This is a genomic window from Psychrobacter sp. W2-37-MNA-CIBAN-0211 (genome assembly GCF_040309405.1).
GTDB lineage: Bacteria > Pseudomonadota > Gammaproteobacteria > Pseudomonadales > Moraxellaceae > Psychrobacter > Psychrobacter glaciei.
This window is the reverse complement of record NZ_JBEOOU010000011.1, coordinates 1-103,788: the sequence shown is the minus strand read 5'-3', so window position 1 is coordinate 103,788 and position 103,788 is coordinate 1. Positions and strand designations below refer to the sequence as shown.

Genomic DNA, 103,788 nt, shown 5'->3' with positions numbered 1-103,788 from the left:
CCAACGCCAACGCCAACGCCAACGCCAACGCCAACGCCAACGCCAACGCCAACGCCAACGCCAACGCCAACGCCAACGCCAACGCCAACACCAACACCAACGTCACCTACTAATCCAGATGTAGCCGCCAACGCTGATGCAACCGGCATCATGAGCAACACCTTGAGTAGTGCAGAAGGTTTAGGTACTCAGAACGCTATCGGTTTCCGTCAATTTGTTAATGACAATGAAACCTATACAACTACGACAGGTAGTGGAGAGGATGAGACACCTACTGTTATCGAAGACAGTAATGTTGACAACCTGACGTACAACACTATCGAAGCCCGTCTTGATATCGTTAAGCCTAATAAGTTTAATACTACTGTACAGGACTTAACGCTTCAGACGGTTAGGGCTGATGACGTTAATGTCGCTAACACAGATGGCTTTAAGAAATCAGCTATAGCAAACGAAGTGCTTTTCAAAGATGTAAAAACAGGCATCTCTTTCTCTCCGACTGCTGATCTAACCCTCCCTTATCAATCTGTGTACAAGAACTTTGACTCACAGATGCAAATTGGACACGTATATGGTGACCTAGATAAGCGTTCGGGTATCGCACCGGGAGTTAAATCACGTTATGCCAACGTCTATGTAGTGGGTAACAGTACTGCTCAAGCCGATATGGATTACCTAAAAGCGCTAGGTCAGTATAACATTGCGAATAATATCAATGAAGGTACAGTACAGTATGCTGGTGTTGCGACTTATGCAGATAACTTGCATTTATCCAGTGGCGGTGCTATCAATCCAGTTCTGAATGGTACTTCCAACTTTGATGTCAATTTCGTTAATGATTCTTTAACAGGTACATTAAACTTTGCTGATATTGATAAAAATATTGGTATCAATGCAGATATTACAGGCAATACCTTTGCTGGTACAAATGCTGCTAACAACGTTCAAACCTCAGGTGGTTTTTATGGCAAGGATGCTAATTTCTTGGGCGGCATCTACCAAGAAGCGCAACCTGGCGATGTAGCAGGTACAGGTACTGCACAAGGAACCGGAACAACTTTCCAAGGTACCTTCGGTGCTGAAAAGCAATAAATCAGTCTGACAGTTTGTAGTAAAAAAGCGCCTTAGGGCGCTTTTTTTTGTAGATGATAAACTAAGAAAACAATCATTATTTCAGTTTACAAATGTTCTTTTAGTTGATTAATGTTTATTTAATTAAAAGATAATTTTACAACGAAAAAAATTTTTGTTTCTAAATAAGAACTATTGTTTATATTTATCTATTAATATGTTGGTATATATCGAATATATAGTCAGTATTTTAGTCCATCAATCATAACTTATTATTATCTCTCAATCATTTGAAAGTGATGACTCTCACACACTAACTATGTCACCTGAGTATTACAAAGATATTAGTAAAGCATTTCTGTCACAGTTGATTAGATTTACTCGGAATTTTTTGATAAAAATACGTCAATAATCAGAGATTATTATATTTTCATAGCCTTTATAGGCATAAACCAAGAGTATTCTACTTATTTTAGCTTTATAAAAGAACTATAGTTCAACTATTACCTCTATCTAATCACTTTTATAGATTTCTCATAAATGGTGGTTATCAATTTAAATTTTTGGCATGCAATATTAGTAAAGCAATAGTCATGTACATACATTCAACCTTCTTCATGATTCCTATATATTCTATTTAATAGATATTAATTAGTAACTAAAAGTTATAGTAGACATTATTCTATTTTTATTTATTGACTTTTTGTATGTAATTTGTTTATCTATACGCGATAGTAGATAAAAGTTATGTTTAACGGAATATTCATAAAACTTTCATGGAGGAATTCGAATGCCACTTGACCGTCATTCAATCTTGGCTGTATCAACAGCAAAAAAATTAAATACCCCGCTCAAAGCTAGTGTTGTTCTTTTGACTGCTATGATCCTAGCCTCATGTTCAACGAGTGGAGGAGATAACTCTATTGCTCCAAAACCAACCCCTGTTTTACCAGGGGTGGAAGATGGAGAAACTGGTGGTGGTGAAACTGGTGGCGGTGAAACTGGTGGCGGTGAAACTGGTGGTGATATAGCAGCTATCAAAGCAGCAGAGGCTAGAGCCAAAGATGCAGAAGCTAAAGCGGTAATTGCAGAGAGTCAGACAAAAATTGCACAAACTAAATTGGCAGAAGCTACCAAAGCACTAGACACGGCGAAAAAAGATGCACAAGAAAAAATTGATGCTTTAGAAAATGCATCAAAATCAGAAATAAATGCTGCTAAAAAAGCGGCACAAACTGCTCAAGATGCACTTAAAACCGCTGAAGAGACATTTAAAGTAGAATCATCTAAAGCTGTTGCCGCTGCTAAAGCAGAAGCGGCAGAAGCTAAAATCGCAGCAGAAGCAGCAAGAGCAGAAGCTGTAGCTAAAATTGAAGCAGCCGCAAAAGCCTCTAAATCACAAGTTGACTTGGCTAAAAAAGCTGCCGCAGAAGCAGTAGAAAAAGTAAAAGTCGCAGAAGACAAAGCTAAAGAAGCAGAGGTTAGAGCGAAGACGGCGATAGAGGCTGCAGAAGCAAGAGTAAAAGAGGCTGAAGCTGTAGCTAAAATTGAAGCAGAGAAAGCCAAACAAGAAGCCAATGCCAAAGTGACCGCGGAAGCAAAGGCAAAAGCAGCAGAAGAAGCTAAAACAGAAGCAGAAAAAGCAACTGTAGCTGCAGAAACCGCTCGTGCTAAAGCCGAAGCTGCTAAATTAGAAGCAGAACAAGCTTTAGAAGAAGTTCTAGCAAATGGTGGTGGTTCGGAAGCTTTACAGAAAGAAGCCGAGCGCAAAGCAAAATTAGCAGAGCAAGCCCAAGCTCAAGCCCAAGAGGCCCAAGCTGTTGCTCAAGCTGCTCAACAAGCTGCCGCCGCTCAAGTCGCTGCTGCTCAGCAAGCCCAACAAGCCGCCGAAGCAGCCTTGGCAGCAGCAGCCATCAAGAATGCGCCCGAAGCCACTAAATCAGGTGTTCAGTCATTGAACATCGACCCATCAGCTGCTGGCTTACCTAATGCCTTTACCGCTACTAGTCGTGACTTTAATACTACCGCAAACAGTGTTGAAGCTCGAGCAGACACTGCCTCAGGTGGTCTATTACCAATCGTCAATATCACCACCTCTGGTACGAATGACACCAACTTACAAAACGGATTTAAATCTCACGACGACAGCACTGATATTACAACCGCCCTTGGTGTACTGCCATTAACTTATACCTCAACCTATAAAGACTTTGGCGATGACATGCGCATCGGTCAAATTGATGGTGCAGCAGCTCTTGGTGCAAATAAGCTACCAGTGAATGGCGTTGCAGTAGTCGGTAATGCTACCCAAGCTGCCAACATGCCGACCGAAGGTAAAGTTGGCTACACAGGAGATGCCACGTATCGCAAGCTGGGCATCGGTAATGATATCGAGTTTGGTAAATCAGTATTTACTGCTGACTTTGTCGCTCAAAACGTTAAAGGCGATCTCACCTTCGATAAAGCCGGTAAGATTGGTTTAACAGCGGGCATCAATGGTAATCAGTTCTCAGGTACTGCAGATACCAACGCAGGCTACAGTACCGAAGGTGGATTCTTTGGCGGTGATGCTCAGTATCTAGGCGGTGTATACGAAGGTAAAGGCGCTCAAGGTACTTATGGTGCAAAGAGTGACAAACAAACCGCAGCAGAAAAAGCAGCTGACAAGGCGCAAGCTGATGCTGAAAAGGCGCAAGCTGCTATCGCTAATGCCAATGCCCAAGCTGCTGCTGCCCAAGCTGCTGCAGACAAAGCCAAAGCTGATGCTACCAAGGCGCAAGAAGCCTTGACTGCCGCTGAAGAAGCCTTAGCAAATGCTGGTACAGGAGATGGTGGTCTTGCTGCTGCATTGGCTCGTGCTGAAGCCGCCGAAGCTGCAGAAGGCGCTGCATTAGAAGCTGCTTCTACAGCCGACGCTGCCCGAATTGCTGCGCAAACGGCTCAAATGGCTGCGGAACAGGCTCAAATTTCGGCTGAAAAAGTGGCTGAAAAAGCAGTAGGGGATGCCCAAGCACAAAAAGAGGCTAAAGAAAAGGCACTGCAGGCTCAAGCAGTAGCAGAGAGCGCCAAAGCTGTGGCAGAAGCGGCTAAGATTGAAGCAGAGAATGCTAAAACTGAAGCTTTAAATGCTAAAGTGAGCGCTGAAGCAGCAAGAGATGAAGCCATAGCGAGAGCAGAGGCTGCGGAAGCTGAAGCGTTAGAAGCCGCTAATAAATTTACGGCTCCAGATTCAAGAGTATCGGGTTTCCAAAGTAATTCTGTAGGCTCTGATGACGGAATTTTTGACAACAACTCCAATAGCTATAACCAATTGAAAGTTTATGCTAACGAAGTTGATGGCAGAGCTTCCCTAAAACCAATTGATGTGAAGTTAAGAGGCGCAAATGATGGCGCTGCTGACAACACTTATGGTACAGGTAATAACGGTTTTAAAGAGCACAAAGGTAGCACGTCATTTGAAGGTCGTTTGGGGGGTACTATTCACAAGCGAGATATGAATTACTCTTCAGTGTATAAAAACTTCGATAACCAAATGCAGATTGGACATTTAGAAGGTGACATCAAAAATGGCATATTATATAAGAGCCATTTGTCTAATACTTATGTCCAAGGTAATGCCACTAACCTTGGTGATATGGACAAATTAGCCAACGTAAATGAAGGTAAGGCCAATTATGAAGGGGTGGCCACCTATGCAGAAGGTGGAAAAATCGCAGTCGATGGTACTTCTAAGTTCGATGTTGACTTTGTCGCCAAATCAGTGAAAGGCGAGCTGGAATTTGCTGACAAGCAGGTTGATATCAATGCGACTATCTCTAATAATATCTTTGCTAGTGAGCAAGGTGCTGCTGTCAATACTGTCGGTGGTTTCTACGGTAAAGGTGCTAGCTTACTAGGCGGTGTCTACGAAAGAGAGACTAAAGATAACTATATCAAAGGTACTTATGGTGCTTCTAAAGTAGATCCAACAGTTGAAGTAGTGCCTGACCCAACAGAATCTAAAATGACTGGATTCCAATCTACGGCGCTGAGCAGTAAAGAGAAAACGCTACCACTGGGTCAAGGTCAGCTTGATAATGCTATCGGCTATGTTGAAATTCGCGACGATAAATCGGCTTGGACTGAACTAAAAATAGAAAATGGTTCTGAGGTGCCAGTAGATAATCGTAAAGGTGATAACTTTACTAGCTTCAGTAAAGGCAAAGTGCTTGCCGACATGGTCAAGCCAGATACGGTATTAGAGCCTATCACTGTCAATTTAACGGCTGCAAGTGGTGAGCAGAAAGTTGAAGCAGGTAGAGGTAGTTTGAATCCGACTTACCAATATAACGCTGTCTACAAGAACTTTGATTCACAGATGCAAGTCGGTCATGTTTATGGCAATTTAAACTCAATTGCAGGAGATGTCTCACGCGCTGCTAATGTCTATGTAGAAGGTTATTTAACTTCTCAAGCAGGTATGGAAAGTCTTAAGAATGTTAACGCAGGTAAGGCGCAATACCAAGGTATGGCAACTTATATTGAAAACATTCATTTGGCTGACAATGCATCTACCGCTCCAGTCAATGGGACTTCTGCTTTCAATGTCGACTTCGTTAATGGCTCAGTTGATGGTACGCTCTCATTTACTGGTAAGGGCTATAAGTACATGCCAGCTGGCAACGAAATAAAAATCGATGCCGATATTACAGGAAACACCTTTGCTGGCAATAAAAATGGCATTGACACTGCTGGCGGTTTTTACGGTAAAGAGGCTCAGTTCTTAGGGGGTATTTATCAAGATGCTTCAGTACCAGGTGGTAGCGGTGATGTTGCTGGAACAGGTACCAAATTCCAAGGAACCTTTGGTGCTGAAAAGCAATAAATCGCTGTGACTATATAGAGTAAAGAAAAAGCGTCTTGGGGCGCTTTTTCTCTCGCTTAAACCATCAAAATCCCTTAGGATAATTAAGTTTGGAAATTTACAGATCGTAATTTGGTAAGGATACCTATGAACAATCGATATATACGTAAACCTTTAACAGCTTCAATTCTGCTATCTATAATGGCTTTTCCTCTATCGGTTATGGCAGCAGAGCCCGTCTTAGAAGAGATAGAACCAGAGCTTGACCAAGCTGCCGAACTCCTCAAGCGTGAGAACCAAACTGCTGTATCAGACCCTACAGCACCTTCTACCGTTGTCTCGGATACAGAGGCACAACGTGCTATCAGAAGTCGTCAGCAACTTGCTGCCGCCACCGCTTACAATTTAGAAGCCTTAAAAGCCAATCCAGCAGCGTTTAGCAAGTATTTAAACGATGCGTTGGCTGCACAGGATATGGTAACCGTCAAAGAATTATTGCCGCATTATAAAGCACTAGAAACCAATGACCCGATGCTTATTAATTTTGCTGATGCACTCGTATATCGTAGTGAAGCTAAAAACAAGCAAGCCATCGCCATCTATCGTAATATGCTAGCGGCAGACCCAGACTTCCACCCAGTACGCCTGAATATGGCGTTGGCTCTGCAAGCAGACAAACAGTATGCCGCCGCGAAAGACCAATTCTTAAAGCTACAATCAGTCGACTTACCGGCACCTGTTATGGCTAGGGTTCAAGGCTCATTGGCTCAGATAAACAGTCTCGAAAACTGGCGTTTTGATGCCTCTGCCAGCTACGTCAAAGATGATAACATCAATGATGCGCCATCAAAGACTATCCAATCTCAATTAGGCAACTCAGTTGAGCAGAAGTCAGCCAATGGTATTCAAGTATCAGCCAGTGCAAACAAACGCTTTAATTTACCCGATAATTTTTATGCCACGGTGGGTGGTAATGCCTCACTAAAAGGCTATTGGGATGAGGCTGACTATAACGACTATTTATTCACGGCTTCTGCTGGTGTCGGTTATGATGATGCCAAAAATGATATTTCCCTCACGCCATTTGTGACTAAACGATACTATGATGAAGAGCCATATAGTCTACGTAAAGGCGTCACTGTTAGTGGTTCTCGCTGGGTAAAACCTAAGCTAAAGCTATCAGCGACTGGCATTTTATCTAAAGAAACGTTTGAAGATGACGACAATAAAAATCGCGAGACTGATGGACAGTTTTTGGGTCTAAATGCATTCTATATTAAAGATGCCAAAGAATACTTTTATGGTGGTCTTGGTAATTATCAAAATGACGTACCCAAATCTAGCATTATCAGCTATGACCGCAACTCTGTAAACGTTGGTTGGGGTCGTGAGTGGAAGCGAGGTATTTCTACCCTAACGACAGTAGGCTACGCTGTAAAAGAGTATGATGATCCAGCGGATGCTTACCCAGCAGGTAGTGGTGCTTTAAATGGTTACTACAATGCTGTCGGTGGTAAAGTTGGCTCGACAAGAGAAGACAAGACCACCTCATTAGGCTTGCAAGTCTGGAAGCGTGACTTAACTTTTTATGGTCTGACACCGCGACTGGTATTTGATTATGATCAGACTTCCAGTAACTTTGATTACTATGATGATCGCGATGAGAAGTCGGCAACCATATTGTTAACCAAGACCTTTTAATACCTTATGGCTAGGGCGTGTATTTAGCTAGGGCATGTATTCATTTTCATTGCTATTCTTAAAATGAGAACACACCCTAATATAATTGCTCATAATAAAAAACCTCGCCAATCATGGCGAGGTTTTTTTTGATAGTGATAAGATTATTTACTTATTTATTAAGGTTCAGTTCCATTTCTTCAAACTTGGCAGTTACTGAAGGTTTTGGACCGCCAGTCATAATACTAACCGCGAAGATAGCAATGGTACTTAAGATGAAGCCTGGAACGATAGCATATAACCAGCTATTTAATGCCATACCATTCATCTCGAAAGGACCATAGATCCACAGGATAACAGTTAAGGCACCAATTACCATACCAGCGACCGCACCGTTACGGTTCATACCGCGCCAGATTAGGCTGAAGATAACCAAGGGTCCGAATGCTGCACCAAATCCTGCCCAAGCGTTAGAAACTAAGCTCAATACTGAGCTATCGGGATCAGAGGCGAGCAAGATAGATACGATGGCTACCGCTACAACCGAGATACGACCCACTAGTACTTGGCGTGCTTCAGGAGCATCTTTATCGAAGAATAGCTTGTAGACATCTTTAGTCAGCGAGCTTGATACCACCAATAGCTGCGATGAAATGGTACTCATAATCGCAGCTAAAATAGCGGCTAATAAGAACCCTGAAACCAGCGGTGTGAATAAAAACTGTGTAAAGACTAAGAATATGGTCTCAGGATCATCCAAGGTCATTGCGGTTTTTTGTACATAAGCACGACCAGCAAAACCTGTCATTAAAGAACCAATTAAGCTGACAACCATCCAGCTCATACCGATATTACGGGCCATTGGTACGTCTTTGACTGAACGTATCGCCATAAAACGAACGATGATATGTGGTTGACCAAAGTAGCCAAGTCCCCATGCCATTAATGAGATAATACCAATGATAGTCATGCCACTGGTGACATCTAATAAACTTGGATCAATGTTTCGAACGGCTTCAGTCGTTGCTGATATACCGCCAAGATCTGTAAAGGCAACAACTGGTACGATCACCATTGCAAATAACATGATGACGCCCTGTACAAAGTCAGTCATCGATACCGCTAAGAAACCACCGAATAGGGTATACGCAACGACGACACCAGCAGTTACCCAAAGACCCGTGCTATATGATAAGTTGAGTGAGCTTTCGAAGAGTTTACCACCACCTACTAGACTTGCAGCGGTATAAACGGTGAAAAATAAGATGATAACGATTGCTGATATGACACGCAGCATGTGCGATTTATCTTCAAAGCGGTTGGCGAAATAGTCAGGCAAGGTAATCGCGTTGTCAGCGACTTCGGTATAAACGCGAAGGCGCGGTGCAACAATGATATAGTTCAGTAAGGCACCTAGTGTCAAACCAAGTGCGATCCACATACTTACGACACCATCGGCATACATATAGCCTGGTAGGCCGAGGAGCAACCAACCTGACATGTCCGACGCCCCTGCTGATAATGCAGTGACTGCGGGACCTAAATTACGTCCTCCTAACATGTAGCCTTCAGTATCATTGGCTTGCTTAAAATAAGCGTAAATGCCAATCCCAATCATCACTAAGAAATAGGCGCCCAACGATATCAGCACGCCACTAGAAATCCCATTCATATAAACTGTCCTTAACCAACGTTGTTGGCTGTAATTATTTTTAACTATATAAAATTAAGTCATCACAAGATGATGTTTATAAACAATATTTAAAGACAAAAAAAGCCATTAAGTAGGACATAATGGCTTTTGACTTTTAGTCAGTATTTTCTGTTAGTTTTATATGATTGATACTGTTTTAAAAGTAATATTCATAAAATAGTGATTAGAGGACAACAAGCGTGGCTCAATCGCAATCTTGTCTATCGCCCTTATCTGCTAGTTTTTTACAAATGCTACTCACTTATATAATCAATCATTTAAAACCATTAAACCTACTGTTTACCATCATATATTACTCGAAGTCTTCAAAATATGACTATCAGTGTTATTCTGGTAAATTTATGTTATAAAAAACAAAGCCAAACGCATTATAACGTATGGCTGTTAAAAATGCGAACAACCGAGCTTGGCTTTGTAAAGTAAAGCTTTATACAAAGCCAAGCTCGGTTTTAAACCATCATTTGCTACTTACTAAAAGCCGTTCAATCAATTGGGGCAAGCAAGTCTAATAAGGCAGTCACGCTACTAGAGCGAGTCAGCTTTGGATTGATAACCACACCGAGGTAACGCTGTAGCTCAATATTATCTGCCATATTGATGCGCTCTAAATCTTGACTGACCAAGGTTTGAGGTAATACTGACCATCCTAGGCCAACAGAAACCAACATCCGAATGGACTCAAGTGGGTTGGTACTCATGGTGGCATAAGGTTTTAGATTATGCTTGGCAAACTCAGCTAAGGTAATTTGGCTGGTAAAAGTATTGGCAGAGGGCAAAATAGCGGGATAGCGGGCCAATTGCTCTAAAGTGACATTGGCTTTGGTCGCTAAAGGCGATAATGTACCGGTCATAAAGTAGAGTGGGTCTGACCAAAGCGTGTGATACGTCAAACGCTTATCGTAGACAGGTGGCAACGTTAGGAATGCTAATGATAAGTCACCATCTAACACCGCCTTGTGCGCCGTTTCAGAGTCGACAAAATGAACTTCTAATTGCACCGCAGGATAGGCTTGAATAAAGTGCTTGAGCACAGGAGCCAAATGATGCAAGCCAATATGGTGGCTGGTGCCAATGACCAATTTACCTGACACAATGTGCTGAGAGTGTTGTAAATTGATTTTGAAGTTCTCATAATCGTCGAGCCAGCGCTTGGCGTGCGGCAGCATTTCACTAGCGGCTTGAGTCGGCACAATACCGCGACCGACCGTATCAAACAACGTAATGTTAAATTCATCTTCTAAATTCTTGATACGCTTACTGACGGCAGGCTGAGTAATAAAAAGCTTTTCTGCTGCGCCTGAGATGCTGCCTGTGTGCATAACAGTGACGAATGTCGTCAAATTCGTGGTATTCAAACCGATGTCCTTAGCTGCGTAGCGAGCTATAAATAAAAGTTGGCTGACCTAGTCACAATGTATTAGAAATAAAAGTTTGCGACTACGTAAAAATCATCAATTATTATTATAGGATTAGCCTGCTATAATCACAAGGTATCAAGACGTATTTATTCTATTAACTTGGTAATTAGCCGTTTAACGCCTGTATTGATGGCCAATTTTATCAATTTACCTGAAAACCCATCAATTGGTGTTGATATAGATGTGTGATAGACCAATTTAATAAGTATGATCTGTGAAAAATATTTTTGATAAATAGTAGGGTCTGTTGAACATTCAAATATTAGGACTGCTGATCACTAAAATCGTCCCAAACTAGGCGTAAACCGACGATAATGTCGAGACCTTAGCTAGGTTTACAACAACGTTTGGGGTGATTTTAGCATCAGCCTTTCAGGGCAAGGCTATTTTTTGCCAATACATGGCGAAATTGTCTACCCTAGAATGACTAGGCATCAAAAATTTCACTGCGTATTGTCTAAAAAGTAGTCACTGCCAGTACCACATTTGAATGTTCAACAGACCCTAAGTTTATTATGAAAGGCGTCAGTAACATAACGTCACTTTATAAATAAAATGCGTGTCTTTAGATAAAAGTGTCAATTAGATAAAAATTTCAATAAAAACCTCGCTTGCTGTTGTGTGAGCGGGTAAATAGATTCAGTGATTAGCAACTAATAAAGGATAGCAACATGGCCGGTCAAACGTTATATGACAAACTTTGGAATGCTCACGAAGTCACCAAGCGTGATGATGGTTCGAGCCTGATTTATATCGACCGCCATCTACTGCATGAAGTAACGAGTCCACAAGCCTTTGAAGGTCTGGATCTGGCCAATAGAGCGCCATGGCGTCTGTCGGCTAACATCGCTAGCCCCGATCACAATGTGCCAACGGTGACCAAGGAGCGTTTAGAAGGCGTCGCGGGTATCAAGGATAAAGTGTCGCGTTTACAAGTACTCACCTTAGATGACAATTGCACTAAGTTTGATATTGCTGAATTTACCATCAATGATGCCCGTCAAGGTATCTTGCATGTGGTTGGTCCTGAGCAAGGTTTGGTTTTACCTGGTATGACCGTGGTTTGTGGTGATTCGCATACTGCAACCCACGGTGCACTTGGCTGTTTGGCGCATGGTATCGGCACATCAGAAGTCGAGCATGTGTTGGCAACGCAGTGTTTGATTCAAAAGAAATCGAAAAATATGCAAATCCGTGTCACGGGTAAGCTTGGCGCTGGTGTGACCTCAAAAGATGTGGTACTTGCTATTATTGCCAAAATTGGTACCGCTGGCGGGACAGGGCATGCCATTGAATTTGCAGGGCAAGTCTTTGAAGACATGAGTATGGAAGGTCGCATGACCGTCTGTAACATGGCAATCGAAGCGGGTGCTCGCGTTGGTATGGTCGCGGTCGATGGCACGACCATTGATTACGTCAAAGGCCGTCCTTATGCACCAACCACTGAGCAGTGGGAGCAAGCGGAAGCTTACTGGCGTACCTTGTATTCAGATGATGACGCAGTATTTGATACAGTGGTTGAGCTGGATGGTAGTCAAATAGCACCACAAGTCTCTTGGGGAACCTCTCCTGAAATGGTTGTTGATATCACACAGTCAGTACCGACGCCTGATCAAGCCGCCGATGAAGCGCAAGAAGAAGGTTGGTTACGTGCTTATACCTATATGGGTTTAAATGCTGGCCAAAAAATCACTGACATCCAGCTTGATCGTATCTTTATTGGTTCGTGTACCAATTCGCGTATCGAAGATTTGCGCGATGCCGCCGCCGTGATTAAAGGTCGTAAAGTCGCGGATAATATTAAAGAAGCTATCGTTGTGGCGGGTTCTGGTCAAGTTAAACTACAAGCCGAAGCAGAAGGCTTGGACGCCTTGTTTACTGAGGCCGGTTTTGAATGGCGCGAGCCGGGTTGCTCGATGTGCCTTGCCATGAATGCCGATAAGCTTGAGCCACAAGAGCATTGTGCCTCGACCTCTAACCGTAATTTTGAAGGTCGTCAAGGTAATGGTGGTCGTACGCATCTGGTCAGTCCAGCAATGGCCGCCGCCGCCGCATTGGCAGGACACTTTGTCGATGTGCGCACGTTTTAAGACTGATACGCATCAATAAAAATATAATTGACAGGAATTATTATGCAAGCTTATAACACCCAAACAGGTATCGTTTGCCCACTCGATCGCGCAAACGTCGATACCGATCAAATTATTGCAAAGCAGTTTTTGAAGTCTATTAAACGTACCGGCTTTGGTGTCAATCTATTTGATGATTGGCGCTATCTAGACGAAGGCTATCCGGGTCAAGACAATAGCACGCGAGTGATTAACCCAGACTTTGTATTGAATAAGCCACGTTACCAAGGCGCGACTATCTTACTGGCACGCCGCAACTTTGGTTGTGGTTCTAGTCGTGAGCATGCGCCGTGGGCATTGTCAGAATACGGCTTTCGTACGGTGATCGCGCCAAGCTTTGCCGATATTTTTTATAACAACTGTTTTAAAAATGGCATGCTACCAATTGTCTTGGACGAGGCAATTGTAGATACCCTAATGAAAGATACACTTGCTAACGAAGGCTATGAGCTAACCGCAGATCTTGAGCGCCAAGTGGTCATTACTTCAACTGGGGAAGAGTATCCTTTCGAAGTTGATGAATTTCGCAAACATTGCTTGCTAAATGGGTTGGATGATATCGGCTTAACGCTACAGCAAAGTGATGCTATCAAAGACTACGAGCATCAAATGATGCAAAAAACGCCTTGGATATTTAATCAAGTACGCGCGTAGAGAGTAACTCATAGACCAGTGGCTATAAAAAACCGATGAACAATAGTGACGCAGCGTTGAGTTATCGTGATGAACTGGCTAGAATGAAGGGTAACTTATCTTCCATATTAAATAGTAGCCGTCATTATGAATAAACAACGTTATGCTGTCTGGACAAGTATGGCTGTCGCTGTAAGCTTATTGTTAACAGGCTGTCAGTCATTGACGGGCTATAAACAAATAGACAAGGCAGATAGTGCCAAGGTACGAGTGGGGAACATCCAACCTATCAAGGGTGAAGTGAATATTTCTTGCATAGGCACCTACCACTGCGAAATTGTGCAGATAGATAAAACCTTAGTGATTGCACCGGATACCCACGAGCCGGTGAGTCCTGACATGCTGGTTATTATGCCTATGAATAAAACCGATCAGCGGGCACGAGCACAGATGAACATCGACATAACGCCACTTGCTAATGAAAGTGCTGTTAAAATCGTTCCGTTGTCTGCTTCTGGTATGCCAGGACTGACCAACTACTACGCGCGGGTCAAACCTGCAAAACGCGAAGTACAGGTAAATTTCTATCCAGAAAACAACGTCGGCTATGTTGAACGTTTTGCGATTATTCATGATTTCGTCGAGCCAGGCACTTATCAGTTACATGCTTATCAAAAAAAATCTAGCGACAACTCAGGGAGCTTATTAGACACGGCATCGCCTGAGCCTTTATGCATTGAGCTGTCGCAAGACAGTAATTTGCAGCGGCGCTTTTGTAAACAGCTGGGCGCTGAGCATCAAGGGGAATTTGTAGAGACCAGTATTATTGAGAAAAAGTCCACTCCATTAAAAGCCGTGGCTTGATACCTAGACTCTCAATTGGATGGTTCTACAAAACCTAGCTTAATTAAAGACAACAACCTCTACTGTGATGGCTATCATTATTGATGGTGGTCTATTATCGATAGTGGTGGTCTTATAGAAGACGGCAATACAGCGCTAGCAGTACCTATTATAAAAACTTACTTACCCAAAAGGATCAGTATGGCAACGATTTTAACATTAGCGGGCGATGGTATTGGCCCTGAGATCATGACTCAAGCTGTTGATGTGCTCGAAGCGATTAATAAGAAATTTTCGTTAGGTTTGACCCTTGAATCTGGGTTAATCGGTGGGGTGGCAGTCGACGCAACGGGTGAGCCTTTACCAGATGAGACACTAGCACGTGCGCGTGCTGCTGATGCCGTATTACTAGGTGCAGTTGGTGGACCTAAATGGGATGGTATCGAGCGTAGCAAACGCCCTGAGCGTGGTCTGCTTAAAATCCGCAGTGAGCTGGGTTTGTTTGCCAACCTACGTGTGGCAAAGCTTTATCCGCAGCTTGTCAATGCCTCTAGTATCAAGCCTGAGATTATCTCAGGTCTCGATTTACTGATTGTCCGTGAATTGACGGGCGGTATTTATTTTGGTGAGCCACGCGGTATCCGCACGTTGGAAAACGGCGAGCAACAAGGCTACAACACCATGGTGTATAGCACCAGTGAGATTCAGCGTATCGGTAAGGTCGCCTTTGAATTGGCGCAAACACGCGCACAGGCAGCAGGTACGCCAGCCAAAGTTTGCTCGGTAGATAAAGCCAATGTCCTAGAAGTCACTGAACTGTGGAAGCAGACAATGATTGATATGCAGCAAGCGGACTATAGCGATGTGGCGTTATCGCACATGTATGCTGACAATGCTTGTATGCAGCTGATCAAAAATCCTAAACAGTTTGATGTCATGGTGACGGGTAACATGTTCGGCGATATCTTGTCTGATGAAGCCGCTATGTTGACAGGCTCTATCGGGATGCTACCGTCTGCCAGTCTTGATGCCGCTGGCAAAGGTATGTATGAGCCATGTCATGGTTCAGCCCCTGATATTGCTGGTCAAGACAAAGCCAATCCATTAGCCACGATTCTTTCTGTCGCGATGATGCTACGCTATACCTTTAAGCAAGAACAAGCTGCCCAAGCGATTGAGCAGGCAGTCAGTGATGTTCTTGATGATGGTTTGCGCACCCTTGATATTCTAGATGCCAGTGAAGCCGCCTTAAAACAAGTAGGCTGCAAAGAAATGGGGCAAGCGGTGTTGGCTAAATTGGTATAAAAAACCACGCTAATAGCTGCTAAGACTTCCACTATATTTTAGGGCGTGTCATCATTTAGATTGTGAGGCTTAAAATGAGGAAAATTGCAGCCAAACAAGGAAGACATTGCCGTAAATATGAACATATTGACAAGATTTCTGACGATGTTTGGCTAAATTTAGCCATTTTAAGACCACTAAATGTATCAGTGTGCTAATTGATGACATGCCCTAGCTGTCTTATTTCGATATCAACTCCCATAAATTGCTCAGCAGTTTATGGGTTTTTTATGCGCCAAGGATTTAGCTGGACTTAAAAAAAGTACCGAAAAATACATTAGGCCGTGTCCTCATTTTTAAAATGAGGACACGGCCTAATGTATTTTAGTCAAATGGACGTCGTATTAACACAGACACCGCAGGATAAGGCGCTTAGTAACACAAAGCTGTTATATGCTCACAAGGGAATATGGCAATATAAACAACTTATCAGTAAGCAGTAATAACTTTTATTCATGCAAAGACTGCTCATAAAGAATTAAAACGATAGAGATGAATAGTAGATTAGAGCAATAAAACTTGATAAAGAAATTTTGATAAGACAAATAATAATTTTAGGAGCACCACATGTATCAACTGACAAAAATAAGCACTGCGTTATTGGCGATCGGTTTATCAACCACTATTTTCATAGGTCAAAGCGTGGCAGCAACCACTGAAAATATGACAGCGACCGATGAAAGCACGCCATCAAGTACCAGTAATAATGTTGTTAACACTAGCGATAGCACTAACAGCACTATTGCTAATGAATCTGCTACTAATAAGTCTGCTACCAATACACCTGCCATGGAAGCGACTAGTAGTACAGTGAAAGATAAGTCCACTGACATGAGTCCAGTGACCAATGGCGTTAGTCAAAAGCTGACAGGCAAGAGTAAAACTACCGTATCACTGAATAAATTTTTACCCACGATTAAATATAGCACAGAAAATTTACCAGAGATTGCTCAAAAAGTGAATAGCGCCAATTGGCAGGCGGGGATGAATATTAATCGCAATACTGGCACCAAGCTACAAGCATTATTAAATTGGCAGCATAGTGGCGTGGGTCCTGTTGACGGCTATTGGGGCAAAAATACCCGCAAAGCCATGCAAGCATTTCAAAAAGCCAATGGCTTGACGGTCACAGAAACGTTGAATACAGAAACGTGGCAAGCATTGACTAAAAACGACAAGCTGATGGCGCAACCAGTATTGGTGAGCTATCAGCTGACTGAGGCGGACGTTAATATTAAAACCACCACTATCCCAGCAGGGGCAAAAGAAAAAGCCAAGCTCGAGGGGATGTATTACGAAAGTGTGACCGAAGGGCTGGCAGAAAAATTTCATATTAGTGAAAAGTATCTAAAATCGCTCAATCCCACTGCCAGTTTTAGCGCAGGCGAAACCATCACCGTCTACAATCCTGGCAACCCTAATACCAAGCCTGTCAGCCGCGTGGTCGCTGATAGAGTGACCGAAACGCTCTATGCTTATGATGCCCAGGACAATTTGGTTGCCAGCTATCCAACCACTGTAGGTAGCACGGCGACACCATCGCCAACAGGCACGCACACCGTAGAAGTAAAAGTGCATGAGCCCAATTATACCTATACTGCCGATGACGGCAGTAAGGCGATTATTCCTCCCGGTCCTAATAATCCTGTGGGAATGGTATGGATTGGGCTAAGCAAACCTTCGTATGGTATTCATGGTTCGCCAGATCCTGCTCGTATCAGTCGCCAAGCCTCAGCAGGCTGTGTGCGCTTGACTAACTGGGATGCGTTAGCGCTGTTAGGCGTCATTCAAAATGGCGCGACAGTAGAGTTTAAGTAACGGTTCAGTATTAGGGCGTGTCATTAACAGGGTCTAATACCATTCATAAAAATTAGAGTAGCAAGGAAAACGAGTGTAAGTGCTACGCATTGTAGACTGAACAAGTTTGACACCGCTAATCGTACTTTTTGGGTTTGGTATAAATAAAGACCCGCGCTAGATAATCCTAAAAGCCAGACAAAAAAATACCGCTGTTAAATAGCGGTATTTTTTATGGCAAAACTAGCAACTAGAATATGATAGGCAATAATGAGTAGGTTAGCAGTGTCATTATTATTATCAGTTAAACCACTCAAGAATTTATATTAGCCAAAACCGTTTATTAATGAAACGTCTTGATACAAATGCTGTTATAACCATTCTAGTTGATAATCGTATTAGTTTTTGCCGCGATAAGTAATGCGACCTTTGGACAAATCATAAGGTGTCATTTCGACCTTAACTTTATCACCAGTCAAGATACGAATGTAATGCTTACGCATCTTACCTGAGATGTGCGCAATGATCTCGTGTCCGTTTTCTAAACGAACTTTAAACAATGTATTTGGAAGGGTATCAATAACTTCGCCTTCAAATTCAATAATATCGTCTTTTGCCATAATTTGTATCAATCAATTAAAAATAAGCCGACATTATACGTAAGTTTGCTGATTAAAGCAATACAGCCATAGGTTTTTACTTGACAGCTTGTAACCGTTATGTATACCAGCTTAGACCAATCTAGTCAGGTAAATTCAACCAAATGGGCGTCAGAGGGGCATCCGGTAATAACCGCTGGAAGCGTTCAGGATAGTAGGCGTTAATGAAATATAAACCATCTCCAGAGGCGGTAGGCGGTGCAATCGTACGGTCTTTTTTGGCTAAAATACGTAAAAAATCTGCCGGTTCTAAGTGGTGCTTGCCGATGGCATACAAGGTGCCCATCAAGTTACGAACCATGTGGTGCAAAAAGCCATCTGCTTGGATGTCAAAAACGATAAACTGGCCATGAGCAAATAACCTAGCATGACTGACGGTTCGTACTGGCTGATTAGATTGACACGCGGCCGCGCGGTAGCTGCTAAAATCGTGAATACCAACGATATCGGCAGCAGCTAACTGCATCGCTGCCAAATCAAGTGGCTCATAGATGTGCGTTACTTGATGATTCAAAATAGCGGGGCGCTGTGCTTGATTAAGAGTAATATAACGATAGCGGCGAGCAATGGCGCCAAAGCGCGCATGGAAGTCCGCTGGCATCGGTTGAATCCAGCGCAGGGCGATGTCATCGGGCAGCAGGCTATTGACGCCGCGCAACCAGTTTTGCGTAGGTCGATAAGCGCGGGTAGTAAAATGGGCAATCATATTGCTGGCATGCACGCTGGCATCGGTACGACCAGCCGCGACGACCTCTACTGTCTCATTAGCGACTTTACCGATAGCTGTCTCTAACGCTTCTTGTACGCCCAATACTTCTCGTTGCCGCTGCCAGCCATGATAATGAGTACCCAAAAACTCAACCGCAATCGCTAAGGTATAAATGGGTGAATCGTCAGGCGCTATATGCTTAATCTCAGTCATGGTGTGTTCAGAATGTATACAGTTGAGTAGGGGGTAGTTATCAGTTAGCGTTTTTTGATGGTCGTACCAGCTTGAGTGACATTATTTAACCAGCGCTGTCGACGTCTGGCAGGACTGTCATAACGCAGTAATAGCCATAATAGGCGAGCGTAAATAGCGGGAATCGTTAAGCGCCCACCGGCTATCACATGATAGTCATACTGCCAACTACCAGCAGCATAACTGTCACTCACTCCGCCAAAAGGCGATTGGCTGGCACATATCACCATATGTCCATGCTCATAAGCAAGCTGTAGAGCTGCTGCTAATGCGTCTGAATAAGGAACATTGCCTGCACCAAACCCCAATAGCATAATGCCAGAGGGTGGCTGCGACAATAATGTTTTTAGCTGATTGCTCATCACCTCAGTGTCATTAGGCAAACAGTATAAAGCATGGATGCGTACTTGCTCAGCGCGACTTTGAATAGCATCAATTATATCGTACTGGTCATCCAGCCAATGCTGCCGCCGTGTATCTGGTAACGTTCTGATATAGCTATTGGCCGGATAAGCGGCTCGAGAATGTCCAGTAAATGCCATCAGATCGTGACTGTGTATCTTTTGCACCGTTTGTGCTGGCCATGACTCGCCACTAAAGCAGATCTTAACACCAGATTCACCAGCTGCTGCCAGTTTTAAGGCGTCAGTCAGATTGTCCCACGCGTCACTGTTCGCATCGATGCTATAGTTATGCAAAACCTCACTGTCTAACAATGGGCGCATACTTCCAGTCACAACGACACAAATATCGCTGCCCGCAAAAGCTTCCGCTAAAAACGCCCCTAAATAACTTAAAGTGTCAGTACCGGTGATTAATACAAAGCGTCTGTCACCTTGTGCATAGGCGTTCATCAGGAGCGTGTAAAAATGTATAAAGTCACTGGGTGTGAGCTGGCTGCTGTCTTTAATTAGGGTATTGTCGAGCCATGAAATCTGAGGTAGATTGCCCGAACTATCTTGCTCAACTAGCAGTTGTTGCAATGTGGGTAAAAATATTTCTGCTGATAAAGGTGCTAAGGGTCGTCCGTAGCTACCAAAAGTGCCACCAGCATAAATGAGTTGAATGGGGTCGGATAAGTTTTTTGTCATAGCAGGTGATGGCATAATATTGGCACAGTCAAGGAAGGCAAAAAAAGAGACGAGAGAGCTTGGTAATGATAGGTAATATGATGATAGATAGTATAAAGGCTAAATGCAAAAAAAATCAGCAAGTATTTATTCTAAATGATTAGAGGATACTTGCTGATACGAGATGAGGAGATTAGGGCGTGTCCTCATTCTTAGCCTATTTAGGCGCTTTCTATCTAGGCGCTTTCGATCAGATTGAGGGCGCGTCCTAATTATGCAGTACGATCAAGTAGCGTTTGAGCTTGTTGCTGCTGCTCGCTATTACCTTGAGTCATGACTTCGTTTAGCAAACGTTTGGCACTGTCATATTCACCCAATTGCAAATATTGACCAGCCAAGTCTAAAGTGACTTGATTGCTATCCAAGGTTTTAACAAAATCAAAGTCTGCGGCAAAACGTAAAGAGAAATCTTCTTTTGTTTCGACTTCATTGTAAGTAACAATCTCACTGTCCACTGTACTTACATCATACTCAGCATCGACTGGAGTCGTCGCCGTTGGTGCATCTGCTAGCGAGTCAAAATCAACATCATCGTTTGCTAATGTGTCTTCATCAAACGTCAATGGCGCAGTTGGTGCCATGCTTGATGCTTCAATATGAGTATTTTCTAAAGCATTATTATCAAGTGGCTGATCTTTAAGGCTACTGTCTTCAAAGCTACTGTCTTCAAAGTCATTGCTTTCGAAATTATTGTTTTCAAAGCTGTCGTTTTCAAGATCATTACTTTCGAAAATATTGTCTTTAAAGTTGTTCTCTTCAAGGATAAAATCACCTAGATCATTATCTTCTGCAAGAGCAGGCTGTTCACTTTCTAAGACATTGTCTATAGCAACTGATTCATCAATATCGTCTAAAGACAATACAAAGTCGTCGTCACTATTCTGAGTCACATCTGTTGTAGTTTCGCCAGTCGCCTTGGCAGCATTTATATCCACACCAGCCTCTAAGTCTGAAAAATCTAAGACAAAGTCTTCATCTTCTAACATGATGTCTTGAGGCGCACTGTCAGTAGTGGAGCTGACAGAAGGTTCAGTAATATTATCCGTCTGCTCAGGCAAATCAAGGCCAAAATCAAAGTCGCTGATATCGTTGTCTTGAATGATAGGCGTAGTATCGCTAGCATCTAGAGTCAGATTTTCCTCTTCGACGATGTCGACCTGACTGACAGGCATAACGCTAGTAGCGGTTGGCTCGTCGCCATCATTTTCTAGGTCATTAAGTGTCAGGTCAAACGTGTCATCGACATTTTCAACAGTAGGATTGACATCATTAAAGTCATCAGACAGTCCTGATTTTTCAGTAGGTTCATCGATTAGAGGTGTGACCCTATCTTCAGCAATAACCGTATCTTGAACAGTCGGTGTATTGACGACTTGGCTGGCAGGTAAGTCAAAATCCAAACTTTCAAAGTCAGTATTTTGAGTATCTTTTGCCGCTACCGCATACTGTGCTGCTTGGTTTTGCTCTTCAGTGAGTAATGATTTTAGTTCATCGGCTTGTGCGATGCTTTTTGGGTCACTGTGATTTTTAATGTCATCATAGACGCGATAAAAGTCATCCGTTTGATTGGTAGTTGCGTATATACCTAAGAGCTTCAGCAATAACTGACTGTCATTGGGTTTTTCTATGAGACCACGACTGAGTGTTTCAATGGCTTTGTCATAGCGCTGTTGATTTATAAAGCGCTGCGCAACCGATAGGTTATCAAATTTGCCTTCGTTATCAGCACTTTGCTGCGTAGGACTGCGCTGCTTGGCTCCAGATGTAGTCGCTGGGTTGCTGGCTGCCAAATTCTTGTCGGCCTGCACAGCCGTAGGTGCTGATGGCTTCTGCGCCTTGTTCTTGCGCATTACCAAGACGGCTATGATTAAAATAAGTACCAGTCCGGCGATGATATATAGCATATTGTCCATAGTTACTCCCACGCCTACGATCACTGTTGCAGCACACTGCGCTGATCAGTCAGGCAATTATTGATTGCGTAATTTTTTGAGACGAGCTTGAAGCTCCGCCAGTTTTTGGTTTTGTAATTGCAATTTACTAGTATAACCGTCAAGCATGTTGTTGGTTTTTGACAGGCGCTGTGCTTGTGACGCAGCTCCTTGTCTAGAGGCTTTGAGCGTTGCTAAGGTCTCTGTACTGAGACCATTGCCCGTGGCCGTTGCTGCTTTAGCATTATTGCCGTCGGCGTTGCCATTTTTATCAGTATTAGAACTAGGTGCGAGCACAGAAAAACGCGCTTTTGGTAATGTCTGGGTTTTAGTGGCGGCTGGCTTTTCAGGGCTTTCAGAGTTTTGAGCTGCTTGAGTCGTCTCAGATGCTGCCTCAGTTGTGGTTTTAGCCGCTGGTTTTGGGGGCGCTGCTTTCTTGACGGTAGGGGTGTTTGCGCTCAGTCTATACTGTCTTTGAGCATTAATAGCCGCTTCCAAGTTTTGCTGTGATGGTACGACTTCATAATTGGGTAAGCTCAGCTTAGCATCCGCTTTTAGTTGATCTGCATCTTTATTGATAAAAGCATTCGGGTTTTGTGCCTGAATTTGTTTCATGACCGTTTGAACGTCTAGGTTATTTTTTTGGGCAATTTGCTGGGCAATAACCCATAAGCTATCGTTGCGCTGTACTTGATAGTCAACGGACGTGCTAGTAGCGCGATTGGTTGCTGTGTTAATTGTAGCGGCAGTATTGCTATTCACTGTAGTCGACCCTGCGGCAACAGCGCTAGAGGGGATGCTGCTTGGTGCAGTAGTAGTAATAGCGCTATTAGAATCTGATTTTGCCATTGATGCAGTGCTGTCAGCATTGTTATTCGGCATTGGCGATGCAGGAGCGTTGGCCTTGATGCCAGTACTGGTCTTATTGCTAGGCTGTATCTGTCTTATGATTTGTATATTTAAAATATCGAACTGTTTGTCAGTGATTCCAGCAATTGTCTTATTATTATTTGCCGTTGTACTGTCAGCCATGCTTTTATTGATCATTACGTTGTTTTCGACAGGGTTGCTAGTTGCCTTGTCAACAGGACTGATATCTACAGCGCTAGCAGCCGTTGTCATGACGTTGTTGCTAGCATTCAAACGCCCATTATCCAAGCGACTTGGGGCATAAATAGGACGATTGCTCTGCGGTGCAGAGGTGGCTATTACTGGCAAGTTTGAGGTAACTGTCGCTGTCGCCGCTCTAGGCGTTGATATCAGTGGCGGCGGCGCACCTTTTCTAACCGTCAACGGTTTGGCGTTGGTAGCTGAAATGATAGGCAGATTGGGTTTCTTTGCACCGGTCACGATATTTTTAGAAGGTTTGTTAAATGGCTTAATAGGTATGCTGTCATCAAGAGGCATGAGCAATGTCTTGGGAATGACATTGCGTTGACCACCGTCATTAATGGCTAAGACCACATCGGCAAAAGGCTTAGAAACGGGCTGCGTGGTGTTGATCAAAACTTGCCCGCTGCTCGCTGACGTGGGTCTAAAACTCACTGTCATTGAATCCGTTGGCGTAAGCCCCATTTGTTGATAAATAATAGGGTTCGCTAAGCTGGCTGAAAAGTCAGCGGCTTTAATGTCAGTCACTATTATACTGGCGGCTAAGGGCTCGTGCTGCGCAGAGGTTACGACAGTCTTACCGATCGTTGCTGCCTGCGCGCTAGACGATATAGCAATAGAGCCTATTGAATAAAGTAACGCCATCGACACCGCACAATTTACAGTAGTCAAGCGATGAGATAAATGACGAGACATGTGCAGCCCTTAGAGTGTGAGTTACTTGTGCTGTTATAACAAAATACGCTTTAGTTTACCAGTTTATTTCATAGACGTTACTTTTTAGTAGCTACTAAAAAGTAACGTTGACTAATAATGCCCAATAATGTTGCAACTTTAAAGGTATTACCTGATTTTTTTATCAAGGAGCATCGCATCGCCATAGCTAAAAAAGCGATATTCAGCTTGGATAGCATGTTGATACGCCTGTTCGATAGCGGCCTTGCCTGCAAATGCTGATACGAGCATCAATAGGGTAGACTTTGGTAAGTGAAAGTTAGTCAATAAACGATCTATGACTCCAAATTTAAATCCAGGATAAATAAAGATATCGGTGTCGCCTGACCAGCTAGCAAGTGCTTTGCCGTCAGCCGCTGTTTTTTGATACGCTGTTTCGAGTACGCGCGTCACCGTCGTACCAATAGCGATGACTTGCTTACCATTCGCATGGGTTTGATTGATAAGGTCGGCGGTCGGTTGCGGTAGATGCGCGTATTCGCTGTGCATGGTGTGGTTGAGTAAATTATCGGTTTTTACAGGGGCAAAAGTACCAGCGCCAACGTGTAGCGTGACAAACGCTGTATTAATGCCTTTTGCCGCAAGTTTGCTTAACACACTCTCATCAAAATGCAGACTGGCTGTGGGTGCGGCAACGCTGGCAAGTTTGGCTGGATCATGAAAGACCGTTTGGTAACGGGTATTGTCCGTGGCATCGGCATGACGCTCAAAGTAGGGCGGAATGGGCAATTCACCATAAAGCTCTAAATGAGGCAAAATAGGCGCGTCAAACGCTAGGATAAATAAATTGTCTTGGCGACCAATCATCACGCAGCCCATATGACCATCCGCAAGCGCCAGTCTCTGACCAAGCTTGGGGGCTTTACTGGCTTTCACATGGCAAAGCGCGACATATTCTCTCGTAACTGGCTGCTCATCTGTCGCCATTAAATGCAGAGTCGCTATGTCCAAATCCGAGATATTAACCAAACGTTCAATCAATACTTCAACCTTGCCACCGGTATCCTTTTGACCAAACAAGCGCGCTTTCATGACCTTGGTATCGTTAAATACGATCAAATCGCCTGCATTTAATAGATCAGGTAGTTCAGCAAATAAACGATCTTCGGCTTGACTGATCCTATCATCATGATGGTCGGCAGGCAGATATAATAATTTTGAGGCGGAGCGTTCTGACAACGGGTAACGAGCAATCAGAGTATCTGGTAGCTCATAATCGTAATCGTCTACGCTTAAATAGTCTAATATATCAGCGTTTGTATCAGTATGAATGGCGGTATTACTATCGGCAGCTACAGGGCGAGAGTCGGTCATAATCAGTCTTTGAATAGATAGGAATTTTGGCGTAATTGTAGCAGAAATGAGCATATGAAGGGATAGTTTGCGAAAGGATAAGCTGGTATAAAAGCTATTTTAATCATCTAAATAGCCTAAGCATTTACTATAAACAGTAGACAGCAGCTTACTGCTTTAACACTAGAAATTCATTAGGTTATTCAAAAAGATTTAACTGTGGCAGTAATTGCGTGGCAGGAGTTAATGAAGAATAAGTAACCCCAACCAACCTAATAGGAAGGTCACGTGGAATGTCCAAAAATAGCTTATCAAGCCAATAATGAGCAGAGTTAGCATTGGAGAATGCCGTCGATAAGGTATGTGAGCGCGTAATTTGAGTAAAATCTGCGTATTTTATTTTTAGGGTAATGGTATAAGCAATCAGCTGTTTTTTTTGCATTTGTCCAAACGCATCGTCATTTTGCTCGTAGATTTGGGCTCTTAGTGCGTCATTATCACTTAAATTGTCTCGGAATGTGGTCTCAGAACCCACAGATTTATGCGTGCGCTCAGATTTGACAGGGCGCTCATCACGACCATGAGCAATATCGTGATAAAATTGGCCGCGTTTGCCAAACTCCTGCACCAATACGGCGGCTGGCATGCGTCGAAGATCAGCGCCATTGCTCACGCCCATCGCATGGAGGCGCGTAGCAGTTGCCTTACCAATACCGTGAAAACGCTCAATAGGTAGCGTACTGATAAACGCATCAGAATCGGCTGGGGTGATAATCGCTGTGCCATTCGGTTTGTTGATATCAGAAGCAATTTTTGCCAGCATCTTATTAAACGACACCCCAGCAGAGGCAGTTAATCCGGTCTGTGCTAAGATTTGCGCCCGTAGCCAATTGGCCATCAAAGTCGCAGAACCTTGCTGGAATTGCAAGCCAGTGACATCCAGATAAGCTTCATCTAGAGACAAGGGTTCAACATGCGGCGTCAAGCGGTGCATGATACTGCGGATATCACTGCTGACAGCACGGTAGACATCAAAGCGTGGTCGTACAAACACCACTTCTGGACAGCGTTTGCGTGCCTCGTAACAGGACATTGCAGACCGCACACCAAATTTGCGCACTTCATAGCTCGCCGCTGCCACCACACCGCGACCATTTGGGTCGCCGCCCACTACCAAGGGCTTGCCGCGTAACTCAGGGAAGTCGCGCTGTTCAACACTGGCATAAAATGCATCCATGTCGATGTGAATAATCTTACGCGGGCTAGGGTTGATAGAAGCGGTCATGACCACTATTTTACCTGATTTTATGGTTATTTTGGTATTGATTGTTAGGTATATGAATGAGTTACAGCGATGTTTTTGAACCTATTCATGCAAAAGGAATAACGGCAATCAGCAACTTTTATTTGAAGGTTTTGAGCGTTAATGTGCTTTTATTAATGCAGCTGTCTGTATCGACCATATATAAGTAAAGAGCTGCTGCATGAGTTATTGTTAGGCATAAAAAAACCTCCGACTAGGGAGGCTTTTTTATTTTAAAAATGGTACCAGTGGTCGGACTCGAACCGACACGCTTTATAGGCAACGGATTTTGAATCCGTCATGTCTACCAATTCCATCACACTGGCATGTTAGATAATAAAGTTTATAATGCGAACTTTATTGAATTGGGCTACAGGGTTAACTCTGTATAGGCTGCGTATTATAGCAGCCTATTTTTGAGCGTCAAGAATTATTTATAATAATTGTGATTTTAATCAAATTAATCTTAACCGACAAACGCTCTTTCGACCGCATAGTCGGCTTGAACGCCCATGCGTGGTGACACAGTGAGACCGAAACCATCTAGAATCTCAGAGACTTCCGCATTAAACGGCATGCTGCCACATATCATGACACGGTCATCGTCTTTGTTAATTGGCGGTAAACCAATATCTTCAAAGAGTTTGCCTGATCTCATCAAATCGGTAACGCGGCCTTGGTTTCTAAATTCTTCGCGAGTAACCGTTGGGTAATAAATGAACTTCTCGCGGAACCATTCACCAAAGATTTCATCGTTGGGCAGCTCATTTTCGAACATATCACGATAAGCCAAGTCATCGACATGGCGTACACCATGCACCATGATGACTTTATCAAAGCGTTCATAGACTTCAGGATCACGTGCCAAGGCCAAAAATGGCGCAAGCCCAGTACCAGTCGACAGCATATAAAGGTGTTTGGCTGGTAGTAAATCATCTAAGACGAGCGTACCCGTGGGTTTTTTGCTGACCAACAGCTCATCGCCGACCTTGATGTGCTGTAGGCGTGACGTCAAAGGACCATCTGGAACCTTGATAGAGAAGAACTCTAAATGATCTTCGTAGTTGGGGCTAGCAATCGAATAAGCGCGTAAGAGTGGTCTGCCATCGACAACGATACCAATCATCGCAAACTCGCCATTGCGAAAGCGCAAACCATCGTCACGTGTGGTTTTGATGCTAAATAAGGCATCATTCCAATGATGAACCTCTGTGACCGTTTCGGTGCGAAGTTTTGACATAAAGTCCTCGTTAATAAATCACTATTTTTATCGTTAAGTGTAAATGAGTATTAAATTGAAATTTTCAATGATATGTTTTGGGGGCTAACAATATATAAATGGGTAATCATCAAAATTGCTAATAACGGCTCATACTTTGAAATATCTGTTATCTATAAACCAATAAGGTCATAAATTTATGAATCAATTTATAAGGCGTTTTTCCACTTTCATACTAGGGCGTGTCCTCAATTGAACCGATAGCGATCTAAATGGGCTAAAAGTGGTTAAATCTTGCCAAACATCGTCAATTAGCTAGGTAATATCTCGATATTATCTGCGCTATTTTCCTTGTTTGACTGCAATTTACCTCACTTTTATCCTCATTTTTAAAATGAGGACACGCCCTAGGAATTGTACAGTAATAGCGAGAGTTTTTATCCTCATGGGCAATACCGCTGTCGTATGAATGCAAGCCATTCTCAATAAATTTCTCGATCATAATACCAAACTTTAAAATAAAAATCTGTCTAGCGGCCGCTATGTAGCATGATAAAATGGAATATCGTTAGTGAGTAATTTTGTATGATTGAGCCAACTGTCTTAATAAGGGCCGTTTGCCATCATTGGAGTGGATATATGTCTGACCATAATGCATCTTTGGATGACCATCATCGAGCACCTATTATTGGCTATCATCGTGCGCCGCTTTCACAGAAGTTTGGCGCGCCAAGGCAACCGAATTTGGTGGCCTTGACCAGTGTGATTGAGATGCTAGCGCCTTATGACACCCCAGCGGCATTCATTGGTTTGGAAGCATTTAGTCATATTTGGATCAGTTGGCAGTTTCATCATAATTATGTGGATAAAACCAATCAAGCGAGTAAAGATAAACAGGTAAATAAAGCAGACAGCAGCTTTCGCCCGCAAGTTCGACCACCAAGGCTTGGGGGCAATCAGAAAATAGGGGTATTTGCCAGTCGCAGTATGTACCGACCATCCGCTTTGGGATTGTCTGTGGTCAAGTTTGAGCGTATTGAAATAGTACAAGGTCGAGTGTTACTTATTATCAGCGGTGCTGATATGATAGATGGCACGCCCATTATCGATATCAAACCTTATGTGGCTTATAGTGATGCATTAGTGCATGCAAAAAGTGGCTTTGCGCCTTCTGCACCCATGTCATTAGATGTGACTATAACGGAGTTGGCTTACCATCAATTTACACAAATGGTGGTCAATCAACAGCTTTATAAAGAACCTAGTGAACTATGTATGGTAGCGGCAGTCATTGACAAGGTAAGAACGCAACTCATACGATCTGACCTCGATGCTATCAAAGCATTAATTGCACAAGATCCACGTCCTGCCTATCGCCGTGCCGAAGTAAATAAACAGTTTGTTATGCGCTATAAGTGTGTCGATATCAGTTTTCAGTTAATAGAATCGGGACAGTTGCAGATCACGGACGTTGTAGCAGTGGTTTTGTAGCGTGAGAGAGTAGCGCGTTCTTTATGTCGTTTTTATTTATACCAATTTATTGACATCATAAAACAGTTGGTTTGCAAAAAATTCTAATAAAAGAAGAAAAATATGTCTGCTCAAAAGTATTCGATCGTGATTGATTTGCGTTGGTGCCTAGATGAATTATTGGCGGATAAGGTGATTGATCAGCGTGGCTACAATTTGGTGATTACCAGTCGCCGTGATAAGGCGCAGCATCCGCTCCTAACGATTAGTGAATTTGGCTTACCCAATGGACATGCTTTGGATCATGAGCAACAACAGAAATTGACACTGCCATGGCTCAATGAATGGTTGGCTGTCAAAGCAGATATGCCGCTCGTGCGTATCGATCCTTTAAAAGTTGATGTGCCAGCCGTTACGCAGTTGATGTCTTTTGAATATGCGCGCTCGCAGCATATTTTGCCGATCGAGGTGACGATTGATGAAGTCGTCATCGGCACCGACCAGCCTTTTTATAGTGATTGGCATGGCAATATTGAAAAACTCATTAAGTCCAAAATCTTTCGTACGGTATTTATCAATCCTGAACAGATCAACCGCTATCGGCAAGAGTTCTATCAAGTCACGCAAGCGATTGCAGGAGCAAATAGCATCCACAAGCGGGCGGCGGCGGATGTCACCAATGTCGAGGCATTATTGCAATTGGGTGACAATACCAATCCTGATGCCAATGACCAACATATTGTCAAAGTCGTCGATTGGTTGTTGCAATATGCCTTTGAGCAGCGCGCCAGCGATATTCATTTAGAGCCTCGCCGTGAGACCGGAAAAGTGCGCTTTCGTATTGATGGCGTGCTACATACCGTCTACGAGATGCCATTGGCTATTATCGTCGCGGTGACGGCGCGGATTAAAATCTTAGGACGACTAAATGTCGCAGAAAAGCGCAAACCTCAAGATGGACGGCTAAAAACCCGTACGCCAAAGGGTCTAGAAACTGAGCTGCGCCTATCGACGATGCCGACTGCTTTTGGCGAAAAACTGGTCATGCGGGTATTTGACCCAGAAGTGCTGGTGCGCTCGTTTGCTCAGCTTGGTTTGTCAGGTAAGCAGCTTGATACTTGGCATGAGCTGACTGCGCATCCAAACGGCATTATCTTGGTCACGGGTCCGACTGGCTCAGGTAAGACCACGACGTTATACAGTACGCTTAAGCAGCTCGCCACTGAGCAGGTCAACGTCTGTACGATTGAAGACCCGATCGAGATGATTGAGCCAGCCTTTAACCAAATGCAGGTGAATCCAGGGGTTGATTTGCACTTCGCTGATGGTATTCGCTCGTTGATGCGGCAAGATCCAGACATCATTATGGTTGGTGAGATTCGCGATGCTGAGACTGCCAATATGGCGGTACAAGCATCACTGACTGGACATTTAGTGCTCTCAACGTTGCATACCAATGATGCGCCAAGTTCACTCACTCGCTTGCATGATTTGGGTATTCAGCCGTTTTTAACCTCAGCGACCATACTAGGCGTCATGGCACAGCGTCTACTACGGACATTATGTCCGCACTGTAAAAAAGCGCTGGACGTGACTGCAGATAGTGAAATTGCTATTCAATGGCAGGAATTGGTTCAGCCTTGGCGCGCGCCCGTGCCAGCACAAATTTATATGGCGCAGGGCTGCGAGCATTGCCGTCATACGGGTTATCAAGGTCGAATCGGTCTGTATGAAATTATGCCGCTATCGAATGAGCTCAAAAAACTGGTCGCCGCTGATGCCAATTTGGACGTGCTAAAGCAGCAAGCGTATCGCGAAGGCGTACAGCCGTTGCGCTTATCGGGCGCAAAGCGCATCAGTGAAGGCGTGACGACCTTAGAAGAGGTGATGCGAGTGGTGCCATTGCATTGACCTTAAATAGCCAATGCTCGCTGTGGTAAAACGTCGCTTTATGACTTGATTATTTAACGCTCCCAGCGTACATTTTGGCGAATAATTTTGGCTGGTGTACCAGCAATCATGCAATTGGGCGTCTCGACTGGTTTATTGACAAATGCCCCAGCTGCAATGATACAACCGCTGGCGATAGAGACGTTTTTAGAGATGGTCACATTGGCGGCAATCCAAATATGATCTCCTAAAATGACGTCTGTATGTGCCTTATTCACTCGCGCGTTAGTGTCTATATCATAGACCTTGTGAACGTCAGTCGCTCGAATTTCGATACCACGTGATATCATGCATGATTGACCAATGGTCACACTTTTATCGCGAGCCAAAATATAGCAATCGATGGCGGTGGTATGATGACCGATATAAATATGCAGATGATTACCGACAACCAATAATTGCCCCGAAAACTTAACGTGCTCTCCAATCGTGACTTGATTATGGTTGCCATTGATGTCAATTTTTAACTGATTAAATTTACCACCCTGACCGATAGTGATTTGATTGTCATCACCTTTGCGAATGGTAATGGTCGAATTACCAATGATGCGTGCGTCTTTAGCAATACTAATATGATTATCATGCCCTTTATCTTGTAATAAAAACCGCTTTTTGTATAACCGTTTGGGTAACAATGCTTTTATGATCGGAGAAAGGTTGATGGTTTTTTTGTGATTCATAATAAAAGGCTTATGAGAAGTGAGTAGAAGGCGTAATGTTTTCGCTAGCGCATGGCTTTTATGGTTGGTTAGCTGTCTTTATATCAAGACTCATGTCAAGGCTCATGTTAAAACTATAGTCAGTTTTGATACCGTTTCAGACACGGTTAACCATACCTCTGATAGTGTACCGCTAAACTTTACTTGAAAACAGCTGCCTTTGGGGCAATCAATACGACTGTTACTAATATGATTGTTACCAATACGACTGTCACTTTGAAGACTTATTCCTAATATTTTTTATTTATTCATTTTTATTAACGAGAGTGTTTATGTTTACTGATAGCCATTGCCATCTTAATCGTCTAGATTTAACCAAGTATGATGGTCAATTGTCTGGTGCGATTGACGCAATGAAAGCCGCCAATGTCACTCGGGCAATGGCGATTATGTGTGATTTTGCTGAATATGATGAGATTGCCCATATCGTCAGTACCTATGGCGATGAGACGCTAAATCTTGGTATGAGCGTCGGTATCCATCCTTGTGAAGATATCAGTATCTTGCAATCAGCGACGGTCGAGCGTTTGATCGAAACGGCTGATGCCGACCATGTATGGGCGATTGGGGAAACGGGGCTGGATTATTATTGGTCAACTGAAAATAAAAAAGAGCAGCAAGCCAGCCTTGCACGTCATATTCATGCCAGTCAAAGTTTAAAAAAACCACTCGTCATACATATGCGCGATGCCAAAGAAGATACGATCGATATCTTAAAGGCGGAAGGCGCTGAGCACGGTATTATTCATTGCTTTACCGAAGATTGGGATACGGCCAAGCGGGCGCTAGATTTAGGGTTTTATATCTCGTTTTCAGGTATTGTCAGTTTCAAAAGCGCACAAACCATCAAAGATGCCGCAAAAAACATGCCTAGAGACCGACTACTTATCGAAACCGACAGTCCTTATCTAGCACCTGTACCTAAGCGTGGTAAACCCAATGAGCCAGCCTATGTACCCTACGTGGCAAGTTGTTTGGCAGATATGTATGGTTGTAGTAGTGATGAGGTTGGGACATTGACCGCAAAAAACTTTGAAAATTTACTGGCACAGTACCATTAAAATCGTTATGCTATGACCACTCAGTCATTTATTAGATAGTCTTATTACTTTACGCTATTTGTACTTATTATTCCGAGCGTAAGCATATGATTATTAATGACTATTTAGCAAACATAAGCATATCTCCTTTGGTGATTTTCGAGTAGACTTTGTATGACCTCATACACTTGTCGCCGACGCACTAATCCGTTCGAGGGTCATATGTTTAATCTTGTCAGGTTTTAGGAGAGATTATGAGTCGTCAGCATCAGTTCAAGGCACGAGAAGAAAATATCTTAGCGATGGCAGAGCAATTGCTACTTGAGTCAGGCGATGGTGATATCACTTTAGACAGTTTGGCGGATCAGCTGGACTTAGCTAAAGGGACGCTATATAAGCATTTCTCCAGTAAAGATGAGCTCTATTTGCGTATTATTATTCGCTATGAAGAGCAACTGTTTGAGATTAATCGCATTGATGATTGTCCGTCGGCAGGCGTTGCTCGTATGATTTTTCAGCAACTGTTTAATCCACAAAAAGCCATGCTACTCAATCAAATCGAAGAGCGTTTAGCAGCATCGGTGACGGGTCTCAATCGCTTATTTGGCGAGCTGTATGATATTCGCCGTCAGCGTATGAAGCGTCTGATTGATATCATCAGTGCTTATTTGAGAGATGAGCACAGTAACTTGAGTACGCGTGACTATTTGTCCTCTATTTGGGCGATGGGTCAAGGCGGTGCGGGACTATTAAACTCAAGCTTTTATCAGCGTTATTTGGGTCGCCGTGATACCCTGCGTTATGCTTTTGTCCAGCAAATGCTTGAGTTGCCTAGTCATTATCCTGCCGATGACGAAGAAGTCATGGATGAAGATATGCAAGAGCTGGTAGAGCAAATTGATACTGAGTCAGAAGAACATCGCAATACCAATTACTAGGGCCTGTAGGCATTTACATAAATTTAAAAGCATCCGTGTTGTAATATTCTTATTGCAACACGCCAAAGTTGCCAAGGTTTGAGTGATGAGAACTCTCAAGAAATTACACTCTGTGTAAGCCTGCTATATCTATCACTCTGCTATGTTTACCACTTTATATACCAAACTTTAATTATAGGCCAATAGGTGCAATATGCCGGTCACTGCTAAGACTCAGTCCAGTTCAGTGGTCGCTTGCCATTTAGGCTTAGCAAGTCAACACTTACTATATACTGAAAAGGCTAATAGTTCGGTCGCTTGTACCGGCTGCAATGTCGCTATAGTAAAAACTCCTCCGGTTTTATCCTCTAAAATATCAAAAAGCACCCATGCGCAAGCTGGTTTTACCCTCGTTGAAATCGTGGTAGTGGTGGTGATTCTATCTATCTTTGCTGGCATGATGAGCTTGTCAGTTGGTAGTAGTGAGTCCCGAAAAAACCGTGCCTTTTATGAACACCTTACCGATTCATTGAGTTACGTGCGGCTGTTATCAGCTGAGCGTATGCAGCCAATGGGCTTAAGCTTACAAGCGAATAAACAAAGTCAAGTAAATCCGGTCATCGTCACCTTATCAAATCCTTATATTGCCTATCAAACCGCTGATATCACCTCAGACGGTACGGATAGCCGTCCCAAAAATGCTATGGAATTGTCTACAGATTTGTCGGGTACGAAAGGCGAAATACCAACGCCAAGTTGGGAGATTGAACCAGAAGTCACGTTGCCTGAAATGCCTGATGGGGTTAGTTTGAGTGTGCAAAGCTTAGATGCTGGCAACGCTGTAAATGCTGGACAGAATCAGACGCTACAGCCTTGGTTTACCGATCAGACGGTACCTCAAATACTCTGGTTTGGCACCGGGCAAGCAACGCCTGTAACGATCGAAGTACGTCATAATTCGCGTTTGGTGGGTGAGGTAATTACCATCATGCCGGACGGTAGTATGTCGTTAGGACAAGGACTGTAGCTGATGGTTAAGTTATCAAAATTGCCTATTAATTCGGCTACTAGGCCTAGCGAAGATACCTTTTTAAAGTCGACACGCGAAAGCGGTTTTACCTTGATTGAAGTGATGGTCGCATTAGCGATTTTAGCCGTCGTCGCTGTCGCTGCTAGCCGTGCCAGCAGTGCGTATCTCAGCTCGGTTGATGTGTTGCGTACCCGTACGCTGGCTCATTTCGTTGCCCAAAATGCGGCGGCTGATCTACAGATTCAAGAGACATGGCTGACTGCCAATCGCAGCCAAACGCTTAACGCGCAAGGTCGGGATTGGCAAGTAGTGATGACAGTCGGTGACACCATTACCCCAGCGTTGAAACAAGTTACTATCGCTGTCGCGCCGATTATCGATGGACAGACAGGTAACACAGTGACGGATATTAAGGTGGTTTTGAGTAATCCAGAACAGGATGTGGGTAGTTTGGATTTAGCGAACCCAAATTCAAGTGGAGGTAACCCGTGAGACAGCAACGCGGCTTTACCTTACTTGAGCTGATGGTCGCTATGGCAATATTTGCGATGTTGGCAGTGGCTGGTTGGCAAGTGTTTGATAGTGTGAACCGCGCCCGTGAACGCGCACAATTTCATGCTGATAATCTGGCTGTCTTGCAATATGCCTATTTGCAGCTACAACAAGATATGGGGCAAATCATTCCTTATCAGTTACCCACGACGCAAGATGCCCGTACTCAAGATACCCGTACTCAAGATATTAGTGTCGCAAATAGTGGCAACGAAAGCAGCCAAGACAATGCGATAGAGCCTGAGCCTTTTATGAGCCTAGATGGCGAGCGTGTCAGCTTCGTACGCTTTGCAGATCCTGACCCACGCTACCAAAGCAGTACCAGTATGCAGCACGTCGAATATATTTTTGCCGATGAGCGCTTGATTCGCCGTCAATATACCAGCCTCGCAACGGGGCCTGATAGCGTTAGTTTGGATAGTGTATTGTTGGAAGGGGTGACCGCAGCACGCTGGCAGGCCTATTTACCAGAGATAGCGACAAAGTTCCCTGACGAAAACAGTGGCAATAACAACAATACGAATAGCGCCTCTGGGCAAACGACTAATACAGCGAGTAGCCAAGCTGAGGCTAAGTTATTACCAAAAGGTATTGCTGTCAGCTTCACTTATCAAGATATGCCTATCACTTGGCAATGGGCACTTGCGCCGCAGCCATTCCCTCGTAGTAGTATGCAAAATACACCTAATAGTAAAAGTGATAACAGCAACGATAATGGCAGTAATGACGGTAACAGCAGCAATAACGATAATACTAATGGTAGCAATACTGCTAACGCTGGTGTGGGCAATGCTAATTTATAAGGTATTGAAAATGTGCCCTTGTACCAATCAGAGAGGTCGCTTATGTCAATGACAGCGCATTCTCAGCGCGGGGTAGCGCTGCTGACTATATTGCTACTGGTGGTTAGTATTACGGTGGTCGCAGGGGCGATGCTTGCCAGTCAAAAAATTGCTATCAGGCGTAGTGGCTTATTGTTTGATCAGAATCAGTTATTACAAGACATTAACGCCGGTCAGCAGTTGGCAGTGACCTTGATTCGTGCGGATGATAAGCTGAACGATACGGATAGCGAGCAAGATATTTGGGCGCAGCCAATACCGCCTTATGCCTTAGATAATCATAGCATTAGCATCGAAATTCGCGACGAGGCCAGTCGTTTTAATATTAATAACTTATATCAGAATGGTGCGGTTAATACGGCAGACTTGGCTGTCTTTCAAAGACTCTTAACACAATTAAATCTAGAGCCCAATATCGCCATTGCGGTACTGGATTATCAAGATGCAGATGGTGAGGTCTATCAAGATGGCGGTGATGAGAGCGTGGTATATTCGCAGCAGCGCAGCGGGGCATTAGATGGGACATTACCGAACCAGCCATTTCTTAGCATCGATCAGCTACAAGACGTTCGAGGAGTAGGCGCTGAAGTGCTGGCGGCGCTACGCCCTTACGTTACTGCCGTCCCTTATTATGTGCCTATCAATGTCAATACCGCCAGCCCTGAATTGCTGGCGTCTTTGGTGGACGGTGTGACTAGCGAGCAGATGCGTGGGTTGACCGAGATGAGGAGTAAGCAGGTCTTACCATCTATTGATGAATTATGGCAATTGCCACAATTGGGAGGTATTAATGCAGAGCAGCGGGCAGCATTAACACCATTGTTAGCCGTTGACAGTCAGGCTTTTACGGCGCTTATCACGGCAACAGATAGTGCGAATACTGGTCAAACAAGGCAACGTTTTGCTACTGTTTTGATTAGCAAAGCTGCCACTGGTGATGGTGAGACCGACAATAGTAGTGCTGCTAATAACAACGATGCTAATAGCAATGATAAAAATGGCAATGATGCCAACAGTACGGGTAATAACGATAAGAGCAAAACAGCGAAGTCAATTAAGGTTGTTACACAGCGTCTATGGGCATTTCGGCCGAGTTTTTAACTAGCACTAAAAGGTTTGCGGAGATTACTTAGTCATCGCTCAGGCGAGTCTCTTCAGTAGACTTCCAGTTGTATGCGCCATAAAACAACATTTGTGCTTGACGAGTACAGTTATGCAACATCAGCTGTTTCTTTTTTTCAATTTCAGACAAATCAGCTTCGTCATCATGATCTTCAGTATACGTCAGCTCTAACCAATCGATAATCCAAGAAAAAAACATATTAACCCCTGCTTCAGCCAGTAAGCGTAAATCATAAGCATCAATATGAGTAAAGGCGGGCTGTAAAGCCAAATCTTCTGCTAAGCTTTGCCCATGCTTTTTGATCAATTCATTAATGGCCTTGCGCACGGCCTCTGAACCACCATAGCGTTCGCTGACCAAAAACTGCCAATAACAAGGCTGCTCGCTGACCATATATAAAAACAGCTGAATACTCTTGGCGATTTGGCGATCAAAGCTGCGCCTACGGCCAATTTGTAAACTGTCGCTTAATATGGCGAGTGTCCCGCCCAATTCTTCAACCACCAGCGCCCGCCCAAGCGATTCCATATCATCGAAATGGCGATAGAATGCCGTTGGCACGACACCAACCTCACGTGTCACCTGCCTGAGACTGATGGAGCTAAAAGACTGCCCTGTCATACAGAGATCGAGCACGGCATTAAAAAAGGCGTGCCTGGTTTGAAGTTTCTTTTGTTCGCGACTGCTCATAATATTTCAAAATTATCCGATAGAGGTTTATCATACTCACTTCAGCGCAGAAATACGACTGAAATACGCAACTTGTGTTAATTTATAGTCAAAGCCATTTATAGTGAGTAACGGGCAATTAAGCGCAAATATTACACTGAGTACATTGGGTGAGATGAACGCTGTGACCGTTTCTAAAATGAGGACGCACCCTAGACCATCGTACTCCAATGACCTTGTAGCTCCTGAGCCAATCTATATGCCTCATGATCATTCATCCCAGTAATAAAGTCCAATATATTTAAAATATTGTGATAGATATTATCGGATAGTACCCGTCGATGCTCATCGAGGTGCGGTTGGAGGAGTTTTTGCAGTCGCTGCTGCTCAAAGGACATCGGGGCAGTTTTTGCATTTGTCCAAGCCAATGGTATGAAGGCATCTAAGAGGCGATGCAAGCATTGGTTCGCCATCAATTCCATCCGCACTTTGCTTGGGTGATTGAATATTTGCTCACGCGCCAATTGTTTGGCTTGATTAATACCATTTTGCACATTTGCATCACAATGTGCAAATAGACTGCCTTGCAGTGTACCAGCCAGCAAGGCATCGCTATTAGCGACAAAAGCGTCGGTGACAGTGTTGACCAAGCGCATCATAGCACGTGCTCGCAATGATGCTAGGCTTTGCCTGACAGACATATGCGCTGGCAAGCTCACACCACTAGGACGCTCACCAATCAACTCATAAAATATCGTGGCGACCTCGCTATAGGTTAGCATATTCAGATTGATACCATCTTCTAAATCTATCAGCGCGTAGCAGATGTCATCTGCAGCCTCCAATAGATAGGCGAGGGGATGGCGCGCAAAACCATCATGTTGCTGCGAGCGTGGTAGGCTCAGACACGCTGCCAATTCTTCTAACTGAGAGGCTTCACTATAAAAGCAGCCAAATTTTTGTACGTTGGTGAGCGAGCTACTTGGAGAAGTGCTTTCAGAAACATGATTGCTATGCGTCGCTAGCCAAGGGTATTTCATAAAGGCACCCAACGTCGCGCAAGTGAGGCGCATACCGCCTTTATCAGGATGATGCTCATTACGGGCGAGTAGCCGAAACCCTTGCGCATTGCCTTCGTATGCCAGTAAGTCCAATTGCTCATTATTACTCAGATTTTGTAAAATAGCCTGACGATCAGGATGCATAAACCAATCGCGAATGGCGTATTCTCCTGCATGACCAAAAGGCGGATTACCAATATCATGAGCGAGGCAGGCTGCTTGAACAATGACCCCGACATCGGCTGGCGAGACGCCTGCTGGTAGACCGCTGGCTAATTTATCATGCAGTTTTTCTGCCGCCATTATCCCTAATGAGCGTCCAATACAAGAGACCTCAAGCGAATGCGTCAAGCGCGTATGAATGCCCAATTGGTTGGTCAATGGATGGACTTGGGTTTTTTGATTGAGCTGCCGAAAGGAGTGCGAAAACACCAGTCGGTCGTAATCTTTATGAAAGGATGAGCGCGCGCTGTCTTGCGCTGGAGCTTTTTTGTGGCTGCCCAAGCGCTGCGCACTAAATAGTTGTGCCCAATGTGCACTGCTGTTAAGCGATTGATAAATATGAGCCGTCATAGTTTATAATCCGTTATTTTTATCATTATTTTAATAATTGTTTTCAGCGGATTTGCTGTTTTTGAAGATAACAGACGTTATTATAATAAAAAAAGCCAGCACAAAGGCTGACTTTTGGTTGTTCTCTACTAAGACTGTGTAAACACGCAATTCGCTTTATCAAACTTTGAACGTTAAACGTTAAAGCGGAAATGCATTACGTCGCCATCTTGCACGATGTATGTTTTGCCTTCCAGACGCGATTTACCAGCCGCTGCTGCGCCTTTCTCGCCGTTGTGCTCGATGAAATCATCATAAGCAATGACTTCGGCACGAATGAAACCGCGCTCAAAATCGGTATGAATCACACCAGCAGCTTGCGGTGCGGTTGCGCCAATAGCGACAGTCCAAGCACGCACTTCTTTTACACCAGCGGTAAAGTAAGTTTGCATATCAAGTAAGTCATAACCACCGCGAATGACTTGATCAAGACCGGCTTCTTCCATATCCATTTCAGCTAGGAAGTCTTTTTTATCGTCTTCATCAAGCTGAGCGATTTCAGATTCGATTTGGTTGCATAGCGCGATGACGATAGAGTCTTCACCAGTGGCGTAGTTGCGAACAGCATCTAAGTATGGGTTGTTCTCAAAACCATCCTCAGACACGTTAGCGATATACATGGTTGGCTTTAGGGTAATCAAACCATAGCTTCTGATGAGTTTTTTCTCATCGCTATCAAGGTTTGCCGCGCGAGCCGCTTGACCGTCTGCTAACAATGGTTCGATTTTTTTGAACACATCAAGCATGGCGCTAGCGTCTTTATCGCCGCCTTTGGCTTTTTTGGTTAAGTTAAACACAGCGCGCTCAACCGCTTCTAAATCGGCCAATGCCAATTCAGTATTGATGGTTTCGATGTCATCAATAGGGCTAACGCGACCATCGACGTGGACGACGTTGTCATCATCGAAGCAGCGTACCACGTGGGCAATCGCATCAGTCTCACGGATGTTGGCTAGGAACTGGTTGCCCATACCTTCGCCTTTTGACGCGCCTGCGACTAGACCTGCGATATCCACAAACTCCATCGTCGTCGGTAGTACACGTTCAGGATTGACGATATCAGCCAGTTTCTTTAGGCGTAGGTCTGGTACTGGTACGATGCCCGTGTTGGGATCTTTGGTACAAAACGGAAAGTTTTCAGCGGCGATACCCGCTTTGGTCAAGGCGTTAAACAAGGTAGATTTACCCACGTTTGGTAGGCCGACGATGCCGCAATTAAAACCCATAACATGCTCTCAATATATGAATAAAATCAGTTGGTACTTAGTCAATATAAGACTTGCTACTTAGTCCCCATAGAACTCAGTAATTAGTCATTATAAAACTTAGTTAAATGGTAAATCAAAATTGGGCATATTGTAGCAAATTTACCGGAATAGGGGTGAGGTTGTTGTGCGGTATACTAAGATTTTGTCCGAGTCTGTCCTAGTCATCGCTGGCAATTTTGCTGTTTTATCAATTATGGTAAGCTGTACTATAAAATAATAATTTGGCTAACAAGCGCATTAAAGATGAGTGCCTATAACTCGCTAAACTTTACTAACAATCTTAATCATTAACAGCAAAAATCATTAACATCAAAATCTCTTAGCTACATCTTTGAACTGCTACGTATTAGGTGCTTTATACAGATAAAGGCGGCTAAAATAAAATGAAAGGCAAATTCCTATAATGACACCCACTATTTTTGACACGCACCGCTACCACTATCCGCAGAACTTTATGGAGATTAAGCCTAAGCTTGCGCGTCTTGAAAAAGCGATTAAAAAGCTAGAGACAAATCTAATCGACGCCGACGATGCTGCAAATGTTGAGCTGCTGAAGCAAAGGTTGAATAGTGATTTAGGCTTAAAAGTAGATTACGCCAGTGAGCTAAATCCTGACCAATTGTTAGCAGCCACTACTATCGATGGCAAGGTATTGGTCATCGCTGGTGCTGGCTCTGGTAAGACCAAAACCTTAACATATCGCACCAGTTATCTATTAGAGAACGGTGTGCCTCCTAAGCAAATATTGCTACTGACCTTTACTCGAAAAGCCGCCAATGAGATTAAGAGTCGCGCGAAAACCTTGCTCACTAACACCTTATCTGACGAGCAGTTATCCGAGGATGTTTTGCCGACCAGTAAAGCGCTAAACGATATCACCAGTGGCACCTTTCACTCGTTTTGCAATAGGCTGCTGCGTCAATATTCAGGGCTACTGGGTATCAATCCGCGCTTCACGATTCTAGATACGGGGGATGCTGAGGACGCGATTGACTTGATTTATAAAGAAAAGAAGTACCCAGCGCAAACTAAGAAACAAGCATTTCCACGCAAGAAAACCTTACAGAATATTTTCTCAACCTCTAGAAATCGGCGCATTCCTATTCGTAACTTGATCGAAGATAATTATCCTGATATTGCTATTCATATTCCTATCATTGAGCAATTGGCTGTCGACTTTCATGAGTATAAACGCGCCAATCATTTGTATGATTTTGACGATATTATCAGCCAAGTGGTGCGTCATCTAAAGTCTAACGACAAATTCCGTCAGCTGCTACAAGAAAACTACCGCTATATTATGGTTGATGAATATCAAGATACGAATATTCCGCAAAAGCAGCTGATTGATCTTATCTGTGCACCAGTCTCGGTCTCGCTGATGGTGGTCGGTGATGACAATCAAAGTATTTATGCGTTTCGCGGTGCTAATTACGAGAATATCTTGCTCTTCGGTGAGACCTATCCTGAGGCGAGTCTCATTAAGCTTGAGCAAAACTATCGTAGTACGCCTGCTGTTTTAAATTATATCAATGCTTTGTCCGCGCAAATCACGCTAGGGTATCAAAAGCAGCTCTATTCAAACGCGAGCATAACGGGCAACAAACCAACCTTTAGCCGTTTAAGCGATGAAACAAAAGAGGCCAAATATATAGCCGATAAGATTATCGAGCACAAGACAGACTACGATTACAACGATTTTGCAGTACTGTGCCGCACGTCTTTTCAGTCTAATTATGTACAGTTAGAATTTATGGAGCGCCATATTCCATTTATCGTGGTAGGGGGTATTAAGTTCGTTGAGCGCCGCCATATCAAGGATGTCTTAGCCTTTATAAAAATTCTTTATAATCCTAATGACACCATCGCTTGGCATCGAATTTTGACCTTGTTCCAAGGCGTTGGGACAGTTACCGCGACGCGTTTGACTCAAGCGATTAATGCTGATAACAATTCCTTTGAGCCATTATTACTACCGAAATTTAGCAAAAAAAGTCCGCAGTTAGAATCGCTTCATACGACTTTGACCAAAGCGCAACAAGCGGAGTCGGTTGAGGCTATCATTGAGCTGGTACTTGATTTTTACATTCCTATCCTAAAGATGATTGAAGAGAATTGGCGTGAGCGTAGTGAGGATTTTCGGGTGCTCAAAAATTTGGCAACAGAGCACAGTAGCCTTGATGATTTCTTAGAAAATTTGGCACTCGATCCGCCCAATGATTCGGTAGCGACAACCAGTCAGCCGGATGAAAATGGCAGTGACAAAGTCACTATCTCGACTATTCATAGTGCCAAAGGGTTGGAGTGGCCAGTGGTGTTTGTCAATTCATTGGTCGATGGCATCACGCCACATCATCGCTCGTTGGATGACTTTGAAGAGTTGGAAGAGGAGCGAAAATTATTTTATGTCGCCTGTAGTCGAGCCAAGACCAGATTGTATCTAACCGCACCTGATTACTTCGCCAGTTATTCAGGGTATTTCGATAAGCCCTCACGCTTTATCGCGGAGCTCTCTGCCGATGAAGTTGAGGTTAAAAGCTCTAAAAAACTGTTAGAGACGCTGGCGAGTGATGATCCAGTGTGGTGGTGATGTTTGAAGTGTATTAACGCTACAGGGCGTGCCATCAATTAGCACATTGATACATTGCCTGTTCCCTTACTGATACGCATAATGGCAGAGCGATATTTCTCTAAATATGCTCTAACGTTTGGCGTTACATTTTCGGCGACTTTTAGTCATGCTCTTTTGATACTTATCGTATAGATGAGCTTTTGTCTCAGCCTAAAAGGTGGTTTTAATAAATGACAGCATGAGCTGCTTTTGGGAGCAGTTGATGTCCTCAAAGCGATTCATATTACTGGAAATTTTCTCAGCAGTTCATTGATATAATATTGGTTATCCATTGCTTGTTATTGAAGTATAAGCAAATACATAGAATTTAAGTAAGCTCCAGATCTACTTCAAATTTCCCATAAACTGTACCTTGCTAATCAGCATCTCTGTTTTCAGCCAGTTTTTGAATATCACCTTTCTTTCATCTTCGTAAAAAGGGTAATAGGATAATAAATTATATGAAGAACTGTCCGCTACGGGAGGATGTACCAATGCTAAAAATTCATGTGAGATTTCTTTTTCCACCATAAATATTGAAACAATAGCTGTTCCTAAACCAGCTAAACATCCCTCAATACACAAATAGAAATGTTCTAACACCATGTGTTCGTACGATAAAATGTCACTACTCACTAACTTAGACTTGTTTATGTGTTGCCATAAATTTGGCCGAGAAGAAGTAAGTAAAAGCGTATTTGTCTGTTCGGTTCTAGTGTTGCGAACAGCAACTATGTATTCTTCAATAATTTTCTCATGAAATATATTCTTGTCCCATTCAAAATCGTTTCTGCGCAAAGCAATATCGATAGATTTCCCTTGAAAGTCTACGATTCCACCGCCCGTCAGTAACACAATTTCAAAGCCATAGTTTAGTGAGTTAAATTCAGCTAAACGCGGTATCAACCATTTCATAGAAATTGTAGGTTCGCAGGATAGTACCAATTGTTTCTTTTCATATTGCTGATTTTTTAAATCGACAAGGCAATCGTCTAATTTTGCAAAAACTTGCTGGCAGCAGGCGAAAAGTAAGCTGCCATTTGGGGTAAGTACAAGCTTCTTGTTCACTCTATCAAATAAAATAAGACCTAAAGCATCTTCTAGATTTTTAATCTGTTTGCTCACTGCGCTCTGTGTCACAAACAATTTTTGAGATGCTAACGTCACGCTACCATGCTGTGCAACGTAATAAAAAAACTTTAGCGAATTTAATGATATCTTTTCTATCATGCCAAAAACTCATAAATACTCATGTAAATAAATCAATTTTAGTTTACTAATAAATATAGGAAGATACAACTGAATTGAATAACTACACGAGGTAAGTGTGAAAAATACAGGAAATATGGCTAATAGAAGCATAGAGGTAGACAAATGACAGAATTCTTAGCCGTTATTATGATTACCATTCTTGCTGTCATCAGTCCAGGCGCTGATTTCGCTATTGTGACCAAAAATAGCTACTTATATGGGCGCTCTATTGGTGTATTAACTTCTATTGGTATAGCGTTAGGAGTATTAGTCCATGTCGCTTATACCTTGTTAGCCGTTGCCATTGTAATGGAGTTTGCGCCCAATTTTTTGACTATCATAAAATATCTTGGTGCGTTTTATCTCATTTATATTGGGTATAAGACATTTACACAAAAGCCTGTAAAGGATGTGGGCTCTTCTACCTGCATCAGTTCTGCACAAGCGTTACGATATGGTTTCTTTACGAACGCCCTGAATCCTAAGACTACATTGTTTGTTATTAGCACTTATACACAAATTGTTAGCGCTATCACCCCAAAATCCACTTTAATCGGTTACGGAATGTTCATGTCGGTAGCTCATTTCATATGGTTTGCTCTAGTGGCTTTATTGTTCTCTCAGCGTACTTTAAGAGAAAAAATGTTGAATAGACAAGTAGCAATCAATCGAGTGATTGGTTTCATATTAGCCTTATTAGGTATGTTCTTGCTCTTTACAAACTTAAATTAAGGATAGTCAAAATGAATAAAATAGCCTTTATCGATATGGAAGGTGTCTTAGTCCCAGAAATATGGAAATTTTTAGCTAAGCGCCTAGATATATCTGAGCTTAGCATCACAACAAGGGAAGTAGAGGATTATGAAAAACTGATGCTATATCGCATAGCTGTTCTAGAAAAACATCAGATCACGCTACCAAAAATACAAAGTATTATCGGGCAACTTAATCCAATTGAAGGAGCAAAAGAGTTTCTACAAGCATTAAAGATGAAAGGTTTTGAGATTAAGATTGTGTCAGACTGCTTTCATGAATTAATTGAAGGATTCTTGCAGCAGCTCGAAGTTCCAATGGATACCGTATATTGTCATCGTTTGCAGATTGATAGTGCAGGCTATGTTAATAAAGCACTATACAGTCGCCAACATGGTAAACATGAGATTATAGAAAAATATCCTTTATCATTGGGAAATAGTATAGCGATTGGCGACGCGTTTAATGATTTTACGATGCTAAGCGCAGCCACTCATGGATACTTATTCTCACCTTCAAAAGAAGTTGTAGAGAAGGCGCTACCTATGTTTAATATCGTAAATAGCTATCAGGAAATTATTGATTCTATTAAGGCGTGTCCTCAATCTGAACGAAAGAGCCTAAAAATGGCTAGATCTTGCCAAACTGCGTCAGATAACTAGTCAATATCTCGATATCATCTGAGCTACTTTCCTTGTTTGGCTGCAATTTATCTAATTTTAAGCCTTACAGTTTAAATGGTGACACGCCATAGTATAAAAACTGTTTATATAGCTTTATAGGTAAAAGATCTTTTAAATTCGTTTACCTTAATTATTTTACTAAAAACATTATAATGTGCTTCCGATAAATTCGGGGCAGATTATAGTGTTTTTGGTACATGGTTTCCTCAGATTTAAATTATTTGCGTTTGCTTATGAAGTTAAGAGAAAGAATGGCCTGACAATTAGTTGACTAATTTCATAGTTTGACAGCCTGATTCCGCACTGAATATTCATTTAATAACCCTGTTATTCCTACTAATTTAATTTCTGTTAGAATCCTATAACCAAAAGTATTAGATAACAAAAAAGTCCGTCAGATAAGGGTTTAAAATTTGTCCTAATGCGTTACTATTACCACCTAATTCTGTTAGACCCTTATATTTGATACTCTGTATTAACACCCTAAAAAAAGGATAGGTTATGCGCTATGAAGTGATCGTTATCGGTGCAGGCATGGTTGGCACCTCAGTTGCGTGGCATCTACAAAAAAATAGTTCACAAGTACTGATGTTAGATAAGAAGTTACCAGGGTCAGAGACCTCATATGGTAATGCTGGGTTGATTCAGCGTGAAGCCATTCATACCCATCCTTTTCCTCGTCAATTGACTGAAATGATCAGAGTATTACCGAACCAAGGCACTGACATTCGCTATCGTATCCCAGCGATTCTGCGTTACCATCAAGCGTTATTGCAGTATTGGAAATACTCTGTGCCTGCGACTGTCAAACAAATCGAATCAGAGTGGCAGACGCTGATCGCGCATTGTACCAGTGAGCATCAGACAATGATTTCAGCATCTGGTGCTGACGAGCTAATCACGCGTGATGGCTGGTTACAGTTGCATCGTTCTGAAGAGACGTTTAAAGAAGCACAAGCGTCAGCCATTGATGCTCGCAATCAAGGCGTTGAACATAACGTCCTAAACCTTGAAGAGCTAAAAGCAATGGAACCTAGCGCCAATTTTGAAGGTTTCGTTGGGGCGATTCATTGGAAAAACTCTTGGCAAGTATCGAACCCAAGCTCGCTAGTCAAAGCGTATGCGAAAAACTTCCAAGAGATGGGCGGTACGATCAAAGAAAGCGATGTCAAAGAAATCGTACAAGACGGCGAAGGTTGGAAAGTTATCACTGATAACGATACGTATTATAGTGATAAATTGGTCATCGCCGCTGGTCCTTGGTCAAACGACTTGATTAAACCACTTGGTTATAATCTGCCATTGTTCCCAATGCGTGGCTATCATCAGCATTTCAAAGTGACGGAAAAAAACACCATCAATCACAGTATGTTTGATATGGACAAAGGCTTTGTGATGGGGCCGATGCAGCAAGGTATCCGTATCACGACGGGCGCTGAGATGACGACGATGGATGCGCCAAAAAACTTTGGACAATTAAAAACCGTATTGAAGCTGGCTCGTAAAATCTTACCATTAGAAGACGCAGTAGAATCTGAAGCTTGGGCAGGATCACGTCCTTGTATGCCTGATATGAAGCCAGTAATTGGTCCTGCGGATAAGCATGACAAATTATGGTTTGCGTTTGGTCACAGTCATCAAGGTTTTACTCTAGGGCCTATGACAGGGCGTCTCGTTGAAGAGATGATTCATGAAAAGCCGTTATTGGTAGATGTTGCACCATTTAGCGCCCAGCGTTTTTCGAAAAAATAGTGCATTTGATAGATTTAGCACAGACTTAAATCAATAATTTGAAGGTATATAAAATGATCAAAAAACTACACAGCACTCAGCGCATGAGCAGAATTGTCGTCCACAACCAGACCGTATATTTATGTGGTCAAGTGGGCAACGCAGAAGACGATATCAAAGCACAAACTTTGACGTGTTTAGAAAAAATCCAAACGCTGCTAGAAGAAGTCGGTAGTGATAAATCAAAACTACTATCAGTGACGGTTTGGATCAAAGACATGGCGGATTTTGCAGCAATGAATGAAGTCTACGACAAATGGTTTGAAGGCATTCAGCCTCCAGCCCGTGCTTGTGGCGAGTCAGCACTAGCACGTCCTGAGCTATTGGTTGAGATGATCGCTATCGCTGCTGAGTAGTAGACTGAACGTAGCACCTGTATTAAACGAAAAGGACATGATAGCGATATCATGTCCTTTTTTATGCTGTGTTCAATATGTAGTCAGTGAAAAGTAATATCGATACATCACGCACTGCTGATATCAATTTTTTGCTTGCTGTGCCTGTGTAGACAGAGGCTACAAAAAATTAATATCAGCAGTATCGTAGCGTTTTTGGGGTATTTTGACTATATAAAAGAGTGACAGCATTAACCTCGCTTGAAGTATTACATCTACACTCGGTCGCCTTGTATTTCTTTTAAATTGAATGGAATGTATGCTTAACTATTCAGGGTTAATAAAAAACCCAAGCCTACAATTAGGCTTGGGTTTAATGTCTAATGATCTTTAAGCCTGCCATAAAGCATAATTGCTATGCTTTAAGCGTTTAAAAAGATTTATTTAGCGACTTTATCATCTTGATTTAGCTGAACGTATTTATCAAAGTTTTGTGCATAATCGGTTAAGTTGTCGCTTAGCATTTGGCGATATTGTTTGACATAGAACTCGACAATATCATCTTTTTCTTTGGCAAAATCATCACCTTTTACAAAGCCAATAGAGGCAACTGACGCGCTATAACGTGCGGCAGCATACAACAAAGACGCGCCTACTTGACCTGAATGAGCATCAGAACCCAACTGACTGTTGGCGATACCGATGATGGCATCGGCACGTTGATAAAACGCCTGCATTTCAGGGGTGATTTCAACGCTAGCATCAACATTGCTGTCTTTAATGTTGTTGTCTTGAGGGTTGCTGTCTTGAATATTGTCTTGAGACATAAGCGATTCCTAATAAGTATCGGTAATTTTAGATTTATAGAGACGGTCTGTTTGTAAGAGACTAAGGGACATCAGGTAATATTTTTACAACCCTGCGTCTGCTTTTAAGATTTCAGCTTTGTCTGTTTTTTCCCACGTAAAGGCAGTTTCAGAGCCGGGACGACCAAAATGCCCAAACGTCGCAGTCTGCTGATACATAGGTTGCAATAAGTTCAGCATACGGGTAATGCCATAAGGGCGCAGATCAAAATGGGTACGAATCAGGCGAATGATCTCGTCATGGCTGATGTTGCTGGTACCAAAGGTATTGACCGAGATAGATGTCGGTTCAGCGACCCCAATGGCATAGCTCACTTGCACTTCACAGCGGTCAGCCAGCCCAGCAGCGACGATGTTTTTGGCAACATAACGCACAGCATAAGCGGCGCTGCGATCTACTTTTGAAGGGTCTTTGCCACTAAAGGCACCGCCGCCATGACGTGCCATGCCACCATAAGTATCAACGATGATTTTACGACCTGTCAATCCAGCATCACCAACCGGCCCACCAATGACAAATTTGCCCGTGGGATTGATGTGGTAGCGTGTGCCAGCATGAAGTAGGTCTGCTGGCAATACTTGCTTAATGATAGATTCCATAATCGCTTCTTGCAAATCGGCTTGCGAGATACTGGGATCATGCTGGGTCGATAGGACGACAGCATCGATAGCAACGGGACGAGTGCCATCATATTTTAGAGTAACTTGCGCCTTGGCATCGGGACGCAACCATGGTAGATCACCTGCGCGGCGTAGCTCAGACTGACGCTCCATCAAGCGATGAGCATATTCAATAGCGGCTGGCATCAATACTTCAGTCTCGTTGCTGGCGTAGCCAAACATTAAGCCTTGATCGCCTGCACCTTGCTCCTCAGGATCGCTACGATCGACACCTTGGGCAATTTCTGGAGATTGCTTACCCAGCATGTTAATAACTGCACACGTCTCACCATCAAAACCCAAGTCAGAATGGTGATAACCGATACCGTTGACAGTATCACGCACGATACGTTCGACGTCGATATTTGCCGTTGTGGTCACTTCACCAGCCAATATCACGGCACCTGTTTTAACCAAGGTTTCGCAGGCAACACGGGCATGGAGATCTTCACGTAAGATGGCATCAAGAATAGCATCTGAGATTTGGTCAGCCATTTTATCAGGATGACCTTCGCTCACAGATTCTGAGGTAAATAAGTTGTATTCGCGCATAGTTGGATCGCTTAATGGCAAGGACTGTAATCTATAAACTCAGTCAGGATTAAATGTTAACGGAAAAATAAGGCAAAATTGAATCAAAAAATTATGACATTTTACCGTGAATCGAGTTAAAACTCTAGCGATGGATAGTATTATGAAGTAACTGGGCATGGATTGGATTAACCATGGTAAAAGTCATCAATATCGCTATTTTCTTGCCAGCGATATTCAGTATAGTTAGCAATCTGACGAGCCGTCTCTATGTCATGTCTGTCAGCGATAAAGCCAAGCGCCATATCCATGCCAGCACTAACCCCTGAAGAAGTATAAAACTTGCCATCGATGACCCAGCGTGCTTGCTCTACCCAATGGACTTTATCAGACTGCGTTATTACCCATTGCCATGAGAGCTTATTAGACGTTGCGCGCTTGCCATCCAAAACACCAGCTTTAGCCAATAATGCGCTACCCGTACAAACGCTAAGCGCCCAATCAGCGTGTTCAACCAGTGTGGTAAGCGCTTGCAAAAACGGTCTATGATTGATCTGCTGGCGAGTACCCATTCCGCCAACCATCAATACAATATCAGTCTGATACGCCAATTCTGTGACAGCGACCGTCTGCATCGCAACGCCATGTTTACTGTGAATGATACCACCACTCAGCGAGGCAAATTGCAGACGATAATGCTCAGGCAAGCAGCCAAACATCTCGATAGGTCCAAACAGATCCAAGGTCTCAAAATCGTCAAATAGTAGGGCGGTCAGCGTATGCATTGGGCTTCCTCAATTCTAAATAAAGAGTGGTTGTAATCCTGAAAACTATAATTCTAAAAGCTACAGTCCTTAAAACTACAGTTCCAAAAACTTGGCTTTGTCCTTAAACATACATTCGTCATAGACAGGGCAAGCACCGCATTTGGGTGTGCGAGCCTGACAAGTATAGCGGCCATGTAAAATCAGATAATGGTGCGCATCTACGATAAAGTCGTCTGGGATGCGTTCGACCAGCTTGTTTTCAACGATTAATACGTTTTTGCCCGTGGCAAGACCAGTCCGATTGCCCACACGAAAAATATGCGTATCGACGGCCATAGTTGGTTGCCCAAAAGCGGTATTTAAGACCACATTGGCGGTTTTGCGTCCAACGCCAGCGAGCGATTCTAAGTCCTTACGATTATCAGGGACGGTACTATCAAACTTCTCAATCAAATCTTGGCAGGTTTTAATGACGTTTTTAGCTTTGGCATTATACAAGCCAATATTTTTTATATAGGACTTTAAACCCTCTTCACCCAGTGCCAAGATTGCTTCAGGGGTATTCGCCACTGGATATAATTTCTGGGTGGCAATATTGACACTCACATCCGTCGCTTGTGCAGATAAGATGACTGCAATCAGTAGCTCAAAATTACTTTTATAATGTAATTCCGTCACTGGCTCATCAATCATCGCTGCCAACTTTTCAAAGAATGGACGGACGTCACGATTGGGCATGCGCCGCGATGGTGGGGTATCGGCAGTTTTGTGTTTGACGGTTTTACTCATGGTATTTTTACCATTAATTAGTCTAGGGTCTGTTGAACATTTTTAACGTGAATCCACTATATAATGCACGTATTTATGAAATAGTCATAGCTGCGCAAGTTCGGCTTGCAATGCGTCAAGATCCGTTTGTTTGCTCTCATTTGGACGAGCACTTAATTGTTTTTCTAGCTTTTTGATTTTACTGCGTAGCTTGGCTGCTGCAATGGTGTTTTTTGCTTGTGCTTCACTTATATTTAACGATTGACTGGCGGCATTATTCAGCTTTGCCTCGACCATGCTGACCACAGGTCTACTATTGCTACTATCAGCAAGCTGCTCGGTGACGCGTCTAAGATGAGTATGATAGCGCTGCCTTAAGTCTTCTTGTTCTGCCTCGCGCTCAGAGATAGACAGCTCACGCTCAATCGTGACCAAATCAATGCAATCAACTGGGCAAGGTGCGATACAAAGCTCACAGCCCGTGCACAAGTCCGTAAAGATAGTGTGCATGTGCTTGCCAGTACCAACGATAGCATCGACGGGGCAGGCGGGTATACATTTAGTACAACCGATACAGTCATCTTCACGGATGACGGCGCGTACCTCGGTCGGCCGCGTCGATGTGGCGTCTATCGGCCACTGAGATGGCGCGGCTTTGAGGGTTGTTTCATCGCTGTCAAGAGTCACGATTTGCGCAATAGCATCAGTAACCGGTTGACCACCCGGCACACATTTATTGTACGGCTCGTTATCTACTACGATAGCGGTAGCATAAGGCAGGCAACCGTCTGGATGTTCACACAGACCGCACTGCGTCTGCGGCAGACAGGCGTCAATAAGGGCAATTTTTGCTTGCATATCAGCAGGCAATGTTTCGATATTCAAGGTATCGAACAGTATGGGCAGATTGATTAGACGAATATTACTACTGCTTTGCATTTAATTAAAAACCTTAACATCGGTCATCAAGACTGGCGTTATTAACATGGATGGAGACATTAAAGTGAGGCGCTTGTATTATAGTAGATAATTAATCTACTATAGTGCGATGCCTTGTTCATGAGCAATCTGGGCGATCAGCTCGTAGGCAATGCTGCCCTTAAACGGTATTTTGGGCAAATTAGAGAGATCAAAAAAATCGGCGTGTGACAGCTCCTCTTCTTGTATTACAATATCGCCAGCCGCATAAGAAGCGCGAAAACCAAGCATTAAATTAGAAGGAAATGGCCATGGCTGACTGCTGACATAGCGAATATCTGATAGGCTGATGTTGACCTCTTCTGCTACTTCTCGCACGACCGCATGCTCTAAACTTTCACCCACTTCTACAAAACCTGCAATCAAGCCGTACATTAGGGGGCGCTTTTGTTCTCCATAACGGTGATGATGAGCGAGCAAAATTTGCATCTCTCCCGTCTGCGGATTGGGTCGAGTGATAGCCGTAATAACACAAGGCTGGACACGAGGGTATTGGCGTAATCGGCATACTGGACAGACCATGGCACGCTCATCTGCTGTGGCATGAACAACTGGGGATGCGCAGCGACTACAAAACTGTGTATCTGTCTGCCAGCGTAACAGCTGTATGGCTTGGCTAATCTGAGCTGATAAGGCGGCAGGTAACTGCGTGATAAGCTGTCGATACGGCACAAAAGCGTTCCCGCTGCCCTCTGCAATCATAGGCAATGCGATATCATGCGCTACTGCATAATCATAGGTAATGGCATTGGCTGCTTGCGCAGTGAAAGTGGCAGCGTCCTCGGTAGTTCCAGAATCAGACTCAGTCGCAACCAAAATTTCTGTACCATCATTGATACTATTATTAGCCTCAGACTGCCAGTGACTTGGAGCTAGGCTTTCGAGTAGTGCTACGTTGCCTATTTGATAGGTAGGCTGTGGCTCTTTGCCACTGTCGCTAATACTGATATTGTCACTGATATTGAACGGTGGTAATGGGATGTACAATGGCCACCAGCCGTTGATCGTTTGATGGCAGAGTACAGTATCATCACTAAATACAAAAGCGCGAGTCATAAGCAGGTTTCCAAACGGTCTAAATCAAGTACGTAGCAAATAAGGTACGAACTTGTTTAAAGTAAAAGTTTTAAATCACTCGTCAGCACAGATACCGCTAAAATCATTAAGCGGCTAGTAATTGGCTTAAGCTTCGTTGACCAACATTAAGCGCTTGTTTACTCACTGGACGGTTGTGCTCAAAACCATCTAAATGATGATCAACAGCCATAATCACGTCAGCGATATAAGCTAAGGTGCTGTCGTCGATGCGATTGCCACTTTCGATACGTTGTTGTATATAGTTGGCCAATTGACTCAGCATACTGGCCGGTGTTAGCAGTTGTAAAAAGCGTACCGCGCCGGCTACTTGACGTAGCATCTCAGGTATGTTTTGAATGTTGAGCATATCGCGCTCAGGCTCAGATAAGTAATCGTTAATCGCTTGCTCGGCACTAGCAATGGCAGTACGGCTTTCTTGTATTAAAGTATCATAAGCTGTATTGAGCTGATGTAACGAGATATGGGGGTTATTGAGTGGCAAGTAGATCGCCCCTGGGGTATGCATCTCGGCCATGGCAATAGTAGCGTTTTCAGCATGCATCAATGCCAATAGTAGATAATCAAAATCTTCAGGTGAGGGTATGCGCCACTTGCTTACTGCGTCTGCTGCTGCACTCAGGCTGGTCGCCGCATTTGACAGTCCCAACAAGCGTAATGCTGAGCCCAGTACCGTCAACTGCTCGATAATTTGTGCTGTCTGCATATCAGCAGGATTGAGTGAATCACCGCGCGCGTAGCTATCGACATCTTCTTTAATCGTATTGATTTGCGTCTGAATAATAGCGTTCAATGTATCCGTTAGCGCACGATTAGGACCGAATAAAAAGCGCTTCATTTGCTCGCGCTGTGGGCCTTCTAATTGATTGACCGCATATTGTTCACGCAGCAGTTTTGCTGCTTCGTTATCGCGCTGACAGGCAAAACTGACCAAATCAGCAAAACGCGTGTCCATAATGGGTAGATAGCTTTGGAACTGCTGCTCTAGATAAATGAGCGTATGCTTTTGGCTGAGGTTAAGTGGCAAAATGGTCGCGAGATCAGTGACCGCAGCAGTAGCGGCTTGCCAAAATAGACTGTTGCTATGAGCGGCTATCAACGCACACGCAGCACTCATGGCATCTAGATTTTGTTGAGCATCTTGGCTCACTACGCCATCTTGATTGAGCAGTGCAATCCCAAGACCACTACGATAGGCATAGGTCAGCAGCTCACTGTCGAGATTAAGCTCGTGTAAGGGCTGAAAGTTCTTTTCAGGGTTGGCAATAATGACACTACTACTACCAAATGTCGCAAAATAGTCTGCTTCGATAGGCGCGAGCTGTCCATGAGCATTAAGCTTATTGATGATAGGTAATAGCAAAGTTGGCTCTACTGACTCAGTCAATAGCACAAATTCCACATAACGATCCAGAGTCATGATGGCTTCTGACAGATCCATAATCAACGCAGTATCGTTATTATCACCACTGTTATAAAGGCGCTGTAGACCATTGACGATGGCGGTATTTAACACTTCTGCACCAACCAAAGAAATCAACTCAAAAATACAAGACAGCTGCTTTAGCACAGTAATAGAGTCTAATAATAAAGGAGATTGACTATTGTCATCGTTAAATTCGCTCAGATGAATCTCAGTGTCTTTAAGGGTGACTATAATTTCATCATGCAACAGATGTAGCGATGGCAGATTAAAGTCAGTAACACTAAGCGTTGGGGCAGTTAATTTCATTTGTGCAGACTGGTTCATAGTTATTTTTCCATAACGTACTGATGAAAATAGCGATCATTTAGACGATGATTTAACAGGCGTTTATGAGTAACCGATAACGCTCATGATGATAATCAAAACTATACAGTATCCAAATGTCAGTATAAAAGGTTATTTTAATCACATGCTATATGTTGGCTTTTAATTCAGAATATTCTTCGGCTAACTCGCTATACCAACTCTGATTGGCTGTCTCATCAGTGGGTGATGCTAGTAATAAAGAGGCCAAGTTGGCAAAGTGAGCATGGGCTGTCTGTCCACCGTCTGCTTGAGAGTCTTCTTCGATAGCAAGGGTGACCTGTCCACCAGTCATCGCCAGATAGACTTCGGCTAAAATCTCGGAGTCCAATAATGCCCCATGGAATGTACGGTCTTGTTTACCGACATCTAAGCGGCGCACGAGGGCATCTAGGGTGTTTTTTTGCCCCGGATATTGTTGTTTGGCCATGACTAGCGAGTCAGTCACTTTTACCCGTTGTGCAAAGTCATTCATCCCAACTTTACCAAACTCCATGTTTAAGAAGTTCATATCAAAGGTGGCATTATGAGCGATGATTTCGGCACCATCCATAAAGTCGTAAAGCGACTGAGCGACTTGATCAAAGGTGGGTTTGTCGGTTAAAAATGCCTCAGAGATACCATGAATGCGAATCACTTCTTCATCCATGCCGCGCTGGGGATTGATATAAACGTGTAGCTTTTCGCCAGTGAATTTGCGCCCGATCATCTCGACAATACCGACTTCAATGACACGATCGCCTTTTTGCGGATCCAGCCCCGTGGTCTCGGTATCCATAATCAGCTGACGATCAGATTGGTGACGGTTTATTGGCTTGGGTAGCAATGGCTTAAAATATGGATTGGCACGGCTGGTGTCACCGTCAAATTTTGGCTCATCAGTCGGCGTGTCTGGATTGTCATTATTCATTATGGTGTCAGTCGTCATCGTCTGGGATTCTGGCATGTCTGTGGTACTCATTGGTTTACTAGCATTGTCATGGCTTTGTTCGTCTAATAGAGGGTTGTTGAATGGTTCATCATTGAGAACTTCTTCATCGAGGGCTTCTTCGTCAAGCTCGTCATCTATATCAAGACCTAACGGATCATATTTTAGCCAGTCATCATTACTAGAGGCGCTTTGATTAGAGATGCTTTGATTAGAGATGCTTTGCGATTTATTAGGCATTATTTGCTCTTTTTTTTTAGCCATTTCTTGCGCATCTCTTGCCGATAAATCTTCACTGCTGGACGTCACGCCTAGGTTCGCAAGCTCATCTGCTTTTTCATTGCCTGCATGTCCAGCGTGACCCTTCACCCAATGCCAGTCAACGTCGCGCTGTTGGCATAACGCGTCTAATTGTTGCCAAAGGTTTTGATTGGCAACAGGTTTTTTACTGGCTGTTTTCCACCCTCGTTTTTTCCAGCCTTCAATCCATTCAGTAATGCCTTTTTTGACATAGCTAGAGTCTGTCCAAATCTCGAGATTGTGCTCATGTGGACTATGGGTCAATGCTTGTATCGCACCCATTAACTCCATGCGATTATTGGTGGTTTCTTTCGTGCCGCCATATAAATCCTGCGTGTGCCCATCACTAAATATCAAGTGTGCGCCCCAACCACCAGCACCCGGGTTGCCCTTGCAGGCGCCGTCAGTGTAGGCCACCGTGGTATTTGTTTTGGCGGCCAACGGATCAATCGCGTGGTCTTTATGGCTATGTGGCGTAGAAGAGCGATTGTCTGACATAAAAAATGTATGACCTAATAAGTGATTAACGTAGGATAGAATTAAGCGGTTTTTCGAGCGCCATCAAAACAGTGGTGGCGCATCATTCAAATGCGTTTGAGTATAACAAATCTATCGTTGATATGGGCAATCGTAATGCACAAAATCGCAAAACCACATATCATAATAGTAAGCCTTTCGTTTTCTGTTAAAATAGGCAGAATTGCTGTAAGGAAACGAGCCTCTGACGGCATGAGTATCAGCCTACTAACATCCTAAAGTAGCGTGGATAGTTACTTGAAGGGCAGTTTCAATGGCTGCTTTTTCCTCATAATTTACGAACGGTACTGATTAACGACAGCTTTCTTCCTATCTTCCTAAAAGTTTTAATGCACGAATGCAGGATAACCCTATTATGTCCTTACGCTCAAACGTTTTTTATAAAAGATTAACGCTGTTGATGGTCAGTATCACTGCGAGTAGCGCGTTACTGTTGAGCGCTTGCAATGATACTAGCACCCAAGCCGATACCGACGTGGCTGAAGCAGCAGCAGACCTGTCTGTCTTTGAAGGGTGCTATACGGTCAGTCATGATGAGCCTGCGCAAATAAAAGTCAGTCAGCAGGGTGGCACATGGATGATGCAAATGAAAGAGCCGGCAAGTAGCGGGCGCGTCTGGGATGACGCCGAGCCGTTAGAAGTGCTTGAAAATAGCGAGATACCCACGTTTTTCTCTATAGATCCTGATAATGTTGACGCTGTCATTGGCCGTCCCGATAGAGTGCTGGTACTGGCTCATGTGAAGCCTGTCTATGCCAATATCGATCCGCTATTGGACAGTGAGTATTTGTCGTATATTTATCGCGGTGCCAATACTATCTATCGCGTAGAGTGTGATGACGTCAATACTGATATTTTAGCCAATCCGCATGCCAATATTATTATTGATAATGTCGGCACAGGCAGCTAAGCATACGTCATCGATTATAGACAATCTTTTGTTATAAGCAGTCTTTTCTCATAAGTAGTCAAGTCATTAGAGTCAGGTAATATGAATTTTTTTAGTTATGTGGTGTTGGGTGGGTTTTCTTATGCGGCTGGTTGGGCGATAAGAACCTATGTATTAAACAAAAAACCTGAACCTGAGCAGCCCTACAATCTTAAGCATCCAGCTATCTTGGCGTATTTGGGCGGGTTCTTTATTGTTATGCTGATTGTCTCATGGCTCATCGGTCGCTACGTGCTTGGACATAACGCTATCGATTTCCCGTTCATCATTATAAACAGCCTCGTTGCGACTTTTGTATATTCATTCGGTCTTAATCCCGAAAAAGCCCGTTATGATGTGCCGGATTGATAAAATTTTGAAAAAGTAAAATAGATAAAAATGTCGTTAACCTAGGGCGTGTCCTCATTTTAAAAATGGTCATAAAAATGAGATAAATTGCAGTCAAACGAGGAAGATAGCGCAAATAATATCGGGATATTGATCAGCTATTTGACGATGTTTGGCAAAAATTAGCCATTTTTAGCTCATTTAGATACAATCGCTTGAATTGAGGGCACGCCCCTAATACGAAGAAACGGTCAATGAATAGCTCATTGACCGTTTCTTTATTATTAATGTTAATTTAAAGCTATCATTACTTTTTGGACTCTTTATTTGTGGCTTTTTTTTCGGTGTCCTTAGTCTTATCTTCTAGCTTTTTATTGGTCGGCTTTGAGGCAGCGTCTTTATTAGACTTTTCATCTTTAGAGGCTGTTTGTTGATCTTTCCAAGTTTTGTACTTGTGTAAGTCCTTTTCCATGAGCTTAAGACAAAATTTCAGTACCAACGCATCATCGATTTGACCGATAAAGGGAATAAAATCCGGAATAATATCAATAGGATTTAGCACATAGAGCAGACCGACCACTCCCGCAGAAATGGTTTTGTAGGGAATGTTGCGATAGTTGCCTTGATAATAATCTTTAACTAAACTCATCAGCAGTAGCAAATCCTTGGTATAACGCTCAAGGCCGCGACCGTTTTCGAGCTGGTCATTTATTTTATCTTCTTTACCCAAGATGAGCTTAATGCTGTCTATCAGACTTTTATCATCTTTCTCTTTGTCAGCCATACTTATATTCCTTATTTTTTGTTAAAGACTATTGAACGCCCTTTACTATAACAAGAGTCGTCACTTCATCCAAATAAGGCTGTGAGTGATTCTGTAGCGTTTTGTTGACTATAGAAACGATAGATTGAGCTTAGCTTAACCTTCCTAAAACGCGATATTGTTCAAACCTGCGTTATAATCCAGTTTTATGAGATGTGATAAAAACAAATATTTAACGTGTGCTAAATAAGTATCCTTGTTAAACAAGCATTAACTGAATAGTACAAAAGGTAAAATAATGACCAAGATATCTTCTGGACTTAATCGTCGCCAATTTTTATGTCAAGTCGGAATCAGCGCAGGGGCAGGGCTGTTAGCGACCCAAAGCATCACTCAAGCGCTGGCGGCTAATACTACTGAGCAAGATAACAGCACGCACCTGACCAAAGATGACCTGCCAACGGCGTTGACACCGCAACAAGCAGCGCCCGAAACATTGCAGGCGCAAACGAGTTGTATCACGCCAAATATTGAGACACGGCTTTTTGCCAGCTCCAATGTCGGTGGTAGTGACGAGCGTAATGAATTGGCATTAGACCGCTTGGCTTGTGCAGGTTTTAAAGTCGATAATCCTACGATTACCACTCGGCAGTATTTGCGCTTTGCAGGTACCGATTCGCAGCGCGCGAGTGATTTGCAAAATATCGCTACGGGTGCGATCAAAGCGCCAAAGCTGCTACTTGGTGTACGCGGTGGCTATGGTGCTGTGCGTCTATTGCCAATGGTGGATTGGTCAACGCTAGGACGCATTATGAAGGAGCGCGGCACGATACTCGCAGGCTTTAGTGATGTGACCGCTATTCAGTGCGCATTGCTGGCAAAGGGTGATATGAGTTCGCTTGCGGCACCGATGCTTTATAGTGAGTTTGGCAAAACCAAACCCGACCAAGTCAGCTGTCGACAATTTGCGGAAGCATTAACCAATCCAAATCTGGCTATCAACATACCAGACGCCTCTTTAACCAGTCCGAATTTACCGAGTATCTTGGCAAGCTCTGAGCCAAAAACGATAACAGGCACTATTTGGGGTGGCAATTTGAGTGTCGTATCAGCGCTGGCAGGCAGTGAGTATGTGCCACGAATTGCTGACGGGATTGTATTTTTAGAAGATGTCGGCGAGCAAGCCTATCGTATTGAGCGCATGCTATATGATTTGTATTTAGCAGGCGTATTTAAAGATCAGCAAGCCATCGTGTTTGGCGCGCTATCGGGTAGCGGTGAGGATAGCTATGACAAGCGTTATGATGTCGCCACCGTAATTCGTCAATTGCATAAGCTGACAGGATTGCCGATTTATAGCGGCATGCGCTTTGGTCATATTGGTCAGAAACACAGCTTTCCACTTGGGGCGACGTGCCAGCTTAGCGCCAATACAGTCAGTGGCTATCAGTTGGTATTTAGCGATTATCCCACTATTAAGTCGGACGCCATTCATGTCGAAGGCTTGTGGCAATAAAATTTAGGTCTATAGTCGAATCTAAATAAATCAGATACGTAACTATCAAGTCGCTCAATGAAAAGTTGTTTTTCTTACGTGCTGTGCCTACGCCGACAGATGCTGCGAAAAACAACTTTTCGTCTCGCTGTATCGTTTTTATATCGAATTAATTATATAAAATTGTTGCTGTAATAAATTTGTTGCAGCAACGTATTACTTCTAAAAAATCTACTATAAAGTTAAATCGCCAAGCGTGAAAATTTATCCTGATATTCTTTCGGGGTCAGTTCAGTAGCGCGTTTAAAAAGCCTAGTGAATGAGGAAATATCATCGTAACCAACTTGCTCCGCTAACGATTTTATCGTCACATCGCCCAATTCCAGTAAGCGCTTTGCCTGCTCAATTCTCACCGCTTGAATATACTCAATCGGGCGCATCGCAACGCAAGATTGAAAGCGTCTATTTAACGTGCGTGGGGTAATATTTACCATGGCTGCCAAATTGCTCACCTGCATAGATTGCTTGAAGTTTTCCTCGATAAACTCTTGTACTTGCTTAACGAGCTGATCTGAATGTGGTTTATGCAATGTCACATTGGTATAGCTGTTTTGATTGCCTCTTTTACTATCAATAATCTGGGTTTTTGCCACTTGGGTAGAAATCTCACGCCCGCAGTACCGCTCAATTAATAGCAATCCCAAGTCATAAAAGGCGCTACCACCTGCCGCACAAAATATATTGCCTGATTGGTGTGCTGAATCACTTTTTGATTGGCTTTTTGGCTGGCTGTTTGATGGATTCTTTGATTGAGTGACAAATTGATTCTCTTGCAAATCAACCAGTGGAAAATCTGCCTTAAACTTACTGGCATAGCCCCAATGGGTGGTTGCTACTTTGCCATCGAGCAAGCCTGCTTTTGCTAAGAAGAAAGCCCCGCTACAATTACTAGCGATATCCGCCTTGGTATTCGCCAGTCGCTTGATGTGTGGAATTAAATCGCTATTTTGGCTCAGTACTTTATCGATTGAATCGCCAATGGTTGGAATTAATAGTAAGTCGCACTCTGTGATTTCCTGAATATCGCAATGCGCTCGCATAATCAAACGGTTGCTGCATCTGATATCCGCGCCACCTAAGCTTGCAATCTGCACGTCAAACCTTGGTTCTACTGCCTCATCCAAAAACCGTTGCCAGCTGACGCCAGTAAATGAAAATAAATCTAGCGCCCCAGCAAGCACACTGCTGAGCACGCCATCGAAGCCAACGATAATCACTTTAAACGGTTTGAAGTAGGGCAAAATTTGGCTTCCTTTAAGTATATGCAAATTTATGGCTGATATTCACCAGCTGCACGATACGTAATTTGAAATTCACTCACTATAGGTTAAAGAGTATGTCTTGTTTGACCATAATTATGTCATAAATGACAATACGGCAAGGCGTTAAATTAGATTAATATCAATGAATCACCAAATTTAATGAGTTAACGAGAATACTATGGCAGCAGATACGCTTATCAACGACTTTGAATTACCGTTTCAACTATATGATGTATTGGGCGCTGAGCATTTAACCGAGCATCCGAAGTTTGCAGAACACAGCCGCGAAACCTTCGATGCAGTATTGGACACCGCCAATAAAATCGCGACCAATTTATTCTTGCCCCATAACCATGTGGCAGATAAAAACGAGCCACAGTTCGATGGCAAAAAAGTCAGCATGATAAGTGACGTAAAAGTCGCCTTTGATGCGTTTCGTGAGTCGGGCTTCATCGCTGGTCGTTATAGCTTTGACGATGGCGGCATGCAATTACCCGAAACGGTTATGACCGCAGTGGCAGGCTATTTTATGGCGGCCAACCCATCAACGACGGCTTATCCATTTTTGACCACGGCGGCGATTAATGTCATCTCACATTTCGCCAGTGATGAGATTAAAAATGCCTTTATGCCGCGTATGCTAACGGGTGAATTTACCGGCACGATGGCATTAACTGAGCCACATGCTGGCTCATCGCTTGCCGATATCAAAACTACCGCCGTTAAACAAGACGACGGCAGCTATCGCGTAAAAGGGAGCAAGATTTATATCTCAGCAGGCGATCACGAATTGTCTGACAATATCGTGCATTTGGTCTTAGCCAAAGTGCCGGGCGGTCCTGGTGGTGTCAAAGGTATTTCTTTATTTGCCGTGCCTAAGTATCGTCTGAATGAGGATGCATCGGTTGGCGAGCATAATGACGTCCATTTAACGGGTCTTATTCATAAGTTGGGCTATCGAGGCGCGACTTCTACCGCATTAAGCTTTGGCGATGCAGGCGAGTGCTATGGCTATCTTATCGGCGAAGAGCATTTTGGTCTGCGTTATATGTTTAAGATGATGAATGAAGCGCGCATCGCGGTCGGCTTTGGCGCCGCGATGATTGGCTATCGTGGTTATCAATATTCGCTCGATTATGCCAAAGACAGAACACAGGGCAGAATTGCACCAAACAATAAACCCGAAGATGCAGCAACAGCGATTATCCAGCATGGCGATGTGAAGCGTATGCTGTTGGCGCAAAAAGCCTATAGCGAGGGCGGCATATCACTGTGTTTATATGGCTCAAACCTGATTGACCGTATCAATACTTGTGAAGATGCAACACTAAAAGCTGAGCTATCAGAACTGCTGGATTTATTAACCCCAGTATTAAAAGCATGGCCCTCTGAGTATGGTCCTAAAGCCAATGATTTAGGCATTCAAGTATTGGGCGGTGCAGGCTATACGCGTGAGTATCAAGCCGAGCAGTTTTGGCGTGACAATCGTCTTAATCCCATTCATGAAGGCACAAATGGTGTGCAAGCGTTAGATTTGTCATTCCGTAAGTTATGGCAAAACAAGGGTCTTGGTATTCAAATTCTAAAACGTGAAATCACTCAAGACTTAGAAAGCATCACCACACCAGAAACCGCCAAACTTGCCGGTAAGTTGATGCCTTATATGGGTCATCTGCATGAAGTATTGGTGCATTTAAGTAAAATCCTGCAAACGGAAAAAGCACTAACGCTGACTGGCAACGCACAAGCACTAATGAATATTTTTGCCTCTATCGTGGTCAGCTGGATTTGGATTCGCCAAGCCAGTAAAGCTGAGCAATTGCTAAGCGAGACAACAGATATTGAAAAGCAGAATTTCTATCATGGCAAATTACAAGCAGCCAAATACTTTATCGATTGGGAGTTGCCGTTAATCAATCGCGATATCGAGCTGTTAAATAACGACAATGCGGTATGTACCAATATGCAAGTAGAATGGTTTTAAGTGACTGTTTGGAATGTTTTCAACATAAGAACATGCCTGAATAATACGACCAATGTGATGCTGGGATGAATTTTTCGAAGCCTCTGGAGTGCAAAGCGCACAGCAAGCGAGAAAAATTTATCCCAGAAGAACGCTTTTTAATATATTTGTCTTATTTTGAATAAACTCTTTTTAAGCAAACGATACCAATGGCTTTTTATAAAAATTTAAAGGAATAAATAATGACAACAATGAATAAGCAGTGGCGTTTAAAAGAAAGACCTGTTGGCGCACCGAGTGCGGAGACTTGGGATTATACCGAGACAGAAATACCGACTATTACCGATGGTCAGTTGCTGATAAAAATTGAATATATCTCGATGGATCCAGCGATGCGTGGCTGGCTAAATGATGCCAAATCTTATATCGAGCCGGTACAAATTGGTGATGTCATGCGTGCGGGTACCGTGGGCGAAGTGATTGAAAGTAAGCATGAGAAGTTTGCCGTCGGCGATTATGTCTGTGGTCATAATGGCGTGCAGTCGTATGCGGTCAGTGATGGTACTGGGTTATACAAAGTCGACCCAAACCTTGCACCCTTATCTTATTACTTAGGCGTGCTCGGTATGCCGGGTATGACTGGTTACTTTGGCTTATTAAAAACAGGTGAGCCAAAAGCTGGCGAGACAGTCGTTGTTTCTGGTGCTGCGGGTGCGGTTGGTGGTTTGGTAGGACAAATTGCCAAACTAAAAGGCTGCCGTGTCGTTGGTATCGCAGGCGGTGCTGAGAAATGTAAATTCTTAGTCGATGAGTTGGGTTTTGATGCTGCAGTAGATTATAAAAATGAGGATGTCAAAAAAGGCTTAAAGCAAGCCTGTCCAAACGGCGTCGATGTCTTCTTTGACAACGTAGGCGGCGATATCTTAAATGACGTCCTTACCCAAATTAATCTGCGCGCGCGTATCGTGATTTGCGGTGCGATTAGCCAATATAACAACACCACAGCGGTAAAAGGGCCGTCAAACTATCTGTCATTATTGGTCAATCGTGCCCGTATGGAAGGCATCGTGGTCTTTGATAATATCAAAGAATATCCAATCGCGATGAAAGAGATTGCTGGCTGGATTCAGTCAGGTGATATGAAAGTAAAAGACCATATCGTTGAAGGTATCGAGACGTTCCCTGATACTTTGATGATGCTCTTTAACGGTGAAAACTTCGGCAAACTGGTACTTAAGGTAGAGGGATAAATCATGACACTGAATACAAATGGAATTGCATCAGACGTAGCCAGTAACGTTTCTGGTAAACGTATTTTAATCACGGGCGGTGCGTCTGGCATTGGTGCGGCAAGTGCGTTATTGTTAGCCAGTCGCGGTGCGAAAGTCGTGATCGGTGATATGGCCGAAGAGATGGGCGCAGCCGTTGCCAAGCAAGGTCAAGATGCGGGCAATAGTATCGTCTTTAAAAAAGTTGATGTGACGAGTGGCGACGAAGTGCGCGCATTATTTACCTTTGCCATGGAAACGCTGGGTGGTCTTGATGTGGTGGTAAATAATGCGGGCATCGACCATCAGCCTGCACCGATGCATGAGCTAAGCGATGAGGACTTTGACCGTAATATTGCCGTTAATCTAAAAGGCGTCTGGCATTGCATGCGTGCTGCTGTTACTTGTATGGCAGCCAATGGCGGCGGTCACGTGATTAATGTCGCCTCTATCGCAGGGCTGCGTTCTGCACCATTACTGTCAGCGTATAGCGCCGCGAAGCATGGCGTGATGGGACTGACCAAGTCTGCTGCTCATGAATATGCGCGCGTCAATATTCGTTTTAACGCCGTTTGTCCAAGCTTTATTGATACCCCTATGGTGCAAAATACCATGGCGAAGATGGGCGAGCGCGCGCAAAAAGCAACAATTAATGCCAGCCCGCTACGCCGTTTAGGGACAGTTGATGAAGTATCCGGCGCGATTGCATGGCTTGCGAGCGATGAAAGCAGCTTTATGAATGGTCATGCGTTTACCCTTGATGGTGGCATGTTGGCTTAATAGTCAAATAACTGCTAAATCATTACGGTGTTAGCCTCGCTCGATGTACTATGCGTACTATCTACGCTCGGCTGCCTTGTCATGGATTTGCAGTTTTTCGACTATAATTTATTAAGTATTTACGATAAAAAATTGAAAGCTGAATAGCTAATTCAAAATATAAGGAATAATAATGAAAGATTTATTTGATTTAACAGGCAAGATTGCTTTGGTCACAGGTGCTAGTCGCGGTATTGGCGAATCTATCGCCCGTCTATTGGCATCAAGAGGCGCACACGTCATTGTCTCTAGCCGTAAGATTGATGCTTGCCAAGCAGTCGCCGATAGCATTGTCGCTGATGGTCACAAAGCCAGTGCCTTTGCGTGCCATGTCGGAAATATGGATCAGATTGATGCGATTTTTGAGCACATCAAAAGTGAGTTCGGTCAAATCGATATATTGGTCAATAATGCCGCTGCCAACCCTTACTACGGGCATATCTTAGATACGGACTTAGCCGCTTTTGATAAGACCGTTGAAGTCAACATTCGTGGTTATTTCTTTATGTCGACGGCGGCGGGCAAGATGATGCGCGAGCATGGCGGTGGGGTGATTTTAAATACCGCCTCGGTCAATGGCTTGGTCGCGGGTGACAAGCAAGGCATCTATTCAATTACTAAAGCTGCTGTCATTAGCATGACCAAATCTTTTGCCAAAGAATGTGGCCCATTAAACATTCGTGTTAATGCGCTGCTGCCTGGTTTAACCGATACTAAGTTTGCCTCAGCATTGACCACCAATGATAAAGTCTTAAAAATGGCGCTCCATGCGATTCCATTAGGACGCGTGGCTAATCCTGACGAGATGGCTGGCACGGTATTGTACTTAGTCTCTGACGCGTCAAGTTATACCACGGGCGCAACGATAGTCGTTGATGGCGGCATGTTGGCTTAATCCGTTTATCACTATCGCTATATTTTTATAATAAAAAACACGTTACTCAATAACGTGTTTTTTTATGTCTCAACGTTCATTACTTTTAGTTCACTACTTTTAGCTCATTGCTCTAAATTTATCTACTCGCACATTTTGATGTGAGGCGATTTAATCGCTGTAAGCCTTTTTCAATGATATTCGTCGTCCGCTGCATTAATGGACTTAATGGTTTGGGGTGCATATTAATTTTACTCATATCGTTATCATAATGTGCTCTGACACGCTTATTCATAATAGCAAACCACAATGGCGGGATATAGGCAGGCATAATCATCGTGGCATAGCCTATCGGCAGTTGCGGTGCTTCCTCAAAATGTCTGAGCAATTGATAAGCGCGGCTTGGATGCGCGTGGTGATCAGAGTGGCGTTGCAATTGATACAAAAACAAATTGGTCACGGTGTGATTGCTGTTCCAGCTGTGCTCCGGTTGCGTACGCTCAAATTGCCCGTTGTCGTCTTGTTCTCTGAGCAGACCGTAGTGCTCTAGATAATTAACTACTTCTAACAGACTAAAGCCATATACTGCCTGCAACCCAATAAAGGGTAGAATCTTTTTGCCAAAAGCCTGATAAAGAGTGGCATAAAGTAACGCCGACATCGCCCAACCTTGCAACAACTCGTTGTCTTTGTTCCAAAAGCCTTTATGTCGACGGGCGAGCCGCTCAGTTTCAATGTTTACAGCGGAACGTAGACCACCAAACACTGTGCGCGGCAAAAACTGCCAAAAGCTCTCGTTGTACTTGCTACTGGCTGGATCATTTGGGGTCGCCACCCAGCGGTGATGACCGAAATTATGCTCGATGGCGAAATGTCCATAAGCCGCTGGCGCAAGGCTGATGCGCGCCAAAGTACGGTTTAGGTGGTCAGACTTATGGCCAAGTTCATGCGCGGTATTAATCGCAATACCACTGCCGACTCCTGCCGTCAATGCCACTCCTAAACGATTATACCAAGGCAAATCTCGCTGACTATACTGATAGGCCAGCAGACCAAAAGCCATATATTGTAGCGGTATAAAAGCATGAGCAATCCACTTATAATAGGGGTCTTGGGCAAGCGCTTGCATAGCGCTATCAGGTGGGTTGCTATCATCTCGACCGACCAACACATCCGCCAGTGGAATGATACCGTGGATCAAGATAGTGCCTCCCCAAGCCAGCGCTGTATTTTTGAGCTCGAAGCCCTTTTGATCTCGTAATCCTAACGCGAACAAGCAGCCTAATAGAGGCAGTGATGGACTACACAGCCAAAACCGCCTTTTTGGGTCGCGCCATGGTGAGTTATCCATTGCATCTTGAATGATGGCATGTTCTTTAGCGCTTAATGTCTTAGTCATTATACGGTCCTTGTATAGTCAGTCCTCTGTAAATCAGATATGGTGTCAGACTTACCTAGCCTATTATTTATCGTGATTTTACGCGGTGCTTGATAGCTACTTTCCTTGATAGCCACCTTTAACGATTTCGTTTATGTATTATCAATCAAGATTCTGATCATTTATTATGATCTTTGATAGCATTTAAAACGGCGTTGATTGACAAAAAAATCTCACTTTGCGTCCAAAAATGCAAATATATTCAGATTTAATTGTCGGACTTCGTTATGTTGGGGGCTTATACATAGCGTATAAATAGATATAGTCAGGGCAATATAAAAGAGATCCAGCGTGACTGGTAAAATTTTGCTTGCTTGCTGTGCCTACGCATACAGAGGCTACAAAAAATTTATATCAGTCACGCATTATAATGTCGTGTACCCATTTTATGTAGTATCTACTATAGTAATTAACGTTGATAACGCTCTTCAAAGCGAGTAGTTTGGGCGTGTCATCAATTAGCACCTTGATACATTTAGTGGTCTTAAAATGGCTAAATTTTGCCAAACATCGTCAGAAATCTTGTCAATATGTTCATATTTACGGCAATTCCTTCCTTGTTTGGCTGCAATTTTCCTCATTTTAAGCCTCACAATCTAAATGATGACACACCCTAGTATGGGTCTAAAATATGGATATTTTAAGTCGATTGTTTGATGAGATGCATTTGCAAAAGGTGCAATATATCACTGTCAAGGCGCGCGGCTCTTGGCAACTGGTACAGAGTAGACAAGATTATTTGACCTTTATCGTGGTTATCAGTGGCAAGGTGCATCTATGCTATGGCAATGATAATAATGACAGGCAAGTGATCACAGCCAACAATATGATGATGTTGACCACACAAGGCAGCTATGCGTGTCAATCAGCGCCAATGGTGTCTAAGCTTACAGCCAAAACAATCATGCCTGCACACACTGAAGGTCAGATTGGCTTAGAGATTGACAATACAAATAGCGGTCAAACTAATCATGCTCAAAGTAACCATGTGCAAGATAACGAGGCACAATTTATTGTGGTACGCAGTCAGTTTGATGCTGATATGGCCAGACCTTTGTTATCCGCTTTGCCTGCCAGTCTGCCGCCCGTGACTCAAAAGCACTCGGCCTATAATGATGTGGTGCATATTGGCTTGCAGTTTTTCTTATTAGAAGTGGGATTAGAACGCCCCGGCAGAACCACGATGCTTGAGCGCTTGGCTGGCATGTTGATGATTGAATGTATACGCGAGTATGTCGAACAGCTAGAAATGGCATCAGGGTCTAAAGACAGCATAAACCGCACTACGGATAATACCCTAAACAGGACGCCATCGTGGATTGACCATCCATGGCAAATAGACGATGATGCCGACCACAGTAGTGAAAATAATGCCACTAGTAATAGAAATGAAAACGGTAATTGGCTGGCCGCCCTAAAAGATCCTTGCCTATCAAACACCCTCTATCTGATGCATCGCTACCCAGAAGATGCTTGGACGCTACAGGGTTTAGCGAAGGCATCAGGGCTGTCGCGCTCAGGACTTAATGAGCGCTTTAAACAGTCAGTTGGCATCACACCGCTGGCATATCTGAGTCATTATCGCTTGCGACTGGCGGCAAGGTTTTTGCGGCAAGAGCAATATTCAATTAGCAAGATTAGCGAGTTGGTAGGCTATGCGTCGGATCATTCGTTTAGTGGTGCATTCAAGCGGCGTTATGGGCAGTCACCGAGTCATTACCGCAAAGCCCATAGCAAAAAATCAAAGCCATAGCATAAATTCTCACCCCAAATAGACTGATAACTACGGGCGATCAATCGTGAGGATAACTATAGGGTCTGTTGAACATTCAAATATTAGGACTGCTGATCGCTAAAATCGCATCAAACGTTTTATCAAATCAAGCGTAAACCGACGATAATGTCGAGACCTTAGCTAGGTTTACAACAACATTTGGGGTGATTTTAGCATCAGCCTTTCAGGGCAGGGCTATTTTTTGCCAATACATGGCGAAATTGTCTAACCTAGAACGACTAGGCGTCAAAAATTTCACTGCGTATTGTCTAAAAAATAGCCACTGCCAGTTCCACATTTGAATGTTCAACAGACCCTAAACGCGACAATAAAAACAACAATAAAAGCAACTATGAGAAATTCTATTAAAGATAAAAGACAGCCTCATCATGATGAAATGGTAAACAATGATATAAATACGAAGACGTGGCTATTTGTCCCAGCGACTCGAATCGATAAAGTAGCAAAAGCCTTTGCGAGCGGTGCAGATGCAGTGTTTAAAATAGTAGGTCAAATGGTCGATGCGCCCGTGATTGAGCGCTGCCGTTAGTTGCTGAGTTGATAAAAGGTTTTTGATAAAATGTGCACTAACAGACTAAAACAGCAAAAAAGGCGCGGTACGACTGGCTTTTGATTTTGCGACTTCTGCTGGTGTGCCTTCTGCCACAATAAGACCGCCTTTATCACCCGCACCTGGCCCAATATCGATAATCCAATCACTGTTACTAGCGACTTGCATGTCGTGTTCGACCATAATCACAGTGTTACCAGCGTCAACGAGTCCGTTCAATTGCGCCATCAATAGCGACACGTCCGAAGGGTGCAGGCCAGTTGTTGGTTCATCAAGGATATAAAGCGTGTCTCCTCGTTGTGTCCGCTGCAGTTCGGTGGCAAGCTTAATGCGCTGTGCTTCGCCGCCCGACAGTTCGGTTGCTGGCTGACCAAGTCGTAAGTAGCCAAGTCCGACTTTTAGCAACGCGTCTAATGCTCGTAGGATAGGTGCTTCTTCTACAAAGAATTCATAAGCAGATTCGACGGTGAGATCGAGGATTTCAGCGATATTTTTGCCTCGATAAGTAATCTCAAGGGTTTCATCATTGTAGCGTTGCCCATGACACACTTGGCATGGCGAGTAAACGCTCGGCAGGAATAGCAGTTCAACACTCACAAATCCGACACCTTCGCAATTTGGGCAGCGGCCTTTCTTAACGTTAAAGGAGAAGCGACCGGCATCGTAACGTCGTGCCTTGGCTTCTGGCGTGGCGGCAAATAATTTGCGCACATGATCGAACAGTCCGGTATAAGTGGCAAGGTTTGAGCGCGGCGTACGACCGATGGCTTTTTGATCGACGGTCACCAATCGACTTACGTGTTCCATACCACTAGCAATCTTACCGCTGGTCTGAGTTTCTAGCTCTTGCTCTAGTAAATCAGCTTCGCCAGTCGGCGCTTCGATGATTGTCTTCTGCCCTAATTCGCTATAAATGAGATCGACCAGCGCTTGACTGACTAGGCTTGATTTGCCTGAACCTGATACGCCCGTCACCGTTGTCATCACCCCTAGAGGAAACGCTACATCTAGCCTTTGCAAGTTGTTGCGTTCGATATTGACCAGCTGTAGCGAGGATTTCGCTTTTCTTGGGGTATGCTCAACCGCCCCGTCAGTCTCAAAAAGATACTGTCCCGTGCGTGATTGTGCAACGTCCCGCAAGCCTGCTACAGGGCCACTATAAATAACTTCGCCGCCATGGGTTCCAGCCTTTGGCCCCACATCGACAATCCAATCGGCGTGCCGAATCACGCTGACGTCATGCTCAACAATAAATAACGAGTTACCAGCCGCTGTCAGCTCATCCAATGCGCCCAATAGCGCTTGAGTATCGGCAGGATGTAATCCAGCAGACGGCTCGTCAAGCACATAGACCACACCAAACAGTTTAGAGCGAATTTGGGTAGCGAGTCTTAGGCGTTGTAGCTCACCCGGAGACAAGGTAGGTGTAGTACGTTCAAGTGAAAGATACCCTAAGCCTAGTGTGGTCAAAGCCTCAACTCGAGACAGAATATCACTGGCAATACGTTGAGCAACAATGGCCTTTTCTCGGTTTGGCATATTATCAGTCGGTTTGGTCTTGGCAGCATCCTGAAGTTTAAGCGCCATTTCAGTCAAGGTTAATTGAGACAGTTCACCAATATCAAGACCAGCGAACTTAACCGATAGCGATTCTTTTTCGAGTTTTTTGCCATGGCATTCTGGACATTCAGAAATTTGCATAAACTGGGAAACGCGCTTTTTGGTACGCGGGCTTTGCGTACTGGCAAAAGAATGCAAAACGAAATTCTTTGCACTGGTAAATGTCCCTTTATAATTGGGCTTTTCGCCTTTTTTAATAGCGTCGCGTACTTGTTCAATGTTGTACTCTGGATAGACAGGGACTTCTGGCGTGTCATCGGTAAAGAGAATCCAATCGCGGGTTTTTTGGGGCAGGGTATTCCACGGCTTATCGATATCGTAGCCAAGTGTGGTCAGGATGCGGCTTAGGTTTTGACCTTGCCACGCAGGCGGCCAAGCAGCAATCGCGCGTTCGCGAATGGTTTTAGTATTGTCAGGAACTAGTAATTCTTCTGTTACCTCAAACACGCGGCCAATACCGGAGCAAGTAGGGCAAGCGCCATCTGGCGTATTTGGAGAGAACGCGTCAGCGTAGAGTATGCCTTGACCAGCAGGGTATTCGCCCGCTCGTGAGTAGAGCATGCGTAAACCATTTGAAATCGTCGTTACGCTACCGACCGATGAGCGTACAGACGGCGTGCCTCGTTGTTGTTGGAGAGCAACGGCGGGCGGCAAGCCTTCTATCGAATCGACGTCAGGCTGATCCACTTGATCGATCAAGCGTCTGGCATAAGGCGATACTGAGTCAAGATAGCGATGTTGTGACTCAGCAAAAAGAGTACCAAATGCCAGTGAAGATTTGCCTGAGCCTGATATACCCGTGAATACCACAAGGGCATTACGCGGCAAGTCAACATCGACGTTTTTTAGATTATGAACCCTTGCGCCTCTGACTTGGATGCTGTGAGCTGGGTCGCAAGCGATATTTTTAGTGGCATTGTCATCAACTTTTGCAGTGGATTTTACTTTTTTATTTTTAGTGGTCATAAAACAGTTATTCCTATCAAATCGTATTTTTAGCTTTAGTGTGCAGAAGGCGGGTAAAGTTTTGGCTAAGAAACTGCTTGCTAAATAATTAGCTAATTAAGCAATGTCTTGGCTTAAGCAGTATCTTGGCAATTTAAAACTATCCTAGCATGTCAATATCGAATCCTTAGATAGGCTTACGCTTTATAGACAGATGACAGACATAGCAATGCCAAACAATAACATTTATAAGGTTTCATCTCTGAATTTCAGCTTGTAAGTTTTGAAAAACTGCTTTTAAGACATGCGGATTTTTGAAGTGGTGAGCTGGCAAGTGGCGAGGTAGCTGATAATGGTTTATCATTAATCATAACTATCAATTATTTATAAAAGCATCCTATGATTTTTATCAGCAATACCATTAGTCTAAATGACAGTGACGTAGAGATTAGCGCCATACGTGCGCAAGGCGCAGGCGGGCAAAACGTCAATAAAGTCTCTTCTGCGATTCATCTGCGTTTTGATATCCATGCCTCAAGCTTGAGTGATGTCATTAAGCAGCGTTTGCTTGATAGTAAAGACAGCCGAATTACCAAAGAAGGCGTGCTTATTATTAAGGCGCAGCAATTTCGTACCCAAGAACGTAATAAAATTGATGCGTTTGAGCGCTTACAAAGCTTTATCACCAAAGCCACTTACGTCAATAAAACACGCAGGCCGACCAAACCGAGCAGAAATGCTAAGCGTAAACGTGTCGATCAAAAAACCCAGCGCGGTAAAACAAAAGTATTACGCGGTAAGGTGGATTTTTAGATAGACTGATTTTAAGGTGGATTTTAACAATTAAGCAAAAAGCAAAATGCCAGCCCATCTAAGTGGCTGGCATTTTTTTGTGCTTAGTTAGCATTTAAGCATAGCCCAATTAGCCCAGTCTTCTGCTTAACTCAGGAAAGCGCTTTATCATAAATAGCATCAGTAGCAATGCCATAACCGCGATAGCCGCCCCTACATAGCCCACGCTCGATAGTGAAATATGCGTCACTGCATAGCCTCCGAACAGTGCGCCCGTCCCAATGCCTAAATTGATAATCCCTGAGAACATCGACATCAGCATATCCTGCGCGTTGATATCGACCATGATGACCTTGGCTTGCATGGAGATAATCAGCAGCATGAGCGCCGCGCCCCAGAGTAGGGCAATCAAGCTGAGCGCCCATATTGAGGTCACCGCAAACAACAGCGTGAGCATAGATAGTAATATCAATATCGTCGATATCAGCATTAATCTGGTATTGAATTTATCACCCCAACGACTGAAAATTACACTGCCCGCAATCCCTGCGACACCGAACAATAACAGCACAACCGTTGCGGCGTTTTCACTGATTGAGCCGACTTGACGCATAAAAGGCTCGATATACGAGTAAGCCGTATAGTGCGCGGTAAAGACCAGTAAAATCAGCAGATATAGGCAGACCAATAAGGGGTTTTTGAGTAATTCTGGAATCTTTCTAAAAGACCCTTCAAACATACTAGGCAGCGTGGGCAACAGTCTCATTTGCAGAATAAATACGATAAGGGCAAGCCCACCAATACCACCAAAAGTCGCGCGCCAGCCAAACCATTGACCGACCACGCGTCCTAAAGGCACACCCAAGACCATCGCTAATGACGTACCAGTCGCAAGCACGCTAAGCGCCAGTGCTTTTTTGCCTTCCGGTGCCACACGTATCGCAATCGCTGCGGTGATGGACCAAAATATCGCATGCGTGAGTGCAATGCCAACTCGGCTGATGAGCAGCACTTCAAAGCTCCACGCAAATACTGACAATACATGACTGGCAATAAATACCGCAAATAACGCCAACAGCAAACGCTTGCGCTCAAAGCGACTGGTCAGCAGCATCAATGGCAATGACATGGCCGCGACAATCCACGCATACAGCGTCAACATCCAGCCCGTCTCTGCCGTGGTGATAGAGAAATCTTGGGCGATGTCGCTTAATAGGGCAACAGGGACGAATTCGGTGGTATTCATGATAAAGGCGCTGACGCCCATTAGGAATACTTGAAAATACTGAGTCCGGCGAGCATTTGCGCTCACCTCAAGGTTAGGTTTCATAAGATCCAATACAAATAAAGAAGGCGCTAATAGTGAAAGTTAGCTTAAAGTGATTTATTCGCTTAAAAATAAGGGTAAAAATACATCGCAATGATGAAAAGAAGGCAGGCAAGATAGCAAGTCAGTCGCCGTAGTTAAAGTAATTATTTGATAATGAGCGTCGGTATTCACAAAATGAATAGGATATGACATTAGTTTTTGACATTAGCCTCTAGGAAGCCGACACTGACTGCCGACAACATACCGGCAGTGAAATAATGCTTTTATCAATAGAAGCATGCTCAAGTAGACTGATACAATAATCAAGGCGAATCAGCGCTTAAATAATGATGGCTACCTATTCTCTCATGCTATTTAAGCGTGCACGAATAGGTAGTCATCTCTGTATGAATTATCCCTGTTTTTACATTTTAATAGGGCGTGTCCTCATACCAAAAATAAAAGAAAAATAAACTATGAAAACCGAAACCAATAAGCCGCTTGCTTTTAGAAAGTATCCATCGACGACTGCTCTACAGTGTTTCGAAACGGCTGCACGGCATCTGAGCTTTACCAATGCCGCGCAAGAGATGCATATGACACAAAGCGCCATCAGTAAGCAGGTCGCTCAGCTAGAGGAGATGTTAAAAATCTCACTCTTCTATCGTACACCGCACCGCATTTCATTGACACCAGCTGGCAAAACTTATTACCTTGAGGTGTTGGAAATCCTCAAACATATCGAGGTGGCAACCACCAGTTTGATGTCGCATAGTGACAATGTAGAAGTGCTTAAGATTGCCTCACACCCAACCTTTTGTTCTCGCTGGCTGTTACCTGCGCTTAGTGGCTTTAGCCAAGCCCATCCATTGATTAATTTAGATATAAAAGAGCAAGTTGGGCCATTTTTTACTGAAGACCAAAACGTCGATATTGCCTTTTTATATGGCGATGGCATTTGGGGCGGGATGGAGGCGATTAAGCTGTTTGATGAGTATTGTGTGGCGGTATGCCAACCTGAGTATTTACGGGATAAAAATCCCTGTACGAGCAATGTAGATAACTGTACGTTGCTACAGTTGAGCTCGCGCCCAAGTGCTTGGTATGAGTACTTCAAGCAGCAAGGCATTAGTATCGATGGGACGTTTATCGGCCCACGTTTTGATACTTTTCATGCGTGTATTGCCGCCGCATTGCTCGGCTATGGTATCGCACTTGTACCACTGCGTTTGGTCGCTCCTGAACTACAATCAGGGACGCTAGTGACGGCATGGCGCTATGCGGCAAAAGGACGGGGGTCTTATTATATAACTTACCCCTTGTCTTTGGGCAGATCGCATAAGGTGAAAGTTATTTTAGAATGGGTGTCAGTGTATCTTGAAACCTCAAATCAACACGAGCTGATGCTAGGGCATGTCCTCAATTCAATCGATATAGTGGATTCACTTTAAAACAGATACAGGGCGACTGGGATAAATTTTTCGTAGCCTTTGTGATAGCAGCAAGCAAAGGGAATTTATACCAGTCGCACATAACTATTAATGTATCGATTTATTTTAAACTGATTATAGGGATTTAAATGGGCTAACAGTGGTCAAATAATTGTAATTTTTAACGCGCCTTAAGATTGTCTTTTGGTTGGCAATGACAAAAAGGAATGCCAGCACAACTATTATTCGTTTGCTGAATCGGTACGGTTTTGCTGAAATGAGCATCACACTCAAGGAAGATGAGAGATGCTTAATGGATACGCACTATAACGTTACAGACGCTTTTACGATGGTGCATCCTGTGACCCTCACCAAAGGCAAAAATGCCAAAGTTTGGGACAGTTATGACCGCAGCTACATCGACTTCGTCGGCGGTATCGGGGTCTTAAATTTTGGTCATTGTCATCCTCATATCGTCTCTGCGATTATCAATCAAGCCCAATCACTTATTCATTACGCCTACAATGCGGCTGCCCATCAGCCGTATCAAACCTTTATGCCACGGCTTTGTGAGCTGATTCCAATCAGTGGCGAGCTATCAGGTATGTTGACTAACTGCGGCGCAGAAGCCACCGAAAATGCCATAAAAATTGCCCGCCTAAAGACAGGTCGTGTGGGTGTCATTGCTTTTGATGGTGGCTTTCATGGGCGCACGCTGGCTGCGGTCAATCTAAATGGTAAAGTCGAGCCTTATAAGCGGGGGCTTGGGCCTTTGGCAGGTGGCGTTTACCACATTCCTTTTCCCAGTCCAGATAATGAAGTGAGCGATCAGCAGGCTATCGATGCGCTTGAACGTCTATTTGCTGTAGAAACAGATGTCGATAATATCGGTGCCATCATCGTAGAGCCAGTACAAGGGGAGGGTGGTTTTCACTTAATGTCGCCCACGTTTGCTCAGTATCTGCGCCAGTTTTGTGATGAGCACGGCATTTTGCTTATTATGGATGAGATTCAATCGGGCTACGGTCGTACGGGAACACCATTTGCCTTTACACACTTAGGGATTGAGCCTGACATGATATTGCTAGGCAAAAGCATCGCAGGTGGGTTGCCGTTAGGCGCAGTGATAGGCAAAGCCAGCATAATGAATGGATTGCCTAAAGGTAGTCTAGGCGGCACTTATTCGAGTAATCCGGTCGCGTGTGCTGCTGCCAATGCGACGTTGGATATTATGCAAGAAGATGCAGTATGGGAGTCTGCCAGACATTATGCACACACCATTGAGCAGACGGTGAACCAATGGCAGCAAGAAGGTGTATCGCCTTGGTTATTTGGCCTTACGGGTATCGGTGCGATGCGCGGTATCGAGCTGCGACATCCTGAACATGATGTCGATCCAAGCGTGATGACGTATGTGTTAACGCAAGCGCGCGAGCGTGGTCTGCTGTTGATGCCTAGCGGTAAATATCGCCACATTATTCGCCTGCTACCGCCACTAACAATCGAGCCTGAAACCCTGCAAGCCGGTCTTAATGTTTTAAAAGAAGTGTTAAGTACGATTCCTGATAATAGGCTCTGATGAAATGGCAAAGATATAATTTAATGGCAACGACATAATTTTTTGTCGGACACGCTTAGGGCGTGTCATCAATTAGCACATGAATACATTTAGTGGTCTTAAAATGGCTGCAATTTTCCTCATTTTAAGTCTCACAATCTAAATGATGACACGCTCTAGTTAATAAGTTAAGAGTAACAAAAGTTTCTAAGATTTTAACAAGGATATCTATTTGTGAATCATACATTTATCAGCAGCGATGCTATTCGTCACGAGTTCTCTATGGCGATGTCAGCCATGTACCAAACCGAGGTTCCGCTATATGGTGACTTGCTAGATTTAGTCGCTGAGGTGAATACTGAGGTGCTAACCAAGCACTCTGATATTAAGGAGCAGTTGGAGCACACCGGAGAGATTGATAGACTCAGTATGGAGCGCCACGGGGCAATTAGATTGGGCACAGCGGACGAGCTTAGTATGATGCGCAGGTTCTTTTCTGTCATGGGTATGCACCCTGTTGGTTATTATGATTTAGCGCCTGCTGGCGTGCCCGTGCATTCTACGGCTTTTCGAGCCATTGACGCGCAAGCCTTAAATCAAAGTCCATTTCGAGTCTTCACTTCTTTATTGCGTCTAGACTTAATTGATGATGACGCACTACAACAAGAAGCATCAAAGGCATTAGCCAATCGCAATATCTTTACCGATACGGTCGTCAGCCTGATTGAGCGCTTTGAAAAGCAGGGCGGTTTGACCTCAGAGGAAGGTGAGCAGTTTATCAAAGAAGCTTTAGAGACCTTTCGCTGGCATGATAAAACGCCAGTCTCAAAAGAGCTATATCAGCGCTTATTAGCGCAGCACGGTCTCATTGCAGATGTCGTCGGCTTTAAAGGCCCACATATCAATCATTTAACCCCTAGAACACTAGATATAGATACTGTACAGCAAGGCATGCAGGCAAAAGGTATACCACCAAAAGCGATTATCGAAGGACCACCAAAACGGGAATGTCCGATTTTATTAAGACAGACGAGCTTTAAGGCATTAGAGGAAGCGGTTAGTTTTAAAAACTCAGAGGGCGAGTACGAGCAAGGATGCCATACTGCACGGTTTGGTGAGATTGAGCAGCGCGGTGTGGCATTAACGCCAAAAGGTAGAGCACTGTATGACAAGCTACTTAGTCAAGCACGCCATCAATTAGGAGCTACTCCAAATGAGGGTAATGCAACTCAATACAATCGAATTTTAGCCGAGGTATTTACCGCTTTCCCTGATGATTACCAGACGATGCATGACAAGGAGCTTGCTTATTTTTATTATCAACCAGTCGATAGTGCTGCGGATATCAACAGTGATATGTCTAATCTAGAAATGGTTAATTCAAGACAAGCAGTAAATGCTCTGATTAACCAAGGCGCTATCCGTATTGAGCCTATCGTCTATGAAGATTTTTTGCCAGTCAGTGCGGCTGGTATTTTTCAGTCCAATCTTCAGCAGGACAAGCAAAGCAACTATGATGGCAAATCAAACCAACAGGAGTTCGAGCAAGCCCTTGGTACCAATGTTTATGATGAGCTTGCTTTGTATGAAGATATACAGAATAGAAGCTTGGAAAAATGCCTAATTTCTTTAGGAAACGGTAGGTAAAAGACAAGAGCAGTCATCTTATTTATTCGCCATTCCAAAATGGAATGAGGGTAAGAAAATTATTATTTTGCAAGTTAAAGTATTGCAAGGTAGCTTAAAGGTCGACCAGAGAGATTATAAATTACTATACAAAGGATTGAATATGATTAAGCAATACATGTCAGCCATGGGTGTCAAAGAAGAACAATATCAACATGGCGATTTTGAAGTCAATACGCCTATCGATGGGACGGTTATCGGCAAGATAACCTTAGATAGTGTTGATGAGGTCAATAAGAAAATCAAAAACGCCCAAGCAGCATTTAAAGAATGGCGTGTCGTTCCTGCACCCAAGCGTGGCGAATTGATTCGTCTGCTGGGCGAAGTGCTGCGTGAGCATAAAGAGGACTTGGGCATGCTCGTATCATTCGAGGCTGGAAAAATCAAACAAGAAGGCCTAGGTGAAGTGCAAGAAATGATCGATATTTGCGACTTCGCAGTTGGCGTTTCACGTCAGCTATATGGCTTGACGATTGCCTCAGAGCGTCCAGGTCATCACATGCGTGAGACGTGGCATCCGCTTGGTGTCATCGGTGTCATCTCTGCATTCAATTTCCCTGTAGCGGTATGGTCTTGGAATACAGCGCTTGCCATTGTTTGTGGTAACCCTGTCATCTGGAAACCATCAGAAAAAGCCCCTTTGGTTGCTTTGGCGTGTCAGGCCATGTTCGAAAAAGCCTTGGCAAAGTTCGGTGACGCACCAGATCATTTGTCTCAAGTGATATTGGGTAAGACGGATATCGGTAATGCCTTGGTTGAAAACAAAGACATTGCCTTGGTCAGTGCGACTGGCAGTACACGCATGGGCAGAACTGTCGGGCCTAAAGTCGCTGAGCGTTTTGGTAAATGCTTGCTTGAGCTTGGTGGCAACAACGCGATGATTTTGGCACCGACTGCCGACTTAGACCTTGCGCTACGCGGCATTATATTCTCAGCGGTTGGTACAGCGGGTCAGCGTTGCACCACATTACGCCGCCTCTTCGTCCATGAGTCTGTCAAAGACGATATCTTGCCACGCATCAAATCAGCTTACGAAACCGTCAGCATTGGTCATCCTCTTGAAGACAATTTGGTCGGCCCACTGATTGATGAAGACAGCTTTAATAACATGCAATCGACCTTGAATAAGGCTCGTGAAGCGGGTGGGATAGTGACAGGCGGGGAACGCGTACTAGCAGATAAATACCCTGATGCCTATTATGTCACGCCTGCTATTGTCGAGTTTGATGAGCAAAACGACGTGGCTAGAAGTGAGACGTTTGCGCCTATTTTATATGTGATGACGTATAAAGACTTTGATGAGGCAATTGAGATGCAAAACGATGTTCCACAAGGACTATCGTCATGTATCTTTACCAATGACTTGCGTGAAGCGGAAACTTTCCTCAGTGATCGCGGTAGTGATTGCGGCATCGCTAACGTCAATATCGGCACTAGTGGCGCTGAAATCGGCGGTGCATTTGGTGGCGAAAAAGAAACAGGCGGTGGACGTGAGTCAGGGTCAGACGCATGGAAAGCTTATATGCGTCGCCAAACCAACACCATCAACTATTCAACAGAGCTACCACTTGCCCAAGGCATTAGTTTTGGTTGATATGAAGATGTTTGAACACTCAAGGTGATTGATTGTTCATATATAAATGGTTAAGCGCAGATGACTCATCATAAGTGGTCAAAAATAAGGTGTTCAGCGTGAACTGCCAAGCATATTTTATATATGCTTGGCACACCAAAAACTATAAGCAATCAAGGATTGGTTGTAATGACCATTGACGACTACTAAGGAAGGTAGAATTATCATGATCGATGACAAACCGCATGACCCCGCTGATGATGGCTACGGTCCGTCTTCTAGTTTCTTACTTGATATTGCCCCTCTCGTATTGACTGCCATGATTCTTATGGTGCAGTTTTTCATATTCAAAGACTTTACCCCGCACATTCCATTAGCCTGTGGCATCTTAATCACTGGCTTATTTATGAAGATGCGTGGTCGTGACTGGCAGGGTATGGAGGAGCGTTTTTTAAAAGTTATTAAAATCGGCTTGCCGGCGATGATCATTCTGATGGGCGTCGGTATGCTCATTGGTTCATGGATTATTGCAGGGACGGTGCCGACCATTCTTTACTATGGATTCAGTATTTTTTCTCCTTCCTCCTTTTTATTTTCAGTTTGTATTATTTGCGCCATTATTTCTGTTGCCACTGGTACCTCATGGGGTACAGTCGGTACGGTAGGGCTGGCGATGATGGGTATTGGTATGGGGCTTGGCATTCCAGCGCATTTTACAGGCGGTGCTATTGTCTCGGGTGCTTTTTTCGGGGACAAAATGTCGCCATTGTCAGATACCACTAACCTGACACCTGCGGCAGCAGGCGTGGAGCTTTGGGACCATATCAAAGGTATGCTACCGACCACTGTCCCAGCCATGGTTACTGCCTTAGCGCTCTATGCATGGATTGGCATGGGTTATGGCGATGACAGTATTGATTTATCTTCTATCCAAGCCCTACAAACCAATTTGGCTGACAATTATAATTTAAGTGTCATCACTTTATTACCTGCGCTTGTGGTCGTGATTGCCGCTGTGATGAAAATGCCAGCGATACCAACCGTTTTGGGCGGTGTTGTCGTGGCATCAGTTATTGCGTTTTTTATGCAAGGCGTTGGGGTCAGTGCTATTTTTAACGTATTACAAAACGGCTTTGTTAGTGAAACGGGTTTTGAAGTGGTTGATAAATTGCTATCAAAAGGCGGCGTCATGTCAATGACATGGGTCATTACCTTGACCATCTTTGCACTCGCTTTTGTCGGTTCGCTTGAACACTACGGCACCTTAAAAGCCATCATGGCAAAAATAGATAAGGCAGTAAAATCGCGTATCGGCTTGATTTTGACGACTTATGCCAGCGTCCTTGGTGTCGGTACTTTAATCGGTGACGTTTATACGACCTTGGTGCTGCCAGGGCGTTTATTAAAAGACAAATATAAAGAAATGGGCTATAAGCGCACGACACTCACGCGCTCTATTGAAGACAGTGGCACGCTATTATCACCGCTGATTCCTTGGAACATGGGCGGTAGCTTTGTTGCTGCGACCCTTGGTATAGCGACATTGACTTATGCGCCTTTTGCTTTTGCCTGCTGGTTGTCGCCTTTGTTTGGCTTGTTATGGGCGTTCCTTGATAAATTTATACCGCGTGAAGAGCCTTCGGTAGAAAAGCTCGACACGGCTACCTCAACGTCAATTAGTGACGTGTGACACAAGGGAGTGTGAGATGTTACAAGAGCAATGTTTATGGAACATGACTGCCCCCAATATTGAGTCCTATAGTCAGATGAGTAGCGACACTCAAGCGACCATTTGTATCATTGGTGGTGGTTATACAGGATTATCTGCTGCGATTCATTTGGCCGAAAAAGGCGTCAAGGTTATCTTACTTGAGAGCCAAACGATTGGTAGTGGCGGTTCAGGGAAAAGCGTTGGGCTGGTCAATGCAGGGACATGGGCACGCCCTGATGACTTAAATATTGCGCTAGGTGAAGCGGCTGGAGAGCGTCTCACAGAAGCGCTCGGACAAGCACCAAGCTTAGTATTTGACCTAATCAAACGTTATAATATCGACGCACAAGCCACCCAAGCCGGTAATATCCATATGGCACATAATGCCAAAGGCGAAGTCGATGTCGATATCAGATACGAGCAGCTAAGCCGTCGCGGTGCGAATGTTGAGGTGTTAACCGGCAGTAAATGCCATGAATATTGCGGCACCAAAAGTATCAATAAAGCACTACTAGATCATCGTGCAGGCACTATCAATCCGCTGGCTTATGTCAGAGGACTCGCAAAAGTCGCGACCAGTCTCGGCGTAATCATCTACGAGCATTCCGCTGTCGAGGCGTTGGAGAAAGTAGACGGTCATTGGTACACAAGAACTCCCAAAGCTCGGGTCAAGTCTGAGCGCGTCATCATTGCGACCAATGCCTACACTGAAGGCGAATGGACAGAAATTGCTAAGACTTTTTATCTCGTCGCTTATTATCAGATCGCTTCTGAGCCGCTCAGTGGAGCAGTAGCAGATCGTATTTTACCGTACAAAACAGGGGCATGGGATACGCGCTTGGCATTATCGAGTTTTCGCCGTGATAAGGATGATCGCTTGTTATTGGGAACGGTGGGTGGCAGGCAACTTAAACCAAAATCCTTCTATCAGTCATGGGCGAACGCTGTGCAAAAGAGCTATTATCCTGATTTGCCAGCATTCAATTGGCAATATGAATGGTGCGGCAATTTTGGCTTTACGCAAGACCATATCTTCCGCGTTTTGGAACCTGACGAAGGATTATTGACAGCGACTGCCTACAATGGACGTGGCATTACCACTGGTACGCTAATGGGCAAGTGCTTTGCGGATTATATCTTGACTGGAGACAGAGCCAGTATTCCGTTGCCATTTAAAACCTTGGAAGAGTCAAAGATAGCATTGGGTGCGATGAAATCTGGATTTACTGAGGTAGGGCTGACGCTCTATCATGCAGGGCAATGTCTAAAAATCATTAGATAGTTTTTTGGCTACAGTAGGAAGATATAGGGTGAGTATTGACAACAGTAAAGGTGTTAAAAAAGAGGAACAATATCTGTATTTATCTTTCAGCAGCTGATGTGCTATCATCGCTAGCTGATCTATCGTGGGTTTAACAGCTTTGTATCGTCGTCCGTTATTATAATTAATGGTGGCATACGAACCTTGCAACTTCCAGCACGATATAAAACAATTCTGGTAAAGCGCATGAGCCTGTACTCCGACATCCTCATTTGTGCCTAATTTTATTTGCCTATATGGGCTCGTTTTATACTTTTTCGTCGGAGTTACAGGAGTCTAAGGTGTCCAATTTTACAAGCCACGCTACCAATCAATCCAAATATACCCGTCGTTATCACCCGCGCCACCCTCTCGCGCAATATGCAGTCAATCAAATAGACACGCTTGAGCTGCGTTCGCAAGCCATCATCAAAGCCATGGGGTATCCTCTCAAACACACGATACCTGCTTGTGATCGCTTGCGTCATGTATTGTCGAATAAGTATCTGGGGCTTGATGGTAGTTACATAGATAAATACTTTACTGCCGATGAATTCTTAGCAAAGTTGTTTAACATACTTGAGATACCGTACCAGCCATTTGCAGAAGATATCGCTCAGATTAAGCATGACTTAGCGCATTATTCCAATTCTTTACCCGAATATAGCTTACGAGCCGATGTGAATTTTACGTTTACTGCGGGCGCAAATTGGATGTCTCGTGATGGTGCTTCTCGGTTGGCTCAAGTGCAGTTACCAGAGGGATTTGCCAAACTGAGCGAGAGCGAGCGTGCATCGATAGTGAAAAAAGGTATCCGTGAGCATTATCAGTATTATGAAGGCAATCTACCTTATGACGGCATCATCCAAGGCTACCGTTTGACGGTTGAGCACAATAATGAAGTGGTTAACAGAATAGCGTATGGATTGCCAAAATCGAGTAGTGTTTGAGAGTCTCGATGACACCATAGGTCTAAAAATCGGCGTAAATAAGCTTTTAAACAGAGCAAAGCCTCACTTGATAGTGAGGCTTTTTCGTTTTTGCAAATTATCTAAGCTTATTTATGCTTCAGGCTTAGATATGGCTCGCCATAAAATGACGAACAGCGCATCAAATTCTTTATTTATCGGGGCATTTGTCTGCCGCATGATGTGCATCAAACCCAAACGGCTGATAAAACCCATAAACACATCGAACAGAATATATAGCGGCACGGTGTCGTTCAATACACCACGTTTCTGACCGTCTTCTAGTACCTCCAAAAAAGCCCCAATCAGCTCCTTATTCTCATAGATAGCAATGTGACGAATGCGTGATACCGATACCGATGACAGCACCATAACCGCATCAGGATGCGAGTCTACGAAGTCAAAACATACCCATAGCGTCTTACGCAGGCGATCTTGCACGCTGTCAATGCCTTGCAAATGATCCATGATGCGTGCCGCCAGTCTACCGAGTACGATATCCATCACCGTGTTGAATAGTGTTTGCTTGTCCCCGAAGTATTTATAGAGGGTTTGCAATGAGACGTTGGCAGTCTTCGCAATTTGCACCATCGTCACTTCGTTAGCATCAAAACCTGCAAACACTTTACGAACCGCTTTTTCAATTTTTTCTAAAGTCGCAGGGCGCATATCTGATAAAGGTGCCAGTGCTCGGCTCTCAGTCATGTTAGGCATCTGATTCGTGGATTGCATGCTTTATCATTCCTTTAGGATAGAGGGTTTTAGACAGTTCGATAGCCACTTATTTGATCGTTTGATACGCTAAAATTTTATTAGGTAATATGAATTACCATTGTTTTTTGATAGGTTGCGTATTGTCTTTCACTATCTTAGTATGAGACTTGAATCTCAATAAATACAAAGAATTTTTAGATTATACCAAACGGTAATTTACATTACCATAAGTGATATATTTATGCTCAATAGCATTTTATATTAACCGATAGCAACTTCCCATCGTCAAGGATAGACAACATGAGTATTGAAAAATTTACCCCAAACTGGATGACCGAAGAGCACGAAATGGTCTATGACAGCGCGCTTAAAATGTTCAAAGGTTGGGAGCCAAAGGATGAACAATGGCGCAAAAATGGCATGATAGACCGTGCCGCGTGGGAAGAGGCAGGTGAAAACGGTTTCTTATGTGTCTCTATACCTGAAGAGTATGGCGGCGGCGGCGGTGATTTCGGTCATGAAGCGGCGCTGTTATACGCACAAGCGGAAGCCAATCAATCAGGGTTCGGTGGCATGGTACATTCAGGGATTGTCGCTCCCTATATTTTGAGTCATGGCACAGAAGCGCAAAAACAAGAATGGCTGCCTAAGATGGCGACAGGCGAGTATGTGGCTGCGATTGCCATGACCGAACCTGGTACTGGCTCAGATCTACAAAACATCAAAACCTATGCGGTAAAAGATGGCGATGATTATATTATCAATGGCTCAAAAACCTTTATTACCAACGGTCAGCATGCCAACCTGATTTTGCTCGCGTGCAAAACCGATCGGGAAAAAGGCGCGCAAGGCGTCTCGCTTATCGTGGTAGAAACGGACAAGGTAGAAGGGTTTGAACGTGGTCGTAACCTCGACAAGATTGGTCTGACCTCACAAGATACGTCGGAATTATTCTTTAGTAATGTGCGTGTGCCGCAAAAAAATCTGTTGGGCACTGCCGAAGGCATGGGCTTTATTCAAATGATGCAAGAGCTGCCACGCGAGCGTTTAATCATTGCCTTAACGGGCGTTGGTGCGATGAAGCTGGCGATCAATTTGACGCTAGATTATGTCAAAGGTCGGGAAGCGTTTGGCAAACCGATTTGGAAGTTTCAAAATACGCGCTTTAAAATGGCAGAATGCTACGCCGATTATCTCGCTGCCAGCACTATGTGCGATGCCGCTGTTGATGCCATGTTAGAAGGCAAATTGACAGTACCGCAGGCATCATTGATTAAATACTGGGTGACAGAAAAGCAGTGTGATGTGATCGACGAATGCGTCCAGTTGTTTGGCGGTTATGGTTATATGACAGAGTACCCAATCGCTCGCCTCTATGCCGATGCCCGCGTACAGAAAATCTACGGCGGCACCAATGAAATCATGAAAGAGCTGGCGTCACGCTTTATGTAAGTGGCTGATCTACTTATTTATTCTGATTACTGGTTCTACTTATTGATTTTAACATGGCGATTAGATTGCCATCATTGCTATTTATTTAAAAAAGAAAAAAAGGGATTTTTATGACTGAGACTGCTTACATTTATGATGCTATCCGTACTCCGCGCGGCAAAGGTAAAAAGGATGGCTCCTTATATCAGGCGTCACCAATTTGGCTGACCCGTACTCTATTAAAAGAGATGCAACAGCGGCATCATTTGGACACCAGTTTGGTTGATGATGTGGTGCTTGGTTGTGTGACACCCGTTGGTGAGCAGGGTTCTGATATTGCCCGTATTGCCGTCATTGATGCTGGCTGGGCGCAAAGTGTGGCGGGCGTTACTTTGTCTCGGTTTTGTGCGTCAGGTCTGGAGTCTATCAATCTCGCTGCCGCCAAGGTCATGTCAGGTATGGAAGATATGGTCGTTGCAGGCGGCGTAGAGTCGATGAGCCGCGTACCGATGGGCTCTGACGGCGGTGCATGGTATATGGATCCACGCGTTAACGAAGCGACGCATTTTGTCCCGCAAGGCGTTGGTGCAGATACCATCGCGACGCTGAAAGGCTTTAGTCGTACCGATGTCGATGCCTTTGCTAGCGAATCGCATCGCCGCGCTGCGAATGCGTGGGAGCAGGGCTATTATGATAAATCGGTCGTTCCTGTCACTGATATCAATGGCATGACATTATTGGATAAAGACGAAACCATCCGTCCCAATACCAATGTCGAGACCTTAGCAGGTCTCAATCCTTCCTTTATTATGCCGGGCAAGATGGGCTTTGATAGCGTGATCTTGGACAGGTATACCACTATTGAAAAAGTGAATCACGTGCATCATGCGGGTAACTCGTCAGGCATCGTCGATGGCGCGGCAATTTGCTTAGTCGGTAGCGCTGCTGCTGGTAAAAAAGCCGGTCTCAAACCCCGTGCCAAAATCACGATGGCTTCAGTTGTTGGTTCGGAACCCGCCATTATGCTGACAGGGCCAACTCCTGCTTGCCAAAAAGTGCTCAAAAAAGCGGGTATGCAAGCTTCAGATATAGACCTATGGGAAATCAACGAAGCTTTTGCTGCTGTGCCACTCAATACTGCTGATGACTTCGGCATCTCGCTTGATATCGTCAACGTCAATGGTGGCGCAATCGCTATGGGTCATCCTCTTGGTGCCACGGGCGCGATGCTCATGACTACTGTCCTTGACGAATTAGAACGTCGCGACCTAAAAACGGCCATGATTACACTCTGTGTCGGTGGTGGCATGGGCATTGCGACTATTATTGAGCGCGTATAGCACTAATAGATAATGCTAATAAATAGCGTTAATGGATAGAGCTAAGAGATTTTTAGTGATTTATATCGACATAAAATAATATAAGAAGGACTTAACATGAGCATAAACAGCGTAGATGCCATCAATGCATTGAATAACTTTTCTGCCGAATCTGATAATGGCATTATCATCGTCACGATTGACCAAAGCAGTCGCAAAATGAATGTCATCGGCGATGGTTTTACCGATACTTTTGCGGTGATGACAGACAGTTTTATTAACGATGCGTCCGCCAAAGGTTTGATTCTGACCTCTGGTAAAGAAACCTTTGTCGTCGGTGCTGATATTGACCAATTGGCCAGTATTAAAACCGCTGAACAAGCCTTTGATTTGGTAGAGGAATTAAAAGGCAGCTTACGCAAACTTGAGACTTCGGAAAAACCTGTCGTCGCTGCCATGACTGGAACAGCATTAGGAGGTGGTTTGGAGTTAGCATTGGCGTGTCATTATCGTATCGCGATTGATTCGCCTAAAACCAAGCTGGGTCTACCTGAAGTCAAATTGGGCTTGCTGCCGGGTGGCGGTGGTACTCAGCGTTTACCGCGATTGGTCGGTATTCAATCAGCTTTGGAGCTGATGACCCAAGGTAAAGAGCTGCGTCCAGCTGCTGCTAAAGACATGGGTTTAATCGATGCCACTGCCACTGACAAAGCAGATATGCTCAAGCAGGCGACAGACTGGATAAAAGCCAATCCTACAGCGCAGCAACCGTGGGATAAGAAAGGCTTTAAAATCCCCGGCGGTGACAGTAAACATCCCAAAGTCGTACCCATATTTTCTATCGCGCCTGCCATGGCCAATCAAAAATCACACGGCAACTATCCTGCGATTACCCATATCATGTCTTGCGTGTTCGAAGGCTGTTTAGTGGATATCGATACGGGACTTGAGCTTGAGTCCCGTTACTTCGCTGCTTGTGTGCTGTCTGCTGAATCTAGAAATATGATTAACACGCTATGGACGCAGCTAAACAGCATCAAAAAAGGTCAGTCGCGTCCTGATGGCTTTGAGCGTTATAAAACTAAGAAGGTTGGCATTTTAGGTGCTGGCATGATGGGTGCAGGTATCGCTTATGTCTCAGCCAAAGCAGGCATAGAAGTGGTACTTTTAGATACCGAAATGGCAGGCGCTGAAAAAGGCAAAGCCTATTCTGCCACCATTTTGGATAAAGCCATTAGCCGTAAACGCTCAACAGAAGAGAAGAAGCAAGCGTTACTCAATCGCATCAAGCCGACAGTGTCTTATGATGATTTGGCAGACTGCGATCTGATTATCGAAGCCGTCTTTGAAAACCGTGAGATTAAAGCCAAGTGTACTGAGCAGTCTGAGGCGGTGATTACTAACACTGCTGTCTATGCGTCTAATACGTCAACATTGCCTATCACTGGATTGGCAAAAGCCAGCACGCGTCCCAATCAATTTATCGGTCTGCATTTCTTCTCGCCAGTCGACAAGATGCCGTTGGTTGAGATTATCATGGGCGAGCAAACTGACGACGCCACTTTAGCAAAAGCGTTTGATTATGTCGTTCAAATTGGTAAGACACCCATCGTTGTTAATGACAGTCGCGGTTTTTATACGTCGCGCGTATTTGGTACCTATGTGTCAGAAGGTATTGCAATGTTAGGAGAGGGCGTCCATCCGCGCAGTATCGAGGTCGCTGGCATGAAAACAGGTATGCCCATGCCGCCACTGGCATTGCAAGATGAGGTGTCATTAAGTCTGGCTTTGCACGTGAGTGAACAGCAGCAGCTGGATATGCAAGTTGAAGGCAAACCTATCACTGTGCGTCCCTCGTACGAGATACTCAAAACGCTGGTCAATGAGCATGACCGAGAAGGAAAAAAGAACGGCAAAGGTTTTTATGACTATAAAGAAAACGGTGACAAAAAACTATGGCCTGAGTTGACCAATCTTTTTCCCACCAAGAATGAGCAGCCAACTCAGCAGGATATGATTGATCGTTTAATGTTTATTCAAGCCAACGAATCTGCTAAATGCTATCAAGAAAACGTCGTGCGCTCTGTCGCTGATACCAATATCGGCTCAATCTTTGGTTGGGGGTTTGCACCACATCAAGGCGGCACTCTGCAATTTATTAATTCGATGGGTCTAGAGACATTCATTGCACGCAGCCATGAGCTTGCTAGCAAATACGGTGAGCGTTTTGAACCTGCGCAGATTCTTGTGGATATGGCCAAAAAAGGCGAGGAGTTTGTAGATGGCTAATACAATAGCGCATTCTATGGCAGATTGTTTACAGGGGTTGCGAGTGGTCGATTTGACTCGTAACTTGCCAGGGCCTTTTGCTACGCGATTGCTTGCCGATTTGGGCGCAGAAATCATTAAGATTGAGCCCAAAAATGGTGATCCTGCCAGAGCCTTTGGCGAATTGTTTAAAGCATTAAACCATGGTAAAACCACTGAGAAACACGACTTTCGTGATCCCAAAGGTATTGACGCTATCAAAGCGCATCTCAAAGATGCCGATGTGATGTTAGACAGCTTTCGCCCTGACGTGTTAGAGGGCATGGGTTTAGATGCCAAAACATTGCATGCGATTAATCCTCAGCTGGTGATGGTATCGATCACTGGTTATGGCGTGGCGGGTGGCAGTACAGTAGATAAAGCGATCACTCATGACTGGGCTAATAAAGCCGGTCACGATATCAATTTTATGGCGATGAGCGGTGTGCTTGATCAGCTAAAGACTGCCACTGGCGAGCAGGCGATGCCTAACGTGCAATTCGCAGATTTGGCAGGTGGCAGTGATACCGCTGTGATTGCCTTGCTCGCTGCTGTATTCGCCGCCCAGCGTACCGGCAAAGGTCGTCATATTGCCGTCAGTATGACGCACAGCTTGTATCAGCATCTGGTCATGCCAAAGGCAACGGGAGCGCTGGTGAAAAGCTTCTCAGGACAAAAACCAGCACCGCAGCATGATTTTTTGGGTGGTTTATTGCCCTGCTATCGATTGTACAAAACAGCAGACGAGCGTCATATGGCCGTTGGCTCGCTAGAGCTAAAATTTTGGCAAGGATTGTGTGAAGTATTAGATTTGCCTGCGCTCAAAAATAGCCATTGGCAACTTGGCGTTATGCCTAACACTTCTGAAAGCCAAGCGGCGGCTAAGACGGTAAGCGATAAATTTGCCAGTCAAACACTTGAGCATTGGCAACAAACTTTTGCGTCAGCAGATGTCTGCGTGACCCCAGTATTGACCTTAGAAGAAGCCCAAGCGCATCCCTTATTTGCACATCAAGATGAGCATGGTGCTACATCCGGCTGGCAGTAAGAGAGGATATTAATGTTATAGCCAATAGATAGCGCTCTCCAAAAAATTAATGACCAATGACCAAGGAAGGTTATGATGAAAAAAATTTGGATAGATCACTATCCGAAAGGCGTCGTGTCTGATGTCTCAGCGACAAACCAGTCATTACTAGAACTGTTTGAATGCTCTTTTGCGAAATTTTCTCAACAGGAATTTATCACCAACATGGGTGTCACTTATACCTATGCACAGGTTGATGAAACCTCTAAAGCTATTGCTGCTTGGATTCAAGGACTTAATCTTGAAAAAGGATCGGTGATAGCTATTATGATGCCGAACGTCAATCAATATCTGCCCATCGTCATCGGTGTACTACGGGCAGGAATGGTCATTACCCTCGTTAATCCTTTGTATACGGCGCGTGAGTTGAGGCATCAACTGAACGATTCTGACTGTAAAGCGATATTTATTTTGACCCCATTTTGTTTAACGCTCGAAAAAATTGTCCATGACACGGGTGTAAAAACCATTGTCTATAGCGATATCGGGGATATGCTGGGCACTGTCAAAGGCAAAATCGTCGATTTGGCTGCCAAGTATATTAAAAAAGCAGTCCCGCTACACTCACTTAAATCTAATGCTCAGTATCAAGTACAAAGCTATAAATCTGTCCTAAAAAAGGGTAGAAATATGAGCTATACCCGACCTGACGCGGATACTAAAGACATGGCGCTGTTAACGTATACAGGTGGCACGACAGGCAAAGCTAAAGGTATTATCGTCAGTCATCACAACATAGAGATTGCAACCTCGCAGTTTGAGGCATGGTTTCAGCCTGTGTACGCTGATGTGGACGATGATAAGCAAATGAATACCATTGTTGCTTTGCCGCTTTATCATATCTTTGCTTTTGTGGTTGCTATGCTAGGTTTCAGAGTGGGGCAGCATCTGACGCTCATTACCAATCCGCGTGATATTGATGGTTTTATAAAAACTTTAAATTCGCGGCCATTCCATCTTTTACCAGCAGTAAATACGCTATATCAGGCCTTGATGGCACATCCGCAGTTTAAAACGATTGACTTTTCTGAGTTAAAACTCTCTTTGGCTGGGGGCATGGCAGCGACGCCAGAAACCGCCAAAAAATGGCTCGACTCAACCGGTCATCCCATTTTAGAAGGTTGGGGGATGTCAGAAACCATTGGCGTGGGCACGGCCAATCCCTTTACCAACAAAGCGTTCAACGGCAGCATCGGCATGCCGCTACCTGGTGTAGATATTAATATTCGTGATGAGGATGAGACAGTTTTAGAAGTCGGTAAGGTTGGGGAAATATGTATTAAGGGTGACAATGTTATCGCAAGCTACCACAATATCGACAATACTGGGTTCTTCACCGCTGACGGCTATCTGAAGACCGGTGACATCGGGTCTATGGACGAGAAGGGCTACGTAAAAATCTATGATCGCAAAAAAGACATGATTATCGTCAGTGGCTTTAATGTCTATCCTAATGAAGTGGAAAACGTGATCGAGCGACATCCTAAAGTAGCTGAATGTTCCGTCGTTGGTGTGGATGATGAGTTACAGGGACAGTCGGTCAAAGTCTTTATCGTTAAAGCTGATACCAGTCTAACAAAGGATGAAATCATGCAGTTCTGTAAAGAAGATCTGACGGGGTACAAACGTCCCAGACAGATCGAATTTATTGATGAATTACCCAAGTCGACAGTCGGTAAGATATTGCGTCATGAGCTCAGAAAATCGGCTAACAAAACATGATTAGCGAATGGCTTATCACGTTTATCAACACTCATCACTGATGCTTTATCCAACACTTTTCCTAAACGTCAGATATTCAGCGCTGATAGCGTCGGCATCTTCGATTTGTGGATAATGTCCCAATGCTGACATTTCTGTGGTATTGGCATTGGGAATCAATTCATGATAACGATGAATCATATGTTGACCTGAGATAGGGTCTTTGGCACCTGCGATCAGTTTAACCGGTACATTGCTATTGATAATCGCGCCTACCCAGCGTTCACGGTATTGTTGACGTTGAGGGATATAGTCAATCAACTTGTGCATCACTGCTAAACCATTATTGTGCGTTAACAGCTGCCATAATGTGTCGATGACTTCAGGGGTTGGCGGTGTTGCAGGTCCAAATATGTGTTGCAAATTGTCCGCGAATCTTTGCTTGTTAATAAATTTGGATAGCAGAGGCCCTAATGGCGACAACAACAGTTTTTGAATCAGAATGGGTTTGTGAGTTTCAGGAAATAAGCCACCATTTAAGAAACAAACACTGGCAATGTGCCTGCCGCTGCTATCACTACTGTCATCAACTTGTCTCGCCAATAATTCTTGTGCAACCGTATCGCCATAATCATGCGCCAAAATATGATAGTCCTTGACCCCAAGACGCTGCAAAACAGTCTCAAAAATATCGGCTTGCTCACTGATTAAGTAGCGCACGTTTTTGGGTTTATCAGACAAGCCAAACCCCAACATATCCAGAGTAATCACATAATAGTACTCAGTGAGCTTATCCCACATACCTTCCCAGTCCCAACTGGCGCTAGGGTAGCCATGAATCAACAGTAAGGCTGGCGTGTCTTTATCTCCACCCTGACGGGTAAAAATCTGCTGACCGTTAATAGATTCAAGTTGTCCCTGCTGTTGCCATTCGCTCAGTGTTATCATCGAAGGTTACTCCTCAAATGACGGGTCAGTGCGGCGGAGTTTTCTTAATAAGGCGGGCCACGCAATGTCACCATTGGCCTCCTTAGTCACTTGCTTGGATGCCGCTTGGATACCAGCCAATATTTGCGGTGATATCAAGGTTAATTCACTGCCACCGCTTTGTGCCTTGATCTGAACCTCGCAGGCTCTTTGCATGATGTACATATATAAAAAAGCATCCGCCACGCTGCTGGCACAAGTGAGTAAGCCATGATTACGTAAAATCATAAAATTGGCCTCGCCAAGGTCAGCGACCAAACGTACTTTTTCTTCAGGGTTTAAGGCGACACCTTCGTAATCGTGATATGCCAAGTTAGATAATGGAAATAAGGATTGCTGTGAAATAGGCAGTAAACCCTGCTGCTGAGTAGACACGGCGACACCATCGCTGGTATGCAGATGAATCACGCAGTGGGCATCGTTACGGGCTTCATGGACGGCGCTATGAATGGTAAATCCGGCAGGATTGATATCGAATGCTGATGAAGACACTTTTTCACCAGCTTGATTGACTTTGACCAGATTAGAGGCAGTAATCTCTTCGAACAATAAACCATAAGGGTTAATTAAAAATTCATCTTCAGTATCTGGTACGCGTGCCGAAATATGAGTAAAAACCAAATCATCCCAACCGTACGAGGCAATCAATCGATAACAAGCCGCCAGATTGACTCGCATTTGCCATTCTTGTTCGGTTACATGGTCTTTTACATTCGGCGTTGAATTATTGTTCATTAGGTCATCCTTGACTGTTTTGAAGGCGATGAATACATCATTTTTTTCGTAAAGTTTCCTTGAATCTATATCCTAAAATAAATAAAAGCAATTGAATTCTGTATTCAAGATGCCTGAGAATCGCTGATGACATGTTTAAAACAGATATAGTCAGTGAAAAGTAATATCGATACATTACACACTGCTGATATTAGTTTTTCTTGCTTGCTTGCTTGCTTGCTTGCTTGCTGTGCCTGTGCAGACAGAGGCTACAAAAAATTGATATCAGCCGTATCGTAGCGTTTTGGGGTATTTTGACTATATTTGAACGTAATAGGTTTCATTTAGTTTTTTAGCTTGATAGAGAGATGAAACGTTTGTCTCCTATCATTGAGGATTAGTGTTCGCATTGTTATCATATGCAGGTGAAAGATATTTTTCATACTATTTATCGTGGAAGGCGACAAGTAGTTTATCGTGGAAGGCGACAAGTAGTAAGATAATAGTCTTCCAAATCTGAGCACATTGACCTCAATTCAACTGCGAAAAACATCCATGACTTCTTCACTGCATCGCCTATACTCTTTTCGTCGCTGTCCTTATGCCATGCGCGCTCGACTCGGTATCTTATTTGCTGAGTTGCAGGTAGAGCTGCGAGAGATAGCTCTGAAAAATAAACCATCTCAAATGCTGGCTATTAGTCCGAAAGGCACCGTCCCTGTTTTGCAGCTTGCTGATGGTGTGGTGATTGAAGAGAGTCGCGACATAATGGTGTGGGCGCTTGAGCAGACAGATCCGCAAGGGTTACTCAATGCAGCGGTCTTGCATCAAAGCCATACTCTGCTCGATCAAAACGACAATGAGTTTAAGCATTGGCTGGATCGCTATAAATATGCTGACCGTCATATTGAGATGACCCAGACAGAGTATCGACAACGAGGTGAAGAGTTTTTACAAGTTTTAGAGGAGCTTTTGACCAAAAATTCATATTTATTGGGGGATAGCCCGACCATTGCCGATATTGGTATCATGCCTTTTGTCCGCCAATTTGCCCATGTGGATCGCGATGTCTTTTATAGCTTACCTTACCCGAATCTGCAGCGATGGCTACAACACTGGCTTCAGCAGCCACTTTTTTTGCAAGCCATGACCAAGTTTCCCCTTTGGCAAGAAGAGAGTGATATAGTGGTCTTTCCTTCTTGATACCAAGAGCATAAAACTTCTGGTTTTCTTAACATATAGCTTCTTATAGCAATAAGTTTTTAGACGATACCTGTTCATTGACTCTCTCTAATAGATTCACAAAGGCTCGCGATGATTTGTGCAAGAGGTTTCATGACTGGAAGTCTTTGTGGGGCGATACGGCTCTACAAAGACTTTTTCTTTTGAAAAATGATAAAGAAAATGTAAAAAGCTGACACAGAATAATAAAAGCCGATTGTTGCTGAATGAGTAAGAATACAAAGCAATAATGCGGTAACCTTAGGGTTATGGACGACGTTCGAATTTATATACAAATGGAGTTGTAAAATGAAAGGAATTACACGTTTTTCGAACAGTTTGATGGAGAGGTATTTACCGGATCCGTTTTTGTTTGTCATTATCTTAACTGTCGTCATTTTTGGTATGGGCTTAGGGCTGACTGATTCTTCGCCTGTACAGATGGTGGCATATTGGGGTGAAGGGTTCTGGGCGTTACTCGCGTTTTCAATGCAAATGGTGCTGGTGCTCGTCACTGGTTTTGTCTTGGCAAGCAGCCCGATATTTAAACAAGGGCTGGGCAAGCTCGCTGGTTTTGCACGGTCGCCAGGTAGTGCGATTATTTGGGTAACCTTAGTTTCTCTGGCAGCGAGCTGGATCAACTGGGGATTTGGGTTAGTCATCGGTGCGTTATTCGCCAAAGAGTTGGCAAAGCGTGTTGAACATGTTGATTACCGTTTATTGATTGCCAGTGCTTATTCAGGATTTATCATTTGGCACGCTGGATTCTCTGGCTCGATTCCTCTATCGATTGCCACAGAAGGCCATCCTTTCGTTGACAAAATTGGTATTATTCCGACGACTGCGACTATCTTTGCGGGTTATAACTTAATTATCGTTGCTGCGCTGGTTATTATTGTCCCGTTATTAAACCGTTTAATGATGCCAAAAAGAGAAGATACCGTTACCGTAAATCCAGAGGTTTTGGCTGATCCCGTCATTGAAAATCTTCCGGCAAAATCGGATATGACACCAGCAGAGCGTTTAGAAAACAGTTGGATTTTATCGATGGTCATAGGCGCATTGGGGCTTGCCTTTATCGTCTATTATTTTGTACAAAATGGCTTTGCGTTAACGCTCGACTTGGTCAACTTTATGTTCTTGTTCCTTGGTATCATATTTCACGGAACGCCTCGCAAGTATTTGATTGCCGTTCAAGAAGCGGTCAAAGGCGCAGGGGCTATCATCGTTCAGTTTCCGTTTTATGCAGGTATTATGGGCATGATGACGGCATCTGGTTTGGCAGCCGTTATGTCAGAAGCGTTCGTTAGCGTTTCGACAGCAGACACACTGCCACTTTTTGCATTCTTGAGTGCTGGATTGGTCAACTTTTTCGTCCCTTCGGGTGGTGGACAATGGGCAGTGCAAGCGCCAATTATGCTGGAAGCTGCGGAAATGCTTGGCAGTGACCCCGCGAAAGTTGCCATGGCCGTCGCATGGGGCGATGCTTGGACAAACATGATTCAGCCATTTTGGGCGTTGCCTGCACTGGCAATCGCTGGACTAAAAGCCAAAGATATCATGGGCTTTTGTGTCATTGTTTTGGTCGTCAGTGGCGTTGTGATTGGGTTAGGGTTGTTGTTTTTATAATTAAAAAATAGCCTTAGCGTGACAGCTTAACGTTTAGACCTTGCCTGATTGATGGGCAAGGTCTTTTTTTATAAAAATAATTCAAGTGGTATATCTATCGCTGCCTATCTAAAATTGTCCAAATAAGCGACAATACCCGCATACATTCTAAGCATATATTGAGAGGTTTATATGCCCTTAGAAGCGCATATAGAAACATATGTCGAAACGCATATTATTTTTTAATAGTAGACATCTATTACTGCTAACCCAAATAAAAAGGCAATCCTAAATGACCAATAGTAACCCGTATGATTTTGCACCTTTACAGCCCACAGGTAGAAACGAGACTGATACTGCCAATACCTATGCGCCTGAAGATATGATTAAAATATACGAGCAGCAGTTTTTGATCCCAGTACCTGAAGAAAAGCTAACTGAGTTTTTACCTGCGTTAAAAAGGTTTTATGACATCGATAATAATACGCTGGATGTCAGTGCTATTATTTTCGACGCAATCGCAGACTCCTCTATCATTTATAATCATAAAATTAAAGTAGGCGACTATCAAATACTGGGCGGATTGGTAGAGGAAGCGATTGAGTATGATGAAGACAATAAAAATGATGAAGGTGTCGAAGACAAAGAAATCCAAGCCTATACTTTAGAGTGTCAGCGTACTTTTTTTATTAATGATATAGAGATACTTTATCATTTTAATTTATTTATTTATGGCGATGGTTATTCTACTTTAACCAAAAAAGACACCGTACTAGAAAAAATGTATTGGTTTGTTAGAGGTAGATTCGAAGAGGATTTATTGGATGACTCTGAAGACAATGACAGTTTAGACTCTATTAATAAGCAGCTAGCCAGCTTGGGTATTCGAGAAATGGATTTGACGACCATAGATGAGATCGTAAGCTATGTAGAAGACAGCATCATAGATGATGCCATGGTGGACGAGCTTAATAAATTATTGGATAATGCGGAATAGTAGTAAAGGTTAGGCATGAGATAAGCAGATTGGTTCGATAGATTCATGTCTTTAGCTTTCGAACGCCCGTTAAAGAAAGTCAATGCTATATAGTCAGTCCAAAATAAAAAAGGTACAATACTTTTAAACCAAGCAAAGTGAAATATAAAAGATGACCTACTCAGCAGATTTTCGAGCACAAGTTATCAAAAACATTAAGCAAAAAGACATGAGCATCCGTCAGGCCTGTACTTTTTACAATATTAGCAAGAGTACCCTACAGCGCTGGCTTATAGACCCGAGCATCCAAACGACTAGAGTTAAAACGCCAAGCAGTATACCTAATGAAGCCCTTCTAAAAGACGTTAATCAATACCCAGATGACTATTTGTATGAGCGAGCTCGTCGTTTAAACTGTAGTAAATCAGGTATTGGCTATGCCTTAAAAAGATTAAATATTAGCCAAAAAAAAGACCTTAGCCCATCCAAAAGCGTGCTTGATAAAGAGAGTGATATATCAGAATAAGCTTGATCATTTTAAGCAACAAGGCTATCCCATTGTTTATATGGATGAGAGTGGCTTTGAAGCTGAAACTATTCGTCCTTATGGCTATGCACCGATAGGTAAACCCTGTATTGATAGCTACAATTGGCAAGCTAAAAAACGTACCAATGTCATCGGTGCTCTGTATGAAAAAATGCTATTTGCACTTGATTACTTTGAGAAAAATATCAATGGCGATGTATTCTATGACTGGTGCAAATACACGCTTATTCCAAATCTTAAGACCAAATGCGTGATCGTCATGGATAATGCCAGTTTTCATAAACGAGTGAAAAGGCTACTTAATAGAAACGGTCACAGGCTTTTATTTTTACCACCCTATAGCCCTGACTTAAATCCTATTGAAAAGAAATGGGCACAAGCTAAGTTTCTACGCCAAGGCTGGATGGAGAATAATTTACCAAAACTATTTCATAATATGGGTTGTACTTCTTTTATCTTGGATTGATTATAGCGCTGTTTTAGTCTGGGTCGTTTTTTGACCCATTTATACTAAAGAGTGCTTTGTTTAACAATTATTGCTGCTTAAGAGTTTTACTATTATTAGAATTGGCATGAAATATGCATAATATATCATATTAAGTTCAAAACGTTATCTCAAAAAAAATTAACAATCAGGAAGTTATCATGAGAAAAATATTAAGAACCACTATTGCGACTCTTGTTCTGCCTACTATGTTTTTTGGTGTCTCTGGCTGTAGTATGACAGGCAGTGGCAGTATCGATAACGAGGGTGACAGCCGCCGGGTGAATAATGTTGTATGGAATAATCAGGTCGATACAGACTTCCGTGACTTGTTATCATCAGAAGTAAGTAGTGATGAAACTCGATTGGTATTTATTCGTAAAAATGATGATGATCTAGAGCAAACCAGTGCCAATATTTCTGTCAATAATAGGTATCAGGTGAGCTTACACCCTGGTAACTATACTGCTGTCAATTCTTGTGTTGGTAACAATCGGCTTAGTGCTCATGCCACCGGTTTTAAAGACAATGATTTACTAGCAGACAAAAAAGACTACCAGCTTGATAAAGGTCAAACGTACTTTTTTTACATTGATATGGACAACACTGGTAAGAGCACACTTGAGCAAATCACTGTTGCTAGTGCATTACCGTTATTAGAAACCAAGCGCTATCAATCCCATCAAGTCAGCAGAGTAGTGCCAAATTGCTCAGCACCTATTATGACGTCGCCACCAGTAACAACTCCGCTACCAGTAATAACGCCACAAGCACCAGTGCTGGCTGAAAAAGTGACCATCGATCTCGAAGTTTTGTTTGAGACAAACATGGCCATCGTGCGCCCTGATTACTATAGCAAAATCTCTGAAGTCGCAGATTTCATGACGCAATATCCTAATACTATGGTTACCATTGAAGGCCATACCGATAGCCGCGCAAGTGACCGCTATAACCAAGCGTTGTCACAACGACGAGTAGATGCTGTAAAAGAGGTACTAATCACCCAATTTGGTGTTGCATCCGAACGCCTCAGCGCCATTGGTTACGGCGAATCACAGCCAAGAGCCAGTAATGACTCTGCCGCAGGCCGTCAGCTTAATCGCCGCGTCGTTGCTGTTGTAGAAGAACGCGCGCGCAACTGATACGCAACTGATGCTATGGCAACTAACATTGCCTCATAAAAAAATATTTTAAGCGGTATCACTGCACTTAAAAATAGAAGGTAACAACATGAACACTATCATCGTAAAAACGAACAACGCCACTCAAACCATAAGCCAAGTAGACGTTGTAACCCAAGATGGCATACCTACGATTATTAAAGCTACGAACAAAGTAAATTACGAGTTTCATGATACCGCTATTAATCGTGCGCCTAATCACATTATTACCAAACGTATTAAAAACGACCTTCATGTCTCATTCGAAGAAGAAGGCGAGAGCAGCGACCTGATTATAGAAGGGTTTTACGACAATGCAGATAGTGCTTTGCTTGGTATTGCTGAAGATGGTGAGTATTATTATTATATTCCAGACACTGGCGAAACTTATGATTATGTCACCCAGCTAGAGATAGGCGATGTGGAAGGGCAGGCTCTAGGTGGTCAAGAGTATGTGGCAGCAGCTATACCATGGTGGATACCCGCTGCAGCTGGTGTAGGACTCGTCGGATTACTGGCTAGTATGAGTAGTAATAGCCGAAACAGTGACAGCAATATTGAAGAAGGCACGTCACCACTGGCAACGGACGACCTCCAAACCGGCACGCTAGGTCAACCCGTGGTCATCGACGTGCTTGGCAATGACACCGACCTTGAAGGCGACATTGACCCAACTAGCGTCAAACTGATTGACCCAAATACAGGTCTTGAAGTCACCAGCTTAACCGTAGCAGGCGAAGGTGCTTGGACAGTTGATCCCGTGACAGGCGCAGTGACCTTTACACCAGAAGCCGGCTTTACCAATGACCCAACACCAGTGAACTATGTGGTCTCTGACCTGACCGGTAACAAATCGAACCAAGCAACCATCGTTGTGGATTATCCACCAACCGCACCAAATGCCGAAGACGAAATCCAAACCGGCACACTCGGTCAACCAGTGGTCATCGACGTGCTCAGCAATGACACCGATCTTGAAGGCGACATCGACCCGACCACCGTGAAGCTCATCAACCCAGACACAGGTCTTGAAGTCACCAGCTTGACCATTGCCGGCGAAGGCGTATGGAGTGTTGATCCCGTGACAGGCGCAGTGACCTTTACACCAGAAGCCGGCTTCACCAATGATCCGACACCAGTGAACTATGTGGTCTCTGATCTGACCGGCAATAAATCTAACCAAGCCACCACTACCGTTGACTACCCACCAACTGCACCAAATGCCGAAGACGACACCTACACCGTGGTTGAAGACGGCAGCGTAGTACTCAACCCATTAAATGGCGACAGTGACTTAGATGGCGATACGTTAAGCATTAGCAGCATCAATGGTGTGACACTACTGGGCGGCGCCCAAAGCATCACCGT

At 43.8% G+C, this 103,788-nt stretch carries 81 protein-coding genes and 1 tRNA gene; 50 read left to right on the top strand and 32 right to left on the bottom strand.

The annotated features are described in order from the left end of the window. From AAEY72_RS10830 to AAEY72_RS10820, 3 genes are all read left to right on the top strand, one after another. Window positions 1-1,092: transferrin-binding protein-like solute binding protein (locus AAEY72_RS10830; protein ID WP_352310530.1), on the top strand; the 1,092-nt coding region annotated here is incomplete at its 5' end. A 769-nt stretch (window positions 1,093-1,861) separates the two neighbouring features. After that, on the top strand, window positions 1,862-5,935 hold the full coding sequence (locus AAEY72_RS10825; RefSeq protein ID WP_352310529.1) for a transferrin-binding protein-like solute binding protein: 4,074 nt from the start codon (window positions 1,862-1,864) through the stop codon (window positions 5,933-5,935). A gap of 126 nt (window positions 5,936-6,061) precedes the next feature. Beyond that, window positions 6,062-7,615, top strand: coding sequence for a surface lipoprotein assembly modifier (locus AAEY72_RS10820; protein WP_502945369.1), 1,554 nt, complete (start codon window positions 6,062-6,064; stop codon window positions 7,613-7,615). A gap of 151 nt (window positions 7,616-7,766) precedes the next feature. Here the strand turns inward: AAEY72_RS10820 and putP are convergent, their stop codons facing one another. Both putP and AAEY72_RS10810 read right to left on the bottom strand, forming a co-directional pair. Next, complete coding sequence (gene putP, locus AAEY72_RS10815; RefSeq protein ID WP_010199855.1) at window positions 7,767-9,266, bottom strand: sodium/proline symporter PutP; 1,500 nt, start codon at window positions 9,264-9,266, stop codon at window positions 7,767-7,769. Window positions 9,267-9,790: 524 nt separating this feature from the next. Next, window positions 9,791-10,663: a LysR family transcriptional regulator gene (locus AAEY72_RS10810; protein WP_010199853.1), complete on the bottom strand. Its 873-nt coding sequence runs from the start codon at window positions 10,661-10,663 to the stop codon at window positions 9,791-9,793. A gap of 734 nt (window positions 10,664-11,397) precedes the next feature. On the opposite strand from AAEY72_RS10810, the gene leuC reads away from it, so the two are divergent. The 5 genes from leuC (at window position 11,398) to AAEY72_RS10785 (ending at window position 17,493) form a co-directional block, all read left to right on the top strand. Next, entirely contained in the window at window positions 11,398-12,816 is a 1,419-nt protein-coding gene (gene leuC / locus AAEY72_RS10805; RefSeq protein ID WP_352310527.1) for a 3-isopropylmalate dehydratase large subunit, read from the top strand. A 42-nt stretch (window positions 12,817-12,858) separates the two neighbouring features. Continuing rightward, window positions 12,859-13,509 carry a 3-isopropylmalate dehydratase small subunit gene (gene leuD, locus AAEY72_RS10800; protein WP_210539932.1) on the top strand — a complete coding sequence of 217 codons (651 nt, stop codon included), beginning with the start codon at window positions 12,859-12,861 and terminating at the stop codon, window positions 13,507-13,509. A 126-nt stretch (window positions 13,510-13,635) separates the two neighbouring features. Beyond that, the gene (locus AAEY72_RS10795; RefSeq protein ID WP_352310526.1) at window positions 13,636-14,352 is read left to right on the top strand and encodes a hypothetical protein; all 717 of its coding nucleotides are present in this window, start codon (window positions 13,636-13,638) and stop codon (window positions 14,350-14,352) included. A gap of 180 nt (window positions 14,353-14,532) precedes the next feature. After that, window positions 14,533-15,636 (top strand): 3-isopropylmalate dehydrogenase, encoded by a 1,104-nt coding sequence (gene leuB, locus AAEY72_RS10790; protein ID WP_352310525.1) that lies wholly within the window; start codon window positions 14,533-14,535, stop codon window positions 15,634-15,636. Window positions 15,637-16,242: 606 nt separating this feature from the next. Continuing rightward, window positions 16,243-17,493, top strand: a complete 1,251-nt coding sequence (locus tag AAEY72_RS10785; protein WP_352310524.1) for a L,D-transpeptidase family protein — start codon at window positions 16,243-16,245, stop codon at window positions 17,491-17,493. Between the two features lie 377 nt (window positions 17,494-17,870). Here the strand turns inward: AAEY72_RS10785 and infA are convergent, their stop codons facing one another. The 9 genes from infA to AAEY72_RS10740 all read right to left on the bottom strand — a co-directional run bounded on the left by infA (window position 17,871) and on the right by AAEY72_RS10740 (window position 27,834). Then, window positions 17,871-18,092 (bottom strand): translation initiation factor IF-1, encoded by a 222-nt coding sequence (infA, locus tag AAEY72_RS10780; protein WP_021814850.1) that lies wholly within the window; start codon window positions 18,090-18,092, stop codon window positions 17,871-17,873. 121 nt (window positions 18,093-18,213) lie between these two features. Then, window positions 18,214-19,053 carry a tRNA pseudouridine(38-40) synthase TruA gene (gene truA / locus AAEY72_RS10775; protein ID WP_352310523.1) on the bottom strand — a complete coding sequence of 280 codons (840 nt, stop codon included), beginning with the start codon at window positions 19,051-19,053 and terminating at the stop codon, window positions 18,214-18,216. A 44-nt stretch (window positions 19,054-19,097) separates the two neighbouring features. Next, on the bottom strand, window positions 19,098-20,198 hold the full coding sequence (locus AAEY72_RS10770) for an asparaginase (protein WP_352310522.1): 1,101 nt from the start codon (window positions 20,196-20,198) through the stop codon (window positions 19,098-19,100). A 236-nt stretch (window positions 20,199-20,434) separates the two neighbouring features. Beyond that, window positions 20,435-22,135, bottom strand: a complete 1,701-nt coding sequence (locus tag AAEY72_RS10765; RefSeq protein ID WP_352310521.1) for a motility hub landmark protein FimV — start codon at window positions 22,133-22,135, stop codon at window positions 20,435-20,437. A gap of 57 nt (window positions 22,136-22,192) precedes the next feature. After that, window positions 22,193-23,959, bottom strand: coding sequence for a type IV pilus assembly protein FimV (locus AAEY72_RS10760; protein ID WP_352310520.1), 1,767 nt, complete (start codon window positions 23,957-23,959; stop codon window positions 22,193-22,195). Window positions 23,960-24,106: 147 nt separating this feature from the next. Further along, entirely contained in the window at window positions 24,107-25,312 is a 1,206-nt protein-coding gene (gene queA / locus AAEY72_RS10755) for a tRNA preQ1(34) S-adenosylmethionine ribosyltransferase-isomerase QueA (protein ID WP_352310519.1), read from the bottom strand. Window positions 25,313-25,490: 178 nt separating this feature from the next. Further along, window positions 25,491-26,576, bottom strand: coding sequence for a DNA polymerase IV (gene dinB / locus AAEY72_RS10750; protein ID WP_352310518.1), 1,086 nt, complete (start codon window positions 26,574-26,576; stop codon window positions 25,491-25,493). 258 nt (window positions 26,577-26,834) lie between these two features. Next, window positions 26,835-26,920, bottom strand: a tRNA-Leu gene (locus tag AAEY72_RS10745). A 140-nt stretch (window positions 26,921-27,060) separates the two neighbouring features. Then, on the bottom strand, window positions 27,061-27,834 hold the full coding sequence (locus tag AAEY72_RS10740; RefSeq protein ID WP_010199805.1) for a ferredoxin--NADP reductase: 774 nt from the start codon (window positions 27,832-27,834) through the stop codon (window positions 27,061-27,063). Between the two features lie 618 nt (window positions 27,835-28,452). On the opposite strand from AAEY72_RS10740, the gene tsaA reads away from it, so the two are divergent. Together tsaA and tfpB are read left to right on the top strand one after the other, a co-directional pair. After that, on the top strand, window positions 28,453-29,304 hold the full coding sequence (tsaA, locus tag AAEY72_RS10735) for a tRNA (N6-threonylcarbamoyladenosine(37)-N6)-methyltransferase TrmO (protein WP_352310517.1): 852 nt from the start codon (window positions 28,453-28,455) through the stop codon (window positions 29,302-29,304). Window positions 29,305-29,406: 102 nt separating this feature from the next. Continuing rightward, window positions 29,407-31,194: a type IV pilus assembly ATPase TfpB gene (gene tfpB / locus AAEY72_RS10730; protein ID WP_352310516.1), complete on the top strand. Its 1,788-nt coding sequence runs from the start codon at window positions 29,407-29,409 to the stop codon at window positions 31,192-31,194. Between the two features lie 53 nt (window positions 31,195-31,247). Here tfpB and AAEY72_RS10725 read toward each other — a convergent pair whose 3' ends face one another. Next, window positions 31,248-31,913: an acyltransferase gene (locus AAEY72_RS10725; RefSeq protein ID WP_352310515.1), complete on the bottom strand. Its 666-nt coding sequence runs from the start codon at window positions 31,911-31,913 to the stop codon at window positions 31,248-31,250. 311 nt (window positions 31,914-32,224) lie between these two features. Here AAEY72_RS10725 and AAEY72_RS10720 point away from each other — a divergent pair, with 311 nt between their 5' ends. The 6 genes from AAEY72_RS10720 to gspK all read left to right on the top strand — a co-directional run bounded on the left by AAEY72_RS10720 (window position 32,225) and on the right by gspK (window position 37,434). After that, entirely contained in the window at window positions 32,225-33,013 is a 789-nt protein-coding gene (locus AAEY72_RS10720) for a TatD family hydrolase (RefSeq protein WP_352310514.1), read from the top strand. 233 nt (window positions 33,014-33,246) lie between these two features. Then, the gene (locus AAEY72_RS10715; RefSeq protein WP_194618893.1) at window positions 33,247-33,930 is read left to right on the top strand and encodes a TetR/AcrR family transcriptional regulator; all 684 of its coding nucleotides are present in this window, start codon (window positions 33,247-33,249) and stop codon (window positions 33,928-33,930) included. Between the two features lie 193 nt (window positions 33,931-34,123). After that, a complete protein-coding gene (locus AAEY72_RS10710; RefSeq protein ID WP_352310513.1) occupies window positions 34,124-34,936 on the top strand; it encodes a prepilin-type N-terminal cleavage/methylation domain-containing protein in 813 nt (270 codons plus the stop codon). A 3-nt stretch (window positions 34,937-34,939) separates the two neighbouring features. Further along, a complete protein-coding gene (gene gspI / locus AAEY72_RS10705) occupies window positions 34,940-35,431 on the top strand; it encodes a type II secretion system minor pseudopilin GspI (RefSeq protein ID WP_352310512.1) in 492 nt (163 codons plus the stop codon). Then, window positions 35,428-36,294 (top strand): type II secretion system minor pseudopilin GspJ, encoded by an 867-nt coding sequence (gene gspJ / locus AAEY72_RS10700; RefSeq protein WP_352310511.1) that lies wholly within the window; start codon window positions 35,428-35,430, stop codon window positions 36,292-36,294. The genes gspI and gspJ overlap by 4 nt, the downstream gene beginning before the upstream one ends. Before the next feature lie 42 nt (window positions 36,295-36,336). Then, a complete protein-coding gene (gene gspK, locus AAEY72_RS10695) occupies window positions 36,337-37,434 on the top strand; it encodes a type II secretion system minor pseudopilin GspK (RefSeq protein WP_352310510.1) in 1,098 nt (365 codons plus the stop codon). A 28-nt stretch (window positions 37,435-37,462) separates the two neighbouring features. Here the strand turns inward: gspK and AAEY72_RS10690 are convergent, their stop codons facing one another. The 3 genes from AAEY72_RS10690 to ychF all read right to left on the bottom strand — a co-directional run bounded on the left by AAEY72_RS10690 (window position 37,463) and on the right by ychF (window position 41,024). After that, a complete protein-coding gene (locus AAEY72_RS10690) occupies window positions 37,463-38,146 on the bottom strand; it encodes a TetR/AcrR family transcriptional regulator (protein WP_026037055.1) in 684 nt (227 codons plus the stop codon). A gap of 191 nt (window positions 38,147-38,337) precedes the next feature. After that, complete coding sequence (locus AAEY72_RS10685) at window positions 38,338-39,759, bottom strand: deoxyguanosinetriphosphate triphosphohydrolase (RefSeq protein WP_352310509.1); 1,422 nt, start codon at window positions 39,757-39,759, stop codon at window positions 38,338-38,340. Between the two features lie 173 nt (window positions 39,760-39,932). Next, a complete protein-coding gene (gene ychF / locus AAEY72_RS10680; protein WP_010196176.1) occupies window positions 39,933-41,024 on the bottom strand; it encodes a redox-regulated ATPase YchF in 1,092 nt (363 codons plus the stop codon). Between the two features lie 445 nt (window positions 41,025-41,469). Here ychF and AAEY72_RS10675 point away from each other — a divergent pair, with 445 nt between their 5' ends. Then, complete coding sequence (locus AAEY72_RS10675) at window positions 41,470-43,656, top strand: ATP-dependent helicase (protein WP_352310508.1); 2,187 nt, start codon at window positions 41,470-41,472, stop codon at window positions 43,654-43,656. A 366-nt stretch (window positions 43,657-44,022) separates the two neighbouring features. Here the strand turns inward: AAEY72_RS10675 and AAEY72_RS10670 are convergent, their stop codons facing one another. After that, window positions 44,023-44,907 (bottom strand): LysR family transcriptional regulator, encoded by an 885-nt coding sequence (locus tag AAEY72_RS10670; RefSeq protein WP_010196172.1) that lies wholly within the window; start codon window positions 44,905-44,907, stop codon window positions 44,023-44,025. A 144-nt stretch (window positions 44,908-45,051) separates the two neighbouring features. Between AAEY72_RS10670 and AAEY72_RS10665 the strand changes: the two genes are divergently transcribed. The 4 genes from AAEY72_RS10665 (at window position 45,052) to AAEY72_RS10650 (ending at window position 48,511) form a co-directional block, all read left to right on the top strand. Further along, the gene (locus tag AAEY72_RS10665; RefSeq protein WP_352310507.1) at window positions 45,052-45,660 is read left to right on the top strand and encodes a LysE family translocator; all 609 of its coding nucleotides are present in this window, start codon (window positions 45,052-45,054) and stop codon (window positions 45,658-45,660) included. A gap of 11 nt (window positions 45,661-45,671) precedes the next feature. Beyond that, window positions 45,672-46,343, top strand: a complete 672-nt coding sequence (gene thrH / locus AAEY72_RS10660; protein WP_352310506.1) for a bifunctional phosphoserine phosphatase/homoserine phosphotransferase ThrH — start codon at window positions 45,672-45,674, stop codon at window positions 46,341-46,343. Window positions 46,344-46,865: 522 nt separating this feature from the next. Continuing rightward, a complete protein-coding gene (locus AAEY72_RS10655) occupies window positions 46,866-48,116 on the top strand; it encodes an NAD(P)/FAD-dependent oxidoreductase (protein ID WP_352310505.1) in 1,251 nt (416 codons plus the stop codon). Between the two features lie 56 nt (window positions 48,117-48,172). Then, entirely contained in the window at window positions 48,173-48,511 is a 339-nt protein-coding gene (locus AAEY72_RS10650; protein ID WP_040642715.1) for a RidA family protein, read from the top strand. Window positions 48,512-48,930: 419 nt separating this feature from the next. On the opposite strand, the gene AAEY72_RS10645 is transcribed toward AAEY72_RS10650, so the two are convergent. The 8 genes from AAEY72_RS10645 to dnaQ all read right to left on the bottom strand — a co-directional run bounded on the left by AAEY72_RS10645 (window position 48,931) and on the right by dnaQ (window position 57,670). After that, window positions 48,931-49,227 (bottom strand): DUF3144 domain-containing protein, encoded by a 297-nt coding sequence (locus tag AAEY72_RS10645; protein WP_051000698.1) that lies wholly within the window; start codon window positions 49,225-49,227, stop codon window positions 48,931-48,933. A 174-nt stretch (window positions 49,228-49,401) separates the two neighbouring features. Next, on the bottom strand, window positions 49,402-50,568 hold the full coding sequence (gene metK, locus AAEY72_RS10640) for a methionine adenosyltransferase (protein WP_010196152.1): 1,167 nt from the start codon (window positions 50,566-50,568) through the stop codon (window positions 49,402-49,404). Between the two features lie 167 nt (window positions 50,569-50,735). Next, the gene (locus AAEY72_RS10635; RefSeq protein ID WP_352310503.1) at window positions 50,736-51,332 is read right to left on the bottom strand and encodes a DJ-1/PfpI family protein; all 597 of its coding nucleotides are present in this window, start codon (window positions 51,330-51,332) and stop codon (window positions 50,736-50,738) included. A gap of 75 nt (window positions 51,333-51,407) precedes the next feature. Continuing rightward, window positions 51,408-52,052 carry an endonuclease III gene (gene nth / locus AAEY72_RS10630; protein WP_502945371.1) on the bottom strand — a complete coding sequence of 215 codons (645 nt, stop codon included), beginning with the start codon at window positions 52,050-52,052 and terminating at the stop codon, window positions 51,408-51,410. A gap of 135 nt (window positions 52,053-52,187) precedes the next feature. Then, complete coding sequence (locus tag AAEY72_RS10625; protein WP_189581161.1) at window positions 52,188-53,021, bottom strand: RnfABCDGE type electron transport complex subunit B; 834 nt, start codon at window positions 53,019-53,021, stop codon at window positions 52,188-52,190. 99 nt (window positions 53,022-53,120) lie between these two features. Then, a complete protein-coding gene (gene nudC, locus AAEY72_RS10620) occupies window positions 53,121-54,116 on the bottom strand; it encodes an NAD(+) diphosphatase (protein WP_194618876.1) in 996 nt (331 codons plus the stop codon). Window positions 54,117-54,222: 106 nt separating this feature from the next. Next, a complete protein-coding gene (locus tag AAEY72_RS10615; protein ID WP_352310502.1) occupies window positions 54,223-55,905 on the bottom strand; it encodes a hypothetical protein in 1,683 nt (560 codons plus the stop codon). A 148-nt stretch (window positions 55,906-56,053) separates the two neighbouring features. Beyond that, window positions 56,054-57,670, bottom strand: coding sequence for a DNA polymerase III subunit epsilon (gene dnaQ / locus AAEY72_RS10610; protein ID WP_352310501.1), 1,617 nt, complete (start codon window positions 57,668-57,670; stop codon window positions 56,054-56,056). Window positions 57,671-58,064: 394 nt separating this feature from the next. Between dnaQ and AAEY72_RS10605 the strand changes: the two genes are divergently transcribed. Both AAEY72_RS10605 and AAEY72_RS10600 read left to right on the top strand, forming a co-directional pair. Then, window positions 58,065-58,619, top strand: coding sequence for a hypothetical protein (locus AAEY72_RS10605; protein ID WP_352310500.1), 555 nt, complete (start codon window positions 58,065-58,067; stop codon window positions 58,617-58,619). Between the two features lie 81 nt (window positions 58,620-58,700). Further along, window positions 58,701-59,006, top strand: coding sequence for a hypothetical protein (locus AAEY72_RS10600; RefSeq protein WP_352310499.1), 306 nt, complete (start codon window positions 58,701-58,703; stop codon window positions 59,004-59,006). A 286-nt stretch (window positions 59,007-59,292) separates the two neighbouring features. On the opposite strand, the gene AAEY72_RS10595 is transcribed toward AAEY72_RS10600, so the two are convergent. After that, a complete protein-coding gene (locus AAEY72_RS10595) occupies window positions 59,293-59,769 on the bottom strand; it encodes a YkvA family protein (RefSeq protein WP_352310498.1) in 477 nt (158 codons plus the stop codon). A gap of 277 nt (window positions 59,770-60,046) precedes the next feature. Here AAEY72_RS10595 and AAEY72_RS10590 point away from each other — a divergent pair, with 277 nt between their 5' ends. After that, entirely contained in the window at window positions 60,047-61,264 is a 1,218-nt protein-coding gene (locus tag AAEY72_RS10590; RefSeq protein WP_352310497.1) for an LD-carboxypeptidase, read from the top strand. Window positions 61,265-61,485: 221 nt separating this feature from the next. Here the strand turns inward: AAEY72_RS10590 and AAEY72_RS10585 are convergent, their stop codons facing one another. After that, window positions 61,486-62,544, bottom strand: a complete 1,059-nt coding sequence (locus tag AAEY72_RS10585) for a GlxA family transcriptional regulator (RefSeq protein WP_352310496.1) — start codon at window positions 62,542-62,544, stop codon at window positions 61,486-61,488. Between the two features lie 199 nt (window positions 62,545-62,743). On the opposite strand from AAEY72_RS10585, the gene AAEY72_RS10580 reads away from it, so the two are divergent. The 4 genes from AAEY72_RS10580 to AAEY72_RS10565 all read left to right on the top strand — a co-directional run bounded on the left by AAEY72_RS10580 (window position 62,744) and on the right by AAEY72_RS10565 (window position 67,510). Next, window positions 62,744-64,549 (top strand): acyl-CoA dehydrogenase, encoded by a 1,806-nt coding sequence (locus AAEY72_RS10580; protein ID WP_352310495.1) that lies wholly within the window; start codon window positions 62,744-62,746, stop codon window positions 64,547-64,549. 221 nt (window positions 64,550-64,770) lie between these two features. Next, window positions 64,771-65,778: an NADP-dependent oxidoreductase gene (locus tag AAEY72_RS10575; RefSeq protein WP_352310494.1), complete on the top strand. Its 1,008-nt coding sequence runs from the start codon at window positions 64,771-64,773 to the stop codon at window positions 65,776-65,778. Between the two features lie 3 nt (window positions 65,779-65,781). Beyond that, window positions 65,782-66,576 carry an SDR family NAD(P)-dependent oxidoreductase gene (locus AAEY72_RS10570; RefSeq protein ID WP_020443141.1) on the top strand — a complete coding sequence of 265 codons (795 nt, stop codon included), beginning with the start codon at window positions 65,782-65,784 and terminating at the stop codon, window positions 66,574-66,576. 172 nt (window positions 66,577-66,748) lie between these two features. Beyond that, a complete protein-coding gene (locus AAEY72_RS10565; protein ID WP_502945367.1) occupies window positions 66,749-67,510 on the top strand; it encodes an SDR family oxidoreductase in 762 nt (253 codons plus the stop codon). A 118-nt stretch (window positions 67,511-67,628) separates the two neighbouring features. Here the strand turns inward: AAEY72_RS10565 and AAEY72_RS10560 are convergent, their stop codons facing one another. Next, window positions 67,629-68,888, bottom strand: coding sequence for an alkane 1-monooxygenase (locus AAEY72_RS10560; RefSeq protein WP_352310493.1), 1,260 nt, complete (start codon window positions 68,886-68,888; stop codon window positions 67,629-67,631). Between the two features lie 670 nt (window positions 68,889-69,558). Here AAEY72_RS10560 and AAEY72_RS10555 point away from each other — a divergent pair. After that, window positions 69,559-70,680 (top strand): AraC family transcriptional regulator, encoded by a 1,122-nt coding sequence (locus AAEY72_RS10555; RefSeq protein WP_352310492.1) that lies wholly within the window; start codon window positions 69,559-69,561, stop codon window positions 70,678-70,680. A gap of 373 nt (window positions 70,681-71,053) precedes the next feature. Beyond that, window positions 71,054-71,251 (top strand): hypothetical protein, encoded by a 198-nt coding sequence (locus tag AAEY72_RS10550; protein ID WP_352310491.1) that lies wholly within the window; start codon window positions 71,054-71,056, stop codon window positions 71,249-71,251. A 45-nt stretch (window positions 71,252-71,296) separates the two neighbouring features. On the opposite strand, the gene uvrA is transcribed toward AAEY72_RS10550, so the two are convergent. Further along, window positions 71,297-73,858: an excinuclease ABC subunit UvrA gene (uvrA, locus tag AAEY72_RS10545; RefSeq protein WP_352310490.1), complete on the bottom strand. Its 2,562-nt coding sequence runs from the start codon at window positions 73,856-73,858 to the stop codon at window positions 71,297-71,299. Between the two features lie 378 nt (window positions 73,859-74,236). On the opposite strand from uvrA, the gene arfB reads away from it, so the two are divergent. Further along, the gene (gene arfB / locus AAEY72_RS10540; protein ID WP_133105368.1) at window positions 74,237-74,650 is read left to right on the top strand and encodes an alternative ribosome rescue aminoacyl-tRNA hydrolase ArfB; all 414 of its coding nucleotides are present in this window, start codon (window positions 74,237-74,239) and stop codon (window positions 74,648-74,650) included. Window positions 74,651-74,759: 109 nt separating this feature from the next. Here arfB and AAEY72_RS10535 read toward each other — a convergent pair whose 3' ends face one another. Beyond that, on the bottom strand, window positions 74,760-75,959 hold the full coding sequence (locus AAEY72_RS10535) for a sugar transporter (protein WP_352310489.1): 1,200 nt from the start codon (window positions 75,957-75,959) through the stop codon (window positions 74,760-74,762). A gap of 455 nt (window positions 75,960-76,414) precedes the next feature. Here AAEY72_RS10535 and AAEY72_RS10530 point away from each other — a divergent pair, with 455 nt between their 5' ends. The 7 genes from AAEY72_RS10530 to AAEY72_RS10500 all read left to right on the top strand — a co-directional run bounded on the left by AAEY72_RS10530 (window position 76,415) and on the right by AAEY72_RS10500 (window position 86,146). Beyond that, window positions 76,415-77,389 (top strand): LysR substrate-binding domain-containing protein, encoded by a 975-nt coding sequence (locus AAEY72_RS10530; RefSeq protein WP_352310488.1) that lies wholly within the window; start codon window positions 76,415-76,417, stop codon window positions 77,387-77,389. Window positions 77,390-77,681: 292 nt separating this feature from the next. Beyond that, window positions 77,682-78,947, top strand: a complete 1,266-nt coding sequence (locus AAEY72_RS10525; protein ID WP_352310487.1) for a 2-aminoadipate transaminase — start codon at window positions 77,682-77,684, stop codon at window positions 78,945-78,947. Window positions 78,948-79,208: 261 nt separating this feature from the next. After that, a complete protein-coding gene (gene hglS / locus AAEY72_RS10520) occupies window positions 79,209-80,573 on the top strand; it encodes a 2-oxoadipate dioxygenase/decarboxylase HglS (RefSeq protein WP_502945370.1) in 1,365 nt (454 codons plus the stop codon). 142 nt (window positions 80,574-80,715) lie between these two features. Further along, window positions 80,716-82,206 (top strand): L-piperidine-6-carboxylate dehydrogenase, encoded by a 1,491-nt coding sequence (gene amaB / locus AAEY72_RS10515; RefSeq protein WP_352310485.1) that lies wholly within the window; start codon window positions 80,716-80,718, stop codon window positions 82,204-82,206. Window positions 82,207-82,411: 205 nt separating this feature from the next. Then, window positions 82,412-83,875, top strand: a complete 1,464-nt coding sequence (nhaC, locus tag AAEY72_RS10510) for a Na+/H+ antiporter NhaC (RefSeq protein WP_352310484.1) — start codon at window positions 82,412-82,414, stop codon at window positions 83,873-83,875. Between the two features lie 16 nt (window positions 83,876-83,891). Then, complete coding sequence (amaA, locus tag AAEY72_RS10505) at window positions 83,892-85,178, top strand: L-pipecolate oxidase (protein WP_352310483.1); 1,287 nt, start codon at window positions 83,892-83,894, stop codon at window positions 85,176-85,178. Window positions 85,179-85,498: 320 nt separating this feature from the next. Continuing rightward, the gene (locus AAEY72_RS10500; protein ID WP_352310482.1) at window positions 85,499-86,146 is read left to right on the top strand and encodes a hypothetical protein; all 648 of its coding nucleotides are present in this window, start codon (window positions 85,499-85,501) and stop codon (window positions 86,144-86,146) included. 111 nt (window positions 86,147-86,257) lie between these two features. Here the strand turns inward: AAEY72_RS10500 and AAEY72_RS10495 are convergent, their stop codons facing one another. Continuing rightward, window positions 86,258-86,896: a TetR/AcrR family transcriptional regulator gene (locus AAEY72_RS10495; protein WP_201593571.1), complete on the bottom strand. Its 639-nt coding sequence runs from the start codon at window positions 86,894-86,896 to the stop codon at window positions 86,258-86,260. 282 nt (window positions 86,897-87,178) lie between these two features. On the opposite strand from AAEY72_RS10495, the gene AAEY72_RS10490 reads away from it, so the two are divergent. The 5 genes from AAEY72_RS10490 (at window position 87,179) to AAEY72_RS10470 (ending at window position 94,744) form a co-directional block, all read left to right on the top strand. Further along, window positions 87,179-88,330: an acyl-CoA dehydrogenase family protein gene (locus AAEY72_RS10490; protein WP_010198593.1), complete on the top strand. Its 1,152-nt coding sequence runs from the start codon at window positions 87,179-87,181 to the stop codon at window positions 88,328-88,330. A 110-nt stretch (window positions 88,331-88,440) separates the two neighbouring features. Continuing rightward, a complete protein-coding gene (locus AAEY72_RS10485; RefSeq protein ID WP_189581227.1) occupies window positions 88,441-89,649 on the top strand; it encodes an acetyl-CoA C-acetyltransferase in 1,209 nt (402 codons plus the stop codon). Window positions 89,650-89,745: 96 nt separating this feature from the next. Continuing rightward, the gene (locus tag AAEY72_RS10480) at window positions 89,746-91,917 is read left to right on the top strand and encodes a 3-hydroxyacyl-CoA dehydrogenase NAD-binding domain-containing protein (RefSeq protein ID WP_352310481.1); all 2,172 of its coding nucleotides are present in this window, start codon (window positions 89,746-89,748) and stop codon (window positions 91,915-91,917) included. Then, window positions 91,910-92,983, top strand: a complete 1,074-nt coding sequence (locus tag AAEY72_RS10475) for a CaiB/BaiF CoA transferase family protein (RefSeq protein WP_352310480.1) — start codon at window positions 91,910-91,912, stop codon at window positions 92,981-92,983. The genes AAEY72_RS10480 and AAEY72_RS10475 overlap by 8 nt, the downstream gene beginning before the upstream one ends. 72 nt (window positions 92,984-93,055) lie before the next feature. Beyond that, window positions 93,056-94,744 (top strand): AMP-binding protein, encoded by a 1,689-nt coding sequence (locus AAEY72_RS10470; RefSeq protein WP_352310479.1) that lies wholly within the window; start codon window positions 93,056-93,058, stop codon window positions 94,742-94,744. A gap of 45 nt (window positions 94,745-94,789) precedes the next feature. Here AAEY72_RS10470 and AAEY72_RS10465 read toward each other — a convergent pair whose 3' ends face one another. Continuing rightward, on the bottom strand, window positions 94,790-95,671 hold the full coding sequence (locus AAEY72_RS10465) for an alpha/beta fold hydrolase (protein ID WP_352310478.1): 882 nt from the start codon (window positions 95,669-95,671) through the stop codon (window positions 94,790-94,792). A 6-nt stretch (window positions 95,672-95,677) separates the two neighbouring features. Continuing rightward, a complete protein-coding gene (locus AAEY72_RS10460) occupies window positions 95,678-96,445 on the bottom strand; it encodes a class II aldolase/adducin family protein (RefSeq protein WP_210539739.1) in 768 nt (255 codons plus the stop codon). Between the two features lie 534 nt (window positions 96,446-96,979). On the opposite strand from AAEY72_RS10460, the gene AAEY72_RS10455 reads away from it, so the two are divergent. The 7 genes from AAEY72_RS10455 to AAEY72_RS10425 form a co-directional block, all read left to right on the top strand. After that, a complete protein-coding gene (locus AAEY72_RS10455) occupies window positions 96,980-97,627 on the top strand; it encodes a glutathione S-transferase (protein WP_352310477.1) in 648 nt (215 codons plus the stop codon). A gap of 327 nt (window positions 97,628-97,954) precedes the next feature. Next, window positions 97,955-99,274, top strand: a complete 1,320-nt coding sequence (locus AAEY72_RS10450; RefSeq protein ID WP_352310476.1) for a short-chain fatty acid transporter — start codon at window positions 97,955-97,957, stop codon at window positions 99,272-99,274. Between the two features lie 271 nt (window positions 99,275-99,545). Beyond that, window positions 99,546-100,250, top strand: coding sequence for a hypothetical protein (locus tag AAEY72_RS10445; RefSeq protein WP_352310475.1), 705 nt, complete (start codon window positions 99,546-99,548; stop codon window positions 100,248-100,250). Between the two features lie 151 nt (window positions 100,251-100,401). Beyond that, complete coding sequence (locus tag AAEY72_RS10440) at window positions 100,402-100,755, top strand: IS630 transposase-related protein (protein WP_352310474.1); 354 nt, start codon at window positions 100,402-100,404, stop codon at window positions 100,753-100,755. Then, window positions 100,739-101,242 (top strand): IS630 family transposase, encoded by a 504-nt coding sequence (locus tag AAEY72_RS10435; protein ID WP_352310473.1) that lies wholly within the window; start codon window positions 100,739-100,741, stop codon window positions 101,240-101,242. The genes AAEY72_RS10440 and AAEY72_RS10435 overlap by 17 nt, the downstream gene beginning before the upstream one ends. Window positions 101,243-101,421: 179 nt before the next feature. Then, window positions 101,422-102,402, top strand: a complete 981-nt coding sequence (locus AAEY72_RS10430; protein ID WP_352310472.1) for an OmpA family protein — start codon at window positions 101,422-101,424, stop codon at window positions 102,400-102,402. A gap of 88 nt (window positions 102,403-102,490) precedes the next feature. After that, window positions 102,491-103,788, top strand: a 1,298-nt coding sequence (locus tag AAEY72_RS10425; RefSeq protein WP_352310471.1) for an Ig-like domain-containing protein, incomplete at its 3' end; no start/stop codon positions are given.

Coding starts and splice junctions, on each gene's coding strand:
- AAEY72_RS10740 (WP_010199805.1), bottom strand. CDS start 27,834: ATGTCAAAACTTCGCACCGAAACGGTCACAGAGGTTCATCATTGGAAT.
- thrH (WP_352310506.1), top strand. CDS start 45,672: ATGAATAAAATAGCCTTTATCGATATGGAAGGTGTCTTAGTCCCAGAA.
- leuB (WP_352310525.1), top strand. CDS start 14,533: ATGGCAACGATTTTAACATTAGCGGGCGATGGTATTGGCCCTGAGATC.
- gspK (WP_352310510.1), top strand. CDS start 36,337: ATGTCAATGACAGCGCATTCTCAGCGCGGGGTAGCGCTGCTGACTATA.
- AAEY72_RS10480 (WP_352310481.1), top strand. CDS start 89,746: ATGAGCATAAACAGCGTAGATGCCATCAATGCATTGAATAACTTTTCT.
- AAEY72_RS10485 (WP_189581227.1), top strand. CDS start 88,441: ATGACTGAGACTGCTTACATTTATGATGCTATCCGTACTCCGCGCGGC.
- gspI (WP_352310512.1), top strand. CDS start 34,940: ATGGTTAAGTTATCAAAATTGCCTATTAATTCGGCTACTAGGCCTAGC.
- AAEY72_RS10795 (WP_352310526.1), top strand. CDS start 13,636: ATGAATAAACAACGTTATGCTGTCTGGACAAGTATGGCTGTCGCTGTA.
- dnaQ (WP_352310501.1), bottom strand. CDS start 57,670: ATGTCAGACAATCGCTCTTCTACGCCACATAGCCATAAAGACCACGCG.
- AAEY72_RS10760 (WP_352310520.1), bottom strand. CDS start 23,959: ATGTCTCGTCATTTATCTCATCGCTTGACTACTGTAAATTGTGCGGTG.
- tsaA (WP_352310517.1), top strand. CDS start 28,453: ATGTCTGACCATAATGCATCTTTGGATGACCATCATCGAGCACCTATT.
- truA (WP_352310523.1), bottom strand. CDS start 19,053: ATGACTGAGATTAAGCATATAGCGCCTGACGATTCACCCATTTATACC.
- nth (WP_502945371.1), bottom strand. CDS start 52,052: ATGCCCAATCGTGACGTCCGTCCATTCTTTGAAAAGTTGGCAGCGATG.
- AAEY72_RS10785 (WP_352310524.1), top strand. CDS start 16,243: ATGTATCAACTGACAAAAATAAGCACTGCGTTATTGGCGATCGGTTTA.
- AAEY72_RS10470 (WP_352310479.1), top strand. CDS start 93,056: ATGATGAAAAAAATTTGGATAGATCACTATCCGAAAGGCGTCGTGTCT.
- AAEY72_RS10770 (WP_352310522.1), bottom strand. CDS start 20,198: ATGCCATCACCTGCTATGACAAAAAACTTATCCGACCCCATTCAACTC.
- leuD (WP_210539932.1), top strand. CDS start 12,859: ATGCAAGCTTATAACACCCAAACAGGTATCGTTTGCCCACTCGATCGC.
- AAEY72_RS10490 (WP_010198593.1), top strand. CDS start 87,179: ATGAGTATTGAAAAATTTACCCCAAACTGGATGACCGAAGAGCACGAA.
- AAEY72_RS10440 (WP_352310474.1), top strand. CDS start 100,402: ATGACCTACTCAGCAGATTTTCGAGCACAAGTTATCAAAAACATTAAG.
- AAEY72_RS10715 (WP_194618893.1), top strand. CDS start 33,247: ATGAGTCGTCAGCATCAGTTCAAGGCACGAGAAGAAAATATCTTAGCG.
- arfB (WP_133105368.1), top strand. CDS start 74,237: ATGATTTTTATCAGCAATACCATTAGTCTAAATGACAGTGACGTAGAG.
- AAEY72_RS10560 (WP_352310493.1), bottom strand. CDS start 68,888: ATGACTAAGACATTAAGCGCTAAAGAACATGCCATCATTCAAGATGCA.
- AAEY72_RS10535 (WP_352310489.1), bottom strand. CDS start 75,959: ATGAAACCTAACCTTGAGGTGAGCGCAAATGCTCGCCGGACTCAGTAT.
- AAEY72_RS10450 (WP_352310476.1), top strand. CDS start 97,955: ATGAAAGGAATTACACGTTTTTCGAACAGTTTGATGGAGAGGTATTTA.
- AAEY72_RS10555 (WP_352310492.1), top strand. CDS start 69,559: ATGGATATTTTAAGTCGATTGTTTGATGAGATGCATTTGCAAAAGGTG.
- amaA (WP_352310483.1), top strand. CDS start 83,892: ATGTTACAAGAGCAATGTTTATGGAACATGACTGCCCCCAATATTGAG.
- AAEY72_RS10565 (WP_502945367.1), top strand. CDS start 66,749: ATGAAAGATTTATTTGATTTAACAGGCAAGATTGCTTTGGTCACAGGT.
- putP (WP_010199855.1), bottom strand. CDS start 9,266: ATGAATGGGATTTCTAGTGGCGTGCTGATATCGTTGGGCGCCTATTTC.
- uvrA (WP_352310490.1), bottom strand. CDS start 73,858: ATGACCACTAAAAATAAAAAAGTAAAATCCACTGCAAAAGTTGATGAC.
- AAEY72_RS10595 (WP_352310498.1), bottom strand. CDS start 59,769: ATGGCTGACAAAGAGAAAGATGATAAAAGTCTGATAGACAGCATTAAG.
- hglS (WP_502945370.1), top strand. CDS start 79,209: ATGGCGATGTCAGCCATGTACCAAACCGAGGTTCCGCTATATGGTGAC.
- dinB (WP_352310518.1), bottom strand. CDS start 26,576: ATGACCGCTTCTATCAACCCTAGCCCGCGTAAGATTATTCACATCGAC.
- AAEY72_RS10530 (WP_352310488.1), top strand. CDS start 76,415: ATGAAAACCGAAACCAATAAGCCGCTTGCTTTTAGAAAGTATCCATCG.
- amaB (WP_352310485.1), top strand. CDS start 80,716: ATGATTAAGCAATACATGTCAGCCATGGGTGTCAAAGAAGAACAATAT.
- AAEY72_RS10720 (WP_352310514.1), top strand. CDS start 32,225: ATGTTTACTGATAGCCATTGCCATCTTAATCGTCTAGATTTAACCAAG.
- AAEY72_RS10495 (WP_201593571.1), bottom strand. CDS start 86,896: ATGCAATCCACGAATCAGATGCCTAACATGACTGAGAGCCGAGCACTG.
- AAEY72_RS10765 (WP_352310521.1), bottom strand. CDS start 22,135: ATGGACAATATGCTATATATCATCGCCGGACTGGTACTTATTTTAATC.
- AAEY72_RS10725 (WP_352310515.1), bottom strand. CDS start 31,913: ATGAATCACAAAAAAACCATCAACCTTTCTCCGATCATAAAAGCATTG.
- AAEY72_RS10645 (WP_051000698.1), bottom strand. CDS start 49,227: ATGCAGGCGTTTTATCAACGTGCCGATGCCATCATCGGTATCGCCAAC.
- AAEY72_RS10690 (WP_026037055.1), bottom strand. CDS start 38,146: ATGAGCAGTCGCGAACAAAAGAAACTTCAAACCAGGCACGCCTTTTTT.
- AAEY72_RS10635 (WP_352310503.1), bottom strand. CDS start 51,332: ATGCATACGCTGACCGCCCTACTATTTGACGATTTTGAGACCTTGGAT.
- AAEY72_RS10670 (WP_010196172.1), bottom strand. CDS start 44,907: ATGATAGAAAAGATATCATTAAATTCGCTAAAGTTTTTTTATTACGTT.
- metK (WP_010196152.1), bottom strand. CDS start 50,568: ATGCGCGAATACAACTTATTTACCTCAGAATCTGTGAGCGAAGGTCAT.
- AAEY72_RS10430 (WP_352310472.1), top strand. CDS start 101,422: ATGAGAAAAATATTAAGAACCACTATTGCGACTCTTGTTCTGCCTACT.
- AAEY72_RS10665 (WP_352310507.1), top strand. CDS start 45,052: ATGACAGAATTCTTAGCCGTTATTATGATTACCATTCTTGCTGTCATC.
- nhaC (WP_352310484.1), top strand. CDS start 82,412: ATGATCGATGACAAACCGCATGACCCCGCTGATGATGGCTACGGTCCG.
- AAEY72_RS10685 (WP_352310509.1), bottom strand. CDS start 39,759: ATGACGGCTCATATTTATCAATCGCTTAACAGCAGTGCACATTGGGCA.
- AAEY72_RS10605 (WP_352310500.1), top strand. CDS start 58,065: ATGTCCTTACGCTCAAACGTTTTTTATAAAAGATTAACGCTGTTGATG.
- ychF (WP_010196176.1), bottom strand. CDS start 41,024: ATGGGTTTTAATTGCGGCATCGTCGGCCTACCAAACGTGGGTAAATCT.
- AAEY72_RS10625 (WP_189581161.1), bottom strand. CDS start 53,021: ATGCAAAGCAGTAGTAATATTCGTCTAATCAATCTGCCCATACTGTTC.
- AAEY72_RS10655 (WP_352310505.1), top strand. CDS start 46,866: ATGCGCTATGAAGTGATCGTTATCGGTGCAGGCATGGTTGGCACCTCA.
- infA (WP_021814850.1), bottom strand. CDS start 18,092: ATGGCAAAAGACGATATTATTGAATTTGAAGGCGAAGTTATTGATACC.
- AAEY72_RS10570 (WP_020443141.1), top strand. CDS start 65,782: ATGACACTGAATACAAATGGAATTGCATCAGACGTAGCCAGTAACGTT.
- AAEY72_RS10525 (WP_352310487.1), top strand. CDS start 77,682: ATGGATACGCACTATAACGTTACAGACGCTTTTACGATGGTGCATCCT.
- AAEY72_RS10580 (WP_352310495.1), top strand. CDS start 62,744: ATGGCAGCAGATACGCTTATCAACGACTTTGAATTACCGTTTCAACTA.
- AAEY72_RS10465 (WP_352310478.1), bottom strand. CDS start 95,671: ATGATAACACTGAGCGAATGGCAACAGCAGGGACAACTTGAATCTATT.
- AAEY72_RS10550 (WP_352310491.1), top strand. CDS start 71,054: ATGAGAAATTCTATTAAAGATAAAAGACAGCCTCATCATGATGAAATG.
- AAEY72_RS10615 (WP_352310502.1), bottom strand. CDS start 55,905: ATGAACCAGTCTGCACAAATGAAATTAACTGCCCCAACGCTTAGTGTT.
- AAEY72_RS10675 (WP_352310508.1), top strand. CDS start 41,470: ATGACACCCACTATTTTTGACACGCACCGCTACCACTATCCGCAGAAC.
- AAEY72_RS10825 (WP_352310529.1), top strand. CDS start 1,862: ATGCCACTTGACCGTCATTCAATCTTGGCTGTATCAACAGCAAAAAAA.
- leuC (WP_352310527.1), top strand. CDS start 11,398: ATGGCCGGTCAAACGTTATATGACAAACTTTGGAATGCTCACGAAGTC.
- tfpB (WP_352310516.1), top strand. CDS start 29,407: ATGTCTGCTCAAAAGTATTCGATCGTGATTGATTTGCGTTGGTGCCTA.
- AAEY72_RS10590 (WP_352310497.1), top strand. CDS start 60,047: ATGACCAAGATATCTTCTGGACTTAATCGTCGCCAATTTTTATGTCAA.
- AAEY72_RS10710 (WP_352310513.1), top strand. CDS start 34,124: ATGCCGGTCACTGCTAAGACTCAGTCCAGTTCAGTGGTCGCTTGCCAT.
- AAEY72_RS10600 (WP_352310499.1), top strand. CDS start 58,701: ATGAATTTTTTTAGTTATGTGGTGTTGGGTGGGTTTTCTTATGCGGCT.
- AAEY72_RS10455 (WP_352310477.1), top strand. CDS start 96,980: ATGACTTCTTCACTGCATCGCCTATACTCTTTTCGTCGCTGTCCTTAT.
- queA (WP_352310519.1), bottom strand. CDS start 25,312: ATGACCGACTCTCGCCCTGTAGCTGCCGATAGTAATACCGCCATTCAT.
- AAEY72_RS10820 (WP_502945369.1), top strand. CDS start 6,062: ATGAACAATCGATATATACGTAAACCTTTAACAGCTTCAATTCTGCTA.
- AAEY72_RS10575 (WP_352310494.1), top strand. CDS start 64,771: ATGACAACAATGAATAAGCAGTGGCGTTTAAAAGAAAGACCTGTTGGC.
- AAEY72_RS10445 (WP_352310475.1), top strand. CDS start 99,546: ATGACCAATAGTAACCCGTATGATTTTGCACCTTTACAGCCCACAGGT.
- AAEY72_RS10475 (WP_352310480.1), top strand. CDS start 91,910: ATGGCTAATACAATAGCGCATTCTATGGCAGATTGTTTACAGGGGTTG.
- nudC (WP_194618876.1), bottom strand. CDS start 54,116: ATGACTCGCGCTTTTGTATTTAGTGATGATACTGTACTCTGCCATCAA.
- AAEY72_RS10460 (WP_210539739.1), bottom strand. CDS start 96,445: ATGAACAATAATTCAACGCCGAATGTAAAAGACCATGTAACCGAACAA.